Genomic DNA, 98,546 nt, shown 5'->3' with positions numbered 1-98,546 from the left:
CGTCGGTGCCGTCCAGGGCGCGGTCCACGTCCAGGGCTGTGGCCAGGCGGGCCGGACCTTTGGCCAGTTCCTTGTCATTGCGGGCCGAGAGTCGACGGGTGCGCGCCAGCTCGGCGCCCTCGATGATCTCGCCGGCCCGGAGCAGAACGGCGCTCGCCGTCCCGTCCGGTCCGCACACCAGGTTCATGCAGTGCCACATGCCGTAGGTGAAGTAGACGTACACATGTCCGGGCGGGCCGAACATCACGTCGTTGCGGGGGGTGCGTCCGCGGTAGGCGTGGGAGCCGGGGTCGTCCGGGCCGTCGTAGGCCTCCACCTCTGTCAGGCGCAGTGCGATCGGACCGTCCGGAGTCGTACGTACGAGGATGCGGCCGAGGAGGTCGGGGGCCACTTCCAGTACGGGCCGGTCGAAGAACTTCCGGGGCAGGGGCGTACGGTCGGGGGTCGCGATCATGCCGTCCGAGGGTAGTGCAGGCGGGTGGGTGCGGTGGGGTGGTCAGGGGGCGTTCGTCTTGCCAGGGTGGGGCCCGGAACCGGCCACGGCCGGATCGCGTTTGTAGTGATCAGAGACGTAGTCATCGAGGGAGAGACATGGCGTTCAAGAAGCTGCTCGCGAGTCTGGGGGCCGGCGGGGCTTCGGTCGAGACGGTGCTGACCGAGGTCAACGTCGTGCCGGGCGGCGTGGTCCAGGGTGAGGTGCGGATCCAGGGCGGGTCCGTGAACCAGCAGATCGAGGCGCTGTCGGTCGGCCTGCAGGCCAAGGTCGAGGTCGAGGGCCAGGACACGGAGTACAAGCAGGACATCGAGTTCACGAAGGTGCGCCTCGGCGGTGCCTTCGAGCTGCAGGCGAACGCGGTGCACGCGGTGCCGTTCGGGCTGGACATCCCGTGGGAGACGCCGATCACCATGATCGACGGTCAGGCGCTGCGCGGGATGCACATCGGTGTGACCACCGAGTTGGAGATCGCGCGTGCGGTGGACTCCGGTGACCTGGACCCGATCAATGTGCACCCGCTGCCGGCGCAGAAGGCGATCCTGGACGCCTTCATCCAGCTGGGCTTCCGCTTCAAGAACGCGGACATGGAGCGTGGTCACATTCGGGGTACGCGGCAGAAGCTGCCGTTCTACCAGGAGATCGAGTTCCTGCCGCCGCAGCAGTACCGGGGGCTGAACCAGGTCGAGTTGAGCTTTGTGGCCGACGCGCAGGTGATGGACGTCGTGCTGGAGATGGACAAGAAGCCGGGTCTGTTCAGCGAGGGCAGCGACACGTTCCGGTCGTTCCAGGTGGGGCTGCACGACTACCAGGGCACCGACTGGGTGGCCTATCTCAACCAGTGGCTGTCCGAAGTCGGCAGCAAGCGCAACTGGTTCTAGGCTCGGAACCCACTGAACCATCCGATCAGGAGGTACCGAGGTGACCGAGCTCAAGAGGCGGCCGCTCCCCCACGACTTCCATCCGCCTGTACCGTCGTTCACGGTCACGAGTGAGGATGTGCAGGAGGGCGCGACCCTCAAGGACGCTCAGGTCCACGCGGCCGGCAACGTCTCACCGCAGCTGCGGTGGGAGGGCTTCCCGGCCGAGACCAGGAGTTTCGCCGTGACGTGCTACGACCCGGACGCCCCGACGGGCAGCGGGTTCTGGCACTGGGTCCTTTTCGACATCCCGGTCTCGGTGACGGAGCTGCCGGCGGGTGCGGGCAGCGGGAAGTTCGAGGGCCTGCCGGAGGGCGCGGTGCACGTGCGCAACGACTACGGCACGAAGGACTTCGGCGGTGCCGCGCCGCCGCCCGGGGACGGGCCGCACCGGTATGTGTTCACGGTGTACGCCGTGGACCAGGAGAAGCTCGGTCCGGACGCGGACGTCAGTCCGGCCGTCGTGGGCTTCAATCTGCGGTTCCACACGCTGGCGCGCGCCCAGCTCATCGGTGAGTACGAGGTGCCTGCCGAAGCCTGACGTTCACTGAACGTTTGCCCGCCTCTGGTCTGGGAGTGATCGGAGGCGGGCATTTTTGTCGCCAGGGGGCCGCGAGGGTCGTACCTCGTGGAGCAGCGGATATTGCGTTGTCCATCTCGGCGTGCACGGCCAGAGTTGATCCCAGCCCGCCATGGGGTGGGCCGGTGCACACGGGAGGTGGGCTGGTATGCGGGACACGCTGGTACTGAACGCGAGCTTCGAGCCGCTGTCGACGGTGACGTTGAACCGAGCCGTCGTTCTGGTGCTCCAGGACAAGGCGGTCGTCGAGCAGGCCCACCCCGAACTGCGTATGCGCGGAGCCGCGGTCGACATACCGGCGCCCCGGGTCATCAGGTTGTGCAGGTACGTACGGGTGCCGTTCCGAAGACAAGCGCCGTGGTCGAGGCGGGGTGTGCTGGTACGGGACCGGCACAGGTGCGCGTACTGCGGTCGTCGGGCGACGACCGTGGACCACGTGCTGCCGCGGTCCCAGGGTGGTGGGGACACCTGGCTGAACACGGTGGCGTCGTGTGCTGAGGACAATCACCGGAAAGCGAATCGGACGCCGGAGGAGGCGGGGATGCCGCTGCTTCGGGAGCCGTTCGAGCCGACGCCGGCCGATGCGATGTTGCTGGCGCTGGCCCAGGATGACTACGACGCGTTGCCTGAGTGGTTGGCGCAGGCTGCAGCTTGAGGGCGGCGGTAGTTCGTCGGCTGCGGGTTGGTTGTGGTTGTTCGCGCAGGTCCCCGCGCCCCTGAAAAGCAAGGGCGCGGGGGCTGACCTGCGTAGAGACGCGCCCTAGTCGATGCTCGGCTTCTCTCGGCGCTCTGTGCCCGTGCCGCCGTTGCCCGTTGAGCCCGAACCCCCGGCCTTCGGGGCGAAGTTGCCCATGGCGCCGGAGAGGCCCTTGAGGGCGTCGCCGATCTCGCTGGGGACGATCCAGAGCTTGTTGGCGTCGCCTTCGGCGATCTTCGGGAGCATCTGGAGGTACTGGTAGCTGAGCAGTTTCTGGTCCGGGTCGCCGGCGTGGATGGCCTCGAAGACCGTACGGACGGCCTGGGCCTCGCCCTCGGCGCGCAGCGCGGCGGCCTTGGCCTCACCTTCGGCGCGCAGGATCTGGGACTGCTTCTCACCTTCGGCGCGCAGGATCTCGGACTGCCGGACACCTTCGGCCTGGAGGATCGCGGCGCGCTTGTCGCGGTCGGCGCGCATCTGCTTCTCCATCGAGTCCTGGATGGAGGTGGGCGGTTCGATCGCCTTGAGTTCGACGCGGTTGACGCGGATGCCCCACTTGCCGGTGGCCTCGTCGAGTACGCCGCGCAGGGCCGCGTTGATCTCCTCGCGGGAGGTGAGGGTGCGCTCCAGGTCCATGCCGCCGATGATGTTGCGCAGGGTGGTGACCGTCAGCTGCTCGATGGCCTGGATGTAGCTGGCGACTTCGTAGGTCGCGGCCCGCGCGTCGGTGACCTGGTAGTAGATGACCGTGTCGATGTTGACGACCAGGTTGTCCTGGGTGATCACCGGCTGGGGCGGGAACGGGACGACCTGTTCGCGCAGGTCGATGCGGTTGCGGATGGTGTCGATGAACGGGACTACGATGTTGAGGCCCGCGTTCAGTGTCCGCGTGTAGCGGCCGAAGCGCTCCACGATGGCGGCGCTGGCCTGTGGGATGACCTGGATCGTCTTGATCAGGGCGATGAAGACCAACACCACCAGAATGATCAGGACGATGATGACCGGTTCCATGGTCGTTCCCCGTACCCTTCTCCGCCTCGGCGCGTTCGGTGGATCCGCTCTCGGCGGGTCCTGTTGATGCAGATCTTATGGTTGTTGAAGATCTTGCTGGTCGAGTCTGACAGACCGTCGCTCGGCAGGTGCGGTGTTCGGCCACCTTGCGTGGGTGCGGGGTCACATGACGATCGCCGTGGCTCCTTCGATGTCCACGACATCGACTTCCTGACCCGCTTCGTAGACGCTGTCGGTGTCGAGGGCGCGGGCCGACCAGACCTCGCCGGCGAGTTTGATGCGTCCGCCCGAGTTGTCGACGCGTTCCAGTACGACGGCTTGTCTGCCCTTCAGCGCCTCGACGCCGGTGGCGAGTTGGGGTCGTTGGGCGCGGTGCCGGTTGGCGATGGGGCGTACCACCGCGATCAGGGCGGTGGAGACGACGGCGAAGACCACGACCTGGAAGACGGCGTCACCGCCGAAGAGGCCGGCGGTCGCCGAGGCCGCGACGGCGCCCACCGCGAGCATGCCGAGTTCGGGCATCGCGGTGATGACGAGTCCGATGCCGAGCCCGGCCGCCGCGATCAACCACCATACCCACGCGTCGATTTCCACACGGTCATGGTAGGACCGCGGAAGGTGCGCGGACAGGGCGCGATCTGGTTTGGGAGGGGCTTCTTACCCGTGTCTTCGCGGGGACTTCACCGGCTCAGGACAGCGGCAGGCCCTGGGCGGTCCAGCGCTCGCCGACCTGTTCGACGACGAGCGGGAGGCCGAAGCAGCGGGAGAGGTTGCGGGAGGTGAGTTCGAGCTCCAGCGGGCCGGCGGCGAGGACCTTGCCCTGGCGGATCATGAGGACGTGGGTGAAGCCGGGGGCGATCTCCTCGACGTGGTGGGTGACCATGAGCATCGAGGGGGCGATCGGGTCGCGGGCGAGGCGGCCGAGGCGGCGTACGAGGTCCTCGCGGCCGCCGAGGTCGAGGCCGGCGGCGGGCTCGTCGAGCAGGAGGAGCTCGGGGTCGGTCATCAGGGCGCGGGCGATCAGGGTGCGCTTGCGCTCGCCCTCGGAGAGGGTGCCGAACTTGCGCTCCAGGTAGTCGGACATGCCGAGGCGGTCGAGGAAGGCACGGGCGCGCTGCTCGTCGACCTCGTCGTAATCCTCGTGCCAGGTCGCGGTCATGCCGTACGCGGCCGTGAGCACGGTCTCCAGGACGGTCTGGCGCTTGGGGAGCTTGTCGGCCATGGCGATGCCGGCCATGCCGATGCGGGGGCGCAGTTCGAAGACGTCGACCTTGCCGAGGGTGTCGCCGAGGATGGTGGCGGTGCCCTTGCTGGGGAAGAGGTAGCTGGACGCGACATTGAGGAGGGTGGTCTTGCCGGCGCCGTTGGGGCCGAGGATGACCCAGCGCTCGCCCTCCTTGACCGACCAGGAGACCTGGTCCACCAGAGCCCGGCCCTCACGGACCACGGATACGTCCTGAAGCTCCAGAACATCGCTCATGAGCGCGTTGTCTCCCCTTGCAGTGTGGCCGGTCTCGGCTGTCGCGTACGCCTGTGGCTCGGTCCGCCGCGCCGGTGGGCGCAGCCCTCAACGAAATCTACGCCACCGGTCGGCCGGTCCATTCCCTCGGCCCGGTACTTAGGGTGGGAGCATGCTCTCGGAACCACGCTCAGGACGCCTTGCCGCTTGGGGAAATGCCCTTCTTGCCGGACTTGTCTCGCCGGACGACGCCGTGCTCGCCATCGTCGGTGAGGACGCCGTGCACCGGGTGGAGGGGCTGCCGGGTGAGCCGGCGGCCGTCGGACTCACGCTCGCGCTCGGGCGGCTGCGGGCGCTCGGGGTGAGCGGACTGCGGGTCGCGCTGCCGGCGCCGGGGCATCCGCTGGGGCTGAGCGGGCCGCCGGAGTTCAATGCGCGGGCGCTGGAGGCCGAGGAGGCGGTGATCTGCCACGGGGGTGCGCTGGGGCTGGTTCCCGAGGTGTACGAGGCCGGGCCGGACGGCGATGTACATGTCGAGGTCGTGTGGCACTGTCTGCCGGTGCGGGAGGCGCCGCCGGCCGATGTGCCCTCGCTCGGGGAGGCGGAGCGGGAGCTGGCGGAGGCGCTCAGGGAGGCGACCCAGGTGCTGACCCGGCTGGACGTGGCCGGGTCGGGGCCGGTGGCCGAGGCGGCGATCGACGCGTACCGGGGGCGGGCCGAGCGGGGGCGGGAGGTGCTGGCGCCGGGGTATCCGGGGCGGGCGGTGCGAGTGCTGGAGCTGGCACAGCGGGTCGGGTTGCTGATCTCGGTGGCGTACGAGAACGGTCACGGGGGTGCGGTGAGCGCCTCGGAGATGGCGGCCCGGGCGGAGGTGCTGCGGCCGGTGGAGCGGACGGCTCGGCGGGCGCAGGTCGCGGCGTACAACTCAATGGTGGAGGAGCGGGAGCGGCGGTGAGGCGTCCGTCGCCTCGGTGAGCGGCGTTGGTGTGGGCGTGGGCCGGGGGCTCCGCCCCAGACCGCGGCCTCCCCAGTGAAGAGGCCCGCGAGTCGTCCTCACTCGCGGGGCCCCTGCGGCGGCCGGTCGGCGTCAGTCGTGGGGGACGTGGGTCGGGAGCTTGCCCACGCGGTCCGGGCCGACGGCCGACACAGCGGAGCTCAGTGGTTGATGCCGAGGTTGCCGAAGGCCGGGTTCAGCACACCGACGACGTTCACGCTGTTGCCGACGGCGTTCACCGGAACGTGCACCGGGGCCTGGACGAGGTTGCCCGAGATGACACCCGGCGAGTGCTCGGCCTTGCCGGTGGCGTGCGATCCGTCGGTGGCGGAGGCCATACCGGCACCGGCGGCCACCAGACCACCGGCCACCATCGTCACGGCCGCTGCCTTCTTCAGGTTCTTCACTTCGTAAGCCCTTCTGATGCGATTGCCACGGCCACTCGCCGTAGCACGCACTGAAGAACGCTGGAGCCACGCGGAGGATGCGCCATCCGGGGGACATTCCCACGACGGTATGAATCTCAGCTCGGAGCGGAACCTTCCGTATTGCCGTACGGAGTGCTTTTCGGCCTGTTTCAACCAGTCACGCCATGGCGTACGGCCCACAGGGCGGCCTGCGTGCGGTCCGCCAGGTCGAGTTTCATCAGGATGTTCGAGACGTGGGTCTTGACGGTCTTCTCGGAGAGGACCAGTGCGCGGGCGATCTCGCGGTTGGAGCGGCCGTCCGCTATCAGACCGAGCACCTCGCGTTCCCGCTCGGTGAGCGAACCGGCCCTTCCCTGGCCGGAGTTGGCCTCCTCCTGCGACAACAGGGCGCCCGCCACCTCGGGTTGGAGCAGGATGTGCCCGGCGTGCACCGAGCGGATGGCGCCGGCAAGCGCGTCGGGGTCGACGTCCTTGTAGACGTACCCGGCGGCGCCGGCGCGCAGGGCCGGGACGACCGTGCGCTGCTCGGTGAAGCTGGTCACGATCAGCACGCGCGCGGGGTTGCCCAGCTCGCGGAGTCTGCGCAGTGCCTCGACGCCGTCCATGCCGGGCATCTTGACGTCCATCAGGACGATGTCGGGCCTCAGTTCCTCGGCGCGGGCGACGCCCTCGGCGCCGTCGGCGGCCTCGCCCACGACCTCGATGTCGTCCTGTACTTCGAGGAAGGTGCGCAGGCCGCGGCGGACCACCTGGTGGTCGTCGACGAGCAGCACCCTGATTGCGTCAGCCACCGGGGACCTCCATCTCGATCGTGGTGCCCTTGCCGGGCGCCGACTCCACGGTGAGCGTGCCACCCACGCCGCCCGCCCGGTCCCGCATGGAGACCAGGCCGAGGTGGCGTCCGGCACGGCGTATCGCGCGCGGGTCGAAGCCGCCGCCGTCGTCCGTGACGCGCAGGACGGCGCCGCTGCCGTGCCTGGCCAGGGTCACGTCGACCCGGTCGGCGCCGGAGTGCCGCAGGGCGTTGTGCAGGGCCTCCTGGGCGACACGCAGCAGGGCCTCCTCCTGGGCGGCGGGCAGCGCGCGCACGCCGTGGGCGGCGAATGTCACGCGCGCGGTGTGGGCGCGGTCGAGGACCTGCGCCTGGGTGCGCAGGGTGGCCACGAGGCCGTCCTCGTCGAGGGCCGCGGGGCGCAACTCGACGACGGCGGCGCGCAGTTCGTCGACGGCCTCGGCGGCGAGCGTGGCCACCTGCTGCAGTTCGCCCTTGGCGCGGGCCGGGTCGCGGTCGATGAGGGCGGTGGCGGCCTGGGCGGTCAGGCGCAGGGAGAAGAGCTTCTGGCTGACCGCGTCGTGCAGCTCGTGGGCCAGGCGGGAGCGCTCCTCGGCGATGGTGAGCTCGCGGCTGCGTTCGTACAGGCGGGCGTTGGTGAGGGCGATCGCGGCGTGCTGGGCGAGGATGGACAGCAGTTCCTCGTCGTCGGCGGTGAAGCCGCAGGCGCCTTCCGGCTCGGGGCACGGGGGGTGTCCCTCCACGGAACGCAGCTTGTTGGCGAGGAACAGGGCGCCTATCACCTCGTCGCCGTCGCGGATGGGCAGGCCCAGGAAGTCGGCGAGGTCGGGGTGGGCGGAGGGCCAGCCCTCGAAGCGTGGGTCCGTGCGCACGTCGGCCAGGCGCTGGGGCTTCGCGTCCTGGAGCATCGCGGCGAGGATGCCGTGCTGGCGGGGCAGCGGGCCGATCTTCTTCCACTGTTCGTCGCTGACCCCGTCGACCACGAACTGCGCGAAGCCGCCGTGGTCGTCCGGAACGCCCAGCGCGGCGTACTGCGCGTCGAGCAGCTCGCGGGCCGAGGCGACGATCGTCTTGAGGACGTCACGCACCTCGAGATGCCTGCTCATGGCCAGCAGCGCGGAACTCACCGCGGCGAGGCCGGACCGGGGACCTTGACTCATGACGTCAACGCTACCGGCGGGGTGTGACAGCGCGGATCGGACCGGTGACGGCAGCCGCCTAGGCCGCTGGGCCTAGGGCTGAGGTCGTGGCTCGCTGGCTTAGGTCGAAGGGCCCCGCCGCTTTGCGGCCCGCGTCCGAGGCGGGGCGGGGTCCCCGGTTCCTACGTTGAGGGCACGCCGACCGAGCGGCGTCGAGGACGAGGGGAACGTGTCATGCCGGTAGCGATCATCACGGGAGCGTCGAAGGGGCTGGGGCGGGCGCTCGCCGAGGCCCTGGCCGCGCGCGGGTGGGACCTGGTGCTGGACGCCAGGGGCGAGCGGACGCTGAAGGAGACGGCGGCCGCGCTCGCGGGGCACGGCACCCAGGTGGAAGCCCTCTCCGGGGACGTCACGGACGCCGGGCACCGGGCCCAGCTGGTGGCGGCGGCCTGGAAGCTGGGCGGCGTCGATCTGCTGGTGAGCAACGCCAGCGCGCTGGGCGCCGAACCGCTCCTACCGCTGGGCCGGCTGCCCCTGGACGGGCTGCGGCGGGCCCTGGAGGTGAACGTGGTGGCCGCGCTGGGCCTGGTCCAGGAGGCGATGCCGCTGCTGCGGACCTCCCGGCGGGCCGCGGTGATCACGGTCAGCTCCGACGCGGCCGCCGAGGCGTACGAGACGTGGGGCGGCTACGGGGCGTCCAAGGCGGCCCTGGACCAGCTCGCGGCTGTGCTCGCCACGGAGGAGCCCGAGCTGCGGGTCTGGGCGGTCGACCCCGGGGACATGGCGACGGACCTGTATGCGGCGGCCGTACCGGAGGACGACGATCCGCGGCCGGAGCCGGCGAGTGTGGTGCCGGCGTTCCTGCGGCTGCTGGACGAGTGGCCGGCGAGCGGCCGCTATGGGGCGCCGGCCCTGCTGGAGGGGGCGCGATGACGGCGGCTGTCGGGGTGACGCCGGCCGAGCCCGTCCGGGAGTGGGGGAAGGTCCCGGAGGATCTGTCCGCGCGCGTGCCGGCCGAGCAGCGCGGGCCGGGGCTGGACCGGGATGCCGTACGGCTGCTGGTGTCGCAGGGGACTGAGGTGTCGCACCATGCGTTCGCGGAGCTGCCGCGGTTGCTGCGGGCGGGCGATCTGCTGGTCGTGAACACCTCTCCGACGCTGGCCGCGGCGGTGGACGGGTGGATCGGGTACGCGCGCGTGGTGGTGCATTTCTCGACGTGCGGCGACGACGGGCGGTGGGCCGTCGAGTTGCGGGAGCCGGCCGAGAGGGGCACCACGCGCGCGCGTGCGGGCGGTCCGGCGGGGACCGAGGTGCGGTTGCCCGGGGACGGGCGGCTGGTGCTGGAGGAACCGCTGAGTACGAGGGGCGACCGGTTGTGGTGGGCCCAGGCGGCCGGGGCGGAGGTGCGCGAGCTGCTCGGTGAGTACGGGCGGCCCATTCGCTACTCCTACACGGAACGGGACCAGCCGCTCTCCGTGTACCAGACGGTGTTCGCCCTGCCGTCGGCCGACGGTGCGGGCAGCGCGGAGATGCCGAGTGCGGCGCGGCCCTTCACGCATCGGATGGTGGCGGAGCTGGTGAGCCGGGGTGTGCAGTTCGCGCCGATCACTCTGCACACCGGGGTGGCCTCGGCGGAGGCGCACGAGCCGCCGTATCCGGAGCGCTTCGCGGTGCCGGAGTCGTCGGCGCGGCTGATCAACGCGGTGCGGGCCGGGGACGGGAGGGTGATCGCGGTGGGGACCACCGCTGTACGGGCCGTGGAGTCGGCCGTGGGCCCCGACGGGGTGGTGCGGGCGGCCGAGGGGTGGACGGACCTCGTGGTCACGCCCGAGCGCGGGGTGCGGGTGGTGGACGGGCTGCTGACCGGGCTGCACGAGCCGGAGGCCTCGCATCTGCTGATGCTGGAGGCGGTGGCCGGCTCGGCGGCGATCAACCGCGGATACGAGGAGGCGCTGCGCCACCGCTACCTGTGGCACGAGTTCGGGGACGTGCATCTCCTCCTCCCGACAGCCGGTCACGTAGGGCATTGCTCAAGCAACTGTCGGTGAGACTGTTACGCCACCGATGTGAGGCGGCGCATAGGGCGCAAGTCACGTACGAAGGTCAATAGGAGATAAATACACCCGTACCGAACGGGAAGGACGTTCTGATCTGTCCTGATTTGCCCCTGGCTGATCCACTACCCGGGATCGTAGGTCACACCTTTGCCCCTGCTTTTTGCGGCCGCTAAGAATGGCTGCCGTCGCTCAGCGCCGCGGGTCCTCCGCCCGCGGCGTTCGTGCGGGAAGTACCTGACGCCCGCCGGACGTGAGCGACCTCCGCGCTATTCGAAGAGGTCCATCAGAAATGCTCAACAACATCCTTCGTGACCGTAGTCCCGCCCTGACCAAGAACCGCAAGGTCGCCCTCGTCGGTGTCGCCACGCTCGGCGCCGCCGCCGTCGCGATCTCCGCGGTGCCCTCGCACGGGCAGACCACCACCGCCGAGGCCGCCGCCCCGGCGAAGGTCGCGTACAGCGCCGAGCCGGTCAAGGACGTCAAGGCCAGCGTCACCGACCAGCTCGCCGGTGCCAGCGTGAAGGTCGAGGCCATCGCGGCGAAGAAGAAGGCCGCCGCCGAGGCCGCCGCCAAGCAGAAGGCCGCCGCCGAGGCCGCCGCCGCGAAGAAGTCGGAGCAGCGGCGTGAGGCGAAGGCCGCCGCGAGCCGGTCCGTCGAGCGCATCGCGTTCCAGCCGCTCGCCGCGAAGAAGGCCCTCCCGACGAAGGCCTACGGCAACAACCTCGACGGCTGGATCCGCGAGGCGCTGTCCATCATGAAGGCCAAGGGCATCCCCGGCTCCTACCACGGCCTGCACAAGAACATCATGCGGGAGTCCTCGGGCAACCCGAACGCCATCAACAACTGGGACATCAACGCCCAGAACGGCATCCCGTCCAAGGGCCTGCTCCAGGTGATCCCGCCGACCTTCAAGGCGTACCACGTGCCGGGCACCTCCTGGAACATCTACGACCCGGTCGCCAACATCACCGCCGCCGCCAACTACGCGGCCGACCGCTACGGCTCGATCGACAACGTCAACAGCGCGTACTGAGGTCAGCGCGGACCTCTTCCCGCACGACGCGGTCGACGAACGCCGAAGGGCGGCACCCTCCTGACGGGGTGCCGCCCTTCGGCGTCGTACGACCGTGACTACTTCCGCATGACCTCGGGCTCGTGGCGGCGCAGGAAGCGGGACACGAAGAAGCCGCAGATCACACCGAGCACGATCAGGGCGACCATGTCCAGGGTCCACGCGCCGACCGTGTGCTCCCACAGCGGATCGTTGTCGACGCCCTCCTCGGGCGGGCTGATCTTGTTGAAGTCCAGCGTGGCGCCCGCGGCGGCGACCGCCCAGCGGGACGGCATCAGATACGAGAACTGGTTGACGCCGACCGCGCCGTTCAGGGCGAACAGACAGCCCGTGAAGACGACCTGGATGATCGCGAACATGACCAGCAGCGGCATGGTCTTCTCGGCCGTCTTCACCAGCGACGAGATGATCAGGCCGAACATCATCGAGGTGAAACCGAGCGCCATGATCGGCAGGGACAGCTCGATCATCGTGGCGCTGCCCAGGACCAGGCCCTCCTGAGGCAGCTCACGGCTGGAGAAGCCGATCACACCGACCAGCAGGCCCTGGAACACGGTGATCATGCCCAGCACGAACACCTTGGACATCAGGTACGCGGAGCGGGACAGGCCGGTCGCGCGCTCCCGCTCGTAGATGACCCGTTCCTTGATCAGCTCACGGACCGAGTTGGCGGCACCGGCGAAGCAGGCGCCGACCGCGAGGATCAGCAGGACGGTGGTGGCCGTGCCGTTGGGGATGATCCGGCCGGTCTGCGGGTTGGGGTCGTTGGGCAGCAGGCCGTTGTCCGGCTCGATGAGCAGGCTCACCGCGCCGAGCACGGCCGGCAGGATCACCATCAGGGCGAGGAAGCCCTTGTCGGAGGCGATCACCGACACATAGCGGCGAACCAGCGTGACCCACTGGGACATCCAGCCCTGCGGCTTGGGCGGCTTCATCGCCTGCATGGCCGGCATCGCTACGGCCTGCGGGGCGACGGCGTCGATGTCCGCGGCGTACATCTGGTAGTGCTGCGAGCCCTTCCAGCGGCCCGCCCAGTCGTAGTCGCGGTAGTTCTCGAAGGCGGAGAAGACGTCGGCCCAGGTGTCGTAGCCGAAGAAGTTCAGCGCCTCCTCGGGCGGGCCGAAGTAGGCGACCGAGCCGCCCGGGGCCATCACCAGGAGCTTGTCACACAGTGCCAGCTCGGCCACGGAGTGGGTGACCACGAGGACGGTGCGGCCGTCGTCGGCGAGGCCGCGCAGCAGCTGCATGACGTCGCGGTCCATGCCCGGGTCGAGACCGGAGGTCGGCTCGTCGAGGAAGATCAGCGACGGCTTGGTCAGCAGCTCCAGGGCGACGGAGACGCGCTTGCGCTGGCCGCCGGACAGGGAGGTGACCTTCTTGTCCTTGTGGATGTCGAGCTTGAGCTCGCGCAGCACCTCGTCGATGCGGGCCTCGCGCTCGGCGGCCGTGGTGTCGGCCGGGAAGCGCAGCTTGGCCGCGTACTTGAGGGCCTTCTTGACGGTCAGCTCCTTGTGCAGGATGTCGTCCTGCGGAACCAGGCCGATGCGCTGGCGCAGCTCGGCGAACTGCTTGTAGAGGTTCCGGTTGTCGTACAGGACCTCGCCCTGGTTGGCGGGCCGGTAACCGGTGAGCGCCTTCAGCAGGGTCGACTTGCCAGAGCCGGACGGGCCGATGACCGCGATCAGCGACTTCTCCGGGACGCCGAAGGAGACGTCCTTGAGGATCTGCTTGCCGCCGTCGACCGTGACGGTCAGGTGGCGGGCGGAGAAGGACACCTCACCGGTGTCGACGAACTCCTCCAGCCGGTCGCCGACGATACGGAACGTCGAGTGGCCGACGCCCACGATGTCGGTCGGGCCGAGCAGTTGGGAGCCGCCCTTGGCGATCGGCTGACCGTTGACGTACGTGCCGTTGTGCGAGCCGAGGTCGCGGATCTCCATGCGCCCGTCGGGCGTGGAGTGGAACTCGGCGTGGTGGCGCGAGACCTGCAGGTCGGAGACGACCAGGTCGTTCTCCAGGGCACGACCGATGCGCATCACGCGGCCGAGCGCGAACTGGTGGAACGTCGTCGGACTGCGGTCGCCGTAGACCGGCGGCGCCCCCGCCGCACCGCCGGGCACCTTCTGCGCGTACTGCTCCGCCGGGCCCTGCTGCTGAGGGAACGGCTGCGCGTACTGCTCCGCCGGACCCTCCTGCTGAGGGAACGGCTGGGCGGGCTGCTGCCGGCCCGCCTGCGGCGCCTGCTGCGGCGGCGCCTGCTGCGACCAGCCCGGGTTCGCGCCCTGCGCGGCGAACGGCTGCTGCTGGGGCTGGGCCTGGGGCGCGACGGCGGTCGCGGCGCCGGACAGGCTCAGTTGCGGTCCGTCGGTCGCGTTGCCGAGGTGGACGGCCGAGCCGGGGCCGATCTCCAACTGGTGGATCCGCTGGCCCTGCACGAATGTGCCGTTGGTGCTGCCATGGTCCTCGATGACCCAACTACGGCCGTTGAAACTGACCGTGGCGTGCCGCCAGGAGACTCTGGCGTCGTCGAACACGATGTCGCCTTGCGGATCGCGTCCGAGTGTGTAAGCCCTGGACGGGTCGAGCGTCCAGGTCCGTCCATTGGTTTGCAGTACGAGTTCCGGCACTCCATGCCCCACTGAGTTGTCCCCCGAGTTACCCCCGTCGCAGGGAGTCTAGGGATGTCGAACATCGGGGGGAACTATTTCAGTAGCGGCCCCCTGACCGAAAGTCGGGCCTTGTGAAGACCGCTTACGGGCGCATCCCCGTGCGCCGTTGACGGGGTTGAAACCGGCCCGGAGAGTGGTAATCCCACGCGAGGGGGACATGCGCGGCGGCGACGCCGTGCCGCGGATCGGGGGGTCTGCCATGAGTGTCGAGTCATCCGGATACGGCACGAGGCTGCCATGGGTCGACATCCTGCTGTCCGCGATCGCCTCCGTGAGCTGGGCGTTGATCGGAATGGCGGGTACGGCGGCGCTCGGACTGCGTCTGCTGGAGGCGGACTCGGCCGGTTCGCTGGGGCCGATGACCGCGGCGGTGGTGGCCCTTGGGGCCGGTGGTTCGGTCACGCCGTCCGGTGACGTGTCCGCCTTCGGACTGACCGGCGCGGAGGCCACCACGGCCATCGAGATCACGCCATTGGGCGTGAGCCTCGTCGGCGCGCTCCTTTTGTCCTGGTTCTTTCTACGATCCCTGCGGGCGGCGGGAGTTGTGATCTCGCCGTCCGAACTCCTCGCGCGCGCGGGGGCGGTGGTCGCGCTGTTCGTGGCGACGCTGGGCGGCCTGGCGTGGGCCGGGCACGACGTCATCACGATCGACGGGGGCGCACTCGGCCTCGACGACCTGCCCGGCGGCTCGGGTTCCGGAGGCATCGAGATTCCCGGGCTCGGTGACGTGGGGGACATCGGGGGGCTGCTGCCCGACCGGGTCGGCGACCTGATCGACGCGGAGGCGGCGGTGGGGTTCGGCGTCGACACCGCACCCACGCTGCTCGGCGGGCTGGGCTGGGCCACCGGCGTGCTGCTGGTCGCGCTGCTGGCCTCCCGCCGCACTCCCCTGCCACGCGGCTGGCAGGCGGTGCACCGGGTCGTACGGCCGGCCGTGTCCGCGCTGGTCACGGTGCTCCTGATGGCGGTGGCGGCGGGGCTCGCGGCGGCGGCGTACGCGGCGATCGGCGACGACCATCCCCGGCGGATCGCGGGGGCGGCGCTGCTGGGGGCGCCGAACGGGGTGTGGCTGGGCATTCCCATCGGCCTGTTCGTGCCGTGGCACGGGGAGGCGTCGGGGGCGCTGACCCGCTTTCTGCCGGATCCGCTGGACGACCTGCTGGTCGACTCGGACCAGCCGGTGACGCTCGGGCGGCTGGCGGAGCTGGACGGTCGGGTGTGGCTGCTGGGGGTGGCAGCGGCGGTCATGATGCTGCTGGCGGGGGTGCTGGTGGCGGTGCGCACGCCGGTGGGGGCGGCTGCCCAGGGGGGCGTACGCGGTTCAGGTGCTCTTGGCTTCGCCGGGCGGTGTGCGCTGCGGCTGGGGGTCGTGACCGCGTTGGCGTTGCCCTTGCTCGGGTGGCTGACGGAGGTGTCCGTGGACGCCTCGCTGTCCGTGCTGGGGTTCGACGCGTTCGGGGCGGGGGTCGAACTGCGCGGGCACCTCGGCATGGCGCTGCTGCTCGGCGCGCTGTGGGGGGCCGGTGCGGGGGCTGTGGGGGCACTGCTCGCGTACGCGAGTGGGGCTGCGGGGCGGCAGGTTGCACCGCTGGCACTCAGTGACGGGGCGGCGGGGGTGCGGGGGTATGCGGGGACCTCGGGGCCGTACGTGCCGAGTACGCCGTACCGGCCGCCGAACCCCGACACCAATCCGTATCTGCGGCTCCCGACCGGACTCCGGAAGCCGCAGGACGCGCGGCCACCGGGTGGGGTGGCTGGGGGCGGGGGTGCGGGGGCGCCCGGTGGGGTGGCTGGGGGCGAGGGGGCACGGCCGCCCGGTGGGGGCGAGGGGGTACGGCCGCCCGGCGGGATGGCCGGGGGCGAGAGCGTACGGCCACCCGGTGGGATCGCTGCGGGCGAGAGCGTACGGCCACCCGGTGGGATCGCTGCGGGCGAGAACCTACGGCCACCCGGTGGGATCGCTGCGGGCGAGAACCTACGGCCACCCGGTGGGATCGCTGCGGGCGAGAACCTACGGCCACCCGGTGGGACGGCTGAGGGCGAGACCGTGCGCGCGCCCAACCGCGAAGACCTGTGGCCGCCGGCAGGCGACGGGGTACGGCCGCCGGGGGGAGACGGCGACGATGTCTACGGCGCTCCGACCGTCGCCCGGCCGTTCGAGCCGCCGCCTCCTCCGACGCCTCGGGGGACGCCAGGGGCCTCGTCGTCCGGAAGGCGGCCTCGGGGTTCCTCTTCCCCGGAGGACGGCTCGCCGCCGCCCGGTCCCCCACCTCCGGGTCCTCCACCCCCGGGGCGGCCGAAGCGTGGCCGGTGAGGCGGGTCGGGGGGCGAAGTCGTGGTCGATCGGTCAGGCGCCCGCCACCGGAGCGACATCCAGGGTTATTGAGTGTTCCGTGTCCGCTGGGCGGACCTGGCAGGCGATCGGCACTGCGTGCCGGTTACCGTGGGAACACCATGAGCGCTTCGCAGACCTCTGACATCCCCACTCTGCTTGTCAAGATCTTCGGCAGGGACAGGCCGGGCATCACGGCCGGACTCTTCGACACCCTCGCCGCCTACTCGGTCGACGTGGTCGACATCGAGCAGGTCGTGACGCGAGGCCGGATCGTGCTGTGCGCGCTCGTGACCGAGCCGCCCCAGGGCCTGGAAGGCGAGCTGCGGGCGACCGTCCACAGCTGGGCGGAGTCGATGAAGATGCAGGCCGAGATCATCTCCGGCCACGGCGACAACCGGCCGCGCGGCCACGGCCGGTCCCTGGTGACGGTGCTCGGGCATCCGCTCACCGCCGAGGCGACGGCCGCGATCGCGGCGCGGATCACCAAGGCCGGCGGCAACATCGACCGTATCTTCCGGCTCGCCAAGTACCCGGTGACCGCGGTCGAGTTCGCGGTGTCCGGCGTGGAGACCGAGCCGCTGCGCACCGCCCTGGTGACCGACGCCGCGGCACTCGGCGTGGACGTGGCGGTCGTGGCGGCGGGACTGCACCGGCGCGCTCAGCGTCTGGTCGTGATGGACGTGGACTCGACCCTCATCCAGGACGAGGTGATCGAGCTCTTCGCCGCGCACGCCGGCTGCGAGGCGGAGGTCGCCGAGGTGACGGCGGCCGCGATGCGCGGGGAGCTGGACTTCGAGCAGTCGCTGCACGCGCGCGTGGCGCTGCTCAAGGGGTTGGACGCGTCGGTGGTGGACAAGGTGCGCAGCGAGGTGCGGCTGACGCCGGGTGCGCGCACGCTGATCCGCACGCTGAAACGACTCGGCTACCAAGTGGGCGTCGTCTCGGGTGGGTTCACCCAGGTCACCGACGACCTCAAGGAACGGCTCGGCCTCGACTTCGCGCAGGCCAACACGCTGGAGATCGTCGACGGCAGGCTGACCGGCCGGGTGACCGGCGAGATCGTGGACCGGGCGGGCAAGGCGCGGCTGCTGCGCCGGTTCGCCGCGGAGGCGGGCGTACCGCTGTCGCAGACGGTGGCGATCGGCGACGGCGCCAACGACCTCGACATGCTGAACTCGGCGGGCCTCGGGGTCGCCTTCAACGCCAAGCCGGTGGTGCGCGAGGCGGCGCACACCGCGGTGAACGTGCCGTTCCTGGACACGGTCCTCTATCTGCTCGGCGTCACTCGCGAGGAGGTCGAGGCGGCGGACGCGCACGAGGACGACTGAACCGGCGACTGAGCCCTTCCCGGGCTGTCCTCCCTGCGCTCCCCTGCCCTGACTTCCCTACGCACGAACCCGAAGGGCCCGGCGCCATGTGGTGCCGGGCCCCTGGTGTGCGCGGTGGGTCACTCGGACGGGGCCCAGTAGTCCAGCAGGGTGGCCACGCCCGGTTCCAGGGACTTCCAGGAGCCGGTGAAGGACAGCACGGCGAAGGCGGCGGCCGGGAAGCCGCGGCGGCTCATCCGCTCGCGGGCGTCGTCGTCGGCCGAGCCGGACAGCACCTCGGCGAGGCCCTGCACGCCCGGGTTGTGTCCGATCAGGAGGACGTTCTGCGCGTCGTCGGGGGTTTCGTTGAGCACAGCGATCAGCTCGCCGGGCGAGGCCTCGTAGACCCGCTCCTCGTAGACGGTCTTCGGCCGGTGCGGGAACTCATGGACGGCGAGCTTCCAGGTCTCCCGGGTCCGGATCGCGGTGGAGCAGAGGGCCAGATCGAAGAGGATGCCGGAGTCGGCCAGCTTACGTCCGGCGACAGCGGCGTCCTTGCGGCCCCGCTCGGCGAGCGGCCGCTCGTGATCGTTCACCTGTGGCCAGTCGGCTTTCGCATGCCGGAAGAGGACAATCCTGCGGGGTTCAGCGACGCTCATGAGATCCAGCTTCGCATGAAACAGGCCATGGGGCGCAGGGAGTTGACGGGCGGCTTGGGGCGTGCTCAGCGCGATATGAGCTGATGAGCGCGCTCGACGAGGTGGGCGATCGCCGGCTCTCCGCTCGCCGCGTGGGCGTCGGAGGGGTTCAGAATCAGCGCCAGCAGCGTGATGAAGGCGAGCGTCGGCAGGGCGAGGGCCCACCAGGGCAGCCGGATGTCGACGCGGCCCGTGGTCGCCGAGCGGGGCCGGGTGTGCGTGCTGGCCGACATGCTGCCTCCGTGGGTCCGTCCTCGATGGTGGTGGCCCGCTCCCGTGGCCACATTTCGAAACTACGGAATCAAGAGCCGCCAACCCATCCGGTGATCCACCCACTTGCCCCTGACCCTCACCCCCTAGGGGATGGTGGGGCCAGCCCCACCATGGACGGCCGAGGGCGTCACGGCGAGGCGATCGACGCGATGACGGCGATGATCACGAAGATGGCGAGGAACGAGCCGAAGACGAGCAGCATCTTCTTCTGGCCGTTGCGGGGGTTCGGGTCGAGCACTGGCATACGGCAAGTCTCGCACCCCGCGATCGAGCCGGACCGGTGGGGGTCAGCGAGCCGCCTCGTCCTCCACCGTGCGGTCGCGGCCCGCCAGGAAGCCCACCGCCATCTGGGGCACCATCAGCGCGGCCATCAGCGCGAGCGGCAGGCCCCAGCCGCCGCTGTGCTGGTAGAGAACGCCCACCAGCAGCGGCCCGGGGATGGAGATCAGATAGCCGGTGCTCTGCGCGAACGCCGACAGTTGCGCGACGCCCGCGCCCGTACGCGCGCGCATCCCGACCATCGTGAGGGCCAGCGGGAAGGCGCAGTTGGAGACACCGAGCAGCAGCGCCCAGGCCCAGGCGCCCCCGGCCGGCGCCACGTACAGCCCTGCGTATCCGGCGAGTCCGCAGACGCCCAGCGCGAACACGATCGGGCCCTGCTGGGGCAGTCGGGTGGCGAGGCGCGGGATGACGAGGGCCAGCGGCACGCCCATCACCATCGTGACGGCGAGGAGCAGTCCGGCCCTGCCCGCGGGGACGCCCGCGTCGCGGAAGATCTGCGCCATCCAGCCCATCGTGATGTACGCGGCGGTGGCCTGGAGCCCGAAGAAGACGGCGAGCGCCCAGGCGGTACGGCTCCGGGTGATCCGCAGCGCGGGAGCCGCGGTGGCCTCCTCGCGCGCGTGCGGCTCACGTCCGGGCGTCTCGGCGGACGCCGACCCTCTGTCCCGTACGCCCCCTCGGTCTCGTACGAACGGAATCCACGGCACCACGGCCGCGGCCGCGAGTGCCGCCCACAGGGCCAGCCCCGACTGCCAACTGCCGCCCAGCGCCTCGGTGATGGGCACGGTCACCGCGGCCGCGAGGGAGGTGCCGAGGGCGAGTGCCATGGAGTACAGGCCGGTCATGGAGCCGACCCGGTCCGGGAACCAGCGCTTGACGATGACCGGCATCAGCACGTTGCTGACCGCGATGCCCATCAGGGCGAGGGCGCTGGCGGCCAGGAACCCGGCCGTGCCGCCCGCGTACGGCCGGACGAGCAGGCCCGCGGCGATGGCCACCATGCCGGCGCACACCACCGCGCCCGGCCCGAAGCGGCGGGCCAGTCGCGGTGCCATGACGCCGAAGACGGCGAAGCAGAGCGGCGGCACCGAGGTGAGCACGCCGGCCACGCTGCCGCTCATGCCGAGCCCGTCACGGACCTCCTCCAGGAGCGCGCCGAGGCTGGTGATGGCGGGGCGGAGGTTCAGGGCGGACAGCACGATGCCGACCACGACCAGTCGCGTGGTCCACGCGCGCGCGGGCGACGTCCCGGGCGCCGTGCGGCGCCCCGCGCGCGTGGGCGGGACTGCCGTCGCCTGCCGGGGTTCGGCCGCGGCCGAACCGCGTATGAGGGGGTGGTGCTGCGTCCGGGTCTCCTCGCTGGCCATGCCGCCCATCATAGAATCATGGGATGATTGGCTGTCCATCCCGGTGCGGTCCGCGGCCGCCGTTCCCGTGCGAAGGTGTGCCATGCCCCTGAGCCATCCCCGCCGTTCGGCGCTGTCCGAGCAGGTCATCGCCGAGCTGCGCAACCAGATCGCGTCGGGTGAGTGGCCGGTCGGCTCGCGCATCCCGACGGAGCCCGAGCTGGTCGAACAGCTCGGGGTGGCCCGCAACACGGTCCGCGAGGCCGTCCGGGCGCTGGCGCACAACGGCCTGCTGGACATCCGCCAGGGCTCCGGCACGTACGTCGTGGCCACCAGTGAGCTGGCCGGCGTGATGCACCGCCGTTTCGCCGGCGCCGACCCCCGGCACATCGCCGAGCTGCGCTCCACGCTGGAGTCGGCCGCCGCGAAGCTGGCCGCCGAGCGGCGCACGGAGAAGGATCTCAAGCAGCTCGACGCGCTGCTGGTGCGGCGTGAGGAGGCGTGGGAGTCGGGTGACGCGGAGGCGTTCGTCGCGGCGGACACCACCTTCCACCTGGCCGTCGTGGCCGCCTCCCACAACGACGTGATGACCGCGATGTACGCCGATCTGGGCGAGGTGCTGCGGGACTGGCTGCGCGAGGACGTCGGCGAGGAGCTGACCCCGGAGACGTACATGGATCATGGCCGGCTCCTCGACGCCATCCACGCGGGCGACGCCGGGACGGCGGCGACGGAGGCGGCGAGCTATCCGTTCCAGTGCCGCCCCGGGCGGTTCAGCTCCCCCGGTTCTGGTGGCTGATCCACGCCGAGCGGACTTCCTTCCAGCAGCGGCCGGTCAGGCGCACGGTCATCGCGGGCTCGGCGTCCACGGGGGCACTGTCGGTGTCCAGGTCCCACCACCGGTCGCACTCGATGTGCAGGCGGACCCGATCGATGTCCACATAGGGGTTGTGGCAGTGGGCGACCACATGGGAGCCCTCGATTCTGGTGCGGCACGCGGCGCCGAACGGTGGCGGATCCTCCTCCGGTTCCCCGGCCACCACGCGCACGTGCGACAGCGCGTCGTACGGCGCGGACAGCACGAGAGTCACGGCGACGGTCACTGAGGCCAGGCAGCGGTACAGGCGCACAAGGGGACCTCCTCGGCCGTGCTGGGGAGGGACGCGTGGTGACGCGATTCCAGGGTGCCCGGCCGCCCGCCGCTCCCGCCCGGCCGGATAGGCCGAACGGGGGACACGCCAAGGGCCCGCACCCGGCTGGATGCGAGCCCTTGATCAGCAGTGTTCAGGTGATCAGGTGATCAGGTGATCACCCGGTGAACGATCGATCAGGCGCCGATGGCGTGCAGACCGCCGTCCACGTGGATGATCTCGCCCGTCGTCTTCGGGAACCAGTCGCTCAGCAGGGCGACGACACCGCGGCCGGCCGGCTCCGGGTCCTTCAGGTCCCACTCCAGCGGGGAGCGGTTGTCCCACACGGACGCCAGTTCGCTGAAGCCCGGGATGGACTTGGCGGCCATGGAGCCGAGCGGGCCCGCCGAGATGAGGTTGCAGCGGATGTTCTGCTTGCCCAGGTCACGCGCCATGTAGCGGTTGGTGGCCTCCAGGGCGGCCTTGGCCGGGCCCATCCAGTCGTACTGCGGCCAGGCGAACTGCGCGTCGAAGGTGAGACCCACGACCGAGCCGCCGTTCTGCATCAGCGGCAGACAGGCCATGGTCAGCGACTTCAGGGAGTACGCCGAGACGTGCATGGCCGTGGCGACCGACTCGAACGGCGTGTTGAGGAAGTTGCCGCCGAGCGCGTCCTGCGGCGCGAAGCCGATGGAGTGCACGACGCCGTCCAGGCCGCCCAGCTCCTCGCCGACGACGTCCGCGAGGCGGCCGAGGTGCTCGTCGTTGGTCACGTCGAGCTCGATGACCTTGGTGGGCTTGGGGAGCTTCTTGGCGATGCGCTCGGTCAGCGTGGGCCGCGGGAACGCGGTCAGGATGACCTCGGCGCCCTGCTCCTGGGCCAGCTTCGCGGCGTGGAAGGCGATGGAGGCCTCCGTCAGCACACCGGTGATCAGGACGCGCTTGCCCTCGAGAATTCCGCTCATGGTGATCAGTGACCCATTCCCAGTCCGCCGTCTACGGGGATGACGGCTCCAGTGATGTACGAGGCGTCGTCCGAGGCGAGGAACCGCACCGTCGCGGCGATCTCCTCGGGCTGCGCGTAACGGCCGAGCGGCACCTGCGACACGATGTTCGAGCGCTGCTCGTCGGTCAGCGCCTGGGTCATGTCGGTGTCGACGAAGCCCGGCGCGACGACGTTGAAGGTGATGTTGCGCGAGCCCAGCTCACGGGCGAGGGAGCGCGCGAAGCCGACCAGCGCGGCCTTGGAGGCGGCGTAGTTCGCCTGGCCCGCCGAGCCGAGCAGCCCGACCACCGACGAGATCAGGACGACCCGGCCCTTCTTGGCGCGCAGCATGCCGCGGTTGGCCCGCTTGACGACCCGGAAGGTGCCGGTGAGGTTGGTGTCGATGACCGAGGTGAAGTCCTCCTCGGACATCCGCATCAGGAGCTGGTCCTTGGTGACGCCGGCGTTGGCGACCAGGACCTCGACGGAGCCGTGCTCGGCCTCGATCTCCTTGTAGGCCTGCTCCACCTGTTCGGGGTCGGTGATGTCGCACTTGACGGCGAGGAAACCGGCCGGCGGCTCACCCGAGCGGTATGTGATCGCGACCTTGTCGCCGGCGTCGGCGAAAGCGCGGGCGATGGCGAGGCCGATGCCCCGGTTGCCTCCGGTGACGAGAACCGATCGGCTCAACGGATCACCCTTTCGATAGCGGTCTGGTACCCCGCCCGAGCACCCGTGGACAGGCAGCGATGACAGGCGGCTTCACCGAAAACCTATCGGTCCGGCCGCGACGTGGGACATTCGGGCACCGACAGTGGCACAGGGGCGGCACTGTCGAATCCCTACAGAAAGTCGCGTTCTCCCGGCGGAAACGTGTGGTCCGCGGGACCGCTCGCGCGACATGATCGGACCCGACAGGCGACGACAGCAGGGAGACCTCGGTGCCTCATACCATCGACGAAGCCTTCACGGCGCTTCCGCTCCGCGCTCTGGCCGACGCCGCGCTCGCACGCGCGCGTGCGCTGGGGGCGGAGCATGCCGACTTCCGGTTGGAGCGGGTGCGCAGCGCGTCCTGGCGGCTCAGGGACGGCAAGCCGTCCGGGTCGTCGGACACCACCGACCTGGGGTACGCGGTACGGGTCGTGCACGGCGGGACGTGGGGCTTCGCGTCCGGTGTGGACCTGACCATGGATGCCGCCGCCCGGGTGGCGAGTCAGGCCGTGGCGATGGCGAAGCTGTCCGCGCAGGTGATCAGGGCGGCCGGGTCAAAGGAGCGGGTGGAGCTCGCGGCCGAGCCGGTGCACGCGGACCGGACGTGGATCTCGTCGTACGAGATCGATCCGTTCACCGTGCCCGACGAGGAGAAGTCAGGCCTGCTGACCGAGTGGAGCGAGCGGCTGCTCGGCGCCGACGGGGTGGACCATGTCGACGCCTCGCTGCTCACCGTGCACGAGAACAAGTTCTACGCCGACACGGCCGGGACCGTGACCACACAGCAGCGCGTACGGCTGCACCCGCAGCTGACCGCGGTGTCGGTCGACGAGTCGACCGGCGAGTTCGACTCCATGCGCACCATCGCACCGCCCGTCGGACGCGGCTGGGAGTACCTCACGGGCACCGGCTGGGACTGGGACGCCGAACTCGACCGGCTGCCCGAGCTGCTCGCCGAGAAGATGCGCGCGCCGAGCGTGGAGCCGGGCCTGTACGACCTCGTCGTCGACCCGTCCAACCTGTGGCTGACCATCCACGAGTCCATCGGACACGCCACGGAACTGGACCGCGCGCTCGGCTACGAGGCCGCCTACGCCGGCACCTCCTTCGCCACGTTCGACCAACTCGGCAAGCTGAGGTACGGCTCGGAGCTGATGAACGTCACCGGTGACCGCACCGCCGAGCACGGCCTCGCCACCATCGGGTACGACGACGAGGGCGTCGAGGCGCAGTCCTGGGACCTGGTCAAGGACGGCACCCTCGTCGGCTACCAGCTCGACCGCAGGATCGCCCGGCTGACCGGGTTCGAGCGGTCCAACGGGTGCGCCTACGCCGACTCGCCCTCTCATGTGCCGGTGCAGCGGATGGCCAACGTGTCGTTGCGGCCGGACCCGGCCGGGATGTCGACCGAGGATCTCATCGGGGGCGTGGAGCGGGGCATCTACGTCGTCGGGGACCGGTCCTGGTCGATCGACATGCAGCGCTACAACTTCCAGTTCACCGGTCAGCGTTTCTTCCGGATCGAGAACGGTCGGCTCGCGGGTCAGCTGCGGGACGTCGCCTACCAGGCGACGACGACCGACTTCTGGGGCTCCATGTCGGCCGTCGGCGGCCCCCAGACGTACGTCCTGGGCGGTGCCTTCAACTGCGGCAAGGCCCAGCCGGGCCAGGTCGCGGCCGTGTCGCACGGCTGCCCTTCGGCCCTCTTCAGGGGCGTCAACATTCTGAACACCACCCAGGAGGCCGGTCGATGAGCGCCCCGACGAACAAGCCGCACGAGATCGTCGAGCGTGCCCTGGAGCTGTCCCGGGCCGACGGCTGTGTCGTGATCGCCGACGAGCACTCGACCGCCAACCTGCGCTGGGCGGGCAACGCGCTGACCACGAACGGCGTCACGCGCGGGCGCACGCTCACCGTCGTCGCGACCGTCGACGGCAAGGAGGGCACGGCCTCGGGTGTCGTGTCGCGATCCGCGGTGACCGTGGAGGAGTTGGAGCCGCTGGTGCGGGCCGCGGAGGCCGCCGCTCGGGGCGCCGGGCCCGCCGAGGACGCGCAGCCGCTGGTGACGGGCGTACCGCAGTCGCCCGACTTCTCCGACGCGCCCGCCGAGACGTCGTCGGCCGTGTTCGCCGACTTCGCACCGGCGCTGGGCGAGGCCTTCGCACGCGCGCGTGCGGGCGGTCGCGAGCTGTACGGCTTCGCCAACCACGAGGTGACGTCCAGCTATCTGGGGACGTCGGCGGGGCTGCGGCTGCGGCACGACCAGCCGAACGGGACGCTGGAGCTGAACGCCAAGTCGCCCGACCGTACCCGCTCGGCGTGGACCGGCCGGTCGACGCGGGACTTCAAGGACGTCGACCCGGCGGCGCTGGACGCCGACCTGGCCGTACGCCTCGGCTGGGCCGAGCGGCGCGTGGAGCTGCCCGCCGGGCGGTACGAGACGCTGCTGCCGCCGACCGCGGTGGCGGACCTGCTGATCTACCAGATGTGGTCGGCGTCGGGGCGGGACGCGGCGGAGGGCCGGACGGTGTTCTCCAAGCCCGGCGGCGGCACGCGCGTGGGTGAGCGGCTCACCGAGCTGCCGCTGACCCTGCGCAGCGACCCGAACGAGCCGGGCCTGGAGGCGGCGCCCTTCGTTCTCGCGCACTCCTCCGGGGACGACTCGTCGGTGTTCGACAACGGTCTGCCGCTGACGCCCACGGAGTGGGTGGCCGAGGGCGAGCTGAAGCATCTGCTCACGAGCCGGCACAGCGCGGGGATGACGGGGCTGCCGCTGGCGCCGGGCATCGACAACCTGATTCTGGAGAACGGGGGCGAGGGCCGCTCCCTGGACGAGATGGTCGCGAGCACCGAGCGCGGACTGCTGCTGACCTGCCTGTGGTACATCCGCGAGGTCGACCCGGCGACCCTGCTGCTGACCGGCCTGACCAGGGACGGCGTCTACCTCGTCGAGAACGGCGAGGTGACCGGCGAGGTGAACAACTTCCGGTTCAACGAGTCGCCGGTCGGGCTGCTGGGCCGGGCCGTGGAGGCGGGGCGCACGGAGAGGACGTTGCCCCGGGAGTGGAACGACTGGTTCACCCGGGCCGCGATGCCGCCGCTGCGGATCCCGGATTTCAACATGAGCTCTGTCAGTCGGGGCGTATAACCTCGTAGGCGGCGGTCACCCGACTGCCCGAAGATCATCCAAGGAGACACGAGAACCGTGACGGACATCGTCGACGAGCTCAAGTGGCGTGGGCTGTTCGCCCTCTCCACCGACGAGGAAGCACTGCGCAAGGCGCTCGCGGACGGTCCCGTCACGTTCTATTGCGGCTTCGACCCGACCGCGCCGTCGTTGCATGTGGGGCATCTGGTGCAGGTGCTCACCGTTCGCCGGCTCCAGCAGGCCGGTCACCGGCCGCTGGCGCTGGTGGGCGGCGCGACGGGCCTGATCGGCGACCCGCGCCCCACGGCGGAGCGCACGCTGAACGACCCGGAGACGGTCGCCGGCTGGGTGCAGAAGCTGCGCCACCAGATCGAGCCGTTCCTGTCCTTCGAGGGTGAGAACGCGGCCGTGATGGTCAACAACCTCGACTGGACGCAGGGCCTCTCCGCGATCGAGTTCCTGCGGGACATCGGCAAGCACTTCCGTGTCAACAAGATGCTGACGAAGGACTCCGTCGCCCGGCGCCTGGAGTCCTCCGAGGGCATCAGCTACACCGAGTTCAGCTACCAGATCCTGCAGGGCATGGACTTCCTGCAGCTCTACCGGCGGTACGGCTGCACGCTCCAGCAGGGCGGCAGCGACCAGTGGGGCAACCTCACGGCAGGGCTGGACCTGATCCACAAGCTGGAGCCGCACGCCAGTGTGCACGCGCTGGCGACGCCGCTGATGACCAAGGCGGACGGCACCAAGTTCGGCAAGACCGAGGGCGGCGCCGTCTGGCTCGACCCGGAGATGACGACGCCGTACGCGTTCTACCAGTTCTGGCTGAACGTGGACGACCGGGACATCTCGACGTACATGCGGATCCTGTCCTTCAAGTCCCGCGAGGAGCTGGAGGAGCTGGAGAGGCAGACGGAGGAGCGTCCGCAGGCGCGGGCGGCGCAGCGTGCACTGGCCGAGGAGCTGACGACGCTGGTGCACGGCGCCGACCAGACGGCCGCCGTGATCGCCGCGTCGAAGGCCCTCTTCGGGCAGGGTGAGCTGGCCGAGCTGGACGAGCGGACGCTGGCGGCGGCCCTGTCCGAGGTGCCGAACATCCAGGTCGCCGGGCCGGCGCCGGTGGTGGACCTGTTCGCCGAGGTCGGCCTGGTGCCCAGCAAGTCGGCCGCGCGCCGCACGGTGAAGGAGGGCGGCGCGTACGTGAACAACGCGAAGGTCGACTCCGAGGACGCGGTTCCGGCCAAGGAGGACCTGCTGCACGGGCGCTGGCTGGTGCTGCGCCGGGGCAAGAAGAACCTGGCGGCGGTCGAGGTCACGGGCGCCTGACACGGACGTGACCGTGTGCGAGCGGGGTGGCCCTTCTGTCGGGGAGGCCGCCCCGTTCGCCGTACGCCGTCTCAGGCGCGTCGTTTGCCGCCCCTGAGCTGCATGTACGCCATGTCGCCCAGGAAGACGATGATGATCGCGGCCACGAGCTGGAAGATGTGACGGCTCCAGTCGATGCCGGGCGTCTCGTCGACACCGAAGCCCCTGGCGATGGCGTTGCCTGCGATGGCTCCCAGCATGCCCAGGATGGTGGTCAGCCAGAGTGGGATGTGCTGCTTGCCCGGGATGATCGCCTTGGCGATCAGACCAAGCACGAATCCCACGATGATCGCCCACAACCAGCCCATGGCTGCCTCCTCGTACGGCTCGACGTGAGCATTACGCCCAGTGTCGGCCCGTAGGCCGTACGGCGCATGTCGGATACGGCCGTGCGCGCTACGCCCGACGGCGTTCGCCCAGGCGGGAGTGGGACCCGCTCTCGTGGGCGACGCGGCGGCGGCGTAACGTGGAGGCTGTCCGGCCCCGGTTCCGGCCGGGTGCGAGCTGGGACGGGCCGGGGAGAGTCCGAGGCGGGCGGATGGTGGAATGTGATGCGGGATAGGCATGGCGACGGCAACGGCCAGGTGTTCCGGATCACCGGAGCCCGGCAGGGCCTCCAGGAGGACGTCCGCGGCCGGCAGCGGCGGTACGTCATCTCGATGTCGGTCCGAACGATCTCGGTGATCCTCGCGGCGACCCTGTGGAACGTCGAACGGCATGTCGCGATCGTGGCGCTGGTACTGGGCGCGGTGCTCCCCTATATCGCGGTGGTGATCGCCAACGCCGGGCGGGAGAACGCGCCGTCGCTGCCGTCGACGTTCGTGAGCGTGCCGCCCCCGCCGATGCTGATGCCCCCGAGGGCGGACGACGGCGGCTCCACGGAATCCGTACCGGAGGACAAAGTGGGCGATCCGGTGAAAGAGCGGCCCGAACAGAGGACGTAAGGCTGCGGAGGGTCTTCGCGTCAAGCCTTCGTTCAGAGCTATGGAAAAGCTCGGATCAATCATGTTGTTCAGGTGCCCGGCAACCGGTTACCCGTGACATACTTCGTAGGCGCTCCGCATCCCCCGTCGGAGCGACGGACCGACGCCGGGCAGCTCCCCCCGTGGCTGCTCGGCGTCGCCTTTTCTGTGCAGTGGTGAGACGAACCTGTGAGTGACGAGACCCCGATCTGTTCCGCGAAGGGCTGTCGTGCCGACGCCGTGTGGGTGCTGGCCTGGAACAACCCGAAGATTCACACGCCGGAACGGCGCAAGGCGTGGCTCGCGTGCGGGGAGCATCGCGAGCATCTTTCGCAGTTTCTCGGGGTGCGGGGGTTCTTGAAGGACGTTGTGCTGCTCAACGAGTGGGAGGAGCAGCAGGGGGGCTGAGGGGCATCGATACAGCCCCGCCCCCCTTTGGGGCGTTGCAGTCAGCCCCCTATCGCAGACATAGGCCTGTCCGGCTGCACGAAGCTCGGGTCGTCCAGGCCCGCGCCCGCCTTCTTGCCCCACATCGCCAGGCGCCAGATACGGGCGATCTCCTCGTCGGGGGCGCCCGAGCGGAGGGCCGCGCGCAGGTCCGTCTCCTCGCGGGCGAACAGGCACGTACGTATCTGGCCGTCGGCCGTCAGGCGGGTACGGTCGCAGGCCGCGCAGAACGGACGGGTGACGGAGGCGATGACACCGACGCGGTGCGGGCCGCCGTTCACGATCCAGCGCTCGGCGGGGGCCGTGCCGCGGGCCTCGTCGCCCTCGGGGGTCAGGTCGAAGCGGGTGCGCAGGGAGGTCAGGATGTCGCCGGCCGTGATCATGCCCTCGCGCTTCCAGCCGTGCTGGGCGTCCAGGGGCATCTGCTCGATGAAGCGCAGCTCGTAGTCGTGCTCCACGGCCCAGGCCAGCAGGTCGGGGGCCTCGTCGCCGTTCAGCCCCGGCATCAGGACCGTGTTGACCTTGACCGGGGTCAGGCCCGCCGCACGGGCGGCGTGCAGGCCCTCGATGACGTCCTTGTGGCGGTCGCGGCGAGTGAGGGCCTTGAAGACGTCGGGGCGGAGGGTGTCCAGGGAGACGTTGACCCGGTCCAGGCCGGCCGCCTTCAGGGCGGTCGCGGTGCGCTTGAGGCCGATGCCGTTGGTGGTCAGCGACATCTGGGGGCGCGGGTCGAGGGCCGCGACACGCTCGACGATGCCGACCAGGCCGGGGCGCAGCAGGGGCTCGCCGCCGGTGAAGCGGACCTCCTTGATCCCCAGGGAGGTGACGGCGATGTCGATCAGGCGGACGATCTCGTCGTCCGTGAGCAGGTCCGGCTTGGCCAGCCACTGCAGGCCCTCCTCGGGCATGCAGTACGTACAGCGCAGATTGCAGCGGTCGGTCAGCGAGACCCTCAGGTCGGTGGCCACCCGGCCGTAAGTGTCGATGAGCACGTGGCCCCCTCCCTCATGGTGGATCACACGCGACGGAGCACATCTTTCTCCGACATCTGCGAGCCTACGTGACCCCACTGACATCGCCTAAGGCCCGATCCCACGAGGTAAGACGCGGCCGCGTCGTAGGGACCCACAGAAGTCCCACGACGCGGCCGCTTCTCAGGTGTGCTCAGTGGGCGCCGGTGCCGGTCAGGGACCGGACCTCCAGCTCGGCGTACTTGCCGGTGTCCGGCTCCTCCTTCGACAGGACCGTGCCGAGCCAGCCCATCAGGAAACCGAACGGGATGGAGATGATGCCCGGGTTCTTCAGCGGGAACCAGGCGAAGTCGACGCTGGGGAACATCGCCTTGGGGTCGCCGGAGACGACGGGCGAGAACAGCACCAGGCCGACGGCGACGATCAGACCGCCGTAGATCGACCACAGCGCGCCCTGGGTGGTGAACCGCTTCCAGAACAGGCTGTACAGGATGGTCGGCAGGTTGGCGGACGCGGCGACCGCGAACGCCAGGGCGACCAGGCCGGCCACGTTGAGGTCGCGGGCGAGGGCGCCCAGGGCGATGGAGACGATGCCGATGAAGACGGTCGCCCAGCGGGCCGCCTTCATCTCCTCCCCCTCGGTGGCCTTCCCCTTGCGGATGACGTTGGCGTAGATGTCGTGCGCGAAGGAGGACGACGAGGCGAGGGTGAGGCCGGCGACCACGGCGAGGATCGTCGCGAAGGCCACCGCCGAGATCGTGGCCAGCAGGATCGCGCCCCAGGCCGAGTCGACGCCGCCGAGGTGCAGGGCGAGCAGCGGGGCGGCCGTGTTGCCGGACGGGTTGGACGCGATGATCTCGTCCTGGGAGATCAGCGCGGCCGCGCCGAAGCCGAGGGCGATGGTCATCAGGTAGAAGGCGCCGATGATGCCGATCGCCCAGTTCACGGACTTCCGGGCGGCCTTGGCGTTGGGCACCGTGTAGAAGCGGATCAGGATGTGCGGCAGACCGGCGGTGCCGAGCACCAGGGCGATGCCGAGGGAGATGAAGTCCAGCTTGGAGGTGCCGCTGGCGCCGTACTGCAGGCCGGGCTCCAGGAAGGCGGCACCCTTGCCGCTGTTCTCGGCGGCGCTGCCGAGCAGGTCGGAGATGTTGAAGTTGAACTTGAGCATCACCAGGAAGGTGATCAGGATCGTGCCGCCGATCAGCAGCACGGCTTTGATCATCTGAACCCAGGTGGTGCCCTTCATACCGCCAATGGAGACATAAACGATCATCAGAACGCCGACGAGCGCGACGATCGCGACCTTGCCCGCGTCCGAGGTGATGCCGAGGAGCAGCGAGACAAGGACGCCGGCGCCGGCCATCTGGGCCAGCAGGTAGAAGATCGACACGACGATCGTGGAGGTACCGGCCGCGGTGCGGACCGGGCGCTGGCGCATGCGGTAGGCGAGGACGTCACCCATGGTGTACCGGCCGGAGTTCCGCAGTGGCTCGGCCACCAGCAGCAGGGCGACCAGCCAGGCGACCAGGAAGCCGATGGAGTACAGGAAGCCGTCGTATCCGAAGAGGGCGATCGCGCCGGCGATGCCGAGGAACGACGCGGCCGACATGTAGTCGCCGGAGACCGCGAGTCCGTTCTGGAAGGCGCTGAACTGGCGGCCACCCGCGTAGAAGTCGGCCGCGTCCTTGGTCTGGCGGCCCGCCCAGACCGTGATGAACAGGGTCGCCACGACGAACACCGCGAACAGCGTGATGATGAGCGGGCGGTGCTCGCTGGCCTCGTTGGCCGCGAGAACGGTCTGCTGTACGGGGCTCATGCGCGGCTCTCCATCCCGGACTTGATGGCCTCCGCCTTGGGGTCGAGCTTCGCGGCGGCGTGCCGCGAGTACCACCAGGCGATGAGGAACGTGGTGACGAACTGGGCGACGCCGAGGACGAAGGCGACGTTGATGTTGCCGAAGAGCTTGGTGCCCATGAAGCCGCCCGCGTAGTTGGACAGCAGGACGTACAGCAGGTACCAGGCGATGAAGCCGACGGTCAGCGGAAAGGCGAAGGAGCGGTAGGAGCGGCGCAGTTCACCGAACTCCGCGCTGTTCTGCACCTCGACGAACTCCTCGGTCGAGGGGAGTCGATGTTCTGTCTTCGAGGGGGGCGGTGCGTCGGTGGCCACGGAGTCTCCTCGCGTTGCGGGTGCTGTGCTGATAGTTGTGATGTGGATCACGGGAACCGGGCGGCGATGTTAGTGGCCGGGTGCGTGATCCGACAGAGGGCCTCGATGGTGCTCGGGCTCCCTGTTCAACGTCACGGCGCCACGCGAGAACCGGTTCAACCTCCCTGAGTTCTTTCGAAAGTCATCGCCGGAAAACTCCGAAGTCATCGCCGGAAGTGATTGCTGGCCAGTGAGGTCGGGGGATAGCTTCACCCTGCACCACCCGTCATGTACCTGCCCGAGCACCACCTGTGTCTCGGGCCGGTTTCGTTTCCGGATGAAGTGGAGACCCCATGGCTCATCTGCGTTCCAGACGCCGGCTCGCCCTCGCCGTGCCCGTCGTGCTGTCGCTGACCGCCTCGCTCGGCTTCCTGCCCGCGGCCGCCACGGCCGCCCCGCAAGCGGAGTCCGCCGCCCAGTCCGCGGACGCGCCCAAACTGGCGTACGTCGTCAACACCAAGACGGACCGTCACACGATCGCGTCGGTGCACAAGGCGATCGCCGCGGCCGGCGGCACGGTCGTGACCACGTACGAGAAGATCGGCGTGATCGTCGTGCACTCGGCGAACCCGGACTTCGGCGCGCAGATACGCAAGGCCCGCGGCGTGCAGTCGGCCGGTGCCACGCGCACCGCTCCGCTGGTCGCCGCGGGTACGACGGACCAGGGCGCGGCCGACTACCTGACCGCCGCGGAGGCCGCGAAGGTCGAGGCGGCCGCCACGGCCGGGAGCGAGCCCCTCGAAGCCGACCAGTGGGACCTGCGGGCGATCGGCGCCGACAAGGCCGCGCAGATCAACCCGGGCAGCCGCAAGGTCACCGTCGCCGTGATCGACACCGGCGTCGACGACACCCACCCCGACCTCGCCCCGAACTTCTCCGCGAGCCAGTCCGCCAACTGTGTCGGCGGCGTCGCGGACACCAGCGAGGGCGCCTGGCGGCCGTACACCGCGGAGGACTACCACGGCACGCACGTCGCCGGTGAGATCGCGGCGGCCCGCAACGACATCGGCGTGGCCGGTGTGGCGCCCGGTGTGAAGGTGTCGAGCATCAAGGTGAGCGACCCGCACAACGGGCTCTTCTACCCGGAGAGCGTCGTGTGCGCGTTCGTGTTCGCGGCCGATCACGGCGTCGAGATAACGAACAACAGCTACTACGTCGACCCGTGGCTGTACAACTGCATGGACGACCCGGACCAGCGGGCGATCGTCGACGCGGTCAACCGGGCGCAGCTGTACGCCCAGAAGAAGGGCACCCTGCACCTGGCGTCGGCGGGCAACTCCAACCACGACCTGGACTCGGACGCCATCGTCGACGACAGCAGCCCCGACGACTCCACCCCGGTCGAGCGCACCATCGACCCGCACGAGTGCTTCGACGTGCCGACGCAGCTCCCGGGGATCGTCACGGTCAGCGCCACGGGCGTGCAGAACCTCAAGTCGTACTACTCCACGTACGGCAAGGGCGTCGTCGACGTCGCGGCGCCGGGCGGCGACCGGCTCTACCAGATCCCTGACACGCCGTCGAAGAACGGCCGCATCCTGTCGACCATGCCGAACAACCAGTACGCCTTCCTCCAGGGCACCTCGATGGCCTCGCCGCACGCCGCGGGGGTCGCGGCGCTGCTGAAGTCCGAGCACCCGTGGGCGAGCCCGGCGCAGCTCCAGTGGCTGCTCAAGGCACAGGCGGACAAGACGGCCTGCCCCGAGTCGTACGACCAGGACGGTGACGGTACGCAGGACGCGGTGTGCGAGGGCGGCACACGCGTCAACGGTTTCTACGGACACGGCATCGTCAACGCGCTGCGCGCGGTCAAGTAGCCGCTCAGGCCGCGGCGCGGCCGGACCACCGGCCGCGCCGCCCGCACCCGGAACCTCCCGCACGGTCCGCTCGTACCGCCCGCATCCACGAACGAACTGGAGACCCGCAAACCATGACAGTGCCTCACCCCCGCCACCGCCGCGCCCTGGTGATCCCGGTCGGTATGGCCATGGCGACGGCTCTGGCGTTCCTGCCGAACGCCACGGCGTCCGCGGCGCAGCCCGCCGCCCCGGTGGCCGCCGACGCGACCTCGCTGAGCTATGTCGTCAACGTCCGCCCCGGGCAGGGTGTCTCAGGGCATCTGAAGAAGGCGATCGCCGAGGCCGGCGGAACGATCGTGATGTCGTACGACCAGATCGGTGTGATCGTTGTGCACTCGGCGAACGCCGAGTTCGCTCGGACGATCAGGAACGTACGGGGGGTGCAGTCGGCCGGCGCCACCCGGACGGCGCCGCTGCCCGCGCAGTCGACGACCGACGTGGGGACGCCGAAGGTGCTCACGGCCGAGGACCTGGCCGATGTGGAGGCCGCCGAGGGGCAGGACCCGCTCCAGTCGCTGCAGTGGGACCTGCCGGCGATCAAGGCGGACAAGGCGCATGAGAAGTCGCTCGGAAGCGATCGGGTGACCGTCGCCGTGATCGACACCGGCGTGGACGACACTCACCCGGACATCGCTCCGAACTTCGATCGCGAGGCGTCCGTCAACTGCGTCACGGGCAAGCCGGACACCACCGACGGTGCCTGGCGGCCCAGCGCGGCGGAGAGCCCGCATGGCACGCACGTGGCCGGGGAGATCGCGGCCGCGAAGAACGGCGTCGGCATGACGGGCGTGGCGCCGGGCGTGAAGGTGTCCGGCATCAAGGTGTCGACCACCGCCGGCTACTTCTACACGGAGGCCGTGGTCTGCGGCTTCGTCTGGGCCGCCGAACACGGCGTGGACGTGACGAACAACAGCTATTACACCGACCCCTGGTACTTCAACTGCAAGAACGACCCGGACCAGAAGGCGCTCCTGGAGGCCATCACCCGGGCCTCGAAGTACGCGGAGAGGAAGGGCGCGGTCAACGTCGCCGCGGCCGGCAACGAGAACTACGACCTCGCGGCCGACGAGATCACCGACCCGGTCTCCCCCAACGACTCCACGCCCACCGAACGGGTGATCGACCCGTCCGAGTGCTACGACATACCGACGCAGTTGCCGGGCATCGTGACGGTGGCGGCGACCGGCGCGAAGGGCCTGAAGTCGTCCTTCTCCAACCACGGTCTGGGCGTCATCGACATCGCCGCCCCCGGTGGCGACTCGACGGCGTACCAGAAGCCCGAGCCGCCCGCGACGAGCGGCCTGATCCTGGGCACGCTGCCCGGCGGCAAGTGGGGCTACATGGCCGGTACGTCGATGGCGTCGCCGCACGTGGCGGGCGTCGCCGCCCTGATCAAGTCGACGCACCCGTACGCCCCGCCCGCCCTGGTGAAGGCGCTGCTGTACGCCGAGGCGGACGCCACGCCGTGCACGGACCCGTACGACATCAACGGCGACGGCAAGGTCGACGCGGTGTGCGAGGGGCCGAAGAACTACAACGGCTTCTACGGCTGGGGCACGGTGGACGCGCTGGACGCGGTGACCAAATAGGGCTGGGGCGCCCGGGGGGCGTTTGTCACAGCCGGCCGGGCCGGACGGGTGAGCCGTTCGGCCCGGACCGGACCGCGCCTTTTGCCGTCGCCCCCGACGGCGTGTGCCGCCGGTCGAGCGTGCCCCGGGTCAGCAGGACCTGCGCGGCGATGTACGTGAGCATGATCCAGAAGTCCGGCCTGGGCAGCTGTGGCCAGTCGGCGACGCCGGTGGCGATGAGCGTGTCGGAGAGCATGAAGAGCGCACCGCCGAGCCCGGCGACCATGCCGAGCCGGGTGAAAGCGCCGTAAGCCATGGCGGTGAGCAACGCGCTGTAGGCGGCCACGGGGACGCGCAGGTCGGCGGGCAGGTCGGGCCAGAGCAGGGCTACGGTGCCGGTGAGGGCGGCGGCGTAGCCGAGGGCGACAAGGCCCGCACGCGCGCGTGGAGCGGGGTTTCGCCGACCGTGCGCCCTGAAGAGGGCGAGGTAGCACACATGTCCCACGGCGAAGGAGGCCATCCCGGCCAGGAAGGCGGGCTCGGCGTCCGACAGCAGCAGCGCGTCCCCGCCCCAGCCGAACAGCAGGGCGACGACGAGCAGCCGGGGTGCGCCGCTCAGGGCGGCCCAGGCGGCGAGGAGGGGCATCAGGAGCGGCTTGGCGACGGTGTGCCCGGGCTCGAAGCCGACGGCGAGCGAGGCGAGGTCGACGACGACGGCGAGGCCGAAGGCGGCGAGGAGTGTGCGAGGGATCCTCACGCCGCCGCGCTCTCTCCGGCCGGTTCCGGCGACGGCACGGGCGAGGGCGCCGGGGCCGGCTGCCAGCCCGGCCCGCGGAACAGGCGCCCCGCACGCTCGCGCCAACTGCGAGCGGTCCGCAGGTCCTTGGCGATGGCGGCGTACTCGTGGGTGGCGACCTTCAGCGGGTTGTACGTGTCGATGTTCTTGGTCAGTCCGTACACCGGCCGTTCCGTCTCGGCGACGAAGGAGCCGAAGAGGCGGTCCCAGACGATGAGGATCCCGCCGAAGTTGCGGTCGAGATAGCCGCCCTGGGAGGCGTGGTGCACCCGGTGGTGGGACGGCGTGTTGAACACGAACTCGAACCAGCGGGGCATCTTGTCGATCCGCTCGGTGTGGATCCAGAACTGGTAGACGAGGTTCGCGGACGAGCAGAACGCCAGCGCCGCCGGATGCACCCCGAGAGCGATCAAAGGAACATAGAACGGCCAAACGGTCAAAGACGTCCACGGCTGGCGCAGCGCGGTCGTCAGATTGAACTTCTTGCTCGAATGGTGGACCACGTGGCAGGCCCACAGAATGCGGATGACGTGGTGTCCGCGGTGCGACCAGTAGTAGAAGAAGTCCTGCGCCAGCAGCATCAGCAGAACCGTCCACCACAGCACGGGCACACGCAGGGGCGTCAGCTCGTAGACGGCCGTGTAGATGGCAACGATCGGGATCTTCCACAGCAGGTCGAAGAAGAGGCTGCCGAGTCCCATGGTGACGCTCGTGGCGGCGTCCTTGGTCTCGTAACCGGCCGCGTCCTCGTCCGGATGGAGACGGACGCTGATCATCTCGATGACGGTGAGCAGCACGAAGGCCGGTATGGACCAGACCACGACATTGGGGAGGTTCGGCATGCGTGCACCGTAGGACCGCGCGTCGGCCACGGCTAGAGGTTGTTACCGACAAGTATTACCGGCGGTACGCGCTTGCTTGTTGGTGATCTCCGCCAATGGTCGGCGCCTTCGGCCCAGCCGAGCACGGGCCTAGACTCCCGCCGCCCCCAGCAAACTCCCCGCCGCGTACGTAACCCCCATGGCCACCGCCCCACCCCCCACGTTCCGTACCACGGCCCGCCCCGGCTCCGCCGCGCCCAGGCGCGCACTGCTCCATCCCGTGAGGGCCAGCGCCACCAACACCGACCCGACCGTCACGGGCAGCCGCCAGTCCGCGGGTGGCAGCAGGATCGCCAGCAACGGCAGCAACGCACCCGCCGTGAACGCGAGGAAGCTCGCCCACGCCGCGTGCCAAGGGTTCGTCAGCTCGTCGGGGTCGATGCCGAGTTCCACGCGCGCGTGCGCGCGCAGGGCGTCACGGTCCGTCAGCTGGACCGCCGCTTCACGGGCCACGTCCCGGGAGAGTCCCCGTTCCTCCAGAAGGTCCGTCAGCTCCTCCAGCTCCGCATCCGGCCGATCCCTCAGTTCCCGTTTCTCCAGGGCCAGGGCGGCCATCTCGGAGTCGCGCTGGGTGGAGACGGAGACGTACTCCCCGGCAGCCATGGACATGGAGCCGGCGAGCAGGCCCGCGAGTCCTGCCGTGAGGAGGGCGGAGCGGTCGTCGGTCGCACCGGCCACGCCCACGACCAGTCCGGCGGTGGACACGATGCCGTCGTTGGCACCGAGGACCGCCGCCCGCAGCCAGTTCAGGCGTTCGCCGAGCGCTCCGCCGTGGGCCTCGTCGTGCGTGGGTTCCGTCACGCTCGGAGGATGCACCAGGGGCGGTCGCGGGGGCGTGTCGACCCGCCCTTGTCCCGGCAGACGTACGCCTCTCGAACGGGCAGACGGGGCAGGAGACCTGACGGACAGCGGTGTCAGTCCCGGCCCGTATCCTCAATGACCATGCTCGAAGACCGTACGACCGCAGCGTCCTCCCCGACAGCCTGGCCGGCCGCGTATCCCCACGGATACGCGGTCGTTGACGTGGAGACCACCGGGCTGGCCCGGGACGACCGGATAATCTCCGCGGCGGTCTACCGGCTGGACGGGCGCGGCGAGGTCGAGGACCACTGGTACACGCTGGTGAACCCGGAGCGCGACCCGGGCCCGGTGTGGATCCACGGGCTGACGAGCGAGGCGCTCGAAGGGGCGCCGCTCTTCCAGGACATCGCCGAGGAGTTCGCGACCCGGCTGGAGGGCCGGGTGCTCGTCGCGCACAACGCGGTGTTCGACTGGCAGATGATCGCCCGCGAGTACGCGCGCGTGAAGCGGGAGGCGCCGGTGCGTCAGCGGCTGTGCACCATCGCCCTGTCCAAGGCGCTGGAGCTGCCGCTGCCCAACCACAAGCTGGAGTCGCTCGCCGCGCACTTCGGCGTCGTACAGCGACGGGCGCACCACGCGCTGGACGACGCGCGCGTGCTCGCGGAGGCGTTCCGGCCGAGCCTCAGGGCCGCGGCCGAGGGGGATGTGCGGCTACCGCTGCACGAGTGCCGGCCGCTGACCGAGTGGGTGGAGCGGCCCACCGCGCGGATCGGGCAACAGGCGGGCGGGTACGGCGGCTACCGGCCGGGCAGTTGGCGTCCGTCCCGTAAGCGACCCGCGTGCCCGTATCCCAACCCGGGCCGGTACGAAGAGGGCAAACGACTCAAGCAGGGCATGCGGATCGCGTTCTCCGGGGACACCTCCGTCGAACGCGAGCTGCTGGAGGACCGCGCCGTCGAGGCGGGGCTGCATGTCGCCACGAGCCTGTCCCGGCTGACCAGTCTCCTCGTCACCAACGACCCGGACTCGGGCACGTCGAAGGTCGTCAAGGCCCGGCAGTACGGCACTCCGGTGGTCGACGAGGCGGCGTTCGGGCAGCTCCTGAGGGATGTGGAACCGGCGTCGGAGGCGTGACCGTACGGACGGGTGATTGGTGCGCGACTCGCCCGGCGCCCGCTCGCCCGGACCTCGGGGACCGCTCACCCTGTGGCGCATGGCGACTTGCGAAGTTTGCGGCAACAACTACGGAATGACCTTCGAGGTCCACGCGCAGGGCGCGGTGCATGTCTTCGACTGCTTCGCCTGTGCGATCCACCGCATGGCACCCATCTGCGAGCACTGCCGGGTCCAGATCATCGGACAGGGCGTCGAGGTCGAGGGCCACTGGTACTGCGGTGCCCACTGCGCCCGCGCGGAGGGGAGGGTGGGCATCGTCGACCGAGTCTGAGCCCCCGGAGAACCGTTACGGCCGTGGCGGCCGTCCAGCACCGGGGCACCGTCCCGCACGTCCCGCACCCCCACCCACCGCACCCCACGGCCCGAGATGTACGGTCGTGGGGTGTACCGCTTCCTGTTGTCCCGGCAGTGGGTGATCCTCACCCTTGTCGTCCTCGCGCTCATCCCGACGATGATCGAGCTGGGCTTCTGGCAGCTGCACCGGCACGAGCGCAGGGTCGCGCTGAACAACGTGATCGCCGAGTCGCTGGCCGCCGAGCCGGTCCCGGTCGAGTCGCTGACCGCGCCCGGGGCCGAGGTCAAGGACGCCGACCTGTACCGGCGCGTGACCGCGCAGGGACGCTTCGACACCGCGGACGAGGTCGTCGTACGCCGCCGAACCAACGCGGACGACGAGGTCGGCTACCACGTGCTGACCCCCTTCGTCCTCGACGACGGCAAGGTTCTGCTGGTCAACCGGGGCTGGGTGCCCTCCGACGGGCTCAGCCAGACGGCGTTCCCCAAGATCCCGGCGCCCCCGCAGGGTGAGACCACCGTCACCGGGCGGCTGATGCCCGACCAGACGACCGCCGAGAGCGGCATCAAGAACGTCCAGGGCCTGCCGGACCGCCAGATCATGCTGATCAACAGCGATCAGGAGGCCAAGCGCCTCGGTGAGCAGGTCCTCGGCGGGTACATCGAACTGACCGCGCCCGAGCCGACGGGCGACACGCCCGAGCTGATCCCCGCCCCGGACCACGACAGCATCGGCAACCACATGGCGTACGCCATCCAATGGTGGCTGTTCGCCGCGGGCGTCCCCGTCGGCTGGGTGATCCTGGCCCGCCGCGAGGCCCGGGACCGGGCGCAGGCGGCGGCCGAGGAGCGGCAGGAGGAGACCGCACCGGCACCGGTGTAGCCGACGTCGCCCACGGTCACCCGCCCGGTCCTCCCCGGATTGCCCTGCCGGTCCCCCGGGAACCCGCACCCCGTGCACCCGCCCACCAGGATCTCCGCCGAGGACATCGCCCGGAGCCGTATCGAGGACTACGCCCTCATCGGCGACGAACAGACCGCCGCACTCGTCGGCAGGGACGGCTCCGTCGACTGGCTGTGCCTGCCCCGCTTCGACTCGGCCGCCTGCTTCGCCAAGTTGCTCGGCGGCGAGGAGAACGGCCACTGGCGGATCGCCCCCAAGGAGGACGCCGCGGACACCGACGGTGGCACCCTCACCCCACACACCTGCACGCGGCGTGCCTACCGTTCCGGCACGCTGGTGCTGGACACCGAGTGGGACACCCTCCAGGGTTCGGTCCGGGTCACCGACCTGATGCCGCAGCGCGACCGTGCACCCGACCTCGTACGCATCGTGGAGGGCCTCAGTGGCCGCGTGACCGTCCGCAGCACCCTCCGCCTGCGCTTCGACTACGGCTCGATCGTGCCGTGGATGCGCAGGTCCGACGGTCACCGGGTGGCCGTCGCGGGCCCGGACTCGGCCTGGCTGCGCAGTGAGCCGCCCGTGCGCACCTGGGGCGAGAACTTCGGCACGCACTCGGAGTTCACGCTCGGCGAGGGCGAGAAGGTCGCGTTCGTGCTCACCTGGCACCCCTCACACGAGCCGCGCCCACCCCTCGTCGACCCGTACGAGTCCCTGCGCCACAGCGTGGCGGACTGGCAGGCCTGGTCGGCCCGCTGCCGTTACGACGGCCCCCACAGGGACAGCGTGGTCCGCTCGCTGATCACCCTGAAGGCCCTCACCTACGCCCCGACCGGCGGCATCGTGGCCGCCCCCACCACCTCCCTGCCGGAGGAGCTCGGCGGCGTGCGCAACTGGGACTACCGCTACTGCTGGCTGCGCGACTCCACCCTCACCCTGGGCGCGCTGCTGGCGGCCGGCTACCACGAGGAGGCGGAGGCCTGGCGTGACTGGCTGGTGCGCGCGGTCGCGGGCGCTCCGGCGGACATGCAGATCATGTACGGGCTGGCCGGCGAGCGGCGGCTGCCCGAGTCCGTGGTGTCCTGGCTGACCGGATTCGCCGGTTCTGCTCCGGTCCGGATCGGCAATGACGCCGTACGGCAGCGGCAGCTGGACGTGTACGGCCAGGTGATGGACTCGCTGTCGTTGGCGCGGACTTCGGGGATGACCGTCAAGCCGCACATGTGGCGACTGCAGTGCGCCCTGATGGAGTTCCTGCGGTCGGCATGGCGGCAGCCGGACGAAGGACTGTGGGAGGTGCGCGGCGGCCGCCGTCAGTTCGTGCACTCCAAGGTGATGGTGTGGGTGGCCGCCGACCGCGCGGTGCGCACCATGGAACGGCATCCGGAGCTGGAGGGCGATCTGGACGCCTGGCGGGAGATGCGCGAGGAGGTGCACCGCGAGGTGTGCGAGCGTGGCTACGACCCCGAGCGGAACACGTTCACGCAGTACTACGGCTCCCGCGAACTCGACGCCGCCCTCCTGCTCATCCCGCGCGTGGGCTTTCTGCCGCCCGACGACCCGCGCGTGCTGGGCACCGTCGAGGCGGTCCGCGCGGAGCTCGGGCACCGGGGCTACCTGCGCCGCTACAGCACGGATCACACGCTCGTCGACGGGCTGCCCGGCGGTGAGGGCACGTTCCTGGTGTGCTCGTTCTGGCTCGCGGACGCGCTGCACATGACGGGTCGTACGAAGGAGGCCCGCGAGCTGTTCGAACGGCTGGTGCGGCTGACGAACGACGTGGGGCTGCTGTCCGAGGAGTACGACCCCGTGACCGGCCGCCAGCTCGGCAACTTCCCGCAGGCGTTCAGCCACATCGGCCTGGTGAACACCGCCCTCGCCCTGTTCGGGGACGAGAGGGCAGGATAGGGCCCATGGATCTTGGGCTGAAGGATCGGGTGTACGTCGTCACCGGGGCCACGCGTGGACTGGGCAACGCCTCCGCGCGCGAGTTGGTGGCCGACGGTGCGAAAGTCGTCGTCACGGGACGGGACGAGAAGCGGGTCGCCGACGCGGCCGCGGAGCTGGGGCCGAACGCGCACGGGCTGGCCATGGACAACGCCGACCCGGAGGCGGCGGCGCGGCTGATCGGGGCGGCGCGGGAACGGTTCGGCGGGTTCGACGGGATTCTGGTGAGCGTCGGCGGTCCGCCCGCGGGGTTCGTCGCCGACAACACCGACGAGCAGTGGCAGGCCGCGTTCGAGTCGGTGTTCCTGGGGGCGGTGCGACTGGCTCGTGCGGCGGCCGCGGAGCTGGAGACCGGGGGTGTCATCGGGTTCGTGCTGTCGGGGTCGGTGTACGAGCCGATTCCCGGGCTGACGATTTCGAACGGGTTGCGGCCAGGCCTGGCCGGGTTCGCCAAGTCGCTCTCGGACGAACTGGGCCCGCGGGGCATCCGTGTGGTGGGCGTGCTGCCGGGGCGGATCGACACGGACCGGGTGCGGGAGCTGGACGCCCTGTCGGCGGATCCGGAGGCCACGCGCGCGGCCGCCGAGTCGCGGATTCCGCTGCGGCGGTACGGGACACCCCAGGAGTTCGGGCGTACGGCGGCCTTCCTGCTGTCTCCGGCCGCGTCCTACCTGACCGGGGTCATGGTGCCGGTGGACGGTGGGGCCCGGCACGGGTTCTGAGGAGCTTGACCCTTTCCGGCGCCGGGACGGGTTCTGGGGGCGTCAACTGACCCTTTCCGCACGGTGCCTGACGCCCTTCAGCCGCACCTCGGCCGGCAGCGACGCCAGCCCCGCCGAGTTGCGCGCGTGGGCGAGTGCCTGGTTCGTCAGGTGGTCCAGCGCCTCCCCCGGATCCACGTGGGGTTCCAGCAGGAGCCGCGCGCGGGCCGCGGGAGCGCTGCGGCGGCCCGTGAGATGGACGTGGGCGCGGGCGACGCCGTCGAGAGCGCTCGCCTCGGTGGCGAGTACGCCCTCCAGGGCGCGGCCCCGCAGCAACGCGCCCTCGCCGTCGCCGGTGTCGACCAGCACCTCGGCCAGCCGGCGCCGGCGCAGTACCGCGACCAGCCACCACAGGGCGAGCAGGACGAGAACCGCGAGGGCGGCGAGGACGGCCGGCCACCACCAGCCGGCGTCCCGCCACCGGGTCCGCTCGGCGTCGCTGAGCAGTACGTCGCTCCGGCTGTCGTGGATCCACCAGGACGGCGCCTCGACCCCCAGCCCGACGGCCAGCACCGCACCGCCGAGCACGACCAGCACGAGGCCCGCGACGCCGAGCAGTACCCGGTTGACGGTTCTGAGCACCGTACTCACCCCTTCCGGCCGGGCCGCCGGACGTGTACCGACAGCGCGGGGCGCCGGGACAAGCCCAGGGCCCGGATCGCGTCGGCGAGCACGTCGTCCAGGTCGGCGCGTACGTCGTCCAGTCCACGGAAGTGCGACACCGCCCGCACATCGGCCCGCCGGCGGCGCATCCGCACCCGTACCGACTGCACCCCGGACACCTCCATGGCCCGGTCGCGCAGGACCGTCGCGGCAGCGCCCCGGTGCAGTCCGGCGCGTACGTCGGAGTGCGTGCGCCGCATCGGCAGGACGTCGCGCAGGCCGGGCGTGGCGGCGAGCAGGATCAGCCAGAGGCCGAGTGCGGCGGCGACGCCCGCGCCGACCAGGACCCAGGTGTCGTCGAGGGGGCGTTCGGCGAGTTGCCGGGCCAGTTCGCGGCGCCAGAACATGGCCGACTGGTTGGCGCGTACGGCTGCGATGTCGTAGAGGAAGGCGCCGGCGACGACCAGGAGCAGTGTGGCGACGACGGCCGCGGGGACGCGGCGGGCCGACCAGAAGCGGTGCGTCTTGCCGTCCTCGCCGTCGAGTGCGGGCCGGGGCTCGAAGGCGGCCGCCGACGCGGACTGGCCCAGCTCCGGTTCGGCCTTCTCGATCACCGGCAGTCTCTGTGTGGTGCCCTCGGAGCCCTGGGGCTCGCTCATAGCGTCCTCCCCTGTGCCGCGTGGGCCGCCACCAGATGCAGTCGCTCCACCTGGACGGCGACCTCCGGAACCTCCATTCCCACCAACGCGCCTACCCGCTCGACGACACGGCGACGCACCTGGCCGCACCGGGAGCCGATGTCGCTGGGGTAGTCGAGTTCGAGATGGACACGGACCCGGGCGGCGTCATGGTGGACGACGACGGTGGCGTGCGGGCGCGCCGCGTCCTGCGGGAGCCTGCCGAGCGCCTCCCGGGCGGCCTGCGCGGCGATCTTCGCGACCACCCGGTCGGCGATCGTGGTCTGCCCGCGCTCACCCGCCGGGATGACGGCCCCCGCTGTGCGGGTTTCGTCGGCCCCACTGCTCACTGACGTCACCGCCGCCGGTCGCGGGTGCGGAAGAAGTCGCCGACTTCCAGATCCCCTTCCAGGAACCGGCCGACGACGAACCCGACGGCGCCCAGCGCCGCCACCAGCACGAACGCGCCGAACCCGCCGAAGTACCCGGCGAAGCCCAGCGCCATTCCGGCGATCATGCCGACCACGGCCCTGCTCATCGTGCGCTCCTCAGCTCGTAGCCGTGCGGGTCATTTCGGGACCATTGGGGTGCATTCGATGCCATTCTGATGCATTACGGTCTTCGGGTGACGGTACGTCACTGGATCCGGGGCTCCTGCTCCTCTTCTTCCTCCTCCGGAAGCTTGACGTCGCTCACCGCGATGTTGACCTCGACGACCTCCAGGCCGGTCATCCGCTCCACGGCCGCGATCACGTTCTCCCGCACGGCCCGCGCGACGTCCGCGATCGACACGCCGTAGTCGACGACGATCTCCAGGTCGAGCGCGGTCTGCACCTCGCCGACCTCGGCCTTCACGCCCCGCGTCACGGACTTCGCCCCGCCGGGCACCCGGTCCCGTACGGCCCCGAAGGTGCGGCTCAGTCCGCTGCCCATCGCGTGGACGCCCACGACGTCACGGGCGGCGAGTCCGGCGATCTTCTCCACGACCCCGTCGGCGATGGTGGTCCTGCCCCGGGTTCCGGGGTCCCCGCCGCCCCGCCTGACGGGCTTGCGGGTCTGCACCGGCGGCTCGGTCTCGCCTTCGGAGGTCTGCGTCCGGTTCCGGTCCATCTCGGTCATCGCCCGTGCGTCCTTCCGTCGTCCTGCGACCACGGTAAGTGAGGCTGCACGGACCCGCGCCCGGAATGCGGCAGGCTGGAGCAATGACGGCGGACCGATGGACGCAGGCAGTACGACAGCAATTGGGCCTCGGCAGACTGCTCCCGCTGGGCGGCCCGCGCGACGGCGCGTGGATCGCCGAGGCAGCGGCCGACCCGGTCCTGCGGCGCGCGGGGAACGCGATGCCGGGGGTTCGCCTGGGCGCACTCCGTATCGGCCTCGCCGACCCGGAGGGCGCCCAGGCCCCCGCCGTACCGCCCCCACCGACCGCCCTGCCTCCCGGCCCCCTTCGTCTGACCGCCGACTTCGCGGCCACGGCGACCGAGCCGCTGACGACGACCGCCGCCCGGCTGCGGACAGCCCTGTCGGTGGCCGCGGCGGCACGGCTCGGGCTGACGGTGGCGGAGATCGACCTCCGGGTGACGGCCCTGCTGGACGAGGAGACGGAACCCGAGGTCGTACGAGCGCCGGAGCCGCCGGAGGCGCGGCAGTCCACGGGCGAGGACGCGAAGCTCGTGGCCGCCGCGGCCCTCGCGGTCCCGGGCGTGACGCATCTGACGGAAACGCTCGGCCGGGCGGTGCACATCGAGGAGAGCCCGGGTCAGGCCATGCTGCCGCGCCGGCATGTCCGGGTGGAGCTCGCCGTCGGCGCGGACCACCGGGCCGTTGAGGTGGCCCGGCACGTCCGCGCGACGGTGGGAACGGCACTGAAGGATCAACCGTCAGTGGCCGTACTGATCACCGCGGTGAGTTGACGGCGTCACTCGCCCAGGCCCGCGAGGTCCCGCAACCTCCGTGCCTGAGCCGCGCGTTCGGCCACGCGCTGTTCCTCGTACGTCCGCTCCCCCGCGCCGCGCAGCAACGCCTTGGTCTCGATGACCGCGTCGCGCGGCGCGGTAAGCAGCGCCGCCGCCAGGTCGCGGACGGCGCCGTCGAGCTCGGCCGCCGGTACGGCGACATTCGCCAGCCCGGTGTGCACGGCCTCGTCCGCGTGCACGAGGCGTCCCGTGGCGCAGATCTCGAGCGCGCGGGCATAGCCGACGAGCCCGACCAGCGGATGGGTGCCGGTCAGGTCCGGGACCAGGCCCAGGCTGGTCTCGCGCATGGCGAACTGCACGTCGTCGGCGACGACGCGCAGGTCACAGGCGAGCGCGAGCTGGAAACCCGCACCAATGGCGTGCCCCTGCACGGCGGCGATGGAGACGATGTCACTGCGCCGCCACCAGGTGAACCCGTCCTGGTACTCGGCGATGGTCGCGTCCAACTCCTCGTCGCTGCCACGCGCGAGGTCGATGAAGGACGGTTCGCCGTCGAAGCCCTCGGGAGTGAAGGCCTGCCGGTCGAGGCCCGCCGAGAAGGACTTGCCCTCGGCGCGCAGCACGACCACCCGGACGGTGCCCGGCAGCAGCCGACCGGCCTCGGCCAACGCCCGCCACAGAGCGGGGCTCTGCGCGTTGCGCTTGGCCGGGTTGGTCAGCGTCACCGTGGCGATCGCGTCGTCGACGGTGAGCCGTACGCCGTCCTTGTCGAGTACCGGGTCGAGCGAAGCCATGGGGCGCCTCCGATGGGTGCGGTCATCGTGAGTGCCGTACCGAGGCACTCATAAGTGACTGCACAGTAACCACCCAGTCGATCACCGGACCGACCGGGTGGCCACCATCGAAGTCGAGGGGCGCGCCCGGGGGTCAGGCCGAAGCGGCCTTCTTGCCCCGCGTCGCCCCGCCACGCCCACGGAGCGTGACGCCCGACTCGCTGAGCATGCGGTGCACGAAGCCATACGAGCGGCCGGTCTCCTCGGCCAACGCCCGGATGCTCGCACCGGCGTCGTACTTCTTCTTCAGGTCTGCCGCGAGCTTGTCGCGCGCGGCGCCGGTCACCCGGCTGCCCTTCTTCAGAGTCTCGGCCACCCGTGCCTCCTCATGGGAAGTGCGCTCTGGTCCCCTCATGATCACCCCTCCGGGGCTTCATGGCCACCCATTCGGCAAGGTCCGTGCGACAGGGTTGTGACGACCGGAGCACATCCCCACAAGTGGAATCCGTGGTTCCAGCGAGTGGTGTGCATACGGCCGAACGGGTTGTTCCGTGAAGAGCCAGGTCAGGCAGGCGACACGGCCGAGCCCTTGTCGACAAAGGGATTCGCCGGGAAATCGGTGTAGGACACACCCGGGTACGAGGAGATCTCACACAGATGATGGATCACGGCTAGGCCGAATGATCCATACGCAGTGGATCAACCATTCGATCAAGCCGAGCTGACCGATTGATCAAGCGATCAATCGGCAGTCAGGTGTGCGAGTGATCAGGCGGCGGTCAGGTGTGCGAGTGATCAGGCGGCGGTCAGGTGTGCGAGTGATCAGGCGAGGGCGACCAGATCCGCGTAGTCCGCGCCCCACAGGTCCTCGACGCCGTCCGGCAGCAGGATGATCCGCTCGGGCTGGAGCGCCTCGACCGCGCCCTCGTCGTGGGTGACCAGGACGACGGCGCCCTTGTAGGTGCGCAGCGCGCCGAGGATCTCCTCGCGGCTGGCCGGGTCGAGGTTGTTGGTCGGCTCGTCGAGCAGCAGCACGTTCGCCGACGACACCACCAGGGTGGCGAGGGCGAGCCGGGTCTTCTCGCCGCCGGAGAGGACACCGGCCGGCTTGTCGACGTCGTCGCCGGAGAACAGGAACGAACCGAGCACCTTGCGGACCTCGACCAGGTCCATGTCGGGCGCGGCGGAGCGCATGTTCTCCAGGACCGTGCGGTCGGGGTCGAGGGTCTCGTGCTCCTGCGCGTAGTAGCCCAGCTTCAGGCCGTGGCCGGGGATGACCTGGCCGGTGTCGGGCTTCTCGACGCCGGCGAGGAGGCGCAGCAGCGTGGTCTTGCCGGCGCCGTTGAGGCCGAGGATGACCACGCGGGAGCCCTTGTCGATGGCCAGGTCGACGTCGGTGAAGATCTCCAGCGAGCCGTACGACTTCGACAGCCCTTCGGCGGTCAGCGGTGTACGGCCGCAGGGCGCGGGCTCGGGGAAGCGCAGCTTGGCGACCTTGTCGGACTGACGGACCTCTTCGAGCCCGGACAGCAGCTTCTCCGCACGGCGGGCCATGTTCTGCGCGGCGACCGTCTTGGTGGCCTTGGCGCGCATCTTGTCGGCCTGGGCGTTGAGCGCGGCGGCCTTCTTCTCGGCGTTGGCGCGCTCCCGCTTGCGGCGCTTCTCGTCGGCCTCGCGCTGCTGCTGGTAGAGCTTCCAGCCCATGTTGTAGACGTCGATCTGGGCGCGGTTGGCGTCCAGGTAGAACACCTTGTTCACGACCGTCTCGACCAGGTCGACGTCGTGCGAGATGACGATGAAGCCGCCGCGGTAGGTCTTGAGGTAGTCCCGTAGCCAGACGATCGAGTCCGCGTCGAGGTGGTTGGTCGGCTCGTCGAGGAGCAGGGTGTCCGCGTCCGAGAACAGGATCCGGGCCAGCTCGATACGGCGGCGCTGGCCGCCGGAGAGCGTGTGCAGGGGCTGGCCGAGCACCCGGTCGGGCAGGTTGAGCGCGGCGGCGATGGTGGCGGCCTCGGCCTCGGCGGCGTACCCGCCCTTGGTCAGGAACTCGGTCTCCTGCCGCTCGTACTGCTTCAGCGCCTTCTCGCGGGTGGTGCCCTTGCCGGTGGCGATGCGCTGCTCGTTCTCGCGCATCTTGCGGATCAGTACGTCCAGGCCGCGCGCGGAGAGGACGCGGTCGCGGGCGAGTATGTCGAGGTCGCCGGTGCGGGGGTCCTGCGGGAGGTAGCCGACTTCGCCGGAGCGGGTGACGGCGCCTGCGGCGGGGATGCCCTCGCCGGCCAGGACCTTGGTGAGGGTGGTCTTGCCGGCGCCGTTACGGCCGACCAGGCCAATGCGGTCGCCCTTGGCGACACGGAAAGTGGCGGACTCGATGAGGACGCGGGCACCGGCGCGCAGCTCGATACCGGAGGCGGAGATCACGGACAGACTCCAGGGCGGGTTGGTGGCGGGACAGGCGGCTGAGGACGTTCCCGCCGTCTAATGCGCGAGGAGAATGGCCATGGGGCCAGTCTAACGGGGCGGTGCAAGCAGTTTTTGCGGGATCGTGTGTTCGGGAGGGTGGGGTGGGGGGTCGCGGGTCGGTGGGGGGTGGGTCGCGGGCGCAGGTGGGCGGGGTGTGGAGGCCGGTGGTCGGGCGCGGGTGTGGGTGTGGGGCTGGGGTGCGGGTGTACGGCTTGGGAGCGCGGGCGCGCGGTCCGCGCGCGGGTGCGGGGCTGGGGTGCGGGTGTGCGGCTTGGAAGCGTGGATGTGCGGTCCGCGCGCGGGTGCGGGGCTGGGGTGCGGGTGTACGGCTTGGGAGCGTGGGTGCGGGGCTGGGTGCGGGTGCGCGGGTCTTCGGGCACGAGCACCGGGCTTGTGACCACTAGGGCGAGCCACCGCGAGCGCCAGGCCTGCGACTGCTGGGGCGAGCCACCGCGAGTGTCGGGCTTGTGACCGCTGCGGCGAGCCACCGCGAGTGTCGGGCCTGCGACTACTGGGGCGAGCCACCGCGAGTGTCGGGCCTGCGATCGTTAGGGCGGGCCTTCGGGGCGTGCGCGGGGGCCGGTGGTGCGGTCGCGGGGCTCTGGGTGTCGGGTCGGGGTGTCGTTGCCGAGGGGGGTGCGGTGTGGCGTGATGCGGCCGAGGTCGTCGACGGCGACCAGCTGGCCCGTCCAGGCAGCGCGGACGCAGGGCTGGGCGACGAGCAGGGCTCGGCCCCGGTGCAGCGCGCGTTCGGGCCGGAACGCGCACCCCTTGCGAGCCGGCAGCACCCAGCGCAGGTCGCCGTCGGCGGTGCGGTACGCGGCGATGCGGCGCGGCGTGACGACGGCGAGGATGCCGCGGCCCAGGTGGCGCAGTACGCCCGTGCCGCCGTGCGCCGGGAGCCAGTCGGCGGCCGCCGGTAGGCCGCGGTGCCAGCGGACGGAGCTGCCGTCGGTGTCGGTGACGAGCCCGTCGTCCCAGAGCGTGATCGCCTCCCCGCGCGCGGGGAGCACGGTCAGGGGGCGGCGGCCTTCGCGGGTGTAGCGCCAGCGGAGTCCTCCGGTGGCGTGGTCGTACGCCTCCACGGCCGCCCGGTGGATGCGGAGCTGCGGGGTGGGGTGCTGCACGGGCGCGTGCACGGTGAGGCGGTCTCCATAGGGGGCCGGGCGGGCCTGGTGGGCGGCGGCAAGGAGAGGGGTCGTGAGAAGGAGGGCGGCCAGCGCTGTCAGGAGGCGGCTTGGTGCGCGGGGCGGGGTCGGGGCGACGGCGGGTTCCGTGTCCGGGGAGAGGGGATCGGTCGGCATCGCCTCGGCCGGCAGTACGACCACCGGGCTCCCTTCGACAACCGTGCTCGCGGATAGGCGCAGAGCGTAGCCAGGGGTGGGGGGTGCCGTCGGGAGGTGGCGGGCCCGCGGTGGGCGCGTCGCCCGTTCGGACGCTTGTCCGGCGCCGAGGGGCCGGGGCCCGGTGAGGATGGCGACAGGGGACGGTGCGGCAGAGGGTGGTGCCTCCATGCAGTTCGACGACGACGCCAGGCTGGACACGTCCGAGGTGCAGGACGTGCGCGGCCGCCGCATCCCCGGCGGCAGGGCGACCGTCGGCGGCGGCCTCGCCGGCCTGCTGGCGCTGCTCCTCGGACTCTTCTTCGGCGTCGGGCCGGACCAGCTCGGCTTGTCCGACGGCAACGACGAGCCCGCGCCGACGGCGTCGTCGCTCGCACAGATGCAGCAGAGCTGCCGTACCGGGGAGGACGCGAACACGAGGGACGACTGCCGGATGGTGGCGGTGGTCAACAGCGTGCAGGACTTCTGGGACGCGGAGCTCGAGCGGCGCGGCGGCACCTACTCGCGCTCCCCCACCGTCTTCTTCAGTCAGCGGGTCGGCACGGCGTGCGGCGCGGCGACCTCGGCGGTCGGACCGTTCTACTGCCCCGGTGACCGGAAGGTCTATCTGGACCTGGGGTTCTTCGAGGTACTGCGGACGCAGTTCGGCTCCAGCGGGGGCCCGTTCGCGCAGGCGTACGTGGTGGCGCACGAGTACGGGCATCACGTGCAGGACCTGATGGGCACCCTCAGCCGGTCGCAGGACGGGGGAACCGGCGCGGACAGCCAGTCGGTGCGAGTGGAACTGCAGGCCGACTGCTACGCCGGGGTGTGGGCGCACCACGCGACGACGACGCCGGACGAGTCGACCGGGCGGCCGTTGATCACCAGCCTCACCGCGGCCGACATCAGCGACGGCCTGGACGCGGCGGCGGCCGTGGGCGACGACCGGATCCAGGAGCGGTTCCAGGGCCGGGTGACGCCCGAGACGTGGACGCACGGGTCGGCGGCGCAGCGGCAGGCGTGGTTCCGGCAGGGATACCGGACCGGGGACATGGCCCGCTGCGACACCTTCAGTTGAGGCTTTTTCGCAGGTCAGGTGGCGTTGTCAGTGGCGGGTGCAAGGATGAATGCACCGGGCGGGTCCGGCAGACGGATCCACCCGTGATCCGCTGTCCACCCCATGAATCCACTGAATAATCCACTGAATCCACCAACCACATCCGACTGATTTTCCGGCCCCGACGCACAAAGGAGTGATCGGTATGGCAGGCACGAGCGGTCGCGGTCCGAGCATCTACCCGACGTTGATGTACGCGGACGCGAAGGCGGCGATCAAGCAGCTCACAGAGGCCCTGGGCTTCACGGAACTGGCCGTGTACGAGGGCGAGGGCGGCACGGTGACGCACGCCGAGCTGGTGCAGGGCAACGGCGCGGTGATGATCGGCTCGAAGGGCCGCGGCGGGCTCTACGACACGGTGATGAAGGACGCGGGGCCCGTCGGGGTGTACGTCGTCGTGGACGACGTAGACGCACACCACCAGCAGGCCGTGGACCACGGCGTGGAGATCCTGATGCCCCCGACGGACCAGGACTACGGCTCGCGGGACTACATGGCCCGGGACGCCGAGGGCAATGTCTGGAGCTTCGGTACGTACGCGCCCCGGATAGCCGACTGACCCACGGACCGGCGACCGAACGGCCTCAGCTGCCCCCGGTGTGCACCTGGAAGGCGGCGCGGCGCACGGCCTTGGCCAGGGCGGGGTCGGGGTGCGCCGCGGCCAGCGCGACCAGGACCTGCACGGTGCGCGGGTGGCCGACGGCACGCACCTCGTCGAGCAGTGCGGGCACGGTCGGCTGCACGGCCGACTCCAGGTGCCGCACGAGGAGAGGGGCCTCGCCGTGGTCGGCGACGGCGGCAGCCGTGTCGACCCACAGCCAGGTGGCCTCCTCCCGGGTGAGCACCTCGTGGGCGTCCTCGGGGTCGGCACCGTCGTGCTCCGCGAGCCACAGCAGGGCGTACGGCCGCAGGGTCGGCTCGTCGAGCACGGCGCGTACGTCGGGCTCGGCGGGGGCGCCGACGACGCGCAGCGCCTCGAAGGCCAGGCCGCGCAGCAGGGCGTCCTCGCCACGGGCGGCGTCGAGGAGTTCGGTGACGGCGCTGCCGACGGGTCGGGCCGCGAGCCAGGCGCGGTACTCGGCGCGGGCGGCGTTGGGCCGTAGCTGGGCGCAGCCGCGCAGCATGTCCTCGGCGGCGGCCTCGATGTTCCCGGCGGGGCTCTGCGCGGCGACGCAGATCTGCTCCAGCTTGACCCAGACCGCCCAGCTGCCCAGCGGGGTGAGGGTGGCCTGTCCGGCGCCGTAGGTGAGGGCGCCGACGGAGGCGAGGGCGTGCAGGGCCCAGTCCAGGAGCGGGGCGAGCTCGGTGTCCTCGGGCTCGGCGTCGACGGGGGACGCGGTGCCGGGGGCCGGGGGGCTGGCGGGTTCGCGCTGGGGGCCGTAGGGGACTTCGCAGCGTTCGGTGCGCAGTTCCCTGACGCGCTGTTGGAGGAGGTCGAGGAGCTGGTCGACGGGAACCGGGCCGGCCGAGAGCTGGAGGAAGGAGAGCACCTGAGGCATCGCCGAGACGACCTCGGCGACGGCGGCGGGCTCGTGGTCGGCGGGTTCCGGGTGGGCGAGCGACCAGGCGTCGAAGAGGGCGACCCAGCCGCGCAGGACGGCGGTGTGGTCGCGGTCCCAGGCGCGCAGCCGCCAGCCGGGTCGGGCGCTGTCGCCGTGCACCTCGACGAGCCCGGCGAGGCGGGCGGTGTCCCAGTCGGCCTGGACCTGGGCCGGCGTCAGGTCCAGGTCGTGGGCTGCCCGTTCGGCGGTCGCGTCGGCGAGCGTGGCCTTGCCGTCGGAGGTCGCGTTGCCCTTTCCGGGGCGCAGGGCGGCGTCGGCCCAGCGGGCGACGCGGGCCGCGCCGGCCAGCCTGGAGCGCGCCATTCCGGCCAGCTCCGCAGGGGCCGGTGTGCCCTCCGGGGGGCGGGGGGCGGGGCGGCGCGAGCGCCGCTGGTTCATCGCTCGGGGAGCGGCGGCCAGGGGTCGCGAGCGGACGAGTCGGAGCCTGGAGTCGCGCGGGATACGGGACGTCACGGGTGCAGTCTTCCGGTTGACGGTCCGAAAACCCAAACGGAATGTCACGTGGGGCGACGGGAGTGGCCAATGGCCGGGCCCTGTGAGGGGGTCCCGGCCGAAATCCGGACAGTGGTACGGCGTTAAACGGAACCGTGGGGTGGAGCTGGTGGGGGTGTGCGTGGGGAGCAGGGCGAGGGTGTTACGAAGGGGGCGGCCCGGGGAGGTCCCGTCACATCAGGGGGGTCAGGAAGCGGCGCAGGACTTCCTCGTAGCCGGCCGGGTCGGCGTTCCACATGGCGTTGTGCGGAGCCTGCTGGACGGTGTGGAGGGCGACCAGGTCGGGGCGGTGGTCGGCCAGGCGGCGGGAGAAGGCCCAGGGGGCCACCGCGTCCTCGGGGCCGTGGAAGATCAGGGTCGGGACCGTCAGCCGCTCGGGGTGGGCGGCGTCGTCGATGCGGTCGCCGTACAGGCCGGTGCGGCCCTGGGCGGCGCGGACGGCCAGCGGCAGCAGCGGGCCCGGGGTGTGCCGGGCGGCGGCGAGGGCGCGCAGGGTCGCCTCCCAGTTGAGGACCGGCGAGTCGAGGACGAGCCCGCGGACGCGGTCCCGTACCGAGGAGTGCGCGGCGGCGCGCAGGGCCATGGTGGCGCCGGTGGACCAGCCGTAGAGGATGACGCGTTGGGCGCCGTGGCCCGTGGCGTGGCGGATCGCCGCGTCCAGGTCGCGCCACTCGGTCTCGCCGAGGTGGTTCAGGCCGTCGGGAGAGCGGGGGGCGCCGAGGTCGCCGCGGTAGGAGACGTCGAGGACGGGGAAGCGCAGGCCGTGCAGGAACTCCATGACGTTCATGGAGTGTTCCCTGGTGGCGCCCAGGCCGTGCACGGTGATGACCCAGGTGTCCCGGGCGCCCGGCACGAACCAGGCGGGCAGGGGCCCCAGTTCGCCGGGTATGTCGACATCGGTGTGGTCCAGGCCGAGGGCGGCGCCGGGGTCGCCGATGTGCAGGGTGGGGGTGAGCCAGACCTTGTCGCCGGGCTCCAGGGTGCCGTGGGTGACGCGTTCCAGGCGGCGTACGACGGAGTCGGCGGGGTGCGGGGCCGAGTCCAGGACGGGGCCGACGACCGCGTGGGAGCCGTTGCCGGCGAGGCCGTAGCTGCCGGGGCGCAGGGAGGCGAGGGTGCGGGTGAGGGTGATGCGGCCCGCCGCCGTGCCGTGCACGGTGAGCCGGGGTTCGGTGGGCAGGGGCCGGCCGGGCGGCGCCTTCAACGCGGCGTCACTGGCGAATCGGCCGGCGGCCACGGCTGCGGCGCCGGCCACCGTCATGACGGTGACGGCAGCGGCCGTCGCTTTGACAGTGCGCACGGGTCCAGTGTCCTGTCCGACCCGCCCCTCGGCCAGCGGGAGAGCGGACGGGGTGATGCGACCTGGCGCGTACAGGGGGGTTGTTCCGGGTGGTACGGGACGGTTCGGCACCAGGGCGGGGACGGCGCCGGCACTGGGAGGGTTCGGCACCCAGGGCCGGGTCGACGCCCGCGCCGGGAAGACTCGGCACCCAGATCCGGGTCGACGCCCGCGCCGGGAAGACTCAGCACCCAGATCCGGGTCGACATCCGCGCCGGGAAGACTCAGCACCCACGGCCGGGCCGACACCCACGCCGGGAAGACTCGACACCCACGGCCGGGCCGACACCCACGCCAGGAAGACCCGGCACCCAGGACGGGGCCGACACCCACACCGGGAAGACTCAGCACCCACGGCCGAGCCGCCCCCCGCCCGGCTCCGAGCCCTACTTCCGCTGCCCGTACCCCCGCAGCCGCTCCCCCGCCTCCTTCAGCTGGTCCTGCGACAGCAGGGACGGCGACAGGCCCGGCACGGCGGACGCCGTCAGCCACAGGTGGCACATCCACTCCAGCTGGGCCGTGCGGTCGTAGGCCTGGGCGAGGGTCGCGCCGTAGGTGATGGTGCCGTGGTTCTGGAGGAGGCAGCCGGAGCGGTCGGCGAGGGCGCGCAGCATGTTCTCGGCCAACTCGTCGGTGCCGTACGTCGCATAGGGGGCGACCCGGACGGGGCCGCCGAGCGCGCCGGCCATGTAGTGGATCACCGGGAGCTCCGGGACGAGCGTGGAGACGGCGGTGGCGTGCACGGCGTGGGTGTGGACGACGGCGCGGGCGTCGGTGGAGCGGTAGACGGCGAGATGCATGGGCAGTTCGCTGGTCGGTACGAGCGTGCCGCGCACCTGCCGGCCGTCGAGGTCGACGCCGGTCATGTCGTCCGGTGTGAGCCGGTCGTAGGGGACACCCGACGGGGTGACCAGGATGGTGTCCCCGACCCGTACGGAGACATTGCCGGACGTGCCGACGACCAGTCCGTCGGACACGGTGCGGCGAGCCGTGGCCACGAGCTCCTCCCAGGCCCGGGCCTCCTCGTCCGGCACACCGTTCCCCGGCGACTCCGGCGCACCCTGAGCGTCCCCCGGGACGCCCCGCGCATCCCGTACATCCCGCTGTTCCCGGCGCTGTTCAGCCATGCCGCGATCCTGCCAGGCGGACCTCGGCCGCGTCCCGGCGCGGGCGCACTGTAGGGGGGAACCGGCAGCTCCGGCAGGGCGCATATCGCCTTTCGACCCCTTCTGCTCCCGCTTGGCCGGAGATCGATCAGCTTTCAACGATCTTCCACTACGCTCTCGGTGGATTTGTCACGCACGTCGCCATTCCGGGGGGAAACATGGCCCGTGACCGCAAACCGTCCCACCACCGCGGCCGCATCCTGGCGGCCTCGGTGGCAGCGCTCGCGATAGGGGGGACCGCACTGGCCGAGGTTCCGGCCGTCGCGGCGAGCAAGCCGAAGGGGCACGACGTCTCGTCGCACCAGAAGAACGTCGACTGGCAGCGCGCGAGCGCGAAGGGCGCGCGGTTCGTCTACGTCAAGGCGACCGAGTCCACCACGTACCGCAACCCGTATTTCGGCCAGCAGTACAACGGCGCGCGGAACGCGGGCCTGGTCCGGGGGGCGTACCACTTCGCCCTGCCGAACAGGTCGTCGGGCAAGGCCCAGGCGGCATACTTCGTCCGCAACGGCGGCGGCTGGCAGCCGGACGGCTGGACGCTGCCGCCCGCGCTCGACATCGAGTACAACCCGTACGACAAGAAGAAGAAGTGCTACGGCCTGAGCAAGGCGACGATGGTCGCCTGGATCAAGGCCTTCAGCAACGAGGTGCAGCGACTCACCAGCCGCCGTCCGGTGATCTACACCACCACCCACTGGTGGAACACCTGCACAGGCGGCAGCCGCGCCTTCGGCGGCGACCACGCCCTGTGGATCGCGCGGTACGACTCGGCGACGGCGGGCACACTGCCCGCGGGGTGGTCGCTGTGGACCTTCTGGCAGTACGACAACAGCGGCAGCCTGCCGGGTGACCAGAATCTCTTCAACGGGTCGATGACCCAGCTGAAGCGGTTCGCGAGAGGCTTCTAGCCGTACGGCACGGGGCTCCGCGGCACGGCACGGGGGCCGTCGATTCCCTGGGGCATGGCGACCCCCACCTACAGACACCCGGAAGCCCCCCTCAGTTCACCTTTCGTTCATCTGGGTTACCTACGTTCGTCCAGCCAATGACCTCGAACGATTGCCTGGGTAAATGGAAGGCATCTCGCTGATCCTCGCGATTGTGGTGGTAACCGCACTCGCGTTCGATTTCACGAACGGTTTCCACGACACCGCGAACGCGATGGCCACCACCATCTCGACAGGTGCCCTACGACCCAAGGTCGCGGTGGCCATGTCCGCCGTCCTCAATCTGGTCGGCGCCTTCCTGTCCGTGGAGGTCGCGAACACGATCTCCAAAGGTCTGGTCGACGAGAGCGGCATCCGTCCCGAGGTCATCTTCGCCGCACTGGTCGGCGCGATCCTGTGGAACCTGCTGACCTGGCTGGTCGGCCTGCCGTCCTCCTCCTCGCACGCCCTGATGGGCGGCCTGATCGGCGCCACCGTCGCCTCGGCCGGTGTCGGCGCGGTCCACGGTGACGTGCTCGTCACCAAGGTGCTGATCCCGGCGATCGCCGCCCCGCTGGTCGCGGGCATCGCGGCGATGATCGCGACCCGGCTGACGTACACCCTCGGCAGGAAGGCCGACGGCAAGGCGGCCGCGAAGGGCTACCGCGCCGGCCAGATCGCCTCGGCGGGTCTGGTCTCCCTGGCCCACGGCACGAACGACGCGCAGAAGACCATGGGCATCATCACCCTCGCCCTGGTCGCCGGCGGCACCCTCGCCCCCGACTCCGACCCGCCCATGTGGGTCATCCTCTCCGCGGGCGTTGCCATCGCGCTCGGCACCTACCTCGGCGGCTGGCGCATCATCCGCACCATGGGCAAGGGCCTGACCGACCTGCAGCCGCAGCAGGGCTTCGCCGCGCAGACCAGCGCCGCGACCGTCATCCTGGCCTCCACCCACCTCGGCTTCTCCCTGTCCACCACGCACTCGGTCTCCGGCGCGGTGATGGGCGCGGGCCTGGGCCGCAAGGGCGGGGTGGTCCGCTGGTCGACGGCGACCCGGATGTTCGTCGCCTGGGGTCTGACGCTCCCGGCCGCCGCGCTGGTCGGCGCGATCGCCGAGTGGGTGACCGGCTTCGGCGCCTGGGGCACCGCGCTCGTCGCCGTCTTCCTGGTCGGCTCCAGCGCCGCGATCTGGAAGATCTCCCGCCGCGAGGTCGTGGACCACACGAACGTCAACGACACGACCGAGGAACCGGCCGGAGTGGTGACGACGGCGATGGCCGCGGTGACGCCGCCTCCGGCCGGTACGCCGGTGGACGGCCTCGCCGTCACGATCCCCGCACAGAAGACGGCCTCGGAGCCGACGCCCTCTCAGACCTCGGTCTGAGCACCCGGTCACTGAAGGAAGCAGCAGCAACATGAAGATCGACTGGGCGGCCCTGGGCTCCGTCTTCGGCGTCAGCCTCGTAGTCACGGTGGCCCTGGTGGGCCTGTTCACCCTCGGCATCGTCGGCCTCTCCCGGCGGGAGAGGGCGTCGACCCGCGGCGGCTCAGCGGCGCTGTCCACCACGGGTGCGTACGTGTGCTTTGCGCTGTGCGCGGCTGCGGTGGCGTACGGAATTTTCCTGATCATGGCCTGAGACCGGAAGCCTCACGGCCGTCTCTGTTCACCTCTGCTCAGCCCTGACAACTTCAGAATCAACCCCCGTAGGCGCTTTGTAATGCTTGCGGGGGTTTTATCCGCATTCGGAGCAGCGCAGCGACCTTGCCGGGAAGTTGCTGTCCGACAGTGGCCGCCTGACGAGTCAACGACGACATGTGGCAGGGAGCACCATGGCCAGAGACATCGATCCGAGCCTGAATCGGCGCAGGCTCCGCATCGAGCTGCGCAAAGCCCGCGAGTAAGCCGTGTTCACCTCGGGCGCGCTGATCGCCACCGGTGACGCGGGGCCGAACCTGCGCCGACTCGTGGAGCTCCGTACGACACGTCAGGAGCGCTACCTCGACGGCGACGAGGGGCGGCCCTTCGGTGTTCCGTCAGCAGTTGGACCACCTCAAGACGCTGATGCAGCGGCCCCGGGTGAACCTGCAGGTGCTGCCCTTCTCCGCAGGGGCACACTTCAGCGTGGCCACGTTCATCGTGAGGAGTGTTTCGAGGAAATCAGCAGCATCGCTTGTCACGGTGACCGAATGATCGAGCTGATCGACGCGGTCAAGGAGAGTCTGGACAACAACTGACCCCGGGACGGGACGGCCCGGGCGAGTTCGGGGGTGGACCGATGGCGGTCTTCGGGTTGCGAGAGTGGTGGCGCCGGTTGCGCGCGGCCCGGACCGTTCCGCCGGGTGAGGATCCCGGGGTCCCTCCCGAGTCCGCTCAGCAGGAAGGACCCGTGCCACTCGACGACTGCACCCTGAAGGCCTACGCCATGCAGCGGCCGGAGTGGGTGGACGCTCTGATCCGGGTGGAGAACGCCCGGGTGGACGGGGAGATACGCCTGCTGTCGGTCCGGCTGCTCCTGGGAACGGCGTGCGCCAGTCTGCTGCTGTTCAGCATCGCCGTGGCCGCCAGAGTCGCCCCCGCACTCCCCTTCGGGATCGCGACCCCGCTCACCACGGCGGTGATCGGCGCGACCGGAGCAGCGCTGGTCACCGTGCTCGGCGCCGGACTGGGCAGGGCGCTGCGCCATCGCTCCGGCAGCACGCAGAGCGGCCCCGTCAGTGGTGCGGGGACCTCCGGGGCTGAGCCGACGCCAGGGCCCGGTGCAGAACCCGGAGCCGGTCGCTGACCGGGGTGAGCCCCCACCACAGACCGGCGGCCCCGGCGATGAGCACGGTCAGCGCCAGCCAGACCACGGCACGCGCCTCACCGGCCGGCACCAGCAGCGCGGCCAGGGCGCCGACTCCGACGGCGAGCCCACCCATCACCGTGGCGTACAGCGCCAGCGGCGCGGCCGACGTGATCGAACTCCCCCTTGTGTGCGGCTTCCTCGTCCGCTCCGAGGAAGAACCCTTGGCCCGGTCTCCCATGCGCTTACCTCCCGCCCCCGCACGGATCGTCAAGAACCATCCGCTCCCGGGTCCGCCAGCCCCGACAGAAAACCACACCACGCGGCGTGGCGGAAGGTGAGCACAGCGTCGTGGCGCCCCTTCGAGTCACGCACGAGCACCTCGGTCTCCCCCAGGGCCAGTTCCAGACACTCACCGCCCGTATTGCCGGAATGGCTGCTCCTGATCCACACCCGCCGCCACGACTCACCGCCGATCACACCGACCTCCTTCACCCAAGAGTCAGCGCACCGACACGGCGTCCTCACCGCGACGTCCCCCAGCGCCGTGTCCCGCCACCGCCCGGGGTCCGCCCCAGGGCAACGGAGGCTCGGCCACACCAGGTTCGTCTCCCCGCCACGAATCACCCAATGCCGCTCGCCGGCGCTCTCAGCCTTCGCACTGCCGTTCTCCTGGAGTGTGCCCAGCTTCCCGGCCTGGAAAGAGGCTAGAAGGCGCCGATTCCGACGGCTGACGATATTTCAGCGATGTGGAACTCCGCACACCGCAGCGTCGCAGGTCAACGGCAAGTTGACGGCCGTTCCGGCCCCGTGGTGGACTTCCGGAGCCATGTACGGCGGCAGGAGAGGAAGTCGGTGTGAATCCGGCGCGGTCCCGCCACTGTGACCGGGGAGGTAACTCCCCGGGAGCCAGGAACTCTCGCCGCCGGTCTCGTCGAACCAGGGCGCGGACACCCTGAGTGAGGACATAACGCGATGCTCGGCTGCCCAGTGAGGTCCCGCACCAGGTCTCTGCCCGACCGCACGGCCGGCTGAGCCCCATGCGTGCCGATCGCGTCTTCGCGTACGGCGCCGCCGCCGGCCTCCTCGGCGACCTCCTCCTCGGCGATCCGCGCCGCGGGCATCCGGTCGCCGCGTTCGGGCGGGCCGCCGCCGCCGTGGAACGGGTGTTGTGGCGCGACCACCGCGCTTGGGGTGCGGCGCACACCGCCGTGTGCGCCGGTGGCGCCGTCGCGCTCGGTGCCCTCGCCCGCAGGGTCGTACGGTCCTCCCCCGCCGCCTCCGTCGCCGTCACCGGGCTCGCCACCTGGGCCGTCGTCGGGGGGACTTCACTCGCCCGCGAAGCCCGGGCCATCGGGCATGCCCTGGAGGCCGGGGACGTCGAGGGGGCGCGGGCGCGGCTGCCGCATCTGTGCGGGCGGGATCCGCAGGCCCTCGACGCCGACGGGATCGCCCGCGCCGTGGTCGAGTCGGTCGCCGAGAACACCTCCGACGCGGTGGTGGGGGCGCTGGTGTGGGGGGCCGTCGGTGGAGTGCCCGGCCTCGTCGGGTTCCGAGCCGTGAACACCCTGGACGCCATGGTCGGGCACAAGTCGCCCAAGTACCGGCGGTACGGGTGGGCCTCCGCTCGGCTCGACGACGTCGCCGGGTGGCCGGGGGCTCGGCTGACCGCCGTACTCGCCGCTCTCGCCGGACCGGATCCGCGCGCGGCCGTGCGGGCCTGGCACGACGACGCCGGTCGGCATCCCAGCCCCAACGCCGGGCCCGTGGAGGCGTCGTTCGCGGGCGCGCTGGGGGTGCGGCTCGGCGGCACCCTCTCGTACGGGGGCGGGTCGAGCACCGGCCCCTGCTCAACGGCCGGGGACGTCTGGTCGAAGTCGCCGACATCGATCGGGCCGTACGGCTCTCCCGGCGCGTCGGCTGGCTCGCGCTCGGCGTGTGCGCGGGCGCGCGGATGCTGAGGAAGGGGCGTGCGTCATGAGCGGGGGACTTCTGGTCGCCGGTACCACCTCCGACGCCGGAAAGAGTGTCGTCACCGCCGGGATCTGCCGCTGGCTGGTGCGGCAGGGCGTCAAGGTCGCGCCCTTCAAGGCGCAGAACATGTCGCTCAATTCGTTCGTCACCCGCGAGGGTGCCGAGATCGGGCGGGCGCAGGCCATGCAGGCGCAGGCGTGCCGTGTGGAGCCGACCGCGCTGATGAACCCGGTGCTGCTCAAGCCGGGCGGGGAGCGGAGCAGCCAGGTGGTGCTGCTGGGCAGGCCCGTCGGGGAGATGAGCGCGCGCGGGTACCACGGGGGACGGCAGCAGCGGCTTCTCGGTACCGTGCTCGACTGTCTCGCCGAGTTGCGGGGCACGTATGACGCGGTGATCTGTGAGGGGGCCGGCAGCCCGGCCGAGATCAATCTGCGGCGGACGGACATCGTGAACATGGGGATCGCGCGCAACGCCCGGCTCCCCGTGCTCGTCGTCGGCGACATCGACCGTGGCGGGGTCTTCGCCTCGTTCTTCGGGACCGTCGCCCTGCTGTCGCCGCAGGACCAGGAGTTCGTCGCCGGGTTCCTCGTCAACAAGTTCCGCGGGGATGTCTCCCTGCTGGAGCCGGGGCTGGACATGCTCCGGACGCTCACCGGGCGGCGGACGTACGGTGTGCTGCCGTACCGGCACGGGCTGGGGATCGACGAGGAGGACGGACTGCGCGTCTCGATGCGCGGGGCCGTGCGGGAGTCCGTCGTCGCGCCGCCCGTCGGCGCGGACGTGCTGCGCGTCGCCGTGTGTGCGGTACCGCTGATGTCCAACTTCACGGACGTGGACGCCCTCGCCGCCGAACCCGGTGTCGTGGTGCGGTTCGTGGACCGGCCCGAGGAGCTGGCCGACGCCGATCTCGTGGTGATACCGGGGACGCGCGGGACCGTACGGGCACTGGAGTGGCTGCGGGAGCGGGGGCTCGCGGCGGCCGTCGCCCGCAGGGTCGCCGAGCAACGGCCCGTGCTCGGCATCTGCGGCGGCTTCCAGATCCTCGGCGAGCACATCGAGGACGACGTCGAGAGCCGGCGCGGGCAGGTCGACGGGCTCGGGATCCTGCCCCTGCGCGTGCGGTTCGCCCGGGAGAAGACCCTCGCCCGTCCCGTCGGCGAGGCCCTCGGCGAGCCGGTCGAGGGGTACGAGATCCATCACGGCGTCGCCGACGTCACCGGCGGGGAGCCCTTCCTGGACGGGTGCCGGGTCGGGCAGACCTGGGGCACGCACTGGCACGGCTCGCTGGAGTCGGACGCCTTCCGGCGGGCCTTCCTGCGCGAGGTGGCCGCCGCCGCGGGGCGCCGCTTCGTGCCGGCGCCCGACACTTCCTTCGCCGCGCTGCGCGAGCAGCAGCTCGACCGGCTCGGCGACCTGATCGAACAGCACGCGGACACGGACGCGCTGTGGCGGCTCATCGAGTCCGGCGCGCCGCAAGGACTGCCTTTCATTCCACCGGGAGCGCCCGCATGAGCACTGTGTTGTTGTTGTCGACCGCCGACACCGATCTGCTGGCGGCCCGGGCCTCCGGCGCCTCCTACCGGATCGGCAACCCGACCCGCCTCGACGTCGACAGCGAGCTGCCCGCGCTGGTCGAGGGCGCGGACATCGCCGTCGTACGGCTGCTGGGCGGCAAGCGGGCCTGGGAGGACGGGCTGGCCGGGCTCAAGTCCGCCGGGATTCCCACCGTGTTGCTCGGGGGCGAGGCCGTGCCGGACGCCGAGCTGATGGCGGAGTCGTCCGTGCCCGCCGGTGTCGTGGCGGAGGCCCTGCGCTATCTCGTCGAGGGCGGGCCCGCCAACCTCACCGAACTGGCCCGGTTCCTGTCGGACACCGTGCTGCTGACGGGTGATGGCTTCGACGAGCCGCAGAAGATGCCGGAGTACGGCGTCCACGGCTCACGTCCGCTCGCGGACGGCCGCCCCACCGTCGGCGTGCTCTTCTACCGGGCCCACGAGCTCAGCGGCAACACCGCCTTCGTCGACACCCTGTGCGACGCGATCGAGGCGCGGGGCGCCAACGCCCTGCCCGTGTACTGCGGTTCGCTGCGCGGCGCGGACGCCGGTCTGTACGAGATCCTCGCCAAGGCCGACGCGCTCGTCGCCACCGTCCTGGCCGCCGGCGGCACCCACGCCTCGCAGGCCTCGGCGGGCGGCGACGAGGAGGCCTGGGACATCGGGGCGCTCGCCGAACTCAACGTCCCTGTGCTGCAGGGGCTCTGCCTGACCTCGTCGAGGACCGCCTGGGACGAGTCGGACGCCGCCCTCTCCCCCATGGACGCGGCGATGCAGGTCGCGATCCCGGAGTTCGACGGGCGGCTGATCACCGTGCCGTTCTCCTTCAAGGAGCAGGGGCCGGACGACGTTCCGGTGTACGTCGCCGACCCCGAGCGGGCAGCGCGGGTGGCCGGGATCGCCGTACGGCACGCGCAGTTGAAGCACAAGCCGAACGCGGACAAGAAGATCGCGCTGGTCTTCACCGCGTACCCGACCAAGCACTCGCGCGTCGGCAACGCGGTGGGGCTGGACACGCCCGCTTCGGCGGTACGGGTGCTGGACGCGCTCAAGGCAGCCGGGTACGGCGTCACCGAGTACCCGTCCGGCGGCGACGAGCTGATCCACCGGCTCATCGACGCGGGTGGGCACGATGTCGAGTGGCTCACCGAGGAGCAGTTGGCCGCCGCGCCCGCGCGCGTGCCGCTGGCCGACTACCAGGCGTGGTTCGACAAGCTCGACCCGGGGCTGAAGGACGCCATGGTCGAGGCGTGGGGCGAGCCGCCGGGTTCGCTGTACGTCGACGGGGACGACATCGTGCTCGCCTCCCTCCAGTTCGGGAACGTCGTCGTCATGATCCAGCCGCCGCGCGGCTTCGGCGAGAACCCGATCGCGATCTACCACGACCCCGACATGCCGCCGTCCCACCACTACATGGCGGCCTACCGCTGGCTGGACAACAGCTTCGGAGCCGACGCCGTCGTGCACATGGGCAAGCACGGCACGATGGAGTGGCTGCCGGGCAAGGGGCTGGGGCTCGGCGCGGGTTGCGCGCCCGACGCCGTTCTCGGTGACCTGCCGCTGATCTATCCGTTCATCGTCAACGACCCCGGCGAGGGCACCCAGGCCAAGCGGCGCGGGCACGCGACGGTGGTCGACCACCTGGTCCCGCCGATGGCCCGTGCGGACACCTACGGCGACCTGGCCAAGCTGGAGCAGCTGCTCGACGAGTACGCGCTGGTGTCCGACCTGGACCCGGCGAAGGCGCCGGCGGTCCGCGCGCAGATCTGGACCCTCGTCAAGGCCGCCGAGCTGCACCACGACCTGCATGTGGACGAGCAGCCGGACGACGAAGAGTTCGACGAGTTCGTGATGCACATCGACGGCTATCTGTGCGAGATCAAGGACGTGCAGATCAGGGACGGGCTGCACATCCTGGGCGGCGGTCCGGTCGGTGAGCCGCGCGTCAACCTCGTCCTCGCCGTGCTGCGGGCCTCGCAGGTGTGGGGCGGGCAGGCGAACGCGCTGCCGGGGCTGCGGGCCTCGCTGGCCGCGCACTTCGGGCTCAGCGAGAAGGAGCTGCTGGCCGAGCCGGGCGCGGCCCTGAAGGTGCCGGTCGAGCTGACGGAACTCGTCGAGGGCCCGTCCCGTACGGCCGCCGACGCGATCGATCTGCTGGAGCAGCTGTGCCGGCGGATCGCGGAGGGCATGGAGGCGCGCGGGTGGGCGGCGTCCGAGAGCGCCGCTCTCGTACGGGAGGTGCTCGGCACCGACCTCCCCGACGCCGTCGCCGTGCTCACCTTCGCCTGCACCGAGGTCGTCCCGCGCCTCGCCCGCACCACCGACGAGATCGACCACATCCTCAAGGCCCTGGACGGCGGTTACGTCCCGGCGGGCCCGTCGGGCTCGCCGACCCGTGGCCTGGTCAACGTCCTGCCGACCGGCCGCAACTTCTACTCCGTCGACCCCAAGGCCATCCCGTCCAGGCTGAGTTGGGAGGTCGGGCAGTCGCTGGCGGACTCGCTGGTACAGCGGTACCTCGCCGACAACGGGGAGTACCCGAAGTCCGTGGGCCTCACGGTGTGGGGTACGTCGGCCATGCGCACCCAGGGCGACGACATCGCCGAGATCCTCGCGCTGCTGGGCTGCCGCCCGGTGTGGGACGACGCCTCTCGCCGGGTGACCGGCTTCGAGGTGATCCCCCTCGCGGAACTCGGCCGGCCGCGCATCGACGTCACGGTCCGTATCTCCGGCTTCTTCCGGGACGCGTTCCCGCATGTCGTCGGGCTGATCGACGACGCGGTGCGGGCGGTGGCCGAGCTGGCGGAACCGGCCGAGTCCAATTACGTGCGGGCGCATGTCGAGGCCGACGCCGCCGAGCACGGCGACCGGCGGCGGGCCACGGCCCGCATCTTCGGGTCGAAGCCGGGGGCCTACGGTGCCGGTCTGCTGCCGCTGATCGACGCCCGGAACTGGCGCAGCGACGCCGACCTCGCCGAGGTGTACGCCGTCTGGGGCGGCTACGCGTACGGGCGCGGGCTCGACGGGCGGGCGGCGCGCGGGGACATGGAGACGGCGTTCCGGCGGATCGCGGTCGCCGCGAAGAACGTCGACACGCGCGAGCACGACCTCGTCGACGCCGACGACTACTTCCAGTACCACGGCGGCATGGTCGCCATGGTCCGGCACCTCACGGGCGCCTCCCCCGAGGCGTACGTCGGTGACTCGGCCACCCCCGACCAGGTCAAGACCCGCACCCTCGGCGAGGAGACCCACCGCGTCTTCCGCGCCCGCGTGGTCAACCCGCGCTGGATGGCGGCGATGCGACGGCACGGCTACAAGGGCGCCTTCGAGATGGCGGCCACCGTCGACTACCTCTTCGGCTACGACGCCACCGCCGGGGTCGTCGACGACTGGATGTACGAGAAGCTCAGCGCGGAGTACGTCTTCGACCCGGAGAACCGGGACTTCATGAAGAAGTCCAATCCGTGGGCGCTGCGCGGCATCACCGAGCGGCTGCTGGAGGCCGCGGACCGGGGGCTGTGGGCGGAACCGGACGCGGAGACGCTGGAGCGGCTGCGCGCCACCTACCTGGAGCTCGAAGGCGACCTGGAGGGCGACGACAAGTGACCACCCCGTTTCCGTTCACGGCCGTCGTCGGCCAGGACGACCTGCGGCTCGCGCTGCTGCTGAACGCCGTGTCACCGGCGGTCGGCGGTGTGCTGGTGCGCGGCGAGAAGGGCACCGCCAAGTCGACGGCGGTGCGGGCGCTGTCGGCGTTGCTGCCGGAGGTCGCCGTCGTCCCCGGTTGCCGGTTCTCCTGTGACCCCGCCGCTCCCGACCCCGCCTGCCCGGACGGGCCGCACGAGGCGGGTGCGGGAGGCGAGCGACCCGCCCGCATGGTGGAACTGCCCGTCGGTGCCTCCGAGGACCGGCTCGTCGGCGCGCTCGACATCGAGCGGGCGCTCGCCGAGGGCGTGAAGGCCTTCGAGCCCGGGCTGCTCGCCGACGCGCATCGCGGGATCCTCTACGTCGACGAGGTCAACCTCCTCCACGACCACCTGGTCGACCTGCTGCTGGACGCGGCCGCGATGGGTGCCTCGTACGTCGAGCGCGAGGGTGTCTCCGTACGGCATGCCGCCCGTTTCCTGCTCGTCGGGACCATGAACCCGGAGGAGGGCGAGCTGCGGCCGCAGCTCCTCGACCGGTTCGGGCTGACCGTCGAGGTCGCGGCCTCGCGGGAGCCCGACCAGCGGGTGGAGGTGGTGCGCAGGCGGCTCGCCTACGACGACGATCCGGCCGGGTTCGCGGCGCGCTGGGCGGACGAGGAGGCCGCCGTACGGGCGCGGATCGTGGCGGCGCGGGAGTTGTTGCCGTCCGTGCGGCTGGGCGACGGGGCGCTGCGGCAGATCGCGGCGACCTGCGCGGCCTTCGAGGTGGACGGCATGCGGGCCGACATCGTGATGGCGCGCACCGCGACCGCGCTGGCCGCGTGGGCGGGGCGGACCGATGTGCTGGCGGAGGACGTGCGGCAGGCCGCGCTGCTCGCGCTGCCGCACCGGCGCCGACGCAATCCCTTCGACGCGCCGGGGCTCGACGAGGACAAACTGGACGAGACGCTGGAGGAGTTCGGGAGCGACGACGAGGACCCGGATCCCGGTCCCGACGGGCCTGGCGATGGTGGCGGAGAACCGGCTCCCGACAGCGGGCCGCAGGGTGGGGACACGGCCGCGCGGCCCGAGTCCGGTGAGGGCGAGCAGCTGCCCGGCGGAGGCGGTGAGCAGTCCGCCGTACGGGCCGGCGAGCCGTTTCGGGCCAAGGTGCTGAGCGTGCCCGGGATCGGTGAGGGTGCCGCCGGGCGGCGTTCGCGGGCGCGAACCGAGCACGGGCGGACAACCGGCGCCCGGCGGCCCCAGGGAGCGCTCACCAAGCTGCATCTGGCCGCGACCGTGCAGGCCGCGGCGCCGCATCAGCGGGCACGGGGGCGTACCGGGCCGGGGCTTGTGGTCCGCAGGGACGATCTGCGGCAGGCGACCCGGGAGGGGCGCGAGGGGAATCTCGTGCTGTTCGTGGTCGACGCCTCCGGGTCCATGGCGGCCCGGCAGCGGATGAGCGCCGTGAAGGGCGCGGTGCTGTCGCTGCTGCTGGACGCGTATCAGCGGCGGGACAAGGTGGGGCTGGTGACCTTCCGGGGTTCCGCTGCCGACGTCGCACTGCCGCCCACCTCGTCCGTGGACGCGGCGGCGGCCCGGCTGGAGTCGCTGCCGACGGGTGGGCGGACGCCGCTGGCCGCCGGGCTGCTCAAGGCGCATGACGTGCTGCGGGTGGAGCGGCTCAGGGATCCCGCTCGGCGGGCGCTGGTCGTGGTGGTGACGGACGGACGGGCCACCGGTGGCCCCGAGCCGGTGGCGCTGGCGGGGCGTGCTGCTCGGCTGTTCGCCGCCGACGGTGTGGCGTCCGTGGTCGTGGACTGCGAGTCCGGGCCCGTGCGGCTGGGGCTCGCCGGGCAGCTCGCCGGTGAGCTGGCGGGTACGGCCGTGACGCTGGACGAGTTGCGGGCGGACAGCATCGCCGGGCTGGTGAAGGACGTACAGAGGAGGGCCGCGTAATGCCGCAGGGACAGCCGAGTGTCGTACCGGATGACGGACTGACCACCCGACAGCGGCGGAACCGGCCGCTGGTCGTGGTGCACACCGGCATCGGGAAGGGCAAGTCCACCGCCGCCTTCGGGCTGGCGCTGCGCGCCTGGAACCAGGGCTGGCCGATCGGGGTGTTCCAGTTCGTCAAGTCGGCGAAGTGGAAGGTCGGCGAGGAGCGGGCACTGCGGGTGCTCGGGGACTCCGGGGAGGGCGGGACCGTCGCCTGGCACAAGATGGGCGAAGGGTGGTCCTGGGTCCAGCGGGATTCCCAGATGGACAACGAGGAGAAGGCCCGCGAGGGCTGGGAGCAGGTCAAGCGGGATCTGGCCGCCGAGACGTACCAGCTGTACGTGCTGGACGAGTTCGCGTACCCGATGCACTGGGGATGGGTGGACACCGACGAGGTCGTCTCCGTGCTGCGGGACCGGCCGGGGACCCAGCATGTGGTGATCACCGGGCGGAACGCGCCCGAGAAGCTCGTCGACTTCGCCGATCTCGTGACCGACATGTCCAAGGTCAAGCATCCGATGGACGTGGGGCAGAAGGGCCAGCGAGGCATCGAGTGGTGACTTGTTCCGTTCCTCGGCTGGTCATCGCCGCGCCCGCGTCCGGGAGCGGCAAGACCACCGTTGCCACGGGGTTGATGGCCGCGTTCGCCGGGCGGGGGCTCACCGTGTCTCCGCACAAGGTGGGGCCGGACTACATCGATCCCGGGTATCACGCGCTCGCTACCGGGCGGGTGGGGCGGAATCTCGACGCGTATCTGTGCGGGCCGGAGTTGATCGGGCCGCTGTTCGCGCATGGGGCGCGTGGGTGTGACGTCGCTGTGGTCGAGGGCGTGATGGGGCTGTTCGACGGCGCTGCGGGGGAGGGCGAGCTGGCCTCCACCGCGCAGGTGGCGAAGCTGCTGCGGGCGCCGGTGGTGCTGGTCGTCGACGCGTCGTCGCAGTCGCGGTCGGTGGCGGCGCTGGTGCACGGGTTCGCGTCGTGGGATCCGGAGGTGCGGGTCGGGGGCGTGATCCTGAACAAGGTCGCCTCGGATCGGCATGAGGAGTTGTTGCGGGAGGCGTTGGAGTCGGTCGGGGTGCCGGTGTTCGGGGTGCTGCGGCGGGCTCCGCAGGTTCAAACGCCGTCGCGGCATCTGGGACTGGTTCCGGTGGCCGAGCGGGGCGCTGCGGCGGTGGAGGCTGTTGCGGCCATGGCCGCGCAGACGACTGAAGGGTGCGATCTGGAGGGGTTGCTGGGGCTGGCGCGTAGTGCCGGTACGGTGGCGTGTGCGGCTTGGGATGCGGGTGAGGCCTTGGTTTCCTCGCCCCCGCCGCCCCTACCCTTCCCATCCTCCAGGGGCTCCGCCCCTTCGGCCCCGCCAGGGGGCTCTGCCCCCTGGACCCCCGATCGGCCTGAACGGCCTCGTCCTCGAACTCCCCCAGAGGGGGTACCCCCAGACGGGCTGGTCGTCGCCGTTGCCGGTGGGGCCGCGTTCACCTTCTCCTATGCCGAGCACACCGAGCTGCTCGCCGCCGCCGGGGCGGAAGTCGTTCTCTTCGACCCCCTGCGCGATGAGCGACTGCCCGACGGCACACGCGGGTTGGTCATCGGGGGTGGCTTCCCCGAGGTGTATGCCGCCGAGCTGTCCGCCAACGAAAGCCTGCGCAAAGCGGTGTCCGCCCTCGCGGAGAGCGGCGCGCCCGTCGCCGCCGAGTGCGCCGGGCTGCTGTATCTGTGCCGGGAGCTGGACGGGCTGCCGATGTGCGGTGTGCTCGACGCGTCCGCACGGATGAGTGAGCGGCTCACGCTCGGGTATCGGGACGCCGTCGCCGTGAGTGACAGTGTGCTGGCCGGGGCCGGGACCCGGATGCGGGGGCACGAGTTTCACCGGACCGTCGTCGAGCCGGGGTCCGGGGCGGCGCCCGCGTGGGGGGTTCGCGCTCCTCGGCGGCGGGTCGAAGGTTTTGTACAGCAGGGCGTGCACGCGAGTTATCTGCACACGCACTGGGCGTCCGCGCCCGGTGTCGCCCGTCGGTTCGTGGAGAGGTGCCGGACGTCATGAGCAGCAGGCTGATCGGAGTGGGCGTCGGGCCGGGCGATCCGGAGCTGGTGACCGTGAAGGGCGTCAACGCCCTGCGCGCCGCCGATGTCGTCGTCGTACCGGTGATGGACACGGGTGAGCGGGGGCGCGCCGAGGCGACGGTGCTGCATTACGTGCCGGAGGAGAAGGTCGTCCGGGTGGTGTTCGCGCTGAACGAGCGGACCGACCGGGGCCGGCGCGAGGCGGCGTGGGACGCGGCGGGCGAGCGGGTCGCCGGGTTGCTGCGGCAGTACGCCTCCGTCGCCTTCGCCACCATCGGCGACCCGAACGTGTACTCCACGTTCACCTATCTCGCGCAGACCATCGCGGAGTTGGTCCCGGGCACCGTCGTCGAGACCGTGCCCGGCATCACCGCCATGCAGGACCTCGCCGCGCGGTCGGGTGCCGTGCTGACGGAGGGGACCGAGCCGCTCACGCTGGTGCCGGTGACCGCCGGGGCCGCCGTGCTGAAGGACGCGCTGAACGGACCCGGGACCGTCGTCGCCTACAAGTTCGGCCGGCAGGCCGGTGAGGTCGCGGAGGCACTGCGCGAGAGCGGGCGGATCGAGGGTGCCGTGTGGGGGTCGGCGCTCGGACTGCCGGAGGAGTCGATCCGGCCCGCCGGTGAGCTCGACGGGGCGCCGCTGCCGTATCTCTCCACGCTCATCGCGCCCGCGCGGCGCGACGGCGGGCGGGGCGGCAAGCTGTGAAGGCGCCAGGGTCACTCGGCAATCCCCACCACCAGCCAGATGAACGCAGCGCCCCCGATGGTGCACAGCAGCGTCGGGCCGGCGGGGTGCTTGTGGTGGGCCTCGGGGAGGATCTCGGCGGCGGCCAGGTAGAGCAGTGCTCCGCCGAAGAGGCCGAGATAGCCGCCGAGGGCGGGCTCCGGGATGGCGACCAGCAGGGTGCTCGCCGCGCCCGCGACCGGGGCCACCGCGTCCGCGAACAGCATCGCGACCGCCCGGCGGCGGGCGTTGCCGTACAGGGCCGTGATCGTGAAGGTGTTGAAGCCGTCCGCGAAGTCATGGGCGACGACGGCCACCGAGACCGCCAGGCCCATGCCGTCGCCGATCTGGAACGCGGCGCCGATCGCCACGCCGTCCATGGCGCTGTGCACGACCATCGCGCCGGCCGCGGTCAGGCCCACCTCGGGAGTGCGGTGGTGCTCGTCGCCGCCGTGCGCGGCGAGCAGACGTTCCACCAGATGGGCGAAGAGGAAACCGGTCACGAACAGCAACAGGGCCGCGGGGACACCGAACACCTCCGCACCCGCCGCGTCCAGCGCCTCCGGCAGCAGGTCCAGGCCCACCACGCCCAGCATCAGGCCGCCGGCCAGGCCCAGCACGAGGTGACGGCGGTCCGTCACACGCTGTGCCGTCCAGCCACCCGCCAGCGTCATCAGGAACGCGCCCAGCGCGACGAACACCGCCATGCGCCCTTGCTATCCGATCAGCCCGCGGTCGTGCACATCCGGCCGCACGCGCGTTGACATCCGTACGAGAGGATCCGAACCCATGGCCGAAGCCACCACCGGCAAGGTGACCTTCGTCGGTGCCGGCCCCGGCGCCGCCGATCTGCTGACGTTCCGCGCCGCGCGCGCCATCGCCGCGGCCGACGTCGTGATCTGGGCGGCGAGCCTGGTCCAGGCGGAGGTCCTCGAACACGCCCGCGAGGGCGCCGAGATCCTCGACTCGGCGACGATGTCGCTGGAGGACGTCGTCGCCGTCTACCGGAAGGCCCACGCCGAGGGGCTGAGGGTCGCCCGCATCCACTCCGGCGACCCGGCGCTGTGGGGCGGTACGCAGGAGCAGCTCGACCGGTGTGCCGAGCTCGGCATCGCCACCGAGGTCGTGCCCGGCGTGTCCGCGTTCTCCGCCGTCGCCGCGCTCGCCCGACGTGAGCTGACGATCCCGGAGGTCGCGCAGTCCGTCGTGCTCACCCGGCTCGGCGGCGGCAAGACGCCGATGCCGCCCGGTGAGGAGGTGCGCGAGTTCGCCCGGCACGGCACCACCATGGCGATCTTCCTGTCGGCGGCCCGCAGCGGCCAGCTGGTGCGGGAACTGCTGGAGGGCGGCTATCCGACGACCACGCCGGTCGTGGTCGCGTACCAGGCGACCTGGCCGGAGGAGCTGGTCGTGAAGTGCACGATCGGGAGGCTGGAGGAGACGGTGAAGGAGCACAAGCTCTGGAAGCACACCCTCTTCCTGGTCGGCCCGGCCCTCGACGCGCACGGCACCCGCTCGCACCTCTACCACCCCGGCCACTTCCACGGCTACCGCAAGGCCGACCCGGAGGCCCGCAAGGCGCTGCGCGCGCGGGGTGCGCAGACGTGATCCGGGTGGTCGGTGCGGGGACCGGCGCGGCCGTGCCGCAGGAGGCGCTGGCGGGCGCCGAGCTGGTGGTCGGCGGCAGGCGGCACCTGGACGCTGTACGGCTGCCCGAGGGCGCCGAGCGCATCGTGCTCGGGCCGCTGGCACCCGCCCTCGACACCATCGAGGAGTACGTCGAGAAGGACCGGCCGGTCGTGGTGCTGGCGTCGGGCGACCCCGGGTTCTTCGGGATCGTGCGGGCGCTCGCCGAGCGGTTCGGGGCGGAGCGGCTGGACGTGCGGGCCGGGGTGTCGTCGGTGGCCGCCGCGTTCGCGCGCGTCGGGTTGCCCTGGGACGACGCGGTGGTCGTGAGCGCGCACGGGCGGGAGCTGCGGACGGCGGTGAACGTGTGTCGGGCGCGCCCGAAGGTCGCCGTGCTGACCGGGCCGGGGTCCGGTCCGGCGGAGCTGGGGGCGGCGCTGGCGGACAGCGAGCGCGTCCTCGTGGTCGCCTCCGCGCTGGGTGACCAGGCGCGGGAACGGGTGGAGCGGGTGACGCCCGCCGAGGCCGCGGCCCGGGACTGGGGTACAGCGGTGAGTGTCGTGCTGTGCCTGGACGAGCGGCGGGCGCTGGCGGCCGTGCGGACCGTCGCGGGCCCGGCCGAGGGACCTGCCGGATGGGCGCTGGACGAGGGCGAGTTCACGCACCGGGACTCGATGATCACCAAGTTCGAGGTGCGGGCACTGGCGCTTGCCCGGCTCGGGCCGCGCCTCGGTGATCTGGTCTGGGACGTCGGGGCGGGCTCCGGGTCGGTGGCCGTGGAGTGCGCTCGGCTGGGTGCCGCCGTGGTCGCCGTGGAGAAGGCGGCGGACGGTGTGGAGCGGATCCGGGCCAACGCCGGGTCGCACGGCGTCGACGTACGGGTGGTGCATGGCGAGGCGCCCGCGGCGCTGGCCGGGCTCGACGACCCCGACGCCGTGTTCGTCGGCGGCGGCGGGCGCGAACTGCCCGCCGTCGTCACTGCCTGCGCACACCGCGCCCGGCGCACCGTGGTCGTCGCCCTGGCCGCGCTGGACCGGGTTCCGGGGGTGCGCGAGGCGCTCACCGGGGCCGGGTTCGAGTGTGACGGGGTGCTGTTGCAGTCGTCGCGGCTGGCGCCGCTGCCGGGCGATGTGAGCCGGCTGGCGGCCACCAACCCTGTTTTTCTGCTGTGGGGCGTCCGGCCTCCGGCTCGTACCGAAGGAGTTGCTCAGTGATCGGCCTCATCTCCGCCACGGAGGCGGGAGCGGCGGCGCGGGACCGGCTGGCTGCGGCGTGGCCGGACCGGACGCGGGTGTACGAGGGTCCCGTGGGGGACGCCGTGCGGGCCGCGTTCGGGGAGTGCGAGCAGCTGGTGTGCTTCCTGGCCACGGGTGCCGTGGTACGGCTCGTCGCCCCGCTGCTGGGCGACAAGGCGTCCGACCCCGGGGTGGTGTGTGTCGACGAGGGCGGCCGGTTCGCGGTGTCCCTGGTGGGCGGGCACGGCGGCGGGGCCAACGAACTCGCCCGCGAGGTGAGCGAGTTGCTGGGCGCCGATCCGGTGGTGACCACGGCGACGGACTCCGTCGGGCTGGCGGGTCTGGACACGCTGGGTCTGCCGGTGGAGGGTGACGTGGCAGCCGTGTCCCGGGCGCTGCTGGACGGCGAACCGGTCGCCCTGCGCGCCGAGTCGGCGTGGCCACTGCCTCCGCTGCCGGTCGCGGCGGACGGCTCGTACACCATCCGGGTCACCGACCGTGCTGTGCAGCCCGCGCCGCACGAGGTCGTCCTGCGCCCGCCGACCCTCGTCGTCGGCGTCGGCGCGTCCAAGGGCGCCCCAGCCGACGAGGTGCTCGCGCTGATCGAGGGCGCCTTGCGGGAGGCGGGCCTGTCCGCTCGTAGCGTCGCCGAACTCGCCACCGTCGACGCCAAGGCCGAGGAACCCGGGATCGTCGCCGCCGCCGAACACCTCGGCGTCCCGCTCGTGACCCACTCCGCCGAACGCTTGGCCGCCGTGGCGGTCCCCAACCCCTCGGACGCTCCCCTCGCCGCCGTCGGCACCCCGTCCGTCGCCGAGGCGTCGGCGCTCATCGGCGGTGGCGAACTCCTCGTTCCCAAGCGGAAGTCGGCGATGGCGACCTGCGCGATCGTACGGCGGCCCGCGCGCGGTCGGCTCGCGGTGGTCGGGCTCGGGCCCGGGGCCCGCGATCTGCTCACGCCGCGCGCCAGGGCGGAGCTGCGCCGCGCGTCCGTGCTCGTCGGGCTCGACCAGTACGTCGACCAGATCCGCGATCTGCTGCGCCCCGGCACCCGGATCCTTGAGTCCGGGCTGGGCGCCGAGGAGGAGCGGGCGCGGACGGCGGTCGAGGAGGCGCGCCAGGGGTACGCCGTCGCGCTGATCGGCAGTGGTGACGCGGGCGTGTACGCCATGGCGTCCCCGGCGCTGGCCGAGGCCTCCGACGACATCGACGTGGTCGGCGTCCCCGGAGTCACCGCCGCCCTCGCGGCCGGTGCCATTCTCGGGGCCCCGCTCGGGCACGACCATGTCTCGATCAGCCTGTCCGACCTGCACACGCCGTGGGAGGTCATCGAACGGCGGGTGCGGGCGGCGGCCGAGGCGGACATCGTCGTGACGTTCTACAACCCGCGCAGCCGGGGCCGCGACTGGCAGCTGCCCAAGGCGCTGGCGATCCTCGCCGAGCACCGGGCGCCGACGACGCCCGTCGGCGTCGTACGGAACGCCTCCCGGCCGGACGAGTCCAGCCGGCTGACGACCCTGGCCGCACTCGACCCGGCGACGGTCGACATGATGACCGTCGTGACCGTGGGCAACACGGCCACCCGGGAGATCGCGGGGCGCATGGTGACGCCGCGCGGCTACCGCTGGCAGCAGGAGGAGGCCCGGTGAACCGTGTGGTCCACCCGATCGAGCAGGAGTCGTTCCGGCGGCTGCGCGCCCGACTGGACACCTCGCACTTCCCGCCGCTCACACGGGCGGTGGTGGAGCGGGTGATCCACTCCGCCGCCGACCTCGACTACGCGAGCGACCTCGTCATGGACGAGGGCGACCTGGACGGGGCGTACCGCGCGCTGCACTCCGGCGCGCCCGTCGTCGTGGACGTCGAGATGGTCGCCGCCGGGATCACCCGCCGCGACACCGTCTGCCGGCTGAAGGACGCCAAGTCCGGTCCCGGGCTGACGCGTTCGGCGCATGCCGTGCGGCTGGCGTACCAGGACGTCGGCCCCGGCGCGGTCTGGGTGATCGGCTGTGCCCCGACCGCGCTGGAGGAACTGCTGACCCTGGACGCCGACCCCGCGTTGGTGATCGGGCTGCCCGTCGGTTTCGTCGGTGCGGCCGAGTCCAAGGCGGCCCTGCGGGAGAGCGGACTGCCCGCCGTGAGCAACGTGTCCGAGAAGGGCGGTTCGGCGGTCGCCGCGGCCGCGCTCAACGCCCTGCTGTACCACCCCACTTCGTACGAGGAGAAACCGTGACCACCCCGCCGCCCGCCCTGCTCATCGCCGGCCACGGCACCCGGGACGACGCCGGAGCCGAGGCGTTCCGCGACTTCGTACGGGAGCTGGGGCGCCGCCACCCCGAGCTGCCCGTCGCGGGCGGCTTCATAGAGCTGTCCCCGCCGCCGCTGGGCGAGGCCGTCACCGAGCTGGTGGAGCGCGGCGTGCGCCGCTTCGCCGCCGTGCCGCTGATGCTGGTGTCCGCCGGGCACGCCAAGGGCGACATCCCGGCCGCGCTGGCCCGCGAGAAGGAGCGGCACCCCGGGATCTCGTACACCTACGGCCGCCCGCTGGGCCCGCATCCGGCGCTGCTGTCCGTGCTGGAGCGGCGGCTGGACGAGGCGCTGGGCACCGAGGGGCGCAGGCCCGGGGACCGGGCCGACGTGACCGTGCTGCTGGTCGGACGCGGATCCACCGACCCGGACGCCAACGCCGAGGTGCACAAGGCGGCCCGGCTGCTGTGGGAGGGCCGCGGGTACGCCGGGGTGGAGACGGCGTTCGTGTCGCTGGCGGCGCCGGACGTGCCGAGCGGGCTGGACCGGTGTCTGCGCCTCGGTGCGCGCCGGATCGTCGTCCTGCCCTACTTCCTGTTCACCGGCATCCTGCCGGACCGGGTACGGCTGCAGACCGAGGGCTGGGCGGCCGCGCACCCCGAGGTCGAGGTGCGCTCGGCGGACGTCATCGGTCCGGAGCCGGAGCTGCTCGATCTGGTGATGGAGCGGTACGAGGAGGCCCTGAAGGGCGATCTGCGGATGAACTGCGACTCGTGCGTGTACCGCGTCGCGCTGCCCGGCTTCGAGGACAAGGTGGGCCTGCCGCAGCAGCCGCACTACCACCCGGACGACGACGGCCACCACCACGGGCACGGGCACCACCATCACCACGGCACGCACTCCCATGCCCACTGACGCGCACGACCTGCGGCATCACGGCGACGCCGAGGTCCGCGACGACGGCGCCGCACTGGTCGACCTCGCCGTGAACGTCCGCGCGGACACGCCCCCGGCCTGGCTGCGCGAGGTGATCGCCGACTCCCTCGGAGGGCTCGCCGCCTATCCGGACGGCCGGCGCGCGCGGGCGGCGGTGGCGGCACGGCACGGGGTCGGCGTGGAGCGGGTGCTGCTGACGGCGGGCGCCGCCGAGGCGTTCGTGCTGCTGGCGCGGGCGCTGAAGGTACGTCGGCCGGTCGTCGTCCACCCGCAGTTCACCGGGCCGGAGGCCGCGCTGCGGGACGCGGGGCACACCGTCGACCGGGTGCTGCTGCGTGCGGAGGACGGCTTCCGGCTTGATCCGGCGGCCGTACCGGAGGGCGCCGACCTGGTGGTGATCGGCAACCCGACCAACCCGACGTCGGTACTGCACCCCGCTGACGCCGTCGCCCAGCTGGCCCGCCCCGGACGGACGCTGGTCGTGGACGAGGCGTTCATGGACGCCGTGCCGGGCGAGCGGGAGGCGCTGGCCGGCCGGAGGGACATCCCCGGGCTGGTCGTGCTGCGCAGCCTGACGAAGACGTGGGGCCTGGCCGGGCTGCGCATCGGCTACGTCCTCGCGTCCCCGGAGACCGTCGCGGACCTGGAACGCGCCCAGCCGTTGTGGCCGGTCTCCACACCCGCGCTGGCCGCCGCCGAGGCCTGCGTGGCGCCGCGCGCCCTGGCGGAGGCGGCCCATGCCGCCCATCGCGTCGCCGCCGACCGGGCCCACCTGGTCGCGGGGCTGTCGCGGATCGCCGGGCTGCGGGTCGTGGCACCGGCCGAGGGCCCCTTCGTCCTCGTCCGGCTGCCCCGAGCCGCCACCGTCCGCCGGCGGCTGCGCGACCTGGGGTTCGCGGTCCGGCGCGGGGACACCTTCCCGGGGCTGGGCGAGGAGTGGCTGCGTCTGGCGGTGCGGGAGCGGACGACGGTCAACTCGTTTCTCCGGGCGCTGGAGAGGGCGGTGTCGCCGACGGAGGGCTGATCCGCTCGCGGGTGCCGTCCGGGAAGCGGATCTCGACGGTGCCGTCGGCGCCAACGGTCGCGCTGGGCCCCGAGGACACGGCGTCCAGGTCCGGGTCGGCGCTGAGCACCACCAGGGTGACCAGCAGGCGGGCGCCCGCGTCCCGTTGGAGGCAGGGCGTCGCCGAATGGTGGCCGACGGCGTTGGTGCCGACGGCACGGGCGACCGTGCCTTCGGTGCCGCCCCAGCCGTGCAGACCGACGACCAGGCTGGTCAGCCCGTCGGCACGCCGGACCTGCGCCCACCCGCATCCGGTGCGACCGACGGGCGGCACGGCATCGTCGGCGACCGCCCAACCGCCCTCCCGCACCGGCGAGTCGGCGGCCGGGTCGAGCCTGTGCACCCGCACCTCGAACGGCCCGTGCACCACACTCACCGTCGCGATACGCCGCCCCTCCCCCGCACTGTGCCAGGAGGCGGCGCGGCGGCCCTCGACGCCGAGCGGGTGGATGCGACCGCGCGGAGACGGGGTGCCGTCGGGGGCGAGCAGGGCGATGTGGTTGTCGGGCCCCGGCCCGGGAGTCTCGGGCGCGGCGGCGCTCGCGTAGGCGAACTTGGCGTAGTGCGGGCTGTCCTCGTCCCTCGCGGGCGGAGGCGGCAGCCGGTCGCTGCCGTGGTTGACGAGCCGTACGATCCCGTCGGCGGCGGTGGAGTGCAGCAGCCAGCCCGGAGCGGGCAGCGGAAGGCAGACGTCCGTGGTGTCGACGGGGGCGGGCTCTTCGCGGGCCGTCCACACCGGGTGGTCGGCGGGCAGGAGCAGGCCGAGGAAGGCCTTGCCGGCCCAGTAGGGGGACGCGGGGCCCGAGTAGCGCTGGGTCACTCCGAGGAAGGGCCGGTACCAGCCCAGGGTGAGCAGGCCCCGCTCGTCCGGAACGCCACGTTCGGCGAAGTGCTTCAGCGCGCCCGAGGCGATACGGCGGGTGCGGCCGGGCGGCAGCGGGGTGGCGTCGGCGAGGACGCCCGCCCACAGGGGCGCGGTGGCCGCGAAACGGTAGGTGAGGGAGCGGCCCTGGTGGACGGGGGCGCCGTCGGAGCCGAAGAAGTGCTGGTGGGCGGCGAGAAAGGCACGCAGCCGCAGCCGGTACGTGCCCACGCGCGAGGCGTCCGCCCGCGCTCCCGCGATCCGCGCCCACAGGACCGGATACAGGTGCAGCGCCCAGGCGTTGTAGTAGTCGAACTTCCGGCCGTCCCCGTCGGTGTACCAGCCGTCGCCCCGATACCAGTCGTCCAGCCGGGCCAGCCCGGCGTCGATCTCCGCGCGGCTGTGCGGGGCACCGACAGAGGCGAGGAACTCCTCGGTGATGACCTGGAACAGACGCCAGTTGGAGTCGTTGGCACGAGCGCCGACGAATCCACCGAGCCAGTCGATCACCTGCTCGCGTACGCGGTCGTCGAGCTGGTCCCACAGCCAGGGACGCGACTCGTGCAACGCGATCGCGACGGACGCGGCCTCCACCATCGGCTGGCCACGGTCGGTGATGGGCGGCCAGCGCTCGTCCCCGTACGGATCGGCACCGGCGGCGAGCCCGACGGCGTACCGCTCAATGAGCGCGGGCTCAACGCCCCCCTGAGCACCGGCGATACGAAACGCGGCAAGCAAAAGGGACCGCGCATACCCCTCCAGCCCATCGGACCAGACCCCCGAATGACTGGCAGGCCCAGGCAACCGGTACTGAGCGAACTTGGGCGAGGTATAAGACACCACCCCATCAAGCAACCGATCGGCCATCACTTCCCAGTGGAGGCGGGTCCACCCGGTAATCGGCGAGAGATGAGGATCGAATTCAACCATGCGAGCCCTCTTTGAATCGGCGTGGCGGACACGCCCCTAAGGGGCGCGGGGCTGTGTTGATATGCGGCTCCGCCGCGTGGGCGCGACCAGCCCCCACTCACCCGCCACCCCGCAACGGCGCACAGACACTACGGCGCACAACGATGTGAGTACCGAGCAGATGATGACTCCCACCCGCGCTCTCAGAATCACGCAGAGCAATCCGCACAGCAGCCCGCCCCAACTCCTCCGCCGGCGTCCGCACAGTCGTCAACGGCGGACTGAAATCCTCAGCAAGCGGAATGTCGTTGTACCCCACCACGGAAATATCCTCCGGCACCCGAAGCCCCGCCTCCGCAACAGCCCGCAGCACCCCCGCCGCCACCATGTCGTCCCCGGCGAACACCGCGGTGAACTCCCGCGTCCTCTCCAGAAGTTCACTCATCGCCCGCAACCCCGCCGCCCGCCCCAGCCCACAGTCCACGACGTACCCGGCCTCGGGCGGCAGCCCATGCTCGGCGAGCGCGGCCCGATACCCGGCAACCCGGGCATCCAGCGCCGTATTACCCGGCAGCCCCCCGAGAAAGGCGATCCGGCGATGACCGGCGGACAACAGATGCCCGGTAATCGCGCGCGCACCGGCCTCGTTGTCGAACTCCACGACAAGCGCGGGGACATCAGGCCCTGGCGCCGGCCGCCCGCACAGCACGAGCCGCGCCCCCGAGGAGGCCAACGCATGCGCGTAGTGCGCGACCCGCTCCCGATACGCGTCGTCCTCCACCACTCCACCCACCAGAATCACCAGCCGCGCCCCCTCCTCCCGCATCAGCTGCACGAACTCCATCTCGCGCTGCGCGTCCCCACCCGTCGCACCGACCACACACAGCCAGCCCCGATCGGCGGCCTCCGCCTCGACCCCCTCGGCGACCTGGGCGTAGAACGGGCTGGTGACCTGCCGCACCACGACGGCGGCCATCTTGCGCCCGCCGCCGACCAGGGCGCGGGCGTGCGCGTTGGCGACGTAGTCGAGGTCGCGGGCGGCCCGCAGCACACGCGCCCGGGTGGCGGTGGGCACCGGATGGTTGCCGCTCAGCGCACGGGAGGCGGTGGCCATGGACACGCCCGCCCGTTCGGCGACCTCGCGGATCGTGACCCGCCGCTTGGACACCCTGTCGTTCCCCATCCCCCGCGTCATCCCCCGCGTCTCCTCTTCGACGTGCACGTCAGGTCAGGCGTTGGCCGCGTGGTCCTGCGCGAACTCCTCGGCCATTCTGTCGCCGCCCCGTTCCCGCCAGCGCTTCACCGCCGCGTCCCATTCGGACAGCGGGAGGCGGCCCGCGACGATGCCGGTGACGGTGTCGTCGAGGAGGGCCTTGAGGGTGGTGCCCTGGGCGTTCTTCGTGCGGGACTGCAGGCCGAAGGAGGCGTTGCGGATGGCGTGCGGCACGACCTTCCGCTGCCAGGCGTGCAGGGCCCGTACGGCGTCGGGCATGCCCGGCACGAACAGCACCTGGGGGCCTTCGGCGAGGTACTTCAGCGGCAGGTTGGTGTTGTTCTCGACCTCGCCGAGCTTGGTCGGCCGCGGTGAGCCGTCGGCGGCGCGGGTGAAGTGGGTGCCCTCGACGCCGTAGTGGACGAGCTCCCACTCCTCGCTGCCGAACGGGGCGGCGAGGTAGTCGAGGACGCGCAGCAGCAGTTCGATGCGCTCCTTCTTGGCCTTCTTCAGCACGGTGTAGCCGAAGGAGCGGCGGGCGGCGACGATCCCGCCGGGCTCACCGCCGACGCTGTACGGGAGCGCGGCGGCCGGGGTCATCCCGTCCGGGGCCTCCTGGTACTTGGGCAGGTACGCGCCGAAGCCGTCCTGCATCGAGCCGACCGTGCCGTTGTAGTAGAGCGTGGTCAGGTCGATCTGCGAGATGGAGGTGGCGTCGGGGTGGTACGAGCCGTTCTTGCGCAGCTGCGCCTGGAAGGCGATGGCCGCCTCGTAGCGTTCGTCGGCGCAGCCGGGCAGGAACGTTCCGTCCTTGGTGACGGCCCACTCCTGGGGCGCGTTGTGGGCGGCGGAGTGCACGGCGTTGCCGAAGAGCGAGCCCGTTGCGGCGCCGAGGGCGTACGTCCGCCCGCTCGTCGCCCTCTTCGCGACGGCGGCGAAGTCGTCGGAGGTCCAGCCCTCGGTCATGCCCGCGTCCGTGAACATGCCCTGGTTGATCCAGAGCGTGGAGCCGGGCAGCGGGCGTTCCAGCGGGATGCCGTGGATACGGCCGCCGATGCGGCCCATGTCGCGCCAGGCGTGGGTGGGGATGTTGGCGAGGTTGGGGTAGTCGGCGATCGCGTCGCCGGAGAGGTACGGCGTGAGGTCCTCGGCGCGGCGCCGCACGAACTCGGCCTCGCGGGGCAGGACGAACCCGGAGAACAGGTTGACGATGTCCGGCAGGCTGTCGGCGTCGCCGGCCATGACCGTGGCCATCTTCTTCTGGTAGTCGGCCTGGGAGATGATCGTGTACTCGATCTTCACGCCGAGGGCCTTCTCCACCGCCGACCAGAACCGGTTGGCGGAGGCGGGCTTGGGCGGCGTGCCGAAGGACACCGACATGACCTTGACGGTGGAGCCGTCGCCCGGGGTGCGGGACACGGACTTGACCAGGTCGGCGGGGTAGGCGGTGTATCCGGCCTGGACGCCCGCGTCGGTGGGCGCGAGGTCCGGCTTCGGTCCGGTCGCGGGCCTGTGTGTCGGCCAGGGGGCGAGCTTCTTGCCCGCGTTGGACACGTCGCTGTCGCCGGAGCTCGTGGAGCAGGCGGTCAGCAGGCCGGGGACGGACAGGGCGGCACCGCCCACCGCCATGGAGCGCAGGAGGGTTCGTCGGGACATGCGGGCCATGGGTGAATCACCTCGTGTCGGCTTGTGTCAGCTCTTGATGGCGCCGGTGAGCACGCCCTTGGTGAAGTACTTCTGCAGGAAGGGATAGACGAGCAGGATCGGCACGGTGGCGATCACCAGCACCGCCATCTGCACGGTCTGCGGTGCGGTGATGGTGGCCTCGCCGGTGGTTGCGTCGGTGAGTCCGGACCCGGCCACCACGTAGGTGCGCAGCACCTGCTGCAGGGGCCAGTGGTCGCTCTCCAGGTACAGCGAGGCGTAGAACCAGGAGTTCCAGTACGCGACCGCGTAGAAGAGGCCGACGACGGCCAGCGCGGCCTTGGACAGCGGCAGCACCACGGAGACCAGCACCCGCCAGTCGCCCGCCCCGTCCAGGCGTGCGGCCTCGTACAGCTCCTCGGGGATGCCCTGGAAGAAGCCGCGCAGGACGACCAGGTTGAACACGTTCACCAGGACGGGCAGGACCAGGGAGGCGTAGGAGTCGAGCAGGCCGAGCTCCTTGACCAGCAGAAAGCTGGGGATCATGCCGGGCGGGAAGAGGAACGTGAACAGGATGAGCAGCAGGACGGGCCTGCCGCCGAGGACGCCGGGGCGGGACAGCGCGTAGGCGAGGGTGACGGTGCAGGCGAGGCTGAGCAGGGTGCCCACGACGGTGACACCGGCGCTCACACCGAGGGCGTGGGTGACGATGCCGCCGTCGAGGATGTCGCGGTAGGCGTCCAGGGAGGGCTCGGTCGGCCACAGCACCCAGCCGCCGTTGGCCACGACCTCGTCGGTGGAGGCCAGGGACGTCGACACGATCACCAGGAACGGCACGCACACCAACAGCACGACCGTGGCCAGGGCGAGGATCTTGCCGACCTGGGTGAGCGGCCTGGGCTTCTCCAGCCAGCCGGGGCGGACCTGGACACTCACTTGTAGACCCCCTGTTCGCCGAGGCGGTGGGCGACCTTGTTGGCGGCGTAGACGAGGAGGGCGCCGATGACGCCCTTGAACAGGCCGGCGGCGGCGGCGAATCCGTAGTCGCCGCCGACGATGCCCTGGTAGTAGACGAAGGTGTCGATGATCTCGGCGGCCTCCGGGCCGACCGCGTCGCGTTGCAGCAGCATCTGCTCGAAGCCGACGGAGAGGATGTCGCCGAGCCGCATGATCAGCAGCAGCACGACCACCGGGCGGATGGCGGGCAGCGTGATGTGCCACAAGCGCCGCCAGGGGCCCGCGCCGTCGATGGCGGCCGCCTCGTACTGCTGCTCGTCGACCTGGGACAGCGCGGCCAGGAAGATGATCGTGCCCCAGCCTGCGTCCTTCCAGATGACCTGGGCGACGACGAGCGGCCTGAAGGCGTCGGGGTTGCCGATGATGTCGACGGTGTGCAGGCCGGCGCCGCTCAGCGCGCTGTTGAGCAGTCCGGTGTCGCCGAGGACCTGCTGGAACAGCGCCACCACGATCACCCATGAGATGAAGTGCGGCAGATACGCCACCGACTGCACGAAGCGGCGTATCGAACTCCAGGTGAGGCTGTGCAGCAGCAGGGCCAGGGCGAGCGGCACCGGGAAGTAGAAGACCAGTTGCAGGACGGCGATCCAGAGGGTGTTGAGGACGGACGCCCAGAACGCGCCGTCCTCGAACATGCGCTGGAAGTTGGCGAGGCCCACCCAGGGGCTGCCCCAGAGGCCGTCGAAGGGGACGTACTCCTTCAACGCGATGACGTTGCCGACCAGTGCGCCGTAGTGGAACAGCAGGAAGTAGGCGAGGCCGGGGAGCAGGAACAGCGTGCGGCTGCGGCCGTGAAAACCTTTTCGCCGGACGACGGCCACGGTTCCCCCCTCACTGCCACGGATGCGGTGTGAGGGAAGCTAAAGCGCTTTCACCCGGTCGTCAACGGATCTGACAGAGAAAGGGCATCGGCCCATGTCAACGCCGGGCGTCGACATGGGCCGATGGATGAAAACGCTTCCTTTGAATGCTTCCTTTGAACGCTTCCTTGAACGCTTCCTTTGACGCTGATTCAGCTCCGGTTACGGCGGGCCAGGGCGACCGCTCCCCCGCCGGCCACGAGCAGCGCGAGGGCGCCGCCCGCGATGTACGGCGTCATCGCGTTGCCTCCGGTTTCCGCGAGGTCCGCCTCGGCGGGGGCGCCCTGGGGCTTGACGTCGGAGACGGGGTCGGTGCCGGTGTCGGCGCTCGGGGCGGCGGGCTCGCCCTGCGGCTCGCTGGGCGCCGGGGGCGCCTCGCAGGTGGCCTTCGCCAGGGTCACGCTGCCCTGCACTTCGGCCACGTTCAGCTTCAACGGATTGACGGAGACGGTCAGTTCGAGGGCGGTGGCGGCTGCCGTGCGGGAGGTCGTCTCCCGCTTCGACAGGTCCAGGCGTACCTCGCCCACGCCGGGCACCGTCACGTTCGTCGCGCCACCGGCGGTGAGCGTCACCTTCTTGCCGAGCACCGTGACCGCGCCGGCCACGTTCGACTCGGCGACCGGCGTCTTCCCCGCGGCGCAGGTCGCGGTCGAGGTGACGGTCTCGACCTCGATGAGCGACAGCAGCGGCAGACCGGGCACGTGCAGCCGGGCGTTGGCCAGCCGCGTGCTGCCCTCCGCCTTCTCGTCGGTCACGGTCGCCTTCGCCTGCGCCACGTCGGCGCGCAGCACGCTGAACGGCTCTCCACCGTCGACGCCGTCCAACTGTGCGGTGAGCGCGGTCTTCTCGGCACTCTGGGGTGCCTGCACCTCGTTGAGGGTGACCGCGAGCGGGACGTTGACGGTCTTGTTGAGCAGAGAGACGTCCAGTCCGGTGCGCAGGACGAGCGCGCTCGCGCGACCCTGGTCGTCCGTCGCGTACGCGGAGCCCGCGCCGGCCAGGACCGCGGGACCGGCGGCGAGGACGGCGGCCGCCGCGACGGCGATCGAACGACGTGCGGGCATACGGAAGTTGTTGCTGTTCAAGGTGGTGGGACCCCCCAGAAGAGTGACGCTTGGGACCACGCAAGGATTACGCACTCAGAGTGAATGGACTGCGATCCTGCGTTACTTCACCCCATCGTGGGGTTTCTGTGAACGAGTTCGATTTCTCTGGGCACGGACGTTCCCCACTGTCCTGGTCAGGCGTGCGCCTGCCCCGGCGCGCACGGCGCGCGGTCCGACAGGCGACGCGGCACGCGCGCTCCTATGCTGAGGTGAAAAGGGCCTTCGGCCCAGGTCGCGGGCCCCTCCTCGTGGTGCAGGGAGTCAGCCCATGACGCGCTCGTGCGGACGACTGCGCAGGGGGGCCGTGATCGCCGCGGCTGTGGGGACGCTCGTGGTACCGCTGGGCGGCGGAACCGCCCTGGGGACATCCGAGTCCGTCCCCGCCCTCGCCGGACAGCCCTCGCCCTCCCCGTCGCCCTCGGACGACTTCCGCAGGCTCACCCCCGAGGTGAAACGGCAGGTCGACAGGGCCGTCGAGCAGGTCAGGCGCGAGGCGAACGTGCCCGGCGTGACCGTGGGGATATGGACCCCCGACAAGGGCAGCCACGTGCGGTCCTTCGGCGTCGCCGACAAGGAGACCGGCCGGCGGATGACGCCGGGCCTGTACATGCGGATCGGCAGCGAGACCAAGACGTTCACCGTGACCGCGCTGCTGAAGCTGGTCGACGAGGGGAAGATCGGCCTCGACGACACCATCGGCGAGTACGTCGACGGCGTGCCCAACGGCGACGAGATCACCCTGCGCCAGCTGGCCGGGATGCGCAGCGGCCTCTTCAACTACTCCGAGGACCAGGACTTCTTCAAGGCGTTGACGTCCGATCCCGAGCGGTCGTTCACCCCGCAGGAGCTGCTCGACTACGCCTTCAAGCACCCGGTGATGTTCCAGCCCGGCGAGGAGTTCTACTACTCCAACACCAACCTGATCCTGCTCGGTCTGGTCGTCGAGCAGGTCGGCGGTCAGCCGGTGCAGGACTACATCCGGGAGAACATCCTGGAACCGGCCGGTATGGACCGCACGATCTTCCCGACCGACGCGGCGTTCCCCGCCCCGCACGCCCAGGGGTACACGAACCAGACCGCGGACGGGAAGGTCGCCGACTCCACCGCCTGGAACCCCTCCTGGGGCTGGGCGGCCGGCGCGATGATCTCCACGCTCGAGGACCTGCGCACCTGGGCGCCCACCGTCGCCACCGGCGTCCTGCCCGACGGCGACATCCTGATCAGCCCCGTCACCCAGAGGCAGCGGCTCGACACGCGCTCCACCACGATCCCGGGCGCCGGGTACGGCCTCGGCATCTTCAACGTCCAGGGCTGGATCGGGCACAACGGCTCGCTGCCCGGCTACGAGTCCCTGACCGTCTACCTGCCGTCGGCCCGCGCCACCCTCGTCGTGGTGCTCAACACGGACATCGGCCAGGGCGACACGGAACCCAGCACGCTGTTCGGCGACGCGATCACGAAGATCGTGAGCCCACAGCACGTCTTCAATCTGCCGGCGCAGCCCGCGGCACGCTGAGCGGTGCTAGCCGACGACTCGACCGTTCAGCACGACCCTGCGCGGTGCCGCCAGTGCCCGTACGTCGGCCCGGGGGTCCGTCCCGTACACCACGACGTCGGCCGGGGCCCCCTCGTCGAGGCCGGGGCGGCCGAGCCACTCGCGGGCCGCCCAGGTCGTCGCCGACAGGGCCTGAAGCGGTGGGATCCCGGCGGTGACCAGTTCCTCCACCTCCGCCGCCGCCAGACCGTGCGCCAGGGAGCCACCGGCGTCCGTGCCGACGTAGACCGGGATCCCGGCGTCGTAGGCGTTGCGAACGGTGTCGTAGCGGCGCTCGTGCAGTCGCCGCATGTGGTCCGACCAGCGGGGGAACCTGGACTCGCCGCCGTCGGCCAGCTTGGGGAACGTGGCGATGTTGACCAGGGTGGGGACGATCGCGACGCCACGGGCGGCGAAGAGGGGGATCAGGTCGTCCGTGAGGCCGGTCGCGTGCTCGATGCAGTCGATGCCCGCCTCGACCAGGTCCTTCAGGGAGTCCTCGGCGAAGCAGTGGGCGGTCACGCGGGCGCCCAGGCGGTGGGCCTCGGCGATGGCGGCCTCGACCGCCTCCCTGGGCCAGCAGGCCGACAGATCGCCGAGGTCGCGGTCGATCCAGTCGCCGACCAGCTTGACCCAGCCGTCGCCGCGGCGGGCCTCCTGGGCGACGTAGGCAACCAGGTCCTCCGGCTCGATCTCGTAGGCGTAGTTGCGGATGTAGCGGCGGGTGCGGGCGATGTGGCGGCCGGCCCGGATGATCTTCGGCAGGTCGTCGCGGTCGTCGATCCAGCGGGTGTCCGAGGGGGAGCCGGCATCGCGGATGAGGAGGGTGCCGGCGTCGCGGTCGGTGAGGGCCTGCTTCTCGGCGACGTCCTGGGGGACCGCGCCGTGCTGGTCCAGGCCGACGTGGCAATGGGCGTCCACCAGGCCGGGGAGGGCCCAGCCGTCCACCGTTTGCACGTCGTGGGCGCCCACGGGGCGGTCGTAGGAGATGCGTCCGTCTACGACCCACAGTTCGTCGCGGACTTCTTCGGGGCCGACGAGGATGCGGCCCCTTACGTGCAGCACGGCGCTCATGTATCGCAGAGTAACGGTCAAATTTCGGGTGCGGGTTGCGGGGGCTGGTCGCGCCCACGCGGCGGAGCCGCACAATGTCACAGCCCGCACCCCTTAACCGGCGTTGTTCTCCTCTACGTTTGCCATGGCCGGGTCGAGGAGCCTCGACAAGAAATGACGGGTTCGCTCGTGCTGCGGGTTGGTGATCACCTGCTCCGGGGTGCCGTCCTCGACGATCACTCCCCCGTCCATGAAGACCACCCTGTCCGCCACCTCGCGGGCGAAGGTCATCTCATGCGTGACGACCATCATCGTCATGCCCTCCTGGGCGAGCATGCGCATGACGGCGAGGACGTCCCCGACCAGTTCCGGGTCCAGGGCCGACGTCGGCTCGTCGAAGAGCATGACCTCCGGGCCCATCGCCAGGGCGCGGGCGATGGCGACGCGCTGCTGCTGGCCGCCGGAGAGGGACGACGGGTAGGCGCTCGCCTTCTCGGTGAGGCCCACGCGTTCCAGGTTCTCCGCGGCCACCTTCGCGGCCTGCGCCTTGTCCCGCCCGAGGACCCGGCGCTGGGGCAGCGTGAGGTTCTCGGTCACCGTGAGGTGGGGGAAGAGGTTGAACTGCTGGAAGACCATGCCGATCCGGCGGCGTACGGCGTCGATGTCGACGTCGGGGTCGGTGACCTCGGTGCCGCCGACGAGGACCTGGCCCTTGGTCGGCTCCTCCAGCAGGTTCACGCAGCGCAGCAGCGTCGACTTGCCGGAGCCGGAGGGGCCGATGACGCAGACGACCTCGCCCTGGGCGATCTCCAGGTCGATGCCGCGCAGGACGTGGTTGTCGCCGAAGGACTTGTGCAGGTCGCGGATCTCGATCTCGGGTCGGCTCATTTGACGGCCTCCTGGGCCTTCGACTCCATACGGCGTACGACGAAACCGAGCGGGATCGTGACCAGCAGGTAGCACAGGCCGGCGACCAGGATCGGCGTGGAGTTGGCGGTCTGGCTGGCCAGGTCGCGGCCGAACTTGGACAGCTCCCGCTCCCCCAGCGTGACACCGAGGAAGAGCACCAGCGAGGAGTCCTTGAAGAGAAGGACGAGTTCGTTGGTGAGCGGCGGAAGGATGATCCGGAAGGCCTGCGGGAGGATGATCGAGATCATCGCGCGGGCCGGGGAGAAGCCCAGCGAACGGGCCGCCTCCATCTGCCCCTTGGGCACCGCCTGGATGCCCGCGCGGAACGTCTCCGCCATGTACGCCGCCGCCACCAGGCCGAGCGCGAGGGCGACCTTGCCGTAGGTGCCGCCGGGGATCTCGGTGCCGGGGAAGGCGAGCGGGACGGCCACGCCGATGAAGATGAAGATCAGCAGGGCGGGCAGGCCACGGAAGATCTCGATGTAGACGCCGGCGACCCAGCGGTAGGGGCCGACGGACGACAGCCGCATCAGCGCCAGGACCATGCCGAGCACCAGGCCGACGGCGAAGCCGGACACCGTGTAGAGCACGGTGTTCTTCAGCGCCAGGGTGATGACGTCGGGGAACATCTGCTCGGCGATGGCGCCCTGGGCGAACTGGTTGGCCAGCCGGTCCCAGTCGGCGCCGACCGCGAGGGCGATCAGGGCGCCGACGAAGACGACGTACTGCGCACCCCGGGACAGGGTGCGCTTCCGGCTCCGTGTCAGCCCCTTCTTGCGGGGCTGGACCTCGGCTTTGGTGGCGTCGGTCATGAGGCGGTGGGCGACGGCGAGGCGGCGGACTCCTCGTACGGGCCGATCCACTGCTCGTACAGCTTCTTGTACGTGCCGTCGGCCTTGGCGTCGGCGATCGCCTTGTTGACGGCGGCGAGCAGCTTGGTGTTGCCCTTCTTCACGGTGAAGCCGTACTGCTCACCGGTGTTGACCTGCTCGGCGACCTGGAAGGCGTCGGCGTTGGCCTTGTCCTTGAGCCAGCCCTGGACGACCGGGTAGTCGATGACGACGGCCTCGACCTGGCCGGTGCGCAGGCCGTTGATGACGGCGTCGGAGGACTCGAAGGAGACCGGGTCCAGGCCCTGGCTCTTGGCGTAGTCCTCACCGGTGGTCTGCGCCTGGGCGCCGACCTTCTTGCCCTTGAGGTCCGCGAAGGACGTGATGCCGCTCTTCTTGTCGACCAGCACGGCCTGGGTGGCCTCGAAGTACGGGTCGGAGAAGTCGACGTTCTTCTTGCGCTCCTCGGTGATGGTCATGCCGGCGGCGGCCAGGTCGCACTGGCCGGCGTTGAGGGAGCCGCCGGTCTTGAAGTTCTCGAACGGCTGGTCGACGATCTGCTGCCGCACCCCGAGGTCCTCGGCGACCAGGTCGACGAGGGAGACGTCGAAGCCCTGCACCTTGCCGTCGATCTCCGACTGGAACGGCGGGTACGGCAGGTGGGTGCAGGTGGTGAGCTGACCGGCCTTGACGAGTTCGACCCCGCCGGCGGCGGTCTTCGTACCACCACCGCCGTCACCGTCCGAGGCGCAGCCGGCGACCAGCGCCAGCCCGGCCGTCGCGGTGATGGCGGCCAGCATGCGGGCCCGGCGCCCGAGGACCGTGTTCACGGGGAACCTCCTATGAGGGAACTTTGAAGTTCTGATTATAAGGAAAGCTTTGGGTTGCTCAAAACAAACCGATGGCCGAGAGGCTGTGCGGCCTAAGAAGTCGTCGGTGGCGGGGGGTTGTGGTCCGGCGGTTAGGCTCGACCGCGTCGATTCCGTGACCGAAGAGAGCACCGCCGTGACCCATCCCTTCCTGGATCTCGCCCCGCTGAGCGCCGCGCACTTCGCCTCCATCGAGGACCGGGTGGCCCGGCTGCTGGACACCCGGCAGGACGTCGTGATCATGCAGGGCGAGGCGCTGCTGCCGCTGGAGGGCGCGATCCGGGCCACCGCGGGTCCGGGGACGGTGGCGCTGAACGTGATCACGGGCCCGTACGGGCAGACCTTCGGCGACTGGCTGCGGGACTGCGGGGCGACGGTGTACGACCTGGCGGTGCCGTACCACACGGCGGTCACGGCGGCGCAGATCCGGGAGGCCTTCGCCGAGCACCCGGAGATCGACTTCGTGTCGCTGGTGCACGCGGAGGCGGCGACCGGCAACACCAATCCGGTCGCGGAGATCGGTGCGGTGGTACGGGAGCAGGGTGCCCTCTTCTACCTGGACGCCGTCGCGTCCGTGGGCGCCGAGCCGGTGCTGCCGGACGCGTGGGGTGTGGACCTGTGCGTGATCGGGGCGCAGAAGGCGATGGGCGGGCCCGCCGGGGTGTCGGCGGTGTCGGTGAGCGAGCGGGCGTGGGCCCGGATGGCGGCGAACCCGCACGCGCCGCGCCGCTCCTACCTCTCCCTGCTGGACTGGAAGGAGCGCTGGGTCGACGCGGGCCGCAAGGCCCTGCTGCACGCGCCCGCCCAGCTGGAGATGCTGGCGCTTCAGGCGTGCGTCGAGCGCATCGAGGCGGAGGGGCTTCGGACGGTGATGTCCCGGCACGCGTCCGCCGCGGCGGCGACCCGCGCGGGCGCGCTCGCGCTGGGCGGCGGCCTGGAGCCGTACGTCCACGAGGCGGCGGAGGCGGCTCCGGTGGCGACGACCCTGCGGGCGCCGTCCGGCGTCGTGGCCTCGGAGCTGGTCGCGCGAGCCCTGGCCTCCGACCCCACCCTCCCCCTGGCGGCGGGCGGCGGCGCCCTGGCCAAGGAGATGATCCGCGTCAACCACTACGGCCCGGACGCGACCCCGGGCACGGTCCAGGCAAGCCTGGCGGCACTGGGGGCGGCCCTGTCGGAGAAGGGCCTGCCCACGAATCTGGAGGCGTGCCGCCGGGCGGCAAAGGGAGCCTGGCGGTAGAGGGTCCGCTGGAGAACGGCCCTCGTACGGTGCGACCGGAGCCGGTGCGACCGGAGCCTGAATTCGCGACAATTAGAGAGCCTTCTCCAGCCATCATTCCGTAATTCAATCCAGCGCAGCTTCCCGTATTCTTCTGCCCGCTTTCCTCCACCCTAAACGCAAAGATTTCGCGAACGCTGACCGGTCCAATTCGGGCAGATCTCGTGAGGGTTACACAGCTGTGACGCGTTCCACATCGCGACCGTTATGTCTGGTATCTGCCGGGCAAATACGGGCATTTCACTACCCCTTCGCGCGACCACTCGCGCCCGCGCGATAACACAGGAAGCGGCGATACGTAAGACCCCACGGCCATGCATTTTCAATTCGCGGTGGGTAAATTCAATTCGCATGACTGCCGCACAAGCAGACCTGCACATCGATCGCCCGGCGGTGGCCGACGGGGCCGCTTTCTGGCGTCTGGCCAAGGAATCCGGAACCCTCGACCTGAACTCCGCGTACAGCTATCTGCTGTGGTGCCGCGACTTCGCCGGTACGTCGGCCGTGGCACGGACGGCCGACGGCGAGGCCGTCGGGTTCGTCACCGGGTACCTGCGGCCGGGCCGCCCGGAGACCCTGCTCGTCTGGCAGGTGGCCGTCGACTCCGCGCACCGCGGACGCGGGCTAGCGGCACGCATGCTCGACGGACTGACCGCCCGGATCGCCGCCGAGCACCGGCTGACCTCCGTCGAGACCACGATCACGCCGGGCAACACCGCCTCCGAGCGGCTGTTCACCTCGTACGCCGCGCGCCACGGCGCCCGCGTCGAGCGCGAGGTGGTGTTCGGCACGGAACTGTTCCCGGACGGGCCGCACGACCCCGAAGTCCTCTACCGCATCGGTCCGCTGACCCGCCTGCCGCAGACGTCGGGCTGACCCGTACCCGCCAGTGGCGGCCTCCAGCAGGCCACAGGCCCCACACGCCCCCGATTGCTCTCGTCACGACCCCCCACATCGATCAGTCGCACAGAGGAGCGAATCCCCGTGACCATCACCCAGCCCGACCTCAGCGTCTTCGAAACCCTGGAGTCCGAGGTGCGCAGCTACTGCCGCGGCTGGCCCACCGTCTTCGACCGTGCGCGCGGCAGCCGTATGCACGACGAGGACGGCCACGAGTACCTCGACTTCTTCGCCGGCGCCGGCTCCCTCAACTACGGACACAACAACCCCGTCCTGAAACGGGCCCTGCTCGACTATCTGGAGCGGGACGGCGTCACCCACGGTCTCGACATGTCGACCACCGCCAAGCGCGCCTTCCTGCAGACCTTCCAGGACCTGGTGCTGCGGCCGCGCGACCTGCCGTACAAGGTCATGTTCCCGGGGCCGACCGGCACCAACGCCGTGGAGTCCGCGCTGAAGCTGGCGCGGAAGGTGAAGGGCCGCGAGGCCATCGTGTCGTTCACCAACGCCTTCCACGGTATGTCCCTGGGCTCCCTCGCCGTGACCGGCAACGCCTTCAAACGCGCCGGCGCCGGCATCCCCCTCGTCCACGGCACGCCCATGCCCTTCGACCACTACCTCGACGGCAAGGTCCCCGACTTCCTGTGGTTCGAGCGACTCCTGGAGGACCAGGGCTCCGGCCTCAACAAGCCCGCCGCCGTGATCGTCGAAACCGTCCAGGGCGAGGGCGGCATCAACGTCGCCCGACCCGAATGGCTGCGCGCGCTCGCCGAACTGTGCGAGCGCCAGGACATGCTGCTCATCGTCGACGACATCCAGATGGGCTGCGGCCGCACCGGCGCCTTCTTCTCCTTCGAGGAAGCAGGCATCACCCCCGACATCGTCACCGTCTCCAAGTCCATCAGCGGCTACGGACTGCCCATGTCGCTCTGCCTGTTCAAGCCCGAACTGGACGTCTGGGAGCCGGGCGAGCACAACGGCACCTTCCGCGGCAACAACCCCGCCTTCGTCACCGCCACCGCCGCCCTGGAAACGTACTGGACCGACGGCTCGGCGATGGAGAAGCAGACCCGTGCGCGCGGCGAGCAGGTCGAGCAGGCGCTGATCGCCATCACCGAGGAGAACCTCGCCGACGTCAAGGAGTACCGGGGCCGCGGCCTGGTGTGGGGCCTGGAGTTCCACGACAAGGAGCGGGCCGACCGGGTCGCCCGGCGCGCCTTCGAACTGGGGCTGCTCATCGAGACGTCCGGCCCCGAGAGCGAGGTCGTCAAGCTGCTGCCCGCGCTGACCATCACGCCGGAGGAGCTCGACGAGGGCCTGCGCGTCCTCGCCCGCGCGGTACGGGAGACCTCCCCGGCCACCGTCTGACCACCGCACAAGTAGAAACCACCCGTTACTAGGAGGCATCGCACCACCGTGATCGTCCGTTCCTTCAAGGAGCTCGAAGGCACCGACCGGCATGTGAAGGCCGCGTCCGGCACCTGGGAGAGCAAGCGCATCGTCCTCGCCAAGGAGAAGGTCGGCTTCTCCCTGCACGAGACGGTCCTGTACGCCGGCACCGAGACGTCGATGTGGTACGCCAACCACATCGAGGCGGTGGTGTGCGTGGCGGGCGAGGCCGAGCTGACCGACCACGAGACGTCCCGGACGTACACCATCATGCCCGGGACCATGTACCTCCTCGACGGCCACGAGCGGCACACGCTGCGCGTCAAGGAGGACTTCCGCTGCATCTGCGTGTTCAACCCGCCCGTGACCGGACGGGAGGACCACGACGAGAACGGCGTCTACCCCCTGCTCACCGAACCCGAGGAGGTGTGACCGACGATGACCACCACCGTCACCGATCTGTACCCCAGCCGAGGCACCACCGAGGTCTCCACACCCCGCCAGGACCCGGTCGTCTGGGGCGCGCCCGGCACTCCGGGGCCGATCGACGTCGCCGATCTGCAGGCGTACGAGCGTGACGGCTTCCTCGCCATCGACGAACTCATCACCGAGGACGAGGTCGCCGTCTACCGGCAGGAGCTGAACCGGCTGGTGACCGACCCGGCGATCCGGACCGACGAGCGGTCGATCGTCGAGCCGAAGTCCAAGGAGATCCGGTCCGTCTTCGAAGTGCACAGGATCAGCGAGGTGTTCGCCGCGCTGGTGCGTGACGAGCGGGTCGTCGGACGGGCGCGGCAGATCCTCGGCTCGGACGTGTACGTCCACCAGTCGCGGATCAACGTCAAGCCCGGCTTCGGGGCGAGCGGCTTCTACTGGCACTCGGACTTCGAGACCTGGCACGCCGAGGACGGGCTGCCGAACATGCGCACGGTGTCCGTCTCGATCGCGCTGACCGAGAACTACGACACCAACGGCGGGCTCATGATCATGCCGGGGTCGCACCGGACGTTCCTCGGGTGCGCGGGGGCCACGCCGAAGGACAACTACAAGCAGTCGCTGCAGATGCAGGACGCGGGCACGCCGTCGGACGAGGCGCTGACCGCGATGGCCTCGCAGTACGGCATCAAGCTGTTCACCGGCAAGGCCGGTTCGGCGACCTGGTTCGACTGCAACTGCATGCACGGGTCGGGCGACAACATCACGCCGTTCCCGCGCAGCAACGTCTTCATCGTGTTCAACAGCGTGGAGAACGCCGCGGTGGAGCCGTTCGCGGCGCCCATCCGGCGTCCGGAGTTCATCGGGGCGCGGGACTTCACGCCGGTGAAGTAGACCGCCGACCCTGAGCCCGGGCCCCTTTCGACAAGGGGCCCGGGCATTGGTCGTGCGGCGCGTCAGCCGGACAGCACGTCCAGGATCCGGTCCACGTCGGCGGGCGTGTTGTACAGGTGGAAGGACGCCCGCAGGTTGCCCGCCCGGTTGGAGACCTGCACGTCCGCGCGGGCCAGCTCGGGCACCCGGTGCCCGAGGCCCGGCACGGAGACGATCGCGGAGCCGGGCGCGGGGACGGGCTCGTGGCCCAGCTCGCCGAGCCCCGCGCGGAAGCGGTCGGCGAGTGCGAGGTCGTGGGCTTGTACGGCGTCCACGCCGAGTTCCTCGAGCAGTTCGAGGGAGTGGCGCAGCCCGGCGTAGGTGAACAGGGCCGGGGTGAGGTCGAAGCGCCGGGCGGAGTGGGCGAGTTCGGTCACCGGCCCGTAGCAGCTGTCCATCGGGACCTCGCCGGCGACCCAGCCGGCCAGCACCGGCGACAGCCCGCCGAAGTCCTCCGGGACGACGAGGAAGGCCGCCCCGTGCGGGCCGAGCAGCCACTTGTAGCAGGTGACGGCGGTGAAGTCGTACGCGCTCGCGTCCATCGGCAGCCAGCCGGCGGCCTGGGAGAAGTCGATGTACGTACGGGCCCCGTGTTCCCGGGCCGCCTCGCGCAGCGCGGGCAGGTCGGCGATGCGTCCGTCGGCGGACTGCGCGGCGCTGACCGCGACCAGCGCGGTGCCGGGGCGGACGGCCTCGGCGATCCGCTCCAGCGGCACGGCCCGCACCTTGAGGTCGCCGCGCACGTGGAACGGGTTGAGTACGGAGGTGAAGTCGTCCTCGGCGGTGAGGACTTCGGCGCCCGCGGGCAGCGAGGCGGCGATCACGCCGGTGTGCGCGGCGACCGAGGCCCCCGCCGCGACCCGGCCGACGGGGACGCCGGCCAGCCGGGCGAAGGTGGCCCGGGCGGTCTCCACGTCGTCGAACAGTGGGTCCAGGGGTCCGCCGTCGACCCGCAGCCGCGCCGCTTCGTGCAGCGCGGTGACGGTGCGGGCCGGCAGCAGCCCGTTGCTCGCGGTGTTCAGGTAGGTGTTCTTCGGGGCGAACTCGGAACGGACCAGGCTCTCGAAGGTCTCCATGGCTCCACTCTGCGGCCCGGCATCCCCCAAGTCCATTGCGTATTTCTACGTGGATTCCCTAAGGGTCCCTT

95 protein-coding genes, 2 pseudogenes and 1 riboswitch (1 of these 98 running past the window's edge) are annotated in these 98,546 nt (G+C 71.2%); of the genes and pseudogenes, 49 read left to right on the top strand and 48 right to left on the bottom strand.

Annotated features, from left to right (window positions below; translation table 11 throughout):
- Positions 1–454 carry the 5' portion of a DNA-3-methyladenine glycosylase gene (locus I2W78_RS32230; protein ID WP_196463766.1) on the bottom strand. Its footprint begins 197 nt before the window's first position, so 454 of the gene's 651 nt are visible here — the first part of the coding sequence; it begins with the start codon at positions 452–454; its stop codon lies off the left edge, out of view.
- A 137-nt stretch (positions 455–591) separates the two neighbouring features.
- Here I2W78_RS32230 and I2W78_RS32225 point away from each other — a divergent pair, with 137 nt between their 5' ends.
- The 3 genes from I2W78_RS32225 to I2W78_RS32215 all read left to right on the top strand — a co-directional run bounded on the left by I2W78_RS32225 (position 592) and on the right by I2W78_RS32215 (position 2,648).
- Positions 592–1,374, top strand: a complete 783-nt coding sequence (locus I2W78_RS32225) for a sporulation protein (protein ID WP_196463765.1) — start codon at positions 592–594, stop codon at positions 1,372–1,374.
- A 40-nt stretch (positions 1,375–1,414) separates the two neighbouring features.
- Positions 1,415–1,954 (top strand): YbhB/YbcL family Raf kinase inhibitor-like protein, encoded by a 540-nt coding sequence (locus tag I2W78_RS32220; protein ID WP_196463764.1) that lies wholly within the window; start codon positions 1,415–1,417, stop codon positions 1,952–1,954.
- A gap of 187 nt (positions 1,955–2,141) precedes the next feature.
- The gene (locus I2W78_RS32215; protein ID WP_196463763.1) at positions 2,142–2,648 is read left to right on the top strand and encodes an HNH endonuclease; all 507 of its coding nucleotides are present in this window, start codon (positions 2,142–2,144) and stop codon (positions 2,646–2,648) included.
- A 105-nt stretch (positions 2,649–2,753) separates the two neighbouring features.
- Here I2W78_RS32215 and I2W78_RS32210 read toward each other — a convergent pair whose 3' ends face one another.
- From I2W78_RS32210 to I2W78_RS32200, 3 genes and pseudogenes are all read right to left on the bottom strand, one after another.
- A complete protein-coding gene (locus I2W78_RS32210; RefSeq protein ID WP_196463762.1) occupies positions 2,754–3,701 on the bottom strand; it encodes an SPFH domain-containing protein in 948 nt (315 codons plus the stop codon).
- Positions 3,702–3,863: 162 nt separating this feature from the next.
- Positions 3,864–4,295, bottom strand: coding sequence for an NfeD family protein (locus I2W78_RS32205; RefSeq protein WP_196463761.1), 432 nt, complete (start codon positions 4,293–4,295; stop codon positions 3,864–3,866).
- Between the two features lie 361 nt (positions 4,296–4,656).
- Positions 4,657–5,181 (bottom strand): annotated as a pseudogene (locus tag I2W78_RS32200) (ABC transporter ATP-binding protein); the annotation flags it as partial.
- 151 nt (positions 5,182–5,332) lie between these two features.
- Between I2W78_RS32200 and I2W78_RS32195 the strand changes: the two are divergent.
- A complete protein-coding gene (locus I2W78_RS32195; RefSeq protein ID WP_196463759.1) occupies positions 5,333–6,115 on the top strand; it encodes a hypothetical protein in 783 nt (260 codons plus the stop codon).
- Positions 6,116–6,315: 200 nt separating this feature from the next.
- On the opposite strand, the gene chpE is transcribed toward I2W78_RS32195, so the two are convergent.
- From chpE to I2W78_RS32180, 3 genes are all read right to left on the bottom strand, one after another.
- Complete coding sequence (gene chpE / locus I2W78_RS32190; protein WP_196463758.1) at positions 6,316–6,561, bottom strand: chaplin ChpE; 246 nt, start codon at positions 6,559–6,561, stop codon at positions 6,316–6,318.
- A gap of 170 nt (positions 6,562–6,731) precedes the next feature.
- Positions 6,732–7,373: a response regulator gene (locus I2W78_RS32185; RefSeq protein ID WP_196463757.1), complete on the bottom strand. Its 642-nt coding sequence runs from the start codon at positions 7,371–7,373 to the stop codon at positions 6,732–6,734.
- Positions 7,366–8,535: a GAF domain-containing sensor histidine kinase gene (locus I2W78_RS32180; protein WP_196463756.1), complete on the bottom strand. Its 1,170-nt coding sequence runs from the start codon at positions 8,533–8,535 to the stop codon at positions 7,366–7,368. Before I2W78_RS32180 ends, I2W78_RS32185 begins: the two co-directional genes overlap by 8 nt.
- Before the next feature lie 213 nt (positions 8,536–8,748).
- Here I2W78_RS32180 and I2W78_RS32175 point away from each other — a divergent pair, with 213 nt between their 5' ends.
- The 3 genes from I2W78_RS32175 (at position 8,749) to I2W78_RS32165 (ending at position 11,604) form a co-directional block, all read left to right on the top strand.
- Complete coding sequence (locus tag I2W78_RS32175) at positions 8,749–9,447, top strand: SDR family NAD(P)-dependent oxidoreductase (RefSeq protein WP_196463755.1); 699 nt, start codon at positions 8,749–8,751, stop codon at positions 9,445–9,447.
- Complete coding sequence (locus I2W78_RS32170) at positions 9,444–10,562, top strand: S-adenosylmethionine:tRNA ribosyltransferase-isomerase (RefSeq protein ID WP_196463754.1); 1,119 nt, start codon at positions 9,444–9,446, stop codon at positions 10,560–10,562. Before I2W78_RS32175 ends, I2W78_RS32170 begins: the two co-directional genes overlap by 4 nt.
- A gap of 298 nt (positions 10,563–10,860) precedes the next feature.
- Positions 10,861–11,604 (top strand): transglycosylase SLT domain-containing protein, encoded by a 744-nt coding sequence (locus tag I2W78_RS32165; RefSeq protein WP_196463753.1) that lies wholly within the window; start codon positions 10,861–10,863, stop codon positions 11,602–11,604.
- A gap of 98 nt (positions 11,605–11,702) precedes the next feature.
- On the opposite strand, the gene I2W78_RS32160 is transcribed toward I2W78_RS32165, so the two are convergent.
- Positions 11,703–14,282, bottom strand: a complete 2,580-nt coding sequence (locus tag I2W78_RS32160) for an ABC transporter ATP-binding protein/permease (RefSeq protein WP_196463752.1) — start codon at positions 14,280–14,282, stop codon at positions 11,703–11,705.
- Positions 14,283–14,511: 229 nt separating this feature from the next.
- On the opposite strand from I2W78_RS32160, the gene I2W78_RS32155 reads away from it, so the two are divergent.
- Together I2W78_RS32155 and serB are read left to right on the top strand one after the other, a co-directional pair.
- A complete protein-coding gene (locus I2W78_RS32155) occupies positions 14,512–16,626 on the top strand; it encodes a streptophobe family protein (protein ID WP_196463751.1) in 2,115 nt (704 codons plus the stop codon).
- 140 nt (positions 16,627–16,766) lie between these two features.
- The gene (serB, locus tag I2W78_RS32150) at positions 16,767–17,975 is read left to right on the top strand and encodes a phosphoserine phosphatase SerB (protein ID WP_196463750.1); all 1,209 of its coding nucleotides are present in this window, start codon (positions 16,767–16,769) and stop codon (positions 17,973–17,975) included.
- A 119-nt stretch (positions 17,976–18,094) separates the two neighbouring features.
- On the opposite strand, the gene I2W78_RS32145 is transcribed toward serB, so the two are convergent.
- From I2W78_RS32145 to I2W78_RS32135, 4 genes are all read right to left on the bottom strand, one after another.
- The gene (locus I2W78_RS32145) at positions 18,095–18,613 is read right to left on the bottom strand and encodes a SixA phosphatase family protein (RefSeq protein ID WP_196463749.1); all 519 of its coding nucleotides are present in this window, start codon (positions 18,611–18,613) and stop codon (positions 18,095–18,097) included.
- A 65-nt stretch (positions 18,614–18,678) separates the two neighbouring features.
- Positions 18,679–18,885, bottom strand: a complete 207-nt coding sequence (locus tag I2W78_RS32140; protein WP_196463748.1) for a hypothetical protein — start codon at positions 18,883–18,885, stop codon at positions 18,679–18,681.
- Between the two features lie 167 nt (positions 18,886–19,052).
- Complete coding sequence (locus tag I2W78_RS41230) at positions 19,053–19,169, bottom strand: SGM_5486 family transporter-associated protein (RefSeq protein WP_269066719.1); 117 nt, start codon at positions 19,167–19,169, stop codon at positions 19,053–19,055.
- Positions 19,170–19,212: 43 nt separating this feature from the next.
- Positions 19,213–20,586, bottom strand: a complete 1,374-nt coding sequence (locus tag I2W78_RS32135; protein ID WP_196463747.1) for a CynX/NimT family MFS transporter — start codon at positions 20,584–20,586, stop codon at positions 19,213–19,215.
- A 70-nt stretch (positions 20,587–20,656) separates the two neighbouring features.
- Here I2W78_RS32135 and I2W78_RS32130 point away from each other — a divergent pair, with 70 nt between their 5' ends.
- Positions 20,657–21,352 carry a FadR/GntR family transcriptional regulator gene (locus I2W78_RS32130; protein WP_196463746.1) on the top strand — a complete coding sequence of 232 codons (696 nt, stop codon included), beginning with the start codon at positions 20,657–20,659 and terminating at the stop codon, positions 21,350–21,352.
- On the opposite strand, the gene I2W78_RS32125 is transcribed toward I2W78_RS32130, so the two are convergent.
- The 3 genes from I2W78_RS32125 to fabG form a co-directional block, all read right to left on the bottom strand.
- Positions 21,327–21,683 (bottom strand): hypothetical protein, encoded by a 357-nt coding sequence (locus tag I2W78_RS32125; RefSeq protein ID WP_196463745.1) that lies wholly within the window; start codon positions 21,681–21,683, stop codon positions 21,327–21,329. The genes I2W78_RS32130 and I2W78_RS32125 overlap by 26 nt on opposite strands.
- A 197-nt stretch (positions 21,684–21,880) precedes the next feature.
- Positions 21,881–22,648 (bottom strand): enoyl-ACP reductase FabI, encoded by a 768-nt coding sequence (fabI, locus tag I2W78_RS32120; protein ID WP_196463744.1) that lies wholly within the window; start codon positions 22,646–22,648, stop codon positions 21,881–21,883.
- A 5-nt stretch (positions 22,649–22,653) separates the two neighbouring features.
- A complete protein-coding gene (fabG, locus tag I2W78_RS32115; RefSeq protein ID WP_196463743.1) occupies positions 22,654–23,358 on the bottom strand; it encodes a 3-oxoacyl-[acyl-carrier-protein] reductase in 705 nt (234 codons plus the stop codon).
- 251 nt (positions 23,359–23,609) lie between these two features.
- Between fabG and I2W78_RS32110 the strand changes: the two genes are divergently transcribed.
- Genes I2W78_RS32110 through tyrS form a run of 3 tightly spaced genes read left to right on the top strand, consistent with a single transcriptional unit; the run spans position 23,610 to position 27,853 of the window.
- Positions 23,610–25,133 (top strand): TldD/PmbA family protein, encoded by a 1,524-nt coding sequence (locus I2W78_RS32110; RefSeq protein WP_196463742.1) that lies wholly within the window; start codon positions 23,610–23,612, stop codon positions 25,131–25,133.
- Complete coding sequence (locus tag I2W78_RS32105; protein WP_196463741.1) at positions 25,130–26,527, top strand: metallopeptidase TldD-related protein; 1,398 nt, start codon at positions 25,130–25,132, stop codon at positions 26,525–26,527. Before I2W78_RS32110 ends, I2W78_RS32105 begins: the two co-directional genes overlap by 4 nt.
- A 57-nt stretch (positions 26,528–26,584) precedes the next feature.
- Positions 26,585–27,853, top strand: a complete 1,269-nt coding sequence (gene tyrS, locus I2W78_RS32100) for a tyrosine--tRNA ligase (protein ID WP_196463740.1) — start codon at positions 26,585–26,587, stop codon at positions 27,851–27,853.
- A gap of 71 nt (positions 27,854–27,924) precedes the next feature.
- On the opposite strand, the gene I2W78_RS32095 is transcribed toward tyrS, so the two are convergent.
- On the bottom strand, positions 27,925–28,200 hold the full coding sequence (locus tag I2W78_RS32095; RefSeq protein ID WP_196463739.1) for a GlsB/YeaQ/YmgE family stress response membrane protein: 276 nt from the start codon (positions 28,198–28,200) through the stop codon (positions 27,925–27,927).
- A gap of 243 nt (positions 28,201–28,443) precedes the next feature.
- On the opposite strand from I2W78_RS32095, the gene I2W78_RS32090 reads away from it, so the two are divergent.
- Together I2W78_RS32090 and I2W78_RS32085 are read left to right on the top strand one after the other, a co-directional pair.
- Positions 28,444–28,836, top strand: a complete 393-nt coding sequence (locus I2W78_RS32090; RefSeq protein WP_196463738.1) for a DUF3099 domain-containing protein — start codon at positions 28,444–28,446, stop codon at positions 28,834–28,836.
- 207 nt (positions 28,837–29,043) lie between these two features.
- Positions 29,044–29,262 (top strand): hypothetical protein, encoded by a 219-nt coding sequence (locus tag I2W78_RS32085; protein WP_196463737.1) that lies wholly within the window; start codon positions 29,044–29,046, stop codon positions 29,260–29,262.
- A gap of 41 nt (positions 29,263–29,303) precedes the next feature.
- Here I2W78_RS32085 and moaA read toward each other — a convergent pair whose 3' ends face one another.
- The 3 genes from moaA to I2W78_RS32070 all read right to left on the bottom strand — a co-directional run bounded on the left by moaA (position 29,304) and on the right by I2W78_RS32070 (position 32,444).
- Positions 29,304–30,293 (bottom strand): GTP 3',8-cyclase MoaA, encoded by a 990-nt coding sequence (gene moaA / locus I2W78_RS32080; RefSeq protein WP_196463736.1) that lies wholly within the window; start codon positions 30,291–30,293, stop codon positions 29,304–29,306.
- Between the two features lie 172 nt (positions 30,294–30,465).
- The gene (locus tag I2W78_RS32075) at positions 30,466–32,091 is read right to left on the bottom strand and encodes a solute symporter family protein (RefSeq protein ID WP_196463735.1); all 1,626 of its coding nucleotides are present in this window, start codon (positions 32,089–32,091) and stop codon (positions 30,466–30,468) included.
- Positions 32,088–32,444: a DUF485 domain-containing protein gene (locus I2W78_RS32070; protein ID WP_196463734.1), complete on the bottom strand. Its 357-nt coding sequence runs from the start codon at positions 32,442–32,444 to the stop codon at positions 32,088–32,090. The genes I2W78_RS32075 and I2W78_RS32070 overlap by 4 nt, the downstream gene beginning before the upstream one ends.
- A gap of 332 nt (positions 32,445–32,776) precedes the next feature.
- On the opposite strand from I2W78_RS32070, the gene I2W78_RS32065 reads away from it, so the two are divergent.
- Together I2W78_RS32065 and I2W78_RS32060 are read left to right on the top strand one after the other, a co-directional pair.
- The gene (locus tag I2W78_RS32065; protein WP_196463733.1) at positions 32,777–34,300 is read left to right on the top strand and encodes a S8 family serine peptidase; all 1,524 of its coding nucleotides are present in this window, start codon (positions 32,777–32,779) and stop codon (positions 34,298–34,300) included.
- 113 nt (positions 34,301–34,413) lie between these two features.
- Positions 34,414–35,931 (top strand): S8 family peptidase, encoded by a 1,518-nt coding sequence (locus I2W78_RS32060; protein ID WP_196463732.1) that lies wholly within the window; start codon positions 34,414–34,416, stop codon positions 35,929–35,931.
- Positions 35,932–35,956: 25 nt separating this feature from the next.
- Here I2W78_RS32060 and I2W78_RS32055 read toward each other — a convergent pair whose 3' ends face one another.
- The 3 genes from I2W78_RS32055 to I2W78_RS32045 form a co-directional block, all read right to left on the bottom strand.
- On the bottom strand, positions 35,957–36,667 hold the full coding sequence (locus I2W78_RS32055) for a lysoplasmalogenase (protein ID WP_196463731.1): 711 nt from the start codon (positions 36,665–36,667) through the stop codon (positions 35,957–35,959).
- Entirely contained in the window at positions 36,664–37,548 is an 885-nt protein-coding gene (locus I2W78_RS32050; RefSeq protein ID WP_196463730.1) for a sterol desaturase family protein, read from the bottom strand. Before I2W78_RS32050 ends, I2W78_RS32055 begins: the two co-directional genes overlap by 4 nt.
- A gap of 129 nt (positions 37,549–37,677) precedes the next feature.
- Positions 37,678–38,388, bottom strand: a complete 711-nt coding sequence (locus I2W78_RS32045; protein ID WP_196463729.1) for a VIT1/CCC1 transporter family protein — start codon at positions 38,386–38,388, stop codon at positions 37,678–37,680.
- 141 nt (positions 38,389–38,529) lie between these two features.
- Here I2W78_RS32045 and I2W78_RS32040 point away from each other — a divergent pair, with 141 nt between their 5' ends.
- From I2W78_RS32040 to I2W78_RS32020, 5 genes are all read left to right on the top strand, one after another.
- Positions 38,530–39,522, top strand: coding sequence for a DEDDh family exonuclease (locus I2W78_RS32040; protein ID WP_196463728.1), 993 nt, complete (start codon positions 38,530–38,532; stop codon positions 39,520–39,522).
- Between the two features lie 79 nt (positions 39,523–39,601).
- Positions 39,602–39,835 carry a hypothetical protein gene (locus tag I2W78_RS32035; protein WP_141309083.1) on the top strand — a complete coding sequence of 78 codons (234 nt, stop codon included), beginning with the start codon at positions 39,602–39,604 and terminating at the stop codon, positions 39,833–39,835.
- A gap of 111 nt (positions 39,836–39,946) precedes the next feature.
- On the top strand, positions 39,947–40,741 hold the full coding sequence (locus I2W78_RS32030) for an SURF1 family cytochrome oxidase biogenesis protein (protein WP_196463727.1): 795 nt from the start codon (positions 39,947–39,949) through the stop codon (positions 40,739–40,741).
- Between the two features lie 72 nt (positions 40,742–40,813).
- A complete protein-coding gene (locus tag I2W78_RS32025; protein WP_307783879.1) occupies positions 40,814–42,667 on the top strand; it encodes a glycoside hydrolase family 15 protein in 1,854 nt (617 codons plus the stop codon).
- 5 nt (positions 42,668–42,672) lie between these two features.
- Positions 42,673–43,428 carry an SDR family oxidoreductase gene (locus I2W78_RS32020; RefSeq protein ID WP_196463726.1) on the top strand — a complete coding sequence of 252 codons (756 nt, stop codon included), beginning with the start codon at positions 42,673–42,675 and terminating at the stop codon, positions 43,426–43,428.
- Between the two features lie 42 nt (positions 43,429–43,470).
- Here I2W78_RS32020 and amaP read toward each other — a convergent pair whose 3' ends face one another.
- The 5 genes from amaP to I2W78_RS31995 form a co-directional block, all read right to left on the bottom strand.
- Positions 43,471–44,049, bottom strand: a complete 579-nt coding sequence (amaP, locus tag I2W78_RS32015; RefSeq protein WP_196463725.1) for an alkaline shock response membrane anchor protein AmaP — start codon at positions 44,047–44,049, stop codon at positions 43,471–43,473.
- Between the two features lie 5 nt (positions 44,050–44,054).
- Positions 44,055–44,729: a DUF6286 domain-containing protein gene (locus I2W78_RS32010; protein WP_196463724.1), complete on the bottom strand. Its 675-nt coding sequence runs from the start codon at positions 44,727–44,729 to the stop codon at positions 44,055–44,057.
- Complete coding sequence (locus tag I2W78_RS32005) at positions 44,726–45,106, bottom strand: Asp23/Gls24 family envelope stress response protein (protein WP_196463723.1); 381 nt, start codon at positions 45,104–45,106, stop codon at positions 44,726–44,728. Before I2W78_RS32005 ends, I2W78_RS32010 begins: the two co-directional genes overlap by 4 nt.
- The gene (locus I2W78_RS32000; protein ID WP_189701844.1) at positions 45,103–45,285 is read right to left on the bottom strand and encodes a hypothetical protein; all 183 of its coding nucleotides are present in this window, start codon (positions 45,283–45,285) and stop codon (positions 45,103–45,105) included. The genes I2W78_RS32005 and I2W78_RS32000 overlap by 4 nt, the downstream gene beginning before the upstream one ends.
- 98 nt (positions 45,286–45,383) lie before the next feature.
- The gene (locus I2W78_RS31995) at positions 45,384–45,866 is read right to left on the bottom strand and encodes an Asp23/Gls24 family envelope stress response protein (RefSeq protein WP_196463722.1); all 483 of its coding nucleotides are present in this window, start codon (positions 45,864–45,866) and stop codon (positions 45,384–45,386) included.
- 83 nt (positions 45,867–45,949) lie between these two features.
- On the opposite strand from I2W78_RS31995, the gene I2W78_RS31990 reads away from it, so the two are divergent.
- Positions 45,950–46,660, top strand: coding sequence for a nucleopolyhedrovirus P10 family protein (locus I2W78_RS31990; RefSeq protein WP_196463721.1), 711 nt, complete (start codon positions 45,950–45,952; stop codon positions 46,658–46,660).
- 5 nt (positions 46,661–46,665) lie between these two features.
- On the opposite strand, the gene I2W78_RS31985 is transcribed toward I2W78_RS31990, so the two are convergent.
- The 4 genes from I2W78_RS31985 to I2W78_RS31970 form a co-directional block, all read right to left on the bottom strand.
- Complete coding sequence (locus I2W78_RS31985; protein WP_196463720.1) at positions 46,666–47,457, bottom strand: enoyl-CoA hydratase/isomerase family protein; 792 nt, start codon at positions 47,455–47,457, stop codon at positions 46,666–46,668.
- A gap of 133 nt (positions 47,458–47,590) precedes the next feature.
- Positions 47,591–47,812 carry a helix-turn-helix domain-containing protein gene (locus I2W78_RS31980; RefSeq protein WP_018567695.1) on the bottom strand — a complete coding sequence of 74 codons (222 nt, stop codon included), beginning with the start codon at positions 47,810–47,812 and terminating at the stop codon, positions 47,591–47,593.
- Positions 47,813–48,258: 446 nt separating this feature from the next.
- On the bottom strand, positions 48,259–49,857 hold the full coding sequence (locus tag I2W78_RS31975; RefSeq protein ID WP_196463719.1) for an ABC-F family ATP-binding cassette domain-containing protein: 1,599 nt from the start codon (positions 49,855–49,857) through the stop codon (positions 48,259–48,261).
- 590 nt (positions 49,858–50,447) lie between these two features.
- The gene (locus tag I2W78_RS31970) at positions 50,448–51,227 is read right to left on the bottom strand and encodes a hypothetical protein (protein ID WP_307783876.1); all 780 of its coding nucleotides are present in this window, start codon (positions 51,225–51,227) and stop codon (positions 50,448–50,450) included.
- Between the two features lie 184 nt (positions 51,228–51,411).
- On the opposite strand from I2W78_RS31970, the gene ypfJ reads away from it, so the two are divergent.
- Both ypfJ and I2W78_RS31960 read left to right on the top strand, forming a co-directional pair.
- Entirely contained in the window at positions 51,412–52,302 is an 891-nt protein-coding gene (ypfJ, locus tag I2W78_RS31965; protein WP_196463718.1) for a KPN_02809 family neutral zinc metallopeptidase, read from the top strand.
- A 184-nt stretch (positions 52,303–52,486) separates the two neighbouring features.
- Positions 52,487–52,900, top strand: coding sequence for a VOC family protein (locus tag I2W78_RS31960; protein ID WP_196463717.1), 414 nt, complete (start codon positions 52,487–52,489; stop codon positions 52,898–52,900).
- Between the two features lie 25 nt (positions 52,901–52,925).
- Here I2W78_RS31960 and I2W78_RS31955 read toward each other — a convergent pair whose 3' ends face one another.
- From I2W78_RS31955 to I2W78_RS31945, 3 genes are all read right to left on the bottom strand, one after another.
- Positions 52,926–54,356 (bottom strand): hypothetical protein, encoded by a 1,431-nt coding sequence (locus I2W78_RS31955; protein ID WP_196463716.1) that lies wholly within the window; start codon positions 54,354–54,356, stop codon positions 52,926–52,928.
- 211 nt (positions 54,357–54,567) lie between these two features.
- Complete coding sequence (locus I2W78_RS31950) at positions 54,568–55,695, bottom strand: alpha/beta hydrolase family protein (RefSeq protein WP_196463715.1); 1,128 nt, start codon at positions 55,693–55,695, stop codon at positions 54,568–54,570.
- A 425-nt stretch (positions 55,696–56,120) separates the two neighbouring features.
- Positions 56,121–56,861, bottom strand: a complete 741-nt coding sequence (locus tag I2W78_RS31945) for a class II aldolase/adducin family protein (RefSeq protein WP_196463714.1) — start codon at positions 56,859–56,861, stop codon at positions 56,121–56,123.
- A gap of 197 nt (positions 56,862–57,058) precedes the next feature.
- On the opposite strand from I2W78_RS31945, the gene I2W78_RS31940 reads away from it, so the two are divergent.
- The 5 genes from I2W78_RS31940 to I2W78_RS31920 all read left to right on the top strand — a co-directional run bounded on the left by I2W78_RS31940 (position 57,059) and on the right by I2W78_RS31920 (position 60,612).
- On the top strand, positions 57,059–57,808 hold the full coding sequence (locus I2W78_RS31940; RefSeq protein ID WP_196463713.1) for a lysozyme: 750 nt from the start codon (positions 57,059–57,061) through the stop codon (positions 57,806–57,808).
- Between the two features lie 163 nt (positions 57,809–57,971).
- Complete coding sequence (locus tag I2W78_RS31935) at positions 57,972–59,213, top strand: inorganic phosphate transporter (protein ID WP_196463712.1); 1,242 nt, start codon at positions 57,972–57,974, stop codon at positions 59,211–59,213.
- A 31-nt stretch (positions 59,214–59,244) separates the two neighbouring features.
- Positions 59,245–59,466, top strand: coding sequence for a hypothetical protein (locus tag I2W78_RS31930; protein WP_196463711.1), 222 nt, complete (start codon positions 59,245–59,247; stop codon positions 59,464–59,466).
- Positions 59,467–59,855: 389 nt separating this feature from the next.
- A complete protein-coding gene (locus I2W78_RS40845; RefSeq protein ID WP_307783874.1) occupies positions 59,856–60,020 on the top strand; it encodes a Scr1 family TA system antitoxin-like transcriptional regulator in 165 nt (54 codons plus the stop codon).
- A 196-nt stretch (positions 60,021–60,216) separates the two neighbouring features.
- Positions 60,217–60,612: a hypothetical protein gene (locus I2W78_RS31920; RefSeq protein WP_196463710.1), complete on the top strand. Its 396-nt coding sequence runs from the start codon at positions 60,217–60,219 to the stop codon at positions 60,610–60,612.
- Here the strand turns inward: I2W78_RS31920 and I2W78_RS31915 are convergent.
- Both I2W78_RS31915 and I2W78_RS41225 read right to left on the bottom strand, forming a co-directional pair.
- Positions 60,542–60,853, bottom strand: coding sequence for a hypothetical protein (locus I2W78_RS31915; protein ID WP_230885653.1), 312 nt, complete (start codon positions 60,851–60,853; stop codon positions 60,542–60,544). The genes I2W78_RS31920 and I2W78_RS31915 overlap by 71 nt on opposite strands.
- A 29-nt stretch (positions 60,854–60,882) precedes the next feature.
- Positions 60,883–61,092, bottom strand: a complete 210-nt coding sequence (locus I2W78_RS41225) for a DUF397 domain-containing protein (protein WP_196463709.1) — start codon at positions 61,090–61,092, stop codon at positions 60,883–60,885.
- Positions 61,093–61,409: 317 nt separating this feature from the next.
- A riboswitch (cobalamin riboswitch) is annotated at positions 61,410–61,550 on the top strand.
- A gap of 102 nt (positions 61,551–61,652) precedes the next feature.
- On the opposite strand from I2W78_RS41225, the pseudogene I2W78_RS31905 reads away from it, so the two are divergent.
- The 7 genes and pseudogenes from I2W78_RS31905 (at position 61,653) to cobI (ending at position 72,535) form a co-directional block, all read left to right on the top strand.
- A pseudogene (locus I2W78_RS31905) lies at positions 61,653–62,593 on the top strand (cobalamin biosynthesis protein).
- Positions 62,590–64,098, top strand: coding sequence for a cobyric acid synthase (locus I2W78_RS31900; RefSeq protein ID WP_196463708.1), 1,509 nt, complete (start codon positions 62,590–62,592; stop codon positions 64,096–64,098). Before I2W78_RS31905 ends, I2W78_RS31900 begins: the two are co-directional and overlap by 4 nt.
- Positions 64,095–67,748, top strand: coding sequence for a cobaltochelatase subunit CobN (cobN, locus tag I2W78_RS31895; RefSeq protein ID WP_196463707.1), 3,654 nt, complete (start codon positions 64,095–64,097; stop codon positions 67,746–67,748). Before I2W78_RS31900 ends, cobN begins: the two co-directional genes overlap by 4 nt.
- Entirely contained in the window at positions 67,745–69,727 is a 1,983-nt protein-coding gene (locus tag I2W78_RS31890) for a putative cobaltochelatase (RefSeq protein ID WP_196463706.1), read from the top strand. Before cobN ends, I2W78_RS31890 begins: the two co-directional genes overlap by 4 nt.
- A complete protein-coding gene (gene cobO / locus I2W78_RS31885; protein ID WP_196463705.1) occupies positions 69,727–70,326 on the top strand; it encodes a cob(I)yrinic acid a,c-diamide adenosyltransferase in 600 nt (199 codons plus the stop codon). Before I2W78_RS31890 ends, cobO begins: the two co-directional genes overlap by 1 nt.
- The gene (locus I2W78_RS31880) at positions 70,323–71,807 is read left to right on the top strand and encodes a cobyrinate a,c-diamide synthase (protein ID WP_374222735.1); all 1,485 of its coding nucleotides are present in this window, start codon (positions 70,323–70,325) and stop codon (positions 71,805–71,807) included. The genes cobO and I2W78_RS31880 overlap by 4 nt, the downstream gene beginning before the upstream one ends.
- A complete protein-coding gene (gene cobI, locus I2W78_RS31875) occupies positions 71,804–72,535 on the top strand; it encodes a precorrin-2 C(20)-methyltransferase (protein WP_196463703.1) in 732 nt (243 codons plus the stop codon). Before I2W78_RS31880 ends, cobI begins: the two co-directional genes overlap by 4 nt.
- Positions 72,536–72,546: 11 nt before the next feature.
- Here the strand turns inward: cobI and I2W78_RS31870 are convergent, their stop codons facing one another.
- Positions 72,547–73,260 carry a ZIP family metal transporter gene (locus I2W78_RS31870; protein ID WP_196463702.1) on the bottom strand — a complete coding sequence of 238 codons (714 nt, stop codon included), beginning with the start codon at positions 73,258–73,260 and terminating at the stop codon, positions 72,547–72,549.
- Positions 73,261–73,342: 82 nt separating this feature from the next.
- Here I2W78_RS31870 and cobM point away from each other — a divergent pair, with 82 nt between their 5' ends.
- Genes cobM through cobC form a run of 6 tightly spaced genes read left to right on the top strand, consistent with a single transcriptional unit; the run spans position 73,343 to position 79,621 of the window.
- The gene (gene cobM, locus I2W78_RS31865; RefSeq protein WP_196463701.1) at positions 73,343–74,161 is read left to right on the top strand and encodes a precorrin-4 C(11)-methyltransferase; all 819 of its coding nucleotides are present in this window, start codon (positions 73,343–73,345) and stop codon (positions 74,159–74,161) included.
- Positions 74,158–75,393: a precorrin-6y C5,15-methyltransferase (decarboxylating) subunit CbiE gene (gene cbiE, locus I2W78_RS31860; RefSeq protein ID WP_196463700.1), complete on the top strand. Its 1,236-nt coding sequence runs from the start codon at positions 74,158–74,160 to the stop codon at positions 75,391–75,393. The genes cobM and cbiE overlap by 4 nt, the downstream gene beginning before the upstream one ends.
- Positions 75,390–77,063 (top strand): precorrin-3B C(17)-methyltransferase, encoded by a 1,674-nt coding sequence (gene cobJ, locus I2W78_RS31855; protein WP_196463699.1) that lies wholly within the window; start codon positions 75,390–75,392, stop codon positions 77,061–77,063. Before cbiE ends, cobJ begins: the two co-directional genes overlap by 4 nt.
- Complete coding sequence (locus I2W78_RS31850) at positions 77,060–77,647, top strand: precorrin-8X methylmutase (protein WP_196463698.1); 588 nt, start codon at positions 77,060–77,062, stop codon at positions 77,645–77,647. Before cobJ ends, I2W78_RS31850 begins: the two co-directional genes overlap by 4 nt.
- A complete protein-coding gene (locus I2W78_RS31845) occupies positions 77,644–78,576 on the top strand; it encodes a sirohydrochlorin chelatase (protein WP_196463697.1) in 933 nt (310 codons plus the stop codon). Before I2W78_RS31850 ends, I2W78_RS31845 begins: the two co-directional genes overlap by 4 nt.
- Positions 78,566–79,621, top strand: coding sequence for an Rv2231c family pyridoxal phosphate-dependent protein CobC (gene cobC, locus I2W78_RS31840; protein WP_196463696.1), 1,056 nt, complete (start codon positions 78,566–78,568; stop codon positions 79,619–79,621). The genes I2W78_RS31845 and cobC overlap by 11 nt, the downstream gene beginning before the upstream one ends.
- Here cobC and I2W78_RS31835 read toward each other — a convergent pair.
- From I2W78_RS31835 to I2W78_RS31810, 6 genes are all read right to left on the bottom strand, one after another.
- Positions 79,569–81,452, bottom strand: a complete 1,884-nt coding sequence (locus I2W78_RS31835) for a DUF2264 domain-containing protein (RefSeq protein WP_196463695.1) — start codon at positions 81,450–81,452, stop codon at positions 79,569–79,571. The genes cobC and I2W78_RS31835 overlap by 53 nt on opposite strands.
- 97 nt (positions 81,453–81,549) lie before the next feature.
- Positions 81,550–82,614 carry a LacI family DNA-binding transcriptional regulator gene (locus I2W78_RS31830; RefSeq protein ID WP_196463694.1) on the bottom strand — a complete coding sequence of 355 codons (1,065 nt, stop codon included), beginning with the start codon at positions 82,612–82,614 and terminating at the stop codon, positions 81,550–81,552.
- A 45-nt stretch (positions 82,615–82,659) separates the two neighbouring features.
- Positions 82,660–84,309 (bottom strand): extracellular solute-binding protein, encoded by a 1,650-nt coding sequence (locus tag I2W78_RS31825; RefSeq protein ID WP_196463693.1) that lies wholly within the window; start codon positions 84,307–84,309, stop codon positions 82,660–82,662.
- Positions 84,310–84,336: 27 nt separating this feature from the next.
- Entirely contained in the window at positions 84,337–85,224 is an 888-nt protein-coding gene (locus I2W78_RS31820) for a carbohydrate ABC transporter permease (RefSeq protein WP_196463692.1), read from the bottom strand.
- A complete protein-coding gene (locus tag I2W78_RS31815; protein ID WP_196464800.1) occupies positions 85,221–86,075 on the bottom strand; it encodes an ABC transporter permease subunit in 855 nt (284 codons plus the stop codon). Before I2W78_RS31815 ends, I2W78_RS31820 begins: the two co-directional genes overlap by 4 nt.
- A 242-nt stretch (positions 86,076–86,317) precedes the next feature.
- Positions 86,318–87,250 (bottom strand): SCO1860 family LAETG-anchored protein, encoded by a 933-nt coding sequence (locus I2W78_RS31810; protein ID WP_196463691.1) that lies wholly within the window; start codon positions 87,248–87,250, stop codon positions 86,318–86,320.
- Positions 87,251–87,539: 289 nt separating this feature from the next.
- Between I2W78_RS31810 and I2W78_RS31805 the strand changes: the two genes are divergently transcribed.
- Complete coding sequence (locus I2W78_RS31805; RefSeq protein WP_196463690.1) at positions 87,540–88,787, top strand: serine hydrolase domain-containing protein; 1,248 nt, start codon at positions 87,540–87,542, stop codon at positions 88,785–88,787.
- A 6-nt stretch (positions 88,788–88,793) separates the two neighbouring features.
- Here the strand turns inward: I2W78_RS31805 and I2W78_RS31800 are convergent, their stop codons facing one another.
- The 4 genes from I2W78_RS31800 to I2W78_RS31785 all read right to left on the bottom strand — a co-directional run bounded on the left by I2W78_RS31800 (position 88,794) and on the right by I2W78_RS31785 (position 92,427).
- Complete coding sequence (locus tag I2W78_RS31800; protein ID WP_196463689.1) at positions 88,794–89,879, bottom strand: amidohydrolase family protein; 1,086 nt, start codon at positions 89,877–89,879, stop codon at positions 88,794–88,796.
- A 93-nt stretch (positions 89,880–89,972) separates the two neighbouring features.
- Positions 89,973–90,746 (bottom strand): amino acid ABC transporter ATP-binding protein, encoded by a 774-nt coding sequence (locus tag I2W78_RS31795; RefSeq protein WP_196463688.1) that lies wholly within the window; start codon positions 90,744–90,746, stop codon positions 89,973–89,975.
- Complete coding sequence (locus I2W78_RS31790; protein ID WP_196463687.1) at positions 90,743–91,579, bottom strand: amino acid ABC transporter permease; 837 nt, start codon at positions 91,577–91,579, stop codon at positions 90,743–90,745. The genes I2W78_RS31795 and I2W78_RS31790 overlap by 4 nt, the downstream gene beginning before the upstream one ends.
- Positions 91,576–92,427, bottom strand: coding sequence for a basic amino acid ABC transporter substrate-binding protein (locus I2W78_RS31785; protein ID WP_196463686.1), 852 nt, complete (start codon positions 92,425–92,427; stop codon positions 91,576–91,578). The genes I2W78_RS31790 and I2W78_RS31785 overlap by 4 nt, the downstream gene beginning before the upstream one ends.
- A gap of 175 nt (positions 92,428–92,602) precedes the next feature.
- On the opposite strand from I2W78_RS31785, the gene I2W78_RS31780 reads away from it, so the two are divergent.
- The 5 genes from I2W78_RS31780 to thpD all read left to right on the top strand — a co-directional run bounded on the left by I2W78_RS31780 (position 92,603) and on the right by thpD (position 97,360).
- A complete protein-coding gene (locus I2W78_RS31780; RefSeq protein ID WP_196464799.1) occupies positions 92,603–93,703 on the top strand; it encodes a pyridoxal-phosphate-dependent aminotransferase family protein in 1,101 nt (366 codons plus the stop codon).
- Between the two features lie 390 nt (positions 93,704–94,093).
- Positions 94,094–94,618, top strand: coding sequence for a diaminobutyrate acetyltransferase (gene ectA / locus I2W78_RS31775; RefSeq protein WP_196463685.1), 525 nt, complete (start codon positions 94,094–94,096; stop codon positions 94,616–94,618).
- Between the two features lie 108 nt (positions 94,619–94,726).
- On the top strand, positions 94,727–96,010 hold the full coding sequence (gene ectB / locus I2W78_RS31770; RefSeq protein ID WP_196463684.1) for a diaminobutyrate--2-oxoglutarate transaminase: 1,284 nt from the start codon (positions 94,727–94,729) through the stop codon (positions 96,008–96,010).
- 48 nt (positions 96,011–96,058) lie between these two features.
- Entirely contained in the window at positions 96,059–96,463 is a 405-nt protein-coding gene (locus tag I2W78_RS31765; RefSeq protein ID WP_196463683.1) for an ectoine synthase, read from the top strand.
- A gap of 6 nt (positions 96,464–96,469) precedes the next feature.
- Positions 96,470–97,360, top strand: a complete 891-nt coding sequence (thpD, locus tag I2W78_RS31760; protein WP_196463682.1) for an ectoine hydroxylase — start codon at positions 96,470–96,472, stop codon at positions 97,358–97,360.
- 62 nt (positions 97,361–97,422) lie between these two features.
- Here the strand turns inward: thpD and I2W78_RS31755 are convergent, their stop codons facing one another.
- Entirely contained in the window at positions 97,423–98,475 is a 1,053-nt protein-coding gene (locus I2W78_RS31755) for an aminotransferase class V-fold PLP-dependent enzyme (protein WP_196463681.1), read from the bottom strand.
- Between the last annotated feature and the right edge of the window lie 71 nt (positions 98,476–98,546).

Source organism: Streptomyces spinoverrucosus, from assembly GCF_015712165.1.
In the GTDB taxonomy this organism is placed as follows: Bacteria; Actinomycetota; Actinomycetes; order Streptomycetales; family Streptomycetaceae; genus Streptomyces; species Streptomyces spinoverrucosus_A.
The sequence above is the reverse complement of the archived record's forward strand: the minus strand, read 5'-3'. Positions and strand labels throughout refer to the sequence as shown.

Excerpts from the sequence above, each read along its gene's own strand:
- I2W78_RS31790 (WP_196463687.1), bottom strand. The coding sequence starts at position 91,579 with ATGACCGACGCCACCAAAGCCGAGGTCCAGCCCCGCAAGAAGGGGCTG.
- I2W78_RS31795 (WP_196463688.1), bottom strand. The coding sequence starts at position 90,746 with ATGAGCCGACCCGAGATCGAGATCCGCGACCTGCACAAGTCCTTCGGC.
- ectA (WP_196463685.1), top strand. The coding sequence starts at position 94,094 with ATGACTGCCGCACAAGCAGACCTGCACATCGATCGCCCGGCGGTGGCC.
- fabI (WP_196463744.1), bottom strand. The coding sequence starts at position 22,648 with ATGAGCGGAATTCTCGAGGGCAAGCGCGTCCTGATCACCGGTGTGCTG.
- cobO (WP_196463705.1), top strand. The coding sequence starts at position 69,727 with ATGCCGCAGGGACAGCCGAGTGTCGTACCGGATGACGGACTGACCACC.
- I2W78_RS32135 (WP_196463747.1), bottom strand. The coding sequence starts at position 20,586 with ATGATGGGCGGCATGGCCAGCGAGGAGACCCGGACGCAGCACCACCCC.
- I2W78_RS41230 (WP_269066719.1), bottom strand. The coding sequence starts at position 19,169 with ATGCCAGTGCTCGACCCGAACCCCCGCAACGGCCAGAAGAAGATGCTG.
- I2W78_RS31960 (WP_196463717.1), top strand. The coding sequence starts at position 52,487 with ATGGCAGGCACGAGCGGTCGCGGTCCGAGCATCTACCCGACGTTGATG.
- I2W78_RS32165 (WP_196463753.1), top strand. The coding sequence starts at position 10,861 with ATGCTCAACAACATCCTTCGTGACCGTAGTCCCGCCCTGACCAAGAAC.
- thpD (WP_196463682.1), top strand. The coding sequence starts at position 96,470 with ATGACCACCACCGTCACCGATCTGTACCCCAGCCGAGGCACCACCGAG.
- I2W78_RS31945 (WP_196463714.1), bottom strand. The coding sequence starts at position 56,861 with ATGGCTGAACAGCGCCGGGAACAGCGGGATGTACGGGATGCGCGGGGC.
- I2W78_RS32215 (WP_196463763.1), top strand. The coding sequence starts at position 2,142 with ATGCGGGACACGCTGGTACTGAACGCGAGCTTCGAGCCGCTGTCGACG.
- I2W78_RS31870 (WP_196463702.1), bottom strand. The coding sequence starts at position 73,260 with ATGGCGGTGTTCGTCGCGCTGGGCGCGTTCCTGATGACGCTGGCGGGT.
- I2W78_RS32075 (WP_196463735.1), bottom strand. The coding sequence starts at position 32,091 with ATGAGCCCCGTACAGCAGACCGTTCTCGCGGCCAACGAGGCCAGCGAG.
- I2W78_RS32105 (WP_196463741.1), top strand. The coding sequence starts at position 25,130 with ATGAGCGCCCCGACGAACAAGCCGCACGAGATCGTCGAGCGTGCCCTG.
- I2W78_RS32000 (WP_189701844.1), bottom strand. The coding sequence starts at position 45,285 with ATGAGCAGGGCCGTGGTCGGCATGATCGCCGGAATGGCGCTGGGCTTC.
- I2W78_RS31995 (WP_196463722.1), bottom strand. The coding sequence starts at position 45,866 with ATGACCGAGATGGACCGGAACCGGACGCAGACCTCCGAAGGCGAGACC.
- I2W78_RS31985 (WP_196463720.1), bottom strand. The coding sequence starts at position 47,457 with ATGGCTTCGCTCGACCCGGTACTCGACAAGGACGGCGTACGGCTCACC.
- I2W78_RS32040 (WP_196463728.1), top strand. The coding sequence starts at position 38,530 with ATGCTCGAAGACCGTACGACCGCAGCGTCCTCCCCGACAGCCTGGCCG.
- I2W78_RS32140 (WP_196463748.1), bottom strand. The coding sequence starts at position 18,885 with ATGTCGGCCAGCACGCACACCCGGCCCCGCTCGGCGACCACGGGCCGC.
- I2W78_RS31930 (WP_196463711.1), top strand. The coding sequence starts at position 59,245 with ATGAAGATCGACTGGGCGGCCCTGGGCTCCGTCTTCGGCGTCAGCCTC.
- cobI (WP_196463703.1), top strand. The coding sequence starts at position 71,804 with ATGAGCAGCAGGCTGATCGGAGTGGGCGTCGGGCCGGGCGATCCGGAG.
- I2W78_RS31990 (WP_196463721.1), top strand. The coding sequence starts at position 45,950 with ATGACGGCGGACCGATGGACGCAGGCAGTACGACAGCAATTGGGCCTC.
- cobC (WP_196463696.1), top strand. The coding sequence starts at position 78,566 with ATGCCCACTGACGCGCACGACCTGCGGCATCACGGCGACGCCGAGGTC.
- I2W78_RS32095 (WP_196463739.1), bottom strand. The coding sequence starts at position 28,200 with ATGGGCTGGTTGTGGGCGATCATCGTGGGATTCGTGCTTGGTCTGATC.
- I2W78_RS31825 (WP_196463693.1), bottom strand. The coding sequence starts at position 84,309 with ATGGCCCGCATGTCCCGACGAACCCTCCTGCGCTCCATGGCGGTGGGC.
- I2W78_RS32010 (WP_196463724.1), bottom strand. The coding sequence starts at position 44,729 with ATGAGCGAGCCCCAGGGCTCCGAGGGCACCACACAGAGACTGCCGGTG.
- I2W78_RS31940 (WP_196463713.1), top strand. The coding sequence starts at position 57,059 with ATGGCCCGTGACCGCAAACCGTCCCACCACCGCGGCCGCATCCTGGCG.
- I2W78_RS31805 (WP_196463690.1), top strand. The coding sequence starts at position 87,540 with ATGACGCGCTCGTGCGGACGACTGCGCAGGGGGGCCGTGATCGCCGCG.
- I2W78_RS32195 (WP_196463759.1), top strand. The coding sequence starts at position 5,333 with ATGCTCTCGGAACCACGCTCAGGACGCCTTGCCGCTTGGGGAAATGCC.
- I2W78_RS32210 (WP_196463762.1), bottom strand. The coding sequence starts at position 3,701 with ATGGAACCGGTCATCATCGTCCTGATCATTCTGGTGGTGTTGGTCTTC.
- I2W78_RS32060 (WP_196463732.1), top strand. The coding sequence starts at position 34,414 with ATGACAGTGCCTCACCCCCGCCACCGCCGCGCCCTGGTGATCCCGGTC.
- I2W78_RS31755 (WP_196463681.1), bottom strand. The coding sequence starts at position 98,475 with ATGGAGACCTTCGAGAGCCTGGTCCGTTCCGAGTTCGCCCCGAAGAAC.
- I2W78_RS32065 (WP_196463733.1), top strand. The coding sequence starts at position 32,777 with ATGGCTCATCTGCGTTCCAGACGCCGGCTCGCCCTCGCCGTGCCCGTC.
- I2W78_RS32090 (WP_196463738.1), top strand. The coding sequence starts at position 28,444 with ATGCGGGATAGGCATGGCGACGGCAACGGCCAGGTGTTCCGGATCACC.
- I2W78_RS32225 (WP_196463765.1), top strand. The coding sequence starts at position 592 with ATGGCGTTCAAGAAGCTGCTCGCGAGTCTGGGGGCCGGCGGGGCTTCG.
- I2W78_RS31900 (WP_196463708.1), top strand. The coding sequence starts at position 62,590 with ATGAGCGGGGGACTTCTGGTCGCCGGTACCACCTCCGACGCCGGAAAG.
- I2W78_RS32180 (WP_196463756.1), bottom strand. The coding sequence starts at position 8,535 with ATGAGTCAAGGTCCCCGGTCCGGCCTCGCCGCGGTGAGTTCCGCGCTG.
- serB (WP_196463750.1), top strand. The coding sequence starts at position 16,767 with ATGAGCGCTTCGCAGACCTCTGACATCCCCACTCTGCTTGTCAAGATC.
- I2W78_RS31935 (WP_196463712.1), top strand. The coding sequence starts at position 57,972 with ATGGAAGGCATCTCGCTGATCCTCGCGATTGTGGTGGTAACCGCACTC.
- I2W78_RS31835 (WP_196463695.1), bottom strand. The coding sequence starts at position 81,452 with ATGGTTGAATTCGATCCTCATCTCTCGCCGATTACCGGGTGGACCCGC.
- I2W78_RS32145 (WP_196463749.1), bottom strand. The coding sequence starts at position 18,613 with ATGAGCGTCGCTGAACCCCGCAGGATTGTCCTCTTCCGGCATGCGAAA.
- I2W78_RS32020 (WP_196463726.1), top strand. The coding sequence starts at position 42,673 with ATGGATCTTGGGCTGAAGGATCGGGTGTACGTCGTCACCGGGGCCACG.
- I2W78_RS32050 (WP_196463730.1), bottom strand. The coding sequence starts at position 37,548 with ATGCCGAACCTCCCCAATGTCGTGGTCTGGTCCATACCGGCCTTCGTG.
- I2W78_RS32130 (WP_196463746.1), top strand. The coding sequence starts at position 20,657 with ATGCCCCTGAGCCATCCCCGCCGTTCGGCGCTGTCCGAGCAGGTCATC.
- cobN (WP_196463707.1), top strand. The coding sequence starts at position 64,095 with ATGAGCACTGTGTTGTTGTTGTCGACCGCCGACACCGATCTGCTGGCG.
- I2W78_RS32155 (WP_196463751.1), top strand. The coding sequence starts at position 14,512 with ATGAGTGTCGAGTCATCCGGATACGGCACGAGGCTGCCATGGGTCGAC.
- I2W78_RS31800 (WP_196463689.1), bottom strand. The coding sequence starts at position 89,879 with ATGAGCGCCGTGCTGCACGTAAGGGGCCGCATCCTCGTCGGCCCCGAA.
- I2W78_RS32175 (WP_196463755.1), top strand. The coding sequence starts at position 8,749 with ATGCCGGTAGCGATCATCACGGGAGCGTCGAAGGGGCTGGGGCGGGCG.
- cobM (WP_196463701.1), top strand. The coding sequence starts at position 73,343 with ATGGCCGAAGCCACCACCGGCAAGGTGACCTTCGTCGGTGCCGGCCCC.
- ypfJ (WP_196463718.1), top strand. The coding sequence starts at position 51,412 with ATGCAGTTCGACGACGACGCCAGGCTGGACACGTCCGAGGTGCAGGAC.
- I2W78_RS31915 (WP_230885653.1), bottom strand. The coding sequence starts at position 60,853 with ATGGGAGACCGGGCCAAGGGTTCTTCCTCGGAGCGGACGAGGAAGCCG.
- I2W78_RS31830 (WP_196463694.1), bottom strand. The coding sequence starts at position 82,614 with ATGGGGAACGACAGGGTGTCCAAGCGGCGGGTCACGATCCGCGAGGTC.
- I2W78_RS32170 (WP_196463754.1), top strand. The coding sequence starts at position 9,444 with ATGACGGCGGCTGTCGGGGTGACGCCGGCCGAGCCCGTCCGGGAGTGG.
- I2W78_RS32035 (WP_141309083.1), top strand. The coding sequence starts at position 39,602 with ATGGCGACTTGCGAAGTTTGCGGCAACAACTACGGAATGACCTTCGAG.